At 40.2% G+C, this 115,343-nt stretch carries 99 protein-coding genes (2 of these 99 cut by a window edge); 58 read left to right on the top strand and 41 right to left on the bottom strand.

The window, feature by feature from the left end:
- Both HPC41_RS13630 and HPC41_RS13625 read left to right on the top strand, forming a co-directional pair.
- Positions 1-1,426, top strand: the 3' portion of a protein-coding gene (locus HPC41_RS13630; RefSeq protein ID WP_172394536.1) for an NAD(P)H-hydrate dehydratase. Its footprint begins 80 nt before the window's first position; only the last 1,426 of its 1,506 coding nucleotides appear in the window; its start codon lies off the left edge, out of view; its stop codon occupies positions 1,424-1,426.
- The gene (locus HPC41_RS13625; protein ID WP_172394535.1) at positions 1,426-1,845 is read left to right on the top strand and encodes a GNAT family N-acetyltransferase; all 420 of its coding nucleotides are present in this window, start codon (positions 1,426-1,428) and stop codon (positions 1,843-1,845) included. Before HPC41_RS13630 ends, HPC41_RS13625 begins: the two co-directional genes overlap by 1 nt.
- Here the strand turns inward: HPC41_RS13625 and HPC41_RS13620 are convergent.
- Positions 1,819-3,375: a DUF3943 domain-containing protein gene (locus HPC41_RS13620; RefSeq protein ID WP_172394534.1), complete on the bottom strand. Its 1,557-nt coding sequence runs from the start codon at positions 3,373-3,375 to the stop codon at positions 1,819-1,821. The two genes, HPC41_RS13625 and HPC41_RS13620, sit on opposite strands and share 27 nt — an antisense overlap.
- Positions 3,376-3,478: 103 nt before the next feature.
- The gene (locus HPC41_RS13615) at positions 3,479-4,075 is read right to left on the bottom strand and encodes a sugar O-acetyltransferase (protein WP_172394533.1); all 597 of its coding nucleotides are present in this window, start codon (positions 4,073-4,075) and stop codon (positions 3,479-3,481) included.
- Between the two features lie 218 nt (positions 4,076-4,293).
- Between HPC41_RS13615 and HPC41_RS13610 the strand changes: the two genes are divergently transcribed.
- Positions 4,294-6,507, top strand: coding sequence for a glycosyltransferase family 4 protein (locus tag HPC41_RS13610; protein WP_172394532.1), 2,214 nt, complete (start codon positions 4,294-4,296; stop codon positions 6,505-6,507).
- On the opposite strand, the gene HPC41_RS13605 is transcribed toward HPC41_RS13610, so the two are convergent.
- The gene (locus HPC41_RS13605) at positions 6,479-7,978 is read right to left on the bottom strand and encodes a glycoside hydrolase family 130 protein (RefSeq protein WP_246250643.1); all 1,500 of its coding nucleotides are present in this window, start codon (positions 7,976-7,978) and stop codon (positions 6,479-6,481) included. The two genes, HPC41_RS13610 and HPC41_RS13605, sit on opposite strands and share 29 nt — an antisense overlap.
- Positions 7,979-8,091: 113 nt before the next feature.
- On the opposite strand from HPC41_RS13605, the gene HPC41_RS13600 reads away from it, so the two are divergent.
- The 6 genes from HPC41_RS13600 to HPC41_RS13575 all read left to right on the top strand — a co-directional run bounded on the left by HPC41_RS13600 (position 8,092) and on the right by HPC41_RS13575 (position 15,464).
- Positions 8,092-9,558, top strand: coding sequence for an aminoacyl-histidine dipeptidase (locus HPC41_RS13600; RefSeq protein WP_172394531.1), 1,467 nt, complete (start codon positions 8,092-8,094; stop codon positions 9,556-9,558).
- Positions 9,559-10,013: 455 nt separating this feature from the next.
- A complete protein-coding gene (locus HPC41_RS13595) occupies positions 10,014-11,342 on the top strand; it encodes a GntT/GntP/DsdX family permease (protein ID WP_172394530.1) in 1,329 nt (442 codons plus the stop codon).
- Between the two features lie 30 nt (positions 11,343-11,372).
- Complete coding sequence (locus tag HPC41_RS13590; protein ID WP_246250640.1) at positions 11,373-11,840, top strand: RidA family protein; 468 nt, start codon at positions 11,373-11,375, stop codon at positions 11,838-11,840.
- A 10-nt stretch (positions 11,841-11,850) separates the two neighbouring features.
- Entirely contained in the window at positions 11,851-12,957 is a 1,107-nt protein-coding gene (locus HPC41_RS13585) for a D-TA family PLP-dependent enzyme (RefSeq protein ID WP_172394529.1), read from the top strand.
- Between the two features lies 1 nt (position 12,958).
- Positions 12,959-14,050, top strand: coding sequence for a dipeptidase (locus HPC41_RS13580; protein ID WP_246250639.1), 1,092 nt, complete (start codon positions 12,959-12,961; stop codon positions 14,048-14,050).
- A gap of 178 nt (positions 14,051-14,228) precedes the next feature.
- Positions 14,229-15,464: an MFS transporter gene (locus HPC41_RS13575; RefSeq protein WP_172394528.1), complete on the top strand. Its 1,236-nt coding sequence runs from the start codon at positions 14,229-14,231 to the stop codon at positions 15,462-15,464.
- Positions 15,465-15,670: 206 nt separating this feature from the next.
- Here the strand turns inward: HPC41_RS13575 and HPC41_RS13570 are convergent, their stop codons facing one another.
- Together HPC41_RS13570 and HPC41_RS13565 are read right to left on the bottom strand one after the other, a co-directional pair.
- Complete coding sequence (locus tag HPC41_RS13570) at positions 15,671-16,015, bottom strand: magnetosome magnetite crystal formation protein family (protein ID WP_172394527.1); 345 nt, start codon at positions 16,013-16,015, stop codon at positions 15,671-15,673.
- Positions 16,016-16,133: 118 nt separating this feature from the next.
- The gene (locus HPC41_RS13565) at positions 16,134-17,915 is read right to left on the bottom strand and encodes an ABC transporter ATP-binding protein (RefSeq protein ID WP_172394526.1); all 1,782 of its coding nucleotides are present in this window, start codon (positions 17,913-17,915) and stop codon (positions 16,134-16,136) included.
- A gap of 181 nt (positions 17,916-18,096) precedes the next feature.
- Between HPC41_RS13565 and HPC41_RS13560 the strand changes: the two genes are divergently transcribed.
- The 4 genes from HPC41_RS13560 to yajC all read left to right on the top strand — a co-directional run bounded on the left by HPC41_RS13560 (position 18,097) and on the right by yajC (position 21,008).
- Positions 18,097-19,176, top strand: coding sequence for a Glu/Leu/Phe/Val family dehydrogenase (locus tag HPC41_RS13560; RefSeq protein ID WP_172394525.1), 1,080 nt, complete (start codon positions 18,097-18,099; stop codon positions 19,174-19,176).
- Between the two features lie 61 nt (positions 19,177-19,237).
- Positions 19,238-20,185, top strand: coding sequence for a transcription antitermination factor NusB (gene nusB / locus HPC41_RS13555; RefSeq protein ID WP_172394524.1), 948 nt, complete (start codon positions 19,238-19,240; stop codon positions 20,183-20,185).
- Between the two features lie 14 nt (positions 20,186-20,199).
- Positions 20,200-20,661 (top strand): DUF1573 domain-containing protein, encoded by a 462-nt coding sequence (locus tag HPC41_RS13550; protein WP_172394523.1) that lies wholly within the window; start codon positions 20,200-20,202, stop codon positions 20,659-20,661.
- 26 nt (positions 20,662-20,687) lie between these two features.
- Positions 20,688-21,008 (top strand): preprotein translocase subunit YajC, encoded by a 321-nt coding sequence (gene yajC, locus HPC41_RS13545; protein WP_172394522.1) that lies wholly within the window; start codon positions 20,688-20,690, stop codon positions 21,006-21,008.
- Between the two features lie 169 nt (positions 21,009-21,177).
- Here the strand turns inward: yajC and HPC41_RS13540 are convergent, their stop codons facing one another.
- On the bottom strand, positions 21,178-21,813 hold the full coding sequence (locus tag HPC41_RS13540) for a hypothetical protein (protein WP_172394521.1): 636 nt from the start codon (positions 21,811-21,813) through the stop codon (positions 21,178-21,180).
- A gap of 756 nt (positions 21,814-22,569) precedes the next feature.
- Here HPC41_RS13540 and HPC41_RS13535 point away from each other — a divergent pair.
- From HPC41_RS13535 to HPC41_RS13525, 3 genes are read left to right on the top strand one after another with little or no spacing between them, the layout of a single operon-like run.
- A complete protein-coding gene (locus HPC41_RS13535) occupies positions 22,570-23,520 on the top strand; it encodes a CdaR family protein (RefSeq protein ID WP_172394520.1) in 951 nt (316 codons plus the stop codon).
- A gap of 7 nt (positions 23,521-23,527) precedes the next feature.
- On the top strand, positions 23,528-24,109 hold the full coding sequence (coaE, locus tag HPC41_RS13530) for a dephospho-CoA kinase (RefSeq protein ID WP_172394519.1): 582 nt from the start codon (positions 23,528-23,530) through the stop codon (positions 24,107-24,109).
- 4 nt (positions 24,110-24,113) lie between these two features.
- A complete protein-coding gene (locus HPC41_RS13525; protein ID WP_216660751.1) occupies positions 24,114-25,067 on the top strand; it encodes an MBL fold metallo-hydrolase in 954 nt (317 codons plus the stop codon).
- 25 nt (positions 25,068-25,092) lie between these two features.
- On the opposite strand, the gene HPC41_RS13520 is transcribed toward HPC41_RS13525, so the two are convergent.
- Positions 25,093-25,497, bottom strand: coding sequence for a hypothetical protein (locus HPC41_RS13520; RefSeq protein ID WP_216660750.1), 405 nt, complete (start codon positions 25,495-25,497; stop codon positions 25,093-25,095).
- A gap of 337 nt (positions 25,498-25,834) precedes the next feature.
- Between HPC41_RS13520 and dinB the strand changes: the two genes are divergently transcribed.
- From dinB to HPC41_RS13485, 7 genes are all read left to right on the top strand, one after another.
- Positions 25,835-26,935, top strand: coding sequence for a DNA polymerase IV (gene dinB, locus HPC41_RS13515; protein ID WP_172394518.1), 1,101 nt, complete (start codon positions 25,835-25,837; stop codon positions 26,933-26,935).
- Positions 26,936-27,065: 130 nt separating this feature from the next.
- A complete protein-coding gene (locus HPC41_RS13510; RefSeq protein WP_172394517.1) occupies positions 27,066-29,192 on the top strand; it encodes a S9 family peptidase in 2,127 nt (708 codons plus the stop codon).
- 151 nt (positions 29,193-29,343) lie between these two features.
- Positions 29,344-30,150 carry a beta-carotene 15,15'-monooxygenase gene (locus HPC41_RS13505; RefSeq protein ID WP_172394516.1) on the top strand — a complete coding sequence of 269 codons (807 nt, stop codon included), beginning with the start codon at positions 29,344-29,346 and terminating at the stop codon, positions 30,148-30,150.
- 15 nt (positions 30,151-30,165) lie between these two features.
- Positions 30,166-31,323: a 1-deoxy-D-xylulose-5-phosphate reductoisomerase gene (locus HPC41_RS13500; RefSeq protein WP_172394515.1), complete on the top strand. Its 1,158-nt coding sequence runs from the start codon at positions 30,166-30,168 to the stop codon at positions 31,321-31,323.
- A 15-nt stretch (positions 31,324-31,338) separates the two neighbouring features.
- Entirely contained in the window at positions 31,339-32,664 is a 1,326-nt protein-coding gene (rseP, locus tag HPC41_RS13495; RefSeq protein WP_172394514.1) for an RIP metalloprotease RseP, read from the top strand.
- Between the two features lie 242 nt (positions 32,665-32,906).
- Entirely contained in the window at positions 32,907-33,110 is a 204-nt protein-coding gene (locus HPC41_RS13490; RefSeq protein ID WP_104382499.1) for a YwbE family protein, read from the top strand.
- A 252-nt stretch (positions 33,111-33,362) separates the two neighbouring features.
- Positions 33,363-33,734, top strand: a complete 372-nt coding sequence (locus HPC41_RS13485) for a response regulator (RefSeq protein WP_172394513.1) — start codon at positions 33,363-33,365, stop codon at positions 33,732-33,734.
- An 18-nt stretch (positions 33,735-33,752) separates the two neighbouring features.
- Here HPC41_RS13485 and HPC41_RS13480 read toward each other — a convergent pair whose 3' ends face one another.
- From HPC41_RS13480 to HPC41_RS13445, 8 genes are all read right to left on the bottom strand, one after another.
- Positions 33,753-33,965, bottom strand: a complete 213-nt coding sequence (locus HPC41_RS13480) for a DUF6965 family protein (RefSeq protein ID WP_172394512.1) — start codon at positions 33,963-33,965, stop codon at positions 33,753-33,755.
- A gap of 25 nt (positions 33,966-33,990) precedes the next feature.
- Positions 33,991-35,457, bottom strand: a complete 1,467-nt coding sequence (locus HPC41_RS13475) for an efflux transporter outer membrane subunit (RefSeq protein ID WP_172394511.1) — start codon at positions 35,455-35,457, stop codon at positions 33,991-33,993.
- Entirely contained in the window at positions 35,454-38,606 is a 3,153-nt protein-coding gene (locus tag HPC41_RS13470) for an efflux RND transporter permease subunit (protein WP_172394510.1), read from the bottom strand. Before HPC41_RS13470 ends, HPC41_RS13475 begins: the two co-directional genes overlap by 4 nt.
- 72 nt (positions 38,607-38,678) lie before the next feature.
- Positions 38,679-39,842, bottom strand: a complete 1,164-nt coding sequence (locus HPC41_RS13465; RefSeq protein WP_288812625.1) for an efflux RND transporter periplasmic adaptor subunit — start codon at positions 39,840-39,842, stop codon at positions 38,679-38,681.
- A 367-nt stretch (positions 39,843-40,209) separates the two neighbouring features.
- A complete protein-coding gene (locus tag HPC41_RS13460; RefSeq protein ID WP_172394509.1) occupies positions 40,210-41,034 on the bottom strand; it encodes an AMP nucleosidase in 825 nt (274 codons plus the stop codon).
- A 218-nt stretch (positions 41,035-41,252) separates the two neighbouring features.
- The gene (clpX, locus tag HPC41_RS13455) at positions 41,253-42,503 is read right to left on the bottom strand and encodes an ATP-dependent Clp protease ATP-binding subunit ClpX (RefSeq protein WP_172394508.1); all 1,251 of its coding nucleotides are present in this window, start codon (positions 42,501-42,503) and stop codon (positions 41,253-41,255) included.
- Positions 42,504-42,505: 2 nt separating this feature from the next.
- On the bottom strand, positions 42,506-43,207 hold the full coding sequence (gene clpP / locus HPC41_RS13450) for an ATP-dependent Clp endopeptidase proteolytic subunit ClpP (protein WP_077435190.1): 702 nt from the start codon (positions 43,205-43,207) through the stop codon (positions 42,506-42,508).
- 166 nt (positions 43,208-43,373) lie between these two features.
- On the bottom strand, positions 43,374-43,835 hold the full coding sequence (locus tag HPC41_RS13445) for a type I restriction enzyme HsdR N-terminal domain-containing protein (RefSeq protein WP_172394507.1): 462 nt from the start codon (positions 43,833-43,835) through the stop codon (positions 43,374-43,376).
- A 190-nt stretch (positions 43,836-44,025) separates the two neighbouring features.
- On the opposite strand from HPC41_RS13445, the gene holA reads away from it, so the two are divergent.
- Positions 44,026-45,033 (top strand): DNA polymerase III subunit delta, encoded by a 1,008-nt coding sequence (holA, locus tag HPC41_RS13440; RefSeq protein ID WP_172394506.1) that lies wholly within the window; start codon positions 44,026-44,028, stop codon positions 45,031-45,033.
- Positions 45,034-45,054: 21 nt separating this feature from the next.
- Here the strand turns inward: holA and HPC41_RS13435 are convergent, their stop codons facing one another.
- Entirely contained in the window at positions 45,055-45,966 is a 912-nt protein-coding gene (locus tag HPC41_RS13435; protein ID WP_172394505.1) for a tetratricopeptide repeat protein, read from the bottom strand.
- Between the two features lie 465 nt (positions 45,967-46,431).
- Between HPC41_RS13435 and HPC41_RS13430 the strand changes: the two genes are divergently transcribed.
- From HPC41_RS13430 to HPC41_RS13400, 7 genes are all read left to right on the top strand, one after another.
- Positions 46,432-46,764: a VOC family protein gene (locus HPC41_RS13430; protein WP_172394504.1), complete on the top strand. Its 333-nt coding sequence runs from the start codon at positions 46,432-46,434 to the stop codon at positions 46,762-46,764.
- Positions 46,765-46,805: 41 nt separating this feature from the next.
- A complete protein-coding gene (locus HPC41_RS13425) occupies positions 46,806-47,189 on the top strand; it encodes a DoxX family protein (RefSeq protein ID WP_172394503.1) in 384 nt (127 codons plus the stop codon).
- Between the two features lie 326 nt (positions 47,190-47,515).
- Positions 47,516-48,133, top strand: coding sequence for a TetR/AcrR family transcriptional regulator (locus HPC41_RS13420; RefSeq protein WP_172394502.1), 618 nt, complete (start codon positions 47,516-47,518; stop codon positions 48,131-48,133).
- A complete protein-coding gene (locus HPC41_RS13415; protein WP_172394501.1) occupies positions 48,123-49,433 on the top strand; it encodes a TolC family protein in 1,311 nt (436 codons plus the stop codon). The genes HPC41_RS13420 and HPC41_RS13415 overlap by 11 nt, the downstream gene beginning before the upstream one ends.
- 14 nt (positions 49,434-49,447) lie before the next feature.
- A complete protein-coding gene (locus HPC41_RS13410) occupies positions 49,448-50,551 on the top strand; it encodes an HlyD family secretion protein (RefSeq protein ID WP_172394500.1) in 1,104 nt (367 codons plus the stop codon).
- Positions 50,552-50,553: 2 nt separating this feature from the next.
- On the top strand, positions 50,554-52,137 hold the full coding sequence (locus HPC41_RS13405; RefSeq protein ID WP_172394499.1) for an MDR family MFS transporter: 1,584 nt from the start codon (positions 50,554-50,556) through the stop codon (positions 52,135-52,137).
- A 211-nt stretch (positions 52,138-52,348) separates the two neighbouring features.
- Positions 52,349-53,569 carry a sterol desaturase family protein gene (locus HPC41_RS13400; RefSeq protein ID WP_172394498.1) on the top strand — a complete coding sequence of 407 codons (1,221 nt, stop codon included), beginning with the start codon at positions 52,349-52,351 and terminating at the stop codon, positions 53,567-53,569.
- Positions 53,570-53,591: 22 nt separating this feature from the next.
- On the opposite strand, the gene HPC41_RS13395 is transcribed toward HPC41_RS13400, so the two are convergent.
- From HPC41_RS13395 to HPC41_RS13385, 3 genes are read right to left on the bottom strand one after another with little or no spacing between them, the layout of a single operon-like run.
- Positions 53,592-54,764, bottom strand: coding sequence for a glycosyltransferase family 4 protein (locus HPC41_RS13395; protein WP_172394955.1), 1,173 nt, complete (start codon positions 54,762-54,764; stop codon positions 53,592-53,594).
- A gap of 1 nt (position 54,765) precedes the next feature.
- Positions 54,766-55,767 carry a lysylphosphatidylglycerol synthase transmembrane domain-containing protein gene (locus tag HPC41_RS13390; protein ID WP_172394497.1) on the bottom strand — a complete coding sequence of 334 codons (1,002 nt, stop codon included), beginning with the start codon at positions 55,765-55,767 and terminating at the stop codon, positions 54,766-54,768.
- Positions 55,755-56,930: a glycosyltransferase family 4 protein gene (locus HPC41_RS13385; RefSeq protein ID WP_172394496.1), complete on the bottom strand. Its 1,176-nt coding sequence runs from the start codon at positions 56,928-56,930 to the stop codon at positions 55,755-55,757. The genes HPC41_RS13390 and HPC41_RS13385 overlap by 13 nt, the downstream gene beginning before the upstream one ends.
- A gap of 203 nt (positions 56,931-57,133) precedes the next feature.
- Between HPC41_RS13385 and HPC41_RS13380 the strand changes: the two genes are divergently transcribed.
- On the top strand, positions 57,134-58,117 hold the full coding sequence (locus HPC41_RS13380; RefSeq protein WP_172394495.1) for an endonuclease/exonuclease/phosphatase family protein: 984 nt from the start codon (positions 57,134-57,136) through the stop codon (positions 58,115-58,117).
- 157 nt (positions 58,118-58,274) lie between these two features.
- On the opposite strand, the gene HPC41_RS13375 is transcribed toward HPC41_RS13380, so the two are convergent.
- A complete protein-coding gene (locus tag HPC41_RS13375) occupies positions 58,275-59,900 on the bottom strand; it encodes an ABC-F family ATP-binding cassette domain-containing protein (protein ID WP_172394494.1) in 1,626 nt (541 codons plus the stop codon).
- Positions 59,901-60,154: 254 nt separating this feature from the next.
- On the opposite strand from HPC41_RS13375, the gene HPC41_RS13370 reads away from it, so the two are divergent.
- From HPC41_RS13370 to HPC41_RS13360, 3 genes are all read left to right on the top strand, one after another.
- The gene (locus HPC41_RS13370) at positions 60,155-61,135 is read left to right on the top strand and encodes a hypothetical protein (RefSeq protein ID WP_172394493.1); all 981 of its coding nucleotides are present in this window, start codon (positions 60,155-60,157) and stop codon (positions 61,133-61,135) included.
- Between the two features lie 597 nt (positions 61,136-61,732).
- Positions 61,733-62,923, top strand: a complete 1,191-nt coding sequence (gene nhaA, locus HPC41_RS13365; RefSeq protein ID WP_172394492.1) for a Na+/H+ antiporter NhaA — start codon at positions 61,733-61,735, stop codon at positions 62,921-62,923.
- 117 nt (positions 62,924-63,040) lie between these two features.
- On the top strand, positions 63,041-64,270 hold the full coding sequence (locus tag HPC41_RS13360) for a DEAD/DEAH box helicase (RefSeq protein ID WP_172394491.1): 1,230 nt from the start codon (positions 63,041-63,043) through the stop codon (positions 64,268-64,270).
- Positions 64,271-64,355: 85 nt separating this feature from the next.
- On the opposite strand, the gene HPC41_RS13355 is transcribed toward HPC41_RS13360, so the two are convergent.
- From HPC41_RS13355 to HPC41_RS13290, 14 genes are all read right to left on the bottom strand, one after another.
- The gene (locus tag HPC41_RS13355; protein ID WP_172394490.1) at positions 64,356-64,721 is read right to left on the bottom strand and encodes a VOC family protein; all 366 of its coding nucleotides are present in this window, start codon (positions 64,719-64,721) and stop codon (positions 64,356-64,358) included.
- 174 nt (positions 64,722-64,895) lie between these two features.
- On the bottom strand, positions 64,896-65,762 hold the full coding sequence (locus HPC41_RS13350) for a DMT family transporter (protein WP_172394489.1): 867 nt from the start codon (positions 65,760-65,762) through the stop codon (positions 64,896-64,898).
- Between the two features lie 373 nt (positions 65,763-66,135).
- Positions 66,136-67,563, bottom strand: a complete 1,428-nt coding sequence (locus HPC41_RS13345) for an efflux transporter outer membrane subunit (protein ID WP_172394488.1) — start codon at positions 67,561-67,563, stop codon at positions 66,136-66,138.
- A gap of 1 nt (position 67,564) precedes the next feature.
- The gene (locus tag HPC41_RS13340) at positions 67,565-70,714 is read right to left on the bottom strand and encodes an efflux RND transporter permease subunit (protein ID WP_172394487.1); all 3,150 of its coding nucleotides are present in this window, start codon (positions 70,712-70,714) and stop codon (positions 67,565-67,567) included.
- Positions 70,715-70,751: 37 nt separating this feature from the next.
- Positions 70,752-71,861, bottom strand: coding sequence for an efflux RND transporter periplasmic adaptor subunit (locus tag HPC41_RS13335; protein WP_172394486.1), 1,110 nt, complete (start codon positions 71,859-71,861; stop codon positions 70,752-70,754).
- A 231-nt stretch (positions 71,862-72,092) separates the two neighbouring features.
- A complete protein-coding gene (locus tag HPC41_RS13330; protein WP_172394485.1) occupies positions 72,093-72,854 on the bottom strand; it encodes a LytR/AlgR family response regulator transcription factor in 762 nt (253 codons plus the stop codon).
- The gene (locus HPC41_RS13325; protein ID WP_172394484.1) at positions 72,851-73,957 is read right to left on the bottom strand and encodes a sensor histidine kinase; all 1,107 of its coding nucleotides are present in this window, start codon (positions 73,955-73,957) and stop codon (positions 72,851-72,853) included. The genes HPC41_RS13330 and HPC41_RS13325 overlap by 4 nt, the downstream gene beginning before the upstream one ends.
- 638 nt (positions 73,958-74,595) lie before the next feature.
- Entirely contained in the window at positions 74,596-75,078 is a 483-nt protein-coding gene (locus tag HPC41_RS13320) for a DUF4822 domain-containing protein (protein WP_172394483.1), read from the bottom strand.
- A 289-nt stretch (positions 75,079-75,367) separates the two neighbouring features.
- Positions 75,368-76,795: an efflux transporter outer membrane subunit gene (locus tag HPC41_RS13315; RefSeq protein ID WP_172394482.1), complete on the bottom strand. Its 1,428-nt coding sequence runs from the start codon at positions 76,793-76,795 to the stop codon at positions 75,368-75,370.
- Between the two features lie 24 nt (positions 76,796-76,819).
- Entirely contained in the window at positions 76,820-80,008 is a 3,189-nt protein-coding gene (locus tag HPC41_RS13310) for an efflux RND transporter permease subunit (RefSeq protein ID WP_172394481.1), read from the bottom strand.
- A 20-nt stretch (positions 80,009-80,028) separates the two neighbouring features.
- The gene (locus HPC41_RS13305; protein WP_172394480.1) at positions 80,029-81,225 is read right to left on the bottom strand and encodes an efflux RND transporter periplasmic adaptor subunit; all 1,197 of its coding nucleotides are present in this window, start codon (positions 81,223-81,225) and stop codon (positions 80,029-80,031) included.
- A gap of 78 nt (positions 81,226-81,303) precedes the next feature.
- The gene (locus HPC41_RS13300; protein WP_172394479.1) at positions 81,304-81,903 is read right to left on the bottom strand and encodes a TetR/AcrR family transcriptional regulator; all 600 of its coding nucleotides are present in this window, start codon (positions 81,901-81,903) and stop codon (positions 81,304-81,306) included.
- Positions 81,904-82,007: 104 nt separating this feature from the next.
- Positions 82,008-83,309, bottom strand: a complete 1,302-nt coding sequence (locus tag HPC41_RS13295; protein WP_172394478.1) for an ATP-binding protein — start codon at positions 83,307-83,309, stop codon at positions 82,008-82,010.
- Between the two features lie 101 nt (positions 83,310-83,410).
- Entirely contained in the window at positions 83,411-83,677 is a 267-nt protein-coding gene (locus tag HPC41_RS13290; protein ID WP_172394477.1) for a hypothetical protein, read from the bottom strand.
- Between the two features lie 604 nt (positions 83,678-84,281).
- On the opposite strand from HPC41_RS13290, the gene HPC41_RS13285 reads away from it, so the two are divergent.
- Together HPC41_RS13285 and HPC41_RS13280 are read left to right on the top strand one after the other, a co-directional pair.
- Entirely contained in the window at positions 84,282-86,660 is a 2,379-nt protein-coding gene (locus tag HPC41_RS13285; protein WP_216660749.1) for a BamA/TamA family outer membrane protein, read from the top strand.
- Positions 86,661-86,765: 105 nt separating this feature from the next.
- Positions 86,766-87,551 (top strand): response regulator transcription factor, encoded by a 786-nt coding sequence (locus tag HPC41_RS13280; protein ID WP_172394475.1) that lies wholly within the window; start codon positions 86,766-86,768, stop codon positions 87,549-87,551.
- A 48-nt stretch (positions 87,552-87,599) separates the two neighbouring features.
- Here HPC41_RS13280 and HPC41_RS13275 read toward each other — a convergent pair whose 3' ends face one another.
- Positions 87,600-88,262 (bottom strand): DUF1349 domain-containing protein, encoded by a 663-nt coding sequence (locus HPC41_RS13275; RefSeq protein ID WP_172394474.1) that lies wholly within the window; start codon positions 88,260-88,262, stop codon positions 87,600-87,602.
- A gap of 253 nt (positions 88,263-88,515) precedes the next feature.
- On the opposite strand from HPC41_RS13275, the gene HPC41_RS13270 reads away from it, so the two are divergent.
- Both HPC41_RS13270 and HPC41_RS13265 read left to right on the top strand, forming a co-directional pair.
- Positions 88,516-89,127 carry a class I SAM-dependent methyltransferase gene (locus HPC41_RS13270; RefSeq protein ID WP_172394473.1) on the top strand — a complete coding sequence of 204 codons (612 nt, stop codon included), beginning with the start codon at positions 88,516-88,518 and terminating at the stop codon, positions 89,125-89,127.
- A gap of 146 nt (positions 89,128-89,273) precedes the next feature.
- A complete protein-coding gene (locus HPC41_RS13265; RefSeq protein WP_172394472.1) occupies positions 89,274-90,182 on the top strand; it encodes an NAD(P)/FAD-dependent oxidoreductase in 909 nt (302 codons plus the stop codon).
- Positions 90,183-90,438: 256 nt separating this feature from the next.
- Here HPC41_RS13265 and HPC41_RS13260 read toward each other — a convergent pair whose 3' ends face one another.
- Positions 90,439-90,738: a winged helix-turn-helix transcriptional regulator gene (locus HPC41_RS13260; RefSeq protein WP_216660748.1), complete on the bottom strand. Its 300-nt coding sequence runs from the start codon at positions 90,736-90,738 to the stop codon at positions 90,439-90,441.
- Positions 90,739-90,880: 142 nt separating this feature from the next.
- On the opposite strand from HPC41_RS13260, the gene HPC41_RS13255 reads away from it, so the two are divergent.
- From HPC41_RS13255 to HPC41_RS13245, 4 genes are all read left to right on the top strand, one after another.
- Positions 90,881-91,480, top strand: a complete 600-nt coding sequence (locus HPC41_RS13255; protein ID WP_172394470.1) for a nitroreductase family protein — start codon at positions 90,881-90,883, stop codon at positions 91,478-91,480.
- A gap of 365 nt (positions 91,481-91,845) precedes the next feature.
- Positions 91,846-92,016, top strand: a complete 171-nt coding sequence (locus HPC41_RS25370) for an SMR family transporter (RefSeq protein ID WP_246250636.1) — start codon at positions 91,846-91,848, stop codon at positions 92,014-92,016.
- A gap of 14 nt (positions 92,017-92,030) precedes the next feature.
- On the top strand, positions 92,031-92,162 hold the full coding sequence (locus tag HPC41_RS25695; protein WP_343043826.1) for an SMR family transporter: 132 nt from the start codon (positions 92,031-92,033) through the stop codon (positions 92,160-92,162).
- 205 nt (positions 92,163-92,367) lie between these two features.
- Positions 92,368-92,838 carry a hypothetical protein gene (locus tag HPC41_RS13245; RefSeq protein ID WP_172394469.1) on the top strand — a complete coding sequence of 157 codons (471 nt, stop codon included), beginning with the start codon at positions 92,368-92,370 and terminating at the stop codon, positions 92,836-92,838.
- Between the two features lie 130 nt (positions 92,839-92,968).
- Here HPC41_RS13245 and HPC41_RS13240 read toward each other — a convergent pair whose 3' ends face one another.
- Both HPC41_RS13240 and HPC41_RS13235 read right to left on the bottom strand, forming a co-directional pair.
- Positions 92,969-93,358 (bottom strand): S41 family peptidase, encoded by a 390-nt coding sequence (locus tag HPC41_RS13240; RefSeq protein ID WP_172394468.1) that lies wholly within the window; start codon positions 93,356-93,358, stop codon positions 92,969-92,971.
- A gap of 444 nt (positions 93,359-93,802) precedes the next feature.
- Positions 93,803-94,534, bottom strand: coding sequence for a 3-keto-disaccharide hydrolase (locus HPC41_RS13235; protein WP_172394467.1), 732 nt, complete (start codon positions 94,532-94,534; stop codon positions 93,803-93,805).
- A 1,117-nt stretch (positions 94,535-95,651) separates the two neighbouring features.
- Here HPC41_RS13235 and HPC41_RS25600 point away from each other — a divergent pair.
- The 9 genes from HPC41_RS25600 to HPC41_RS13195 all read left to right on the top strand — a co-directional run bounded on the left by HPC41_RS25600 (position 95,652) and on the right by HPC41_RS13195 (position 104,799).
- Positions 95,652-95,774: a hypothetical protein gene (locus HPC41_RS25600; protein ID WP_281358814.1), complete on the top strand. Its 123-nt coding sequence runs from the start codon at positions 95,652-95,654 to the stop codon at positions 95,772-95,774.
- Between the two features lie 18 nt (positions 95,775-95,792).
- The gene (locus HPC41_RS13230; protein WP_172393928.1) at positions 95,793-96,158 is read left to right on the top strand and encodes a DUF7674 family protein; all 366 of its coding nucleotides are present in this window, start codon (positions 95,793-95,795) and stop codon (positions 96,156-96,158) included.
- A gap of 13 nt (positions 96,159-96,171) precedes the next feature.
- The gene (locus tag HPC41_RS25810; protein ID WP_172394954.1) at positions 96,172-96,249 is read left to right on the top strand and encodes a potassium-transporting ATPase subunit F; all 78 of its coding nucleotides are present in this window, start codon (positions 96,172-96,174) and stop codon (positions 96,247-96,249) included.
- Between the two features lie 133 nt (positions 96,250-96,382).
- A complete protein-coding gene (kdpA, locus tag HPC41_RS13220; RefSeq protein ID WP_172394466.1) occupies positions 96,383-98,071 on the top strand; it encodes a potassium-transporting ATPase subunit KdpA in 1,689 nt (562 codons plus the stop codon).
- 22 nt (positions 98,072-98,093) lie between these two features.
- The gene (gene kdpB / locus HPC41_RS13215; RefSeq protein ID WP_172394465.1) at positions 98,094-100,103 is read left to right on the top strand and encodes a potassium-transporting ATPase subunit KdpB; all 2,010 of its coding nucleotides are present in this window, start codon (positions 98,094-98,096) and stop codon (positions 100,101-100,103) included.
- 21 nt (positions 100,104-100,124) lie between these two features.
- On the top strand, positions 100,125-100,691 hold the full coding sequence (locus HPC41_RS13210) for a K(+)-transporting ATPase subunit C (RefSeq protein WP_172394464.1): 567 nt from the start codon (positions 100,125-100,127) through the stop codon (positions 100,689-100,691).
- Positions 100,692-100,747: 56 nt separating this feature from the next.
- Positions 100,748-101,836, top strand: a complete 1,089-nt coding sequence (locus HPC41_RS13205; RefSeq protein WP_172394463.1) for a porin — start codon at positions 100,748-100,750, stop codon at positions 101,834-101,836.
- A 63-nt stretch (positions 101,837-101,899) separates the two neighbouring features.
- Complete coding sequence (locus HPC41_RS13200) at positions 101,900-103,021, top strand: sensor protein KdpD (protein ID WP_172394462.1); 1,122 nt, start codon at positions 101,900-101,902, stop codon at positions 103,019-103,021.
- Between the two features lie 53 nt (positions 103,022-103,074).
- On the top strand, positions 103,075-104,799 hold the full coding sequence (locus tag HPC41_RS13195; RefSeq protein ID WP_172394461.1) for a HAMP domain-containing sensor histidine kinase: 1,725 nt from the start codon (positions 103,075-103,077) through the stop codon (positions 104,797-104,799).
- Between the two features lie 126 nt (positions 104,800-104,925).
- Here the strand turns inward: HPC41_RS13195 and HPC41_RS13190 are convergent, their stop codons facing one another.
- Together HPC41_RS13190 and HPC41_RS13185 are read right to left on the bottom strand one after the other, a co-directional pair.
- Positions 104,926-105,927 (bottom strand): aldo/keto reductase, encoded by a 1,002-nt coding sequence (locus HPC41_RS13190; RefSeq protein WP_172394460.1) that lies wholly within the window; start codon positions 105,925-105,927, stop codon positions 104,926-104,928.
- Positions 105,928-106,009: 82 nt separating this feature from the next.
- Complete coding sequence (locus HPC41_RS13185) at positions 106,010-106,918, bottom strand: helix-turn-helix domain-containing protein (RefSeq protein WP_172394459.1); 909 nt, start codon at positions 106,916-106,918, stop codon at positions 106,010-106,012.
- A gap of 225 nt (positions 106,919-107,143) precedes the next feature.
- On the opposite strand from HPC41_RS13185, the gene HPC41_RS13180 reads away from it, so the two are divergent.
- The 6 genes from HPC41_RS13180 to HPC41_RS13155 all read left to right on the top strand — a co-directional run bounded on the left by HPC41_RS13180 (position 107,144) and on the right by HPC41_RS13155 (position 111,294).
- The gene (locus tag HPC41_RS13180; protein WP_172394458.1) at positions 107,144-107,488 is read left to right on the top strand and encodes an ArsC/Spx/MgsR family protein; all 345 of its coding nucleotides are present in this window, start codon (positions 107,144-107,146) and stop codon (positions 107,486-107,488) included.
- A 436-nt stretch (positions 107,489-107,924) separates the two neighbouring features.
- Positions 107,925-109,136, top strand: coding sequence for a DUF1266 domain-containing protein (locus tag HPC41_RS13175; protein ID WP_172394457.1), 1,212 nt, complete (start codon positions 107,925-107,927; stop codon positions 109,134-109,136).
- 240 nt (positions 109,137-109,376) lie between these two features.
- Positions 109,377-109,808, top strand: coding sequence for a hypothetical protein (locus HPC41_RS13170; RefSeq protein ID WP_172394456.1), 432 nt, complete (start codon positions 109,377-109,379; stop codon positions 109,806-109,808).
- A gap of 163 nt (positions 109,809-109,971) precedes the next feature.
- Complete coding sequence (locus HPC41_RS13165) at positions 109,972-110,388, top strand: hypothetical protein (RefSeq protein WP_172394455.1); 417 nt, start codon at positions 109,972-109,974, stop codon at positions 110,386-110,388.
- Entirely contained in the window at positions 110,375-110,938 is a 564-nt protein-coding gene (locus HPC41_RS13160; RefSeq protein WP_172394454.1) for a GNAT family N-acetyltransferase, read from the top strand. The genes HPC41_RS13165 and HPC41_RS13160 overlap by 14 nt, the downstream gene beginning before the upstream one ends.
- A complete protein-coding gene (locus HPC41_RS13155; RefSeq protein ID WP_172394453.1) occupies positions 110,935-111,294 on the top strand; it encodes a DUF7674 family protein in 360 nt (119 codons plus the stop codon). Before HPC41_RS13160 ends, HPC41_RS13155 begins: the two co-directional genes overlap by 4 nt.
- A 58-nt stretch (positions 111,295-111,352) precedes the next feature.
- On the opposite strand, the gene HPC41_RS13150 is transcribed toward HPC41_RS13155, so the two are convergent.
- On the bottom strand, positions 111,353-115,343 hold the 3' portion of the coding sequence (locus tag HPC41_RS13150; RefSeq protein ID WP_172394452.1) for a DUF3320 domain-containing protein. It continues 1,736 nt past the right edge of the window; 3,991 of the gene's 5,727 nt are visible here — the last part of the coding sequence; its start codon lies beyond the right edge, outside the window — the gene reads right to left on this strand; the stop codon is at positions 111,353-111,355.

Raw genomic sequence — 115,343 nt, 5'->3', positions numbered from 1 at the left:
GATGGAACGGGCAGCAACTACTGTTTTTAGGGAAATAAAGCAGCTATACCCTCAGTTGGCGCAACATACTTTTTATATTTTTTGCGGTAAAGGTAATAACGGTGGTGATGGATTGGTGCTGGCCAGGCTTTTGGATCAACAACAGGCTCAAGTCAGTGTATACTTGATCGATGCAATGGATTATTCAGCAGATAATTTAGCGAACCAAAACCGCTTGCCTACCCATGTTATACAGAAAATCACGCCTGCAAGCACGATTCATATCCCTGCTGGGGTAATTGTGCTGGACTGCTTATTTGGCTATGGGCTGAAGCACCCATTGGATGACAATTGGCGCAACCTTATTACAAGCATTAACCATTGTGCAGGGCTTATTTATGCCATTGATATGCCGTCAGGTTTATTAACTGATGCGACCACAGCGCCGGATGCGCCAGTGATCGAAGCGGATATGCTGTATACATTCCAGTCTCCTAAATTAGGCTTATTAATGCCCGAGAATAGCGTGTGGGCTAAAGCATTCAAGGTTTTGGATATTGGACTGAGCAAATCCTCCATAGATCAGGTTGACGCAGCCTTTCACTACGTTGATTTCACTTTTTTAAAGACCTTCTATCGGAAACGAAAAAAATTTGACCATAAAGGAACCTTTGGACATAGCCTGATTATTGGTGGGAGCCGGGGAAAGATGGGGGCTGTGCAATTGGCACTAAAGGCAACTTTACGTGCAGGCTGCGGTTTGGCTACCACTTATATTCCCGCCTGCGGTTATACAAGTATTCAGACAGCTGTGCCAGAAGCGATGGTATTGAGCGATCCCGAGGAAGATTTGATTAGCCAATTTCCAGATAATCGCAGCTTTCAGTCTATCGGTATCGGGATCGGCATGGGGACAGCGCAAGTTACAATTGATGCATTCAAGGTATTTATCTTGCGTGGGATTGATATTCCTTTGGTATTAGATGCTGATGCGCTGAATATATTGGCGCAGGAGCCCAAATTATGGCAATTTGTCCCAAAAGGGAGTATATTAACCCCGCATCCCAAAGAGCTAAGCAGGCTATTGGGAACTTGGCAGAACGATTTTGAAAAGTTAGAGAAGGTGAAGGCCTTTGCGTCGGAATACAACTTATACGTTTTGATAAAAGGTGCCAACAGCGCTATGGTTACACCCGATGGAGCAATCTATTTCAACAGTACGGGCAATGTAGGAATGGCTACGGGGGGAAGCGGGGATATTTTGACGGGAATATTGACAGCTTTGCTAGGGCAGGGATATCCTTCGCAAGAAGCCTTGCTGATGGGAGTCTATTTGCATGGTCGGGCTGCGGATATTGCCGTGCAGGCGATCGGCGTTTATTCTTTATTGCCCTCTGATATCGTGGATTATCTTCCTGCGGCGTTTTTAGAACTGGAGGTATCCTGATGACGAAATGGTATATTGAGCAGGTATTTGCGGCTCGTACCTGGAAACTTCGAAAGGAAGTTTTTAGTTCGAAAGGACAGTTGGCAGAGGTTATGCTAGACGAGGATTTTGAAGCATCTCATTTTGCGGCTTATCATGAAAACGATGTTGTTGGTATATTGACGTTGCGGCATTCAGACGATGAGTACGAGATTCTTTATCTTGCTGTCCATCCCGATTTTAGAATGCAGGGGATAGGCTGTGCATTGCTTCGTTATGCGCGGCAATTTGTCAAAACCTTCGATGGCCATTGCCTTTTTGTTCGAACAAGCTTACAAGACCACTATTTCTGGACTCATAATGGGTTTGTTCTGGTCGAAGAATCCGATAGAATAGGAAGGTTTATCTATAATTTAGAAGAGGACATTATATCCCAGTGATAACCGCACAAAGGGGTAATCCTTATCAATATCGGGATAGTCTTTAAAATTTCCTTCGAGTCGAAAGTAGCCCGAACTGGCATTTAATGAGAAATTTTTGAGTAGTCTCAAACTGGCGTTGCCGGCAGCTGTGTGCAGAAAATAGTGCGAATCATTTCCGCTGAGGGTAACAAAGTATCCGCCATGATAGTTCAATCCCAATTTTAATCTCTTCCAAACGCTGATGTCTATAGATCCGCGCAGGTCAGCGCCTGGACCGTAGTTGTAATTCCGGCTGTCACCAAAGCGGAGGTAGGGATCCGGCACAGCCGCCAATACCACGGGGCCGCCACCGATTGTTGTTGTTAGTTTGTTGTGCTTCCCAAAGGTAAAATTGGAAATGACATTATAATTCACACTTTGTGCTCCATAGAAAAAAGCCTCATTATGGATGAAATCATAGTTGGCGGAGACAAGCCCCAGATGCCTTCCGGGTAATTTCTTGAAAATACGTTTACCATATAATGACGCGTAGACGTTAAGTGAATTGACAAAAGAACTGTCATCTGAGCCTACTTCAAGATTGACATAAAAATCGTCAAAAGGTTTTTTTTGGTCTACTTCACCATTGGTATAAAGAAGTTTTAACCGGGCATATATATCATTTTTTCCCTTTTCTATAATATTTCCCTCTTTAGCATCGAAGCGCTTGACACCTAAATCAAATTCCGCCTGTACACGCGAACTGTCAATTACTTGTCCTTTAACAACTCTTCCCCAGCGCCCATCCAATAAGCGGTTTAAGCCATTGATAGGGTTGATCAAAAATGCCAGAAATTCTTTACTTTGCCGTTCGGCCACTGAGTGGGTCGGTCTGGATAGAACGTTTTGCGATAAACGATGCGTCATTTCACCCAATATAATACCACCAAAAGAGGTGTTAACAAGGTCATTTATTGATGGTGCCTGCGTTTCACCTGCTGTTTCCCAAAGAAAACTCCCTGCTACCGTAGCGACAGAAGACTCCCAAAATGTAAAGTTATTGGAACGAAATGCATTAAAATAAAGCTGTCCATGGTAGGGGTGGGCGATCTGATTCGTCGCAAAGGCATTGTCATCCCAAGCCCAGGCTTTCGGGTTGAGATGTTTGATCCAATTATTTAAGCTGATGTGCGAATAAGGATCCTTGCGTACAAAGTAATTGAATGAGGCAGGTAAGGCCTGGAAGGAGAACCACTCAATCCCCGCTCGGGTCCATAATCTTTTCGGGTTGTGGAATACGGTGTCTGTTTGAATATCTAGCTGAAAATTTTTTGAGAAATTTTTTTTAAGATTCGTATAAACTAGGCAGCTGTCTCGCTGAAAAGAATGCATTACACTTAACTTTTCAGAACCCAAAATCTGCCGTGCAGATCGTGGGGCTAGCTTAATGCTGCTGTCCTGAAATATAACCAGTTCACTTTGCGCCGTCGTGTGCTTGGGTAAACAGCAGACCAAACAAAAAAAGAGTGAAATTATAAAAAATAAACGTCCTGTCATATACAATCTCATGCTGATCCAATTGGACAAAACTACTTCTTTTTAACATAATAGCTTAAGCATGTTTTGGATCTTTATTCGTATTATGACGTTATTTTGATACGGGAAGGCTTATTTATACCGTCGGGATCAGCGTGTAATCCAGGTGATCTTCCGCAGTGATCGAACGGATGATACGACATGGATTTCCTGCGGCAACCACATCTGCTGGGACATCCTTGGTGACGACCGAGCCAGATCCAATGACCGAATTTCTACCGATGCGGACACCGGGGTTAATTACCACCTGACCTCCTATCCATACATTATCTTCAATTACAATAGGTGCTGAAAATTCCCAACCCTGATTTCTTGTTTTAAAATAAATCGGATGACCTGCGGTAAAAAGACTTACGTTGGGCCCGAATAATACATTTTCACCTATTGTAACCGGTGCTCCATCTAATATGGTGCAGTTATAATTGCAGTAAAAGTTTTCACCTATTGAAATGTTATAACCATAATCGCAGCGGAATGGGGGTTCCAGAAAGAATCGCGTACCGGTTGATTTAAATAGTTTTTGAATGATCTGTTTTCTGAATTTAATCTGTTTTGGTTCGGAATCATTGAAACGCTTGAGTTCCTCCTTAGCATATTGTCTTTCCTTAAATAGTTGTCCATCCGAATCAATATATGGGATGCCGGCAATCATTTTATCCTTAGGTGATTTCATTCAGTCACTGTTTTTGATCTGGAGCAAATATACAGGAAGTTTTTTAGGCTCCGCCTAGATAGATAAAATAAGGGTAAACATATATTGGCGGAAGCTATTGATTTAAGATAATTAATTCAGTATTTACAAACAATTTGCTGATGAGAAGCATTTAGATAATGGACATACAGAATTCTTTTGCTATCACGAAAGGCTTTTATTCAAAATAAGTTTATATAATGAAAATCGCTTATATCAGTACCTACCTGCCCAAAGAATGTGGTATCGCTACGTTCACTTCGGATCTGTTACACGCAGTGGCACTACATAATCAGAATCTAACGCAACATGTTATTGCAGTTGCAGACCGACCTTACAATTATCCCCGTGAAGTCGTTTTTACCATTGATCAGCACCATCAGCTTTCTTACATCGAAGCCGCCAACTATATTAATAACAACGGTTATGATTGCGTTATCTTGGAGCATGAATATGGTATTTTCGGAGGAAATAGCGGTATGTACATCCTTTCACTCATTAACGCGCTTCATATTCCTTTATTGGTAAACTTCCATACTATTTTAGAAAAGCCAAATGTCGATGAAAAAGCGATCTTAATTGAAATAGTCAAACGTGCCTCAATTGTAGTAGTGATGAGTAATTATGCGATTACGCTGCTAAAATCTGTTTATCGGGTAAACACCACGAAAGTTAGGCTCATCCATCATGGTGTACCTGAATTTCACCTTACTCAGGAAGAGGCCAAAGCAGAAAAAGGGCTTTCAGGTAAAAAGGTTTTACTTACTTTCGGTTTTATAGGCCGAAATAAAGGAATAGAAACAGTGATCGAGTCGCTTGCCGAAGTTGTCAAGGGTGAACCTGATCTTCTTTACTTGATTGTTGGTAAGACACATCCTAATGTGCTTGCGCATTCTGGAGAGGAATACCGTGAGTATCTGAAGAGTTTAGTTGCTTCCTATCATTTAGATGAGCATGTACAATTTGTCAACTCTTTTGTAAGTCAGTCCGATCTTGTTACCTATTTATCGGCCTGTGATGTATATGTGACACCATACGTCAACGAGGCACAAATCACAAGTGGCACTTTATCATACGCAATTGGAGCGGGAGCAGCTGTTGTATCCACCCCTTATTGGCATGCAAAGGAGCTATTGGCTGAAGGTCGGGGAGTTTTGGTCGAATTCAAAAATCCGACTGTAATGGCAGCAACCTTGGCGGCGTTGTTTAGCAATCAAGAATACCGTACCACCTTGCGTGACAATGCCCGAGCCTTTGGTAAAGAAATAACCTGGAAAAATATTGGGCTTCGCTATACCCGGCTTTTAGACAAAGTAATTCCTTCACTTGACGGTTTTAAAGAAAGCGTGACTTTTTCAAAAGATGAAATGCCCAAATTCAGCTGGAAACATATTGACCGCTTGACCAATCAGGTCGGTATTTTGCAGCATGCGACATACTCATTACCTAATTACAAGGAGGGGTATTGTTTGGACGACAATGCACGAGCGTTGCTGGTAACCTTGTTGGCGGAGCGTGATTTTGCAGACAAAAAGCTCGATCGTCGGATTTCTACCTACCTGAGTTACATCTATTATCATCAGCGTGAGGATGGATTGTTTCACAACTTTATGAGTTTCCAACATAATTTTCTTGATGAAGTTGGATCAGAGGATTCATTTGGTAGGACGATGTGGGCGTTAGGTGTACTCCTTAGGGAAACAAAATTGACGAGTTATTACCAGATGGGACACGAGTTGTTTTTTCGATCTGTACCACATTTTAGCCAATTGCGGTCCAATCGGGCCATCGCTTATACAATACTGGGAATTGCCGAATATTTGCATCATCAATCCAATGATGAAGTTATGGTTGAGTTGATGCGTCAGCTAATTGGTAAGTTAATGAAAGAATATGAAGCAAGTGCGGCTGACGATTGGCAATGGTTTGAGCCGGTGTTAGCCTATGATAACGCAATTTTACCTTATGCTTTGCTTACCGCCTATCCCTTTCTCAATGACGAGTCCGTAAAGCATCTGGGATTATTGACCATGACATTCTTGGAAAGTATGACGATTCAAAATGGTGCACTCTCGCTGGTCGGAAACCAGGAATGGGCTAAAAAGGGAAAGCAGGTCAGTAAATTTGGTCAGCAACCGCTCGACGTCACAGCAATGGTGTTTATGTATCGTGAAGCTTTTCGCTTGACAAATAAAAAAGTTTATTTCGCCCGTATGATTGCATCCTTTCGTTGGTTTTTGGGCGAAAACGACTTAAAGTTGGGGTTATATGACGAGGAAACAAAAGGCTGTTGCGACGGCCTAGAATCTTATGGAATCAATAGAAACCAGGGCGCCGAAAGTACCCTTTGTTTTTATCTCGCCTATATCGTGGTTTACTGCGCTTTTATTGATAACGCTCAGGATTCAAAATAGCAAGCAATAGTTCTTCTAGATTAATGGTGGCATAGGTCGACGCATAATCTGACATGGCATACGGCAAAATGAGCGTGTCGTTATGGACTAAGGCACCACATGAGTAAATGACATTGGGGACATAGCCCTCACGTTCCTCGTCATTGGGGGTCATCAGGGGGCTGTGTAAACGTCCTATCTCCACATGGGGGTTATCCAGATCCAGCAGTGCTGCACCAAGGACATACTCGCGCATCGGGCCGACAGCATGTGTCAAAATCAACCAGCCATATTTTGTCTCTATTGGCGAACCACAGTTGCCTATTTGCACATATTCATAGGCGTATTCAGGCTGTTGGATCCGTATGGCCGTTTCTTGCCAGATATTGATGTTATTGGAATAAGCAATATAATTATTTTCGCCGTCAATGCGGCAAAGCATGGCATACCTTCCGTTGATCTTTCGGGGGAAGAGTGCAGCACCCTTATTGGCGATCTCTCCGTAGATCGGTTTTACTTTAAAATGGTAAAAGTCTTTTGTAGTCAAGAGCTTGGGCAGTATACTAAAACCATCATAAGCTGTATAGGTCGCATAATAGATAGTTTCTCCTTTTTCATCCTTAAATTGGACAAAGCGGGCATCTTCGATGCCTCTTTTTTCTGTATCCGCTATTGGGAAGATCACGCGTTCGGAAATGGAGGTGTCCAGGGAAAATGTCATTTCATAATGGGACGAGGCTAACCACAGTGCTTGTTGCAAAAAGGTGATGTTCTCCAAATTTTCTTCGCTGTCCTGTCTGACTTCGTCAATATAACGCTTGAGTTCTTCATAAGTAAAGGTTGCGGTTAATTTTTGCTCAAGTTTCATTTTGACTTCGGTAGGCTCAGCATGTAGCTCATTCATCTTTTTTAAAAATGATTCCTTATGATAACGATGATTTTTGACCTGAATAGGCTTATCCAACAAATTGCCGATATAATCTATATGAATATTATTGTTTACGTCAAGTGTTCCGGCACGAAATACAATCGAGGAAACATGACCTTCACCAGTGGCTCTGAAGCTGAGTATCACACGTTTCTCGCCCTTAAAAAGCTCAGTCTGATCTGGATGTTCGACAATGGAGGGATTGAAGAGTGCTGCCGACTCAATGGAATATTCCATGGTAAAATAAGAGCCAATCAATAGCTTGTCTAGTTGACTGAGCCTGTCTTTTGGAAAGGGGACTTTCTCCAATAAATGGCTCACACGTTCAAAATTACGCTCAAAAATATTCACAATACTGCGATGTCTTTTTGTGTAGCTACGGAGAACCTGACCAAAAACCTCTTTGCGTTCAGATTCGCTCAGCGCCAGGATACGCTTGAGTACTTTGATTGTTCGGTCGTCGCCAAGAAAGAAGAATCTTGCCAACACCCTTTTCTTGTCCGGTTTAAAATAAATGTCTTTTCGCTCTACTTTTACAGGTTTATGCATTGCTATGTTTTTCATGTATACACTCCTATAAGAACGATCAGCGACGGGATTTTGTTTTTACAAGCTTCGGATAATGGCAGGATATATTATAAAAATGGATTAACTTTGACGGGTACAAATTTTTAGATATGACTGAAAATAGTTTAGATAAATTAGAACCAAAAGCAATTTGGAGAAATTTCGCTGCATTGAATGCTGTTCCTAGGGCTTCAAAAAAAGAGGAACGTGTCATTACATTTATGGTAGATTTTGGGGAATCATTGGGTTTAGCGACCAGTGTGGATGAAATTGGCAATGTGTTGATCAAGAAACCCGCAAGTTTGGGAATGGAAGATCGTAAAACCATCGTATTGCAATCGCATTTGGATATGGTTCACCAGAAGAATAATGACACTGTTTTTGATTTCGATAACGAAGGTATTAAAATGTATGTCGATGGGGATTGGGTAAAAGCTGTAGGAACTACGTTGGGTGCAGATAATGGTCTGGGCGTTGCCACAATCATGTCTATTTTGGAATCAGCAGAAATCGTTCATCCGGCTATTGAAGCTTTGTTTACCATTGATGAGGAAACTGGAATGACTGGAGCATTGGGATTAAAAGGTGGCGTTCTGTCAGGTGAGATCTTATTGAATCTGGATACTGAAAATGATCATGAGATTGACATCGGTTGTGCGGGCGGTATTGATGTTACTGCAACACGATCTTATATCACCGAGGCCCGTCCGTCAGATACCGTATCGTTTGAGCTTACCGTAAAAGGCTTGCATGGAGGACATTCAGGCATGGATATTCATAAGGGCTATGCCAATGCCAATAAGGTGATGAACCGGTTGTTATTTAAGGCAAATGAACGCTATGGATTACGTATCGCCTCCTTATTGGGAGGAAGCCTTCGCAATGCGATCCCGCGGGAAAGTGTAGCCAACGTAGTCGTTGATAAAGATAAATCGGCAGTTTTCGTCGAGGAACTCACACAATTGGCTCAGGCCATCAAATTTGAGTTTGCCACCACTGAACCCGCTATGGAGATCGTGGTTGAACCGAGTGATGTTGCCCATGCGGAAGTTATTCCTGTTCAAGTGCAGGAGAATTTAATCCATTCTATTTACGCGGCTTTGAACGGTGTTTACCGTGTGAGTGCTGATTTTGAGGATCTGGTTGAAACTTCCAACAATATCGCTAAAGTTGAGGTAGGGGACGGGCAGATTGCGATTAAATGTTTAACCAGATCTTCGGTCGAAACGTCCAAGTTTGACCTGGCGTATTCTTTGCAGGCAGCCTTTGAATTAGGTGGTTTTGAAGTGGAGTTCTCTGGTAATTATCCGGGATGGGCGCCCAATCCAAATTCTGAAATTTTAGAAGTGCTTAAATCCATTTATACGAAACAACATGGCGAAGCTCCGGAAGTTGTAGCCTGTCATGCCGGATTGGAATGCGGTATATTGGGAACCAACTATCCAGGTATGGACATGATTTCCTTTGGACCAACGATATTGGGGGCGCACTCGCCAGCAGAACGTGCTTCTATATCTTCTGTTCAAAAATACTGGAATTTCGTCCTCGAAATCTTAAAGGAAATTCCGCGCAAATAAGGTTGTTATCCCTTGCTGCTTAGTAGCTTAAATCACAGGATAATAAACGAAGGGTTGTCTAAAATATGAAGTGAATTCCACAGGTCTTCGACCAAATGGGGAGACAGCTCATATTTAGACAACCCTATTCTTAAAATATGCCCAATCTTTGTTGTCCTTTATCCTTGTAGCCTTTAAAACGGCTGCACCTTCTTGTACTCAAATTAGTTTTCAAGTATCATCTTTGGATACCTCTTTTTTAAACGGAGTGACTCCATACGAGCTGAATCTTCGATGCTAAAGTTAGGTTCAATAGCTGCTCTAATTTTGCTTTACCAAGCAGCGATATGCGTATTATATTTCAATTTTACTTGCATAAATTGGAAAATAATTGTACTTTCAGAATGAAAAATGATTTACTAGACCAAAATTTTATTACGCCTCTCTTTTGATGGCTCGGACCTAATAATGATATAATGACCATAATCCTCATTGTAATCAGCATTTGTTTGCTTATCCTATGCATTACTTATTTTAAGATAAATGCGTTTCTTTCCTTTTTATTGGTTTCTATTCTCAGCGGTTTGTGTTTGGGGATTGCGCCCGACCAACTGGTTGGTACTGTTGAAAAAGGGATTGCGGGGGTGATGGGCAGCCTGACACTGATTATTGTGCTTGGCGCAATGTTGGGGAAGATTGTTGCTGAAAGTGGCGCTGCGGAAATCATTGCTGTACAGATGGTCCGTCTAATGGGGGAGAAATACTTGCAATGGGGCTTGATGTTGACAGGTTTTGTGGTGGGGATTCCGTTGTTCTATGGTATTGGTTTTGTCCTATTGGTACCCTTAATTTTTTCGATCTCCTATCGTTATAAGTTGCCTGCTGTGTATATCGGTTTACCCATGTTGGCCGCATTGTCGGTAACACACGGGTTTATTCCGCCTCATCCTTCTCCTGTTGCACTAGTGGCATTATTTCATGCAGACCTGGGACTGACACTGATTTATGGTCTTTTGATTGCTATTCCAGCGATTGTATTAGGTGGACCAATCTTTGGCCGTCGGCTGAAAAACATGCTCCCCAGTCAGGAATCTATATTTCGGCTGGAGAAAACTGCTGAGCAGCCGGACTATAAACGGCCTACTGTTGGTACAAGTATGGTGGTGGCACTACTTCCCGTTCTGCTGATTATCTTATTTACACTCATACCCTATCTATACCCTACAGAGGGTGGGACAGTACAACGTTGGTTGAAATTTATAGGTAGCCCAACAGTTGTGATGGCCATTGCTATTGTTGTGGCGACCTATTTGTTGGGATTGAGACTTGGTCGTTCCATGGTGCATGTAATGTCAATCTATGAATCCGCAGTCCGCGATATCGCGATGATCTTGCTGATTATTGCCGGATCAGGTGTGTTCAAACAAGTAATGGAAGATAGTGGTGTGAGCCTATTGCTTGCCAATACCCTACAGCAACTTCCTATTTCGCCTTTATTGTTAGCTTGGTTAATTACTGCGGTCATTAGAGGCTGCGTCGGGTCCTCGACAGTTGCTGCGCTGACGGCAGCAGGTGTTCTGTTACCTATCGTAACAGCAGGTAAGGTAGATCCCAATCTAATGGTGCTGGCAATTGGGGCAGGAAGTCTTATGTTATCCCACGTCAACGACGCTGGCTTTTGGCTATTCAAGGAATATTTTGGCTTGAGTGTTAAGAATACGTTATTTTCCTGGTCGGTCATGGAAGCGATCGTTTCCATTGTCGGGCTTGTAGCTGTTTTGCTATTGCAAATAATTTTATATTAGCTCTTATATTTTTAAACTTTAAAATCATTGATGATGTACAACGCAGACGAACAATTTGAAAAATTAGGTTTGGCATTACCGCCAGCGCCGGCACCTAAAGGTGTATATAAACCATATGTGATTGATGGCAAGTATCTTTATCTTTCTGGGCATGGACCGGTACAGGATGATGCTTCACTCATTATAGGAAGGATTGGTAGTGATATCAGCCCTGAGGATGGAAAACTTGCGGCCAGACAGGTCGGTTTGACGATGCTATCGACGATTAAAACTAATTTAGGTTCATTAAATAAAATTAAGCGGGTCATTAAGGTATTGGGTATGGTCAACTGTACAGCCGATTTTCTATATCATCCTGGCGTGATCAATGGTTGCAGTGAGTTGTTTGCTGCGGTCTGGGGTGAGGAAAACGGAATCGGTACACGTAGCGCTGTAGGTTTCGGCTCTTTACCGGATAATATTCCTGTTGAGATCGAAGCACTATTCGAATTGCATTAACCAGTGGAGCATGGAAACTTGGTATCGGGTACAGAATGTTGATCAGGTAGATTCACCGGCACTGCTGGTGTATCCTGATCGTATTGTTCGGAATATTGATCGCGCACTGAAGTTTGTGCAAGGGGACGTAAATCGTTTACGGCCCCATATCAAAACTAACAAATGTAAAGAAGTCTGCCAACTGTTGCTGGAAAAGGGGATTAACAAATTCAAATGTGCCACCATTGCTGAGGCCGAACTGCTTGGTACGGTAGGAGCAAAGGATGTTTTGTTGGCCTATCAGCCGGTGGGGCCAAAGATTGATCGTTTGTTGCGCTTGATCGATGCATTTCCCAATACACACTACGCCTGCCTGGTAGACAATGCTGATTCTGCAAATCAGCTGTCAATACGAGGGCTAGAAAGAGGCAAACCTATCGCTATATATATTGATGTAAACATTGGTATGGGGCGTACGGGGGCTTCTATTGCGCAAATGGAACGTCTTGTGTTAGCTATTCAGTTGTTGGATGGTATTCATTTGCTGGGTGTGCACGGCTATGATGGACATATTCATGATAAAGACTACACAATACGCCAACAACAAAGTCTGCAGGCTTACAGTGTGCTCGACATGGCTTACCTGATGGCACAAGGCTCTATTGCTACGCCCTTAACAAAAGTGATCGGGGGATCGCCAAGTTTTCCGTTCCATGCAGGACGTCATGATGTGGAATGTAGCCCGGGCACCTTTGTGTTTTGGGATTTTGGTTACGCCGAAAATTATGCCGAACAGGAATTTCTAATAGCCGCTGTATTGCTCACACGTGTTGTTTCCATCGTCAATCACAGATATTTGTGCTTAGATCTTGGCTACAAATCCGTTGCAAGCGAGTCACTACAGCCACGAGTCAGATTTTTTGACCAGCGGATCGGAGAGATCAAAATGCAGAGTGAGGAGCATCTAGTCGTGGAAGTGCGCGATAGTGCCGATTTTAAGATTGGCGATGAGCTATATTGTGTGCCACGGCACATCTGTCCTACAGTCGCTTGTTACGACGAGTTACAGGTCGTAGAGAAGGGCACTGCTGAACAGGTTTGGAAGGTATTTGCGCGAAGTAAAAAGATAAATTATTGATATGTATGAATTTGAAATGCCCTTGGTGGTAGATGCACACTTAGACCTGAGCATGAACGCCATGGAATGGAACCGCGATCTTCGGCTCCCCATTCAGGAATTAAACCGGAGGGAGCAGGGGATGAACGATAAACCCGACCGGGCAAAGGCTACGGTTACTTTTGAAGAACTACGCAAAGGGAACATCGGTATAGTCGTCGCAACACAGATTGCACGTTTTGTGCGCCCCGATAGCACATTGCCGGGCTGGTACTCAGCAGAGCAGGCTTGGGCGCAAACACAAGGGCAACTGGCTTGGTATAAAGCCATGGAAGCAGATGGGCACCTGAAAATGATCAAGACAAAGTCTGATTTGGATCAGCATATAGCGTTGTGGTCTGACGGAACGGATCAGACTCCTAAGCCGATTGGTTATCTACTGAGTTTGGAAGGAGCTGATTCTTTGGTGGATATTAGCTATGTGGAAAAGGCTTATAATTACGGTTTGCGTGCAATTGGTCCGGCACATTACGGCCCGGGGAGATATGCTAACGGGACCGATTCTTCCGGCAGACTTAACGCGCATGGCCTCCAGTTACTGCACGAAATGGAGCGGTTGGGTATGATCCTTGATGCTACGCACCTCAATGATGATGCGTTTTGGGATGTGATAGAGCGATATCATGGACCAATCTGGGCCAGTCACAACAACTGCCGCAAATTTGTTGATCACAATCGGCAGTTTAGCGACGAGATGATCAAAGCCTTAGTGCAGAAGGAGGCTGTTATTGGCATTGCCCTGGATGCTTGGATGATGGTGCCCAACTGGGTGCGGGGTATTTCTGATCCCAGATCCAGCAATTGCTCTATGGAAATTATGGCCGATAACATTGACCATATCTGTCAATTGGCGGGAAATGTAAATCATGTAGGTGTAGGGAGTGATCTGGATGGCGCCTTTGGTCGTGAACAATGTCCTTATGACCTGGAGACCATCGCTGATATCCAAAAGGTTTTCGGACTATTGAAGCAACGTGGCTACAGCAATGCTGATCTTGCAAAAATTGCCAGCCAGAACTGGTTGAATTTTATGCGGAATGCCTTGCCGGAGTGATGACAACAGGATTACCTCGAATGCATGTGGCCCTCCGCTCAAGAGCTTCAGGGTGACATCATGAGTACAGATCATATGGAATATGGTAAGCAGATCGTTACACGGAGGCATGCTTCCCTGATAGATAGGTGTGCTAAATAAATGATATATTCGTAAACAGAAACAATTCTAAACCGTTATGACACTTACTTTACGACTCCAATTGTCCCTGATGATGTTTTTGGAGTATTTTATTAAAGGAGCTTGGTTTGTTACACTGGGTACCTACCTGATAAAATCCCTGAATGCCTCCGGAATGGAAGTTGCCAATATATTTTCTACCCAGTCCCTAGGTGCGGTTTTCGCGCCTTTCTTTGTTGGTTTTGTGGCAGACCGCTATTTTAATGCAGAGCGGGTACTCTCGGTTTTACATCTCATAGGCGCTGCATTGCTTTATGGAATGTCCCAAGCACCTGATGCCGGTCATTTTTACCCCTATGTTTTTATTTACTTCATGGCTTATATGTCGTCGCTGTCCCTTTCCAATGGTATTGCTTTCCGGCATATAGGGGACGCCAAAAGATATTTTCCCGGGATACGTGTTTGGGGAACGGTCGGGTGGATTTGTTCGGGGCTCGTGATCAGCTATTTATTCCGCTGGGATAGTCCTGAAGCAATTACTCAGGGCGCTTTGCACAATACCTTTATTATGGGCGCTGTGTGTTCTGTCTTTTTAGCGTTGTTTAGCTTGTTTCTTCCAAAGACTACACCACACATACATGTAAAAGGCGAAAAATTTGATTTTGGAAAAGCCATTGGCTTAGATGCCCTGGGGCTGTTAAAACAAAAGAGTTTCCTCATATTTTTTGTTACCGCAATTGTGATCTGTATACCCATTTCGTTCTATTATCAAAATGCCAACCCTTTTTTGGTCAATGTCGGTATGGCAAATCCAACCGCAAAAATGGCATTGGGACAGTTTTCAGAAGCGATCTGTTTGCTGTTGATTCCATTTTTCTTTAGACGTTTAGGCTATAAGAAAATGATTTTAATGGGCATTGCCGCATGGGGATTGCGGTATCTGTTCTTTGCTTTTGGAAATGGACAGGAAAAAGCGTTTCTGCTTATTTTAGGTATTGTCCTGCACGGAATTTGCTATGATTTTATGTTTGTCGTCGGGCAGATTTATACCGATCGTATTGCAGGAGAAAAATATAAGGCCTCGGCCCAGGGCCTGATTACGATTGCCATGTATGGCGTGGGAATGCTGATTGGATTTTGGGTGGCTGGCGCGGTGTCAGATTATCTCAAGGCAGGCTATGCGGACCAATTTTGGGAGTACCTATGGTTTATACCGGCAGGGATTTCATTTTTCTGTCTGCTCCTGTTCGCTATTTTTTTCAAAGAGGAAAAGCCGGAACAGCTGCCAGTATAATCCCGAGATAGCAAAAGTAAAAGCTTTATGGAAAGTAGAGGGGATCTGCTTAGCTTAACCTATTTTTGGATACGGCCTTAAGGTGCTTGCCAGGAAGATAATTAGAATGGGTACATCCAAACACGAAAGAGAACGCTAAAAGCTCTTAATTTTAACTTTTAGCATCCTCTTTAGTTTTTGCAACATTATTTTTTATAGGTAACGGATTAAATCATATTAAACCATTGCTGATATTTTTCACCAATAAAAGGAAGTGCTTTTTTTTCGCCCGAGAATGCCGCAATTAAACCTAATATAAGAGCGATAAGCAAGATTATTCCAACAATATTCATCATTAATCCACCTATGCCGGGGATGAAGCGCAATAAGCCCAGTGCCAATCCTGTGACCATAATACCTACACTCTGTCTGATGTGGAACTGACCTAACGCGGTCTTTTCCTTATTGTTCATGATGATGGCCGCAATTAGACCAATTAATGTTAAATAAGAAATGATAGCAACGGTCTTGCCGTCGTTTGATGATGTGCCCTGCACTTGGTTTCTCTCCATGATACTTATACGATAAAATGTGTGATATAAATGTATAAGGCAAATTTAGAAGAGATAATCCCTGTTTTCTTTAGCTGAATTCAGGGATATTTAATTTTATACCCTTTTTATTGTCATTTCATCCTTCCACGCTTTCCAGCAATTGTTTTTCATGGAGTTCAAAATATTCGCCTCTTTTCTCCATTAATTCAAGGTGTGTACCCTGTTCGACAATTTCACCTTGATCCATAACAAGGATGTGGTCCGCGTTTTTTATGGTCGAAATCCGATGGGCAATAAAGATACAGGTTTTGCCTTTCATGATACGGCTCAACGAGCGTAAGATTGTTTCTTCTGTTTTGGTATCTACAGCTGATAGACAGTCATCAAAGATCAATACGTTTGGTTCTTTTACTAATGCCCGGGCGATGGATACACGTTGTTTTTGACCGCCCGAAAGTGTGATGCCACGCTCGCCAACAGCCGTTTCAAACCCTTCATTAAAAGCGATAATATTGTCGTACACAGCAGCGTCTCTCGCGGCCTGCTCGATCTGCTGCTGCGTGAAGCGATCCAGTCCGAAACCGATGTTATTGGCAATCGTATCTGAAAATAAGAATACATCCTGTGGAACGAAGCCAATTTGTTGGCGAAGATTTTTGAAGTTAAGCTCCTTTAAGGCAACACCATCGTATTGGATATTACCGCTGTCGATATCATACATGCGCAGCAGCAGATTGGCCAAGGTAGATTTCCCCGAACCAGTTTTTCCAATAATCGCCAGTGTCTTGCCGATAGGCACCTGGAAAGATATATTTTTAATGGCCTGTATACCTGTTTCTGGGTAAGTGAACGATATATTTTCCACCTTGATCTCTCCGGCGATTTCTTTGTCTATTTGACCATTGATGATCGGCGATTGTGTTTCTAAAAACTCATTGATCCGTTTTTGTGATGCGGCTGCACGTTGTACCAGCGAAGTCACCCATGCTAAAGACATGGCCGGAAAAGTCAATTGATTGACATAGATAATAAATTCGGCAATATTTCCGGCAGTAACTGTTCCTTTGGCAACTTCAATTCCACCGATATAGATCGTAATGACAGTACTCAGACCAATCAGCAACAAAATAAGCGGAAAGAAGACGGCTTGTACCTTCACCAGATCCAATGCGGTGTTGCGGTAAATGGTACTTTCCTTTTCAAATGCTTCCATTTTGTTCTGCTCCCGGGTATATGTCTTGATTACACGGATGCCAGCAAAGGTTTCCTGGACAAAGGAAGAGAGGTTTGCAAGCTGCTTTTGTATTTTTAAGCTGCGTTTATTGATAATTTTATTGACAAAAAGGATGATAATTGATAAGACTGGGATAGGAGCCAATGCGTAGGTCGCTAGTCTTCCATTGACACTATACATGGCATAGATAACCATAATGGACAGGACTATCGTATTAATGGCATACATAATCGCAGGTCCAAGATAATTTCGCACCTGGTTGACATCCTCCGTTGCACGGCTCATTAGGTCGCCCGTATTGTTTTTCCGAAAAAAACCGAAATTCAATTCCTGATAATGATTGTAAATTTCATTTTTAAGGTCATACTCGATATAGCGGGAAGTCAGAATAATTGTCTGGCGCATAAAGAATAGGAAAATTCCGCGCAACAGTGAAAGCAGTAATACGACAAACCCGAAGAACAATAAGCTCGTGCCAAATACCTTGTAAATCAGCTCTTGTCTGTCAAAGCCGTCGAAAAGACGGTAGAGATAAATGTTTTCCTGTACAAGGTCAAAGGCTTCGCGAATGACTTTAGCTGGGAGTACCCCAAAGTAATTGGAAACGATAACAAAAATAACCCCTGGAACGAGTTTCCAACGGTATTTATAAAAGTACTTATTTAAGTAGGCGAGATCCTTCATATTATGGATACAAAAATAGAACTAATTCAGCAAAATGCTTTTATATTTCGATGAAATTACTGTCATTCGGAAATCAAATGTTAAGTCTTGGATAAAAAAAGATATTATGCACAACGAATAATTTTCCTACTTTTGCAACAAGTACCTTAAAAAATTAAAACAAATTAGAGTAGTACATTTTATGTCAACATCTCAAAATTCTATTTTTGAATTGATGAGCCAGTCTGGTCATCAAAACTTATTTTTCTGTAATGATGAATTAGTGGGCTTAAAAGCTATTGTTGCGATCCACGACACCACTTTGGGGCCGGCAATAGGAGGGGTTCGTATGTTACCATACGAAACGACAGAAGAAGCTATTGAGGATGCTTTACGTTTATCCAAGGCTATTACCTATAAATCTGCCATTACTGGATTAAATTTGGGTGGCGGAAGTGCCGTTATTATCGGAAATAGCCGTTTGGACAAATCTGAGGTTTTATTGCGTCGTTTGGGCCAGTTTATTGAAGGATTGAATGGTAACTTTATTGCTTCATTGGACGTAGGAACTACACAACGTGATTTAGAATATATTTATACAGAGACAGAACATGTTGCTGGTTTGCCCAAAGCGATTCATGGCAGTGGGGTTGGAGATACATCAATTTTTGCAGCCCAAGGTGTCTATTTCGGTATTAAAGCCTGTTTGAAGGAGTTGTATGGATCGGAGAGTGTAGCAGGTAAAAAAGTTATTGTACACGGGGTAGGTAGTGTCGGAGAGCGATTGATCGCTATGTTACGTGAGGAAAATGCACGTGTATATGTGAGCGACATCACAGAAGAGAAAATGCTTAAGGTGGCAGCGAAATACAAAGCTGAGCCGATCCCATACAATGAAGTATTCGATCATGAGTTTGATGTCTATTCTCCTTGTGCATTGGGCGGTACGGTAAACCCCGAATCGGCGCAAAAAATGCAATGTAAAATTATTGCAGGCTCGGCAAATAACCAATTGAAAGATGAAGTAATGACAAGTACCATCCTTCACGAAAGAGGTATATTATATGCGCCGGACTATTTGATCAATGCAGGGGCATTGATTAGTTGTTATTCAGAAATTCAGAATTATGGGGTAGATCACACAGAATTTGTGATCAAAAATATATATAATGCGACTAGAGACGTATTGAAAAAATCAAAAGAAGAGAATATCTCTACTTTTGAAGCGGCCAATCGCATAGCGGAGAAACGTATCCAAGATATTAAAAAAATCAAAAGATAGTCTTCTTTCCAAAATCGTTCTTATTTATTAGTTTATAAAAAAATCGTTCTTTAAAATTACTATGTTAAACAGGAGACACCTGAGGGTAAAAGTAGTGCAAACGCTTTATGCGTACAGTCTTACAGAAGACAAAGACATCAAAACATTTGAAAAAGCACTATTAAAAAATGTGGATGAGGTCTACGAGATGTATATCTGGACACTGAATCTATTGGATGAGGTATCCGATTATGTATTGATAGACGCAGAAGGCAGAGCCAACAAATTTTTGCCAACTGAAAAAGACTTGTCTTTAACGACCAAGTTAAGTACAAATACTTTTATTGAGTCATTAAGACAAAATCCGCAATATGCTGAGGGAGTCAAAAAATATAAAATTTCATGGAGCTTTGATCCGGAAATCGTGCGTACAGTATTTTTGCAATTGAAGGATTCTGAAGCATATTTGGAATATTTACAGCAAGAAGATCGTTCGATTGGTACGGAAAAGGATATCATTAAACATATCTTTAAAAAGATCATTCTGAAATCACCTGTTATTGAGCAGGTTTTTGAGGAGAAATTTATCAACTGGCCAGTAGATAAGGAAGTGTTACAGGCATTGATCGCAAAGACTTTTAAGAACTTCAGTTCAGAAGATCCGCGTAAAAATAAACTTGCTGAAATAACCCAAAACTGGAATGACGATAGTGATTATGTGATCGCGTTGTTGGGCAAGACAATTCGCAATACAAATGAATATCAGAAGCTAATTTCTGATAAAACAAAAAACTGGGAATCAGATCGTATTGCTTTGATGGATACTTTATTGATGCGATTGGCAATATGCGAATTGGTTAATTTTCCATCGATTCCTGTGAAAGTGACAATAAATGAGTATATTGAAATCTCTAAGGTATTCAGTACATTAAAAAGTAATACATTTATTAATGGTATCTTAGATAAAATATTAAGCGATCTGAACCAACAAGGAAGAATCCAGAAGGCAGGTCGAGGTTTAAGGGATTAAAGAGCAATAAACAAATGAAAAACTTTAGTAAATATTCAGTTTTAGCTTTGGCATCGCTACTTTTCTTTTCTTGTGGAAATTCCCAAAACGGAAAAGTTGAGGTTGCTAAGACAGGGACTGAAACCGTAGCGGCAGATAGTCTTTCTAAAGCTGCGGCGCAACTGGGTAAAGTAGAATTTGCAGAGTCGGCATTTGATTTTGGACAGATCAAAGAAGGTGCACAGGTGAAGCACACTTTTGTATTGAAGAACACTGGTGATGCGCCAGTTATCTTATCCAAAGTGACGGCATCTTGTGGCTGTACGCAGCCAGAGTTTTCAAAAAGCCCTATCTTACCGGGAGGAACATCGGATATCCATGTTACTTTCAACAGTGAAGGGCAGGTTGGTAAGCAGCAAAAGATTATTACGATTCAGTCAAATGCTTCAAATGGGCTGACAACCGTCCAGCTAAAGGGTGAAGTATTAGCAAAATAACACATTATTAAACGATATAATAACAGATGAATACAGTATTATTACAAGCAGCCGGTGGGAGTAGTATGATGAGTTTTTTACCAATGGTTTTAATCATTGTGGTATTTTATTTCTTCATGATCAGACCGCAGATGAAGAAGCAAAAAGATCATAAGAAATATATTGAAGAATTGGGTGTCAACTCTAAAGTCGTTACGACAGCCGGTATCCACGGGCGTATCGTAGAGGTATCTGATGCTACTTTTTTAGTAGACGTTGGTTCAGGCGTAAGAATTCGTTTTGACAAGTCCGCAATTGCTTTGGATGCTTCAAAAGCTGCAAACGCAACAGAGAAGAGTGCTTCATAAGCTTTTTTCTTGAGAAAAATGAAAGCCAGCCTTCAAAAATGGGCTGGCTTTATTATTTAATGCATTTTTTTCGATTGTAGCTCTATTCTATTCTACCGTTGTACGGGGGCCTCTATGCTATCCTTCGTTTGTAGTCAGCCTTGGACATTCTACTTATTAGACATTCTACTCATATAACTCCACAGTAAGCGGAATTTGAAAAGCCGCCATTCAGAGTATCCCATATGCAGACGTAAACATGATAATCACAATTTTTTGTGCTTATTTCATCAAATTGTAATGAACAGCTACCCTGATTTACCTCTGCAATGGAAGTTTTCAAATGAGATTCACCATATAAACCAATCAATGCCAGATTGATTTTGTAGAAGCTCCGCTCATATTGCGCATCAGGTGTCCATTTGAGATCGATTACACTACCGTGGAGGCTAACCTGACAGTTGGATAATGGCCTGAGCTGTCCTGTAAATACAACTAGCTTTTCAGGGTTAATGAAAGGATTATTATCCGAATCCAGTTCCATAGCTTCCTTAAAAATATGGCGCTGAGCCAGTTGGAACGCTCCTATGCGGCTTCCTTTTTCTGCCAAAAACTTGTAACCAAAGTCTAGTATCGGCCGATTGTCTCCGGCAAATCGCCCGGCAACTTTTTGCTTTTTTCTGTTGAGGAGTTCTGCTTCACTGGGCGGGGATGTACGTTTTCTTTTAGGGCCGCGTACAATATTTTGGCCATTCAATATATAAGCACTGACAGAACCGAATTTTCCGGTTATAGGGCCATTGGGGCCATTTTGTAAAATTGCCATAGTCGTTTCTTTCTATTGGTTTATAATTGCTGGTATCTAACTTATTACCAATATAATACCAAATTCTTAGTTAAAATCGAAGTAACACTACTTTTACAAAGTAATAACAAGGTAATAGCAGGGATTTATCCCAATTATACCCTTGTTATACCCCTGTTAACCCCCTATAATATCCCTGTTAATAGAAGAGTTGGTATGAATTAATTAGAGTTTTGTTCCGCGCACTGTGGAGAAGAAGCACTCATTCCTGTGTTGTAGAAGTAGCTGTATTTTTTAGATTCACATCATTTATGGTCAATATTTTTTAAAAAATGTGTTGAATTGTCAATCGAAGTGGAATTGATCTGTTACTCTTGATGAGCCTTTTGTAGGGCTAAGTCCATTATATATCGAATTGTTTAAGGAACATTTTTCTTATACGAGACTATATAAAAGGATACTGATTGCTGATCATTCTTATCGTGACGTCATGGACGTTCGTGACGAAATACAGCCGATGAAGGAAGGTGCATTACTGAAGATCAATGGGAAGGAACATCTTGTCTTTAGCCAGTATCGGAGCGGATCTGAATGATCGTTAAATTAGTTTATCGTATGACGATCCCATTTGTTTCTATTAAATCCGATTGTTTTTGTCCTACTGTGTCAAATGGTCTATAAATTTTGAACAGCTATGGTCGCTATTATAAGGTAGCGCAATATGGATTTTTAATTCCTTTTGAACTTATTTTTACGCAAATTGATTAAGTTTGTAGCATGGCAAACGCAGTTCGACTAAATAAGACCCAACGACGCAAGATCAATATCTTTGTGCGCTGTGTTGGAATTTCGTTGCTCGCTTGGTTACTGTTTTCAATTTCCAATCAATATACGGTGTCTGTTAAGGCGGCGATAGAATATGTCAATTTGCCGGAAAAACGTGCTTTTCACCCACAACAATCCGATACCGTCAAAGTAAAGCTCGAGATGACGGGCTGGCAGTTCCTGTTTTCTAAGGCCGCCTTAGAAACACCAAAAGTGCAGGTCGATCTCAGTTCACTGAAAACAAAAGATTGGATTGTCTTTTCCAATCAATTGGGATTTATTAACCGTCAATTTCCGCATGAACAACGTGTCGTTTCTGTGAGTCCGGATACCTTGTTTTTCGATTTCTCAAAACAAACACAGCGCAAGGTTCCTGTAAAACCATTGTCCAATATCTTGTTCAAAAAGGGTTATGGTTTTATCGCAGACACCAAGGTGACACCTGCATATGTGACCATTACAGGGCCATACGAGGATGTTTCCACGATAGAATATTGGGAAACAGATACTGTTCGCGGGAAAGAGGTGGAGACTGATGTACGCACTGTGGCCAATCTTGCCCGTAACCAAAAAGGAAACATCAACGTATATCCTACTTCTGTGGAAGTATTGATGCCGGTAGGCGAATTGACCGAGAAACTTATTGAACTACCTGTGAAAGTTGAAAATGGACAACGTTATAGCTCCGTTAGACCCAGCCCAAGTAAAGTGGTGATTACTGTACTGATGTCGGTTAAAGATTATAATAATTATACATCCCGCGATTTTGAGGCTGTGGTAGACTTGGCAGACTGGGAAAAAAACGAAGTACAATATTTGCCGATCCTGTTGACTAAGGTGCCGGATTATTGTAAGATTATCAGTGTTGTGCCGCAAAATGTGGACTTCTTTGTACGAAAATAGGGATAAAATGGGTTTGAAAATAGGAATAACAGGCGGGATCGGTTCCGGAAAAACATTTCTTGCTAAGCTTTTTGAAGCCTTGGGGGTGCCTGTCTATAACGCGGATGAAGAAGCCAAAAGGTTGATGAATTCCGATACACGGATCAAAAAACAGTTAATCGAGCTGTTTGGCGAGGCAACTTACAAGGATGGTAAATTGGACAGGACATTCCTGGCAACTATCGTTTTTTCGGACAAGGAAAAACTGGAATTATTAAACGGTATTGTACACCCGATTGTCATTCAGGAAGCTAAAGATTGGGCCGAGCGGCAAACATCACGATATTCGCTAAAAGAAGCCGCGCTACTTTTCGAAAGTGGCTCCTACAAAGAACTGGATTATACCATATTGGTTACAGCCCCAATGGATGTTCGTATACAGCGCGTCATTAAGCGGGATAGCGTCACCGAACAACAGGTACGGGAACGTATCAGCAAACAATTGTCTGACGAGGAAAAATTGCAGCTCGCGGACTTCGTCATCATTAACGATGGAATCACTCCACTACTACCGCAGGTATGGACATTGCATCAAAAATTTCTAAAATAAGTATATGTCTATCATATTGTCTGACTTTTTGGTCAGAAAACCGGAAGGGTATTATTGCCGTTATGGCGACTTTTTTATCGATGCGGGTGGTCCCGTAGCACATAATGTGGTATCTCATGCCCACGGTGACCACGCCAGCTCGGGGCATGATTATGTCTATTGTACCAATGGGACTGCGTTGTTTATGAATTACCGCTATAAGCAAAACCGTAAGGATTCCTATCAGATAAAATTATTTAATAGCTCCTTTAAAATAGGTATGATCGAAATCACTTTTTTACCAGCTGGCCATATATTGGGTTCGGCGCAGATCTTAATGGAATATAAAGGTGTACGATATTTATATACGGGCGACTATAAGTTACAGCCTGATGAGACCTGTGAAGCCATCGAAGTGCAGCAGGCCGATGTGTTGATCACCGAGAGTACATTCGCAAACCCCGAGATCATCCATCCCGATCCTATTGCTGAGATCAAGAAACTGGAGGGACATGCGAGCAATATCCTGTTGGGAACTTATGTACTGGGTAAAGCACAACGGGTGACCGATCTGATCAATAGGTATTGCCCAGAAAGAAGGGTGCTGGTACACAGCGGAATATTACCTTACCATCGGTTGTATGATGAACATGGACTTAAAAAAATGAGTTATGAGCCTTACAACCGCAGGGAAATGAAACAGGGAGAGCAGAATAAGGTTTACCTGGTGCCGCCCATGACCTTCAAGAGTTATTTTAGAGCGACAAAAGTATTGCGGGCATTTGCTTCTGGATGGAAGCGGCTACAAGCTCAGAATGATATCGAATTGTATATATCAGACCATGTAGACTGGAATGATATCCTTCATTATATAAAAATGGTAGCGCCGCGGGAAGTCTGGACATTGCATGGCGACGGTACAATACTTAAAAGTTATTTTGAAGAACAGTTAACGGTCCGAGATGTGCTTTCCGCATAATAAAGGAGGGGATACCCTCCTTTATTTATTTCATGTTAATGATTTTGTCGACTACATAAACTGTATTGCCTCGCCAGGGCAGCGCCCCATGGTACTCTTTGTAACGAAGATCAAAATATTTACCGCTATTCAGTTCCAGTTGGCGAAATATCGAATCATCCTCAATAGAAAATTCAAATTGATTGCTGGCAATTCCACCGGTTTTGGCACGACCAAATCCTTCTTGGATGAGTTTACCCTCGTACGTCTTAAATATATTACCTTTTTTAACAGCAAAATTTAAATAGCCTGATTTTACCCCTTCACCAAAGACATAATAGTATTTCCAGTAAACATAAGACCCAAAGCCTACTAACAAAAAGAGTAATAGGACAAATACAAATTTCTTAAAGCCTGATTTAGTCCGTTTTTGTTCCGGTAAATTTTCCATAATTCTTTACACTAGTGTTTGTTATATCGTTTCTTTTCACGTATTCAAGTTTGCGTTTGCTCAAAAATATCCTATTGCTTTTTAATTTTTATGGAAAATAAGTAGCAATATGGAAGTTCAAGACTATTGTCAACTGATATTGGAGCTCTGTCACAGCCTTTATAAATTCATCATTCACAAGAATTCGGCCAATTATAGTCAAAGAAAAAATAAGGTAGAAAAAGTTAAGCTTATAGGCGTAAATATTAACTGCCTGATAATCGGCTTAACGGACTAATGATGTTAGTATTTCATTGCGGATTCTAGTGATTCTTGCTAATTTTTGTAAATTTGAACAATGGATTCGTCCCAATCATATCGTAAAATTATCCACCTGGATATGGATGCTTTTTATGCATCCGTGGAGCAGCGGGATTTTCCGGAATATCGGGGCAAAGCTATCGCTGTGGGTGGCTCACCGGACGGGCGCGGGGTGGTGGCGACAGCCAGTTATGAAGCGCGTAAATTTGGCGTAAAGTCAGCGATGAGTTCACGAAAAGCGCTTCAGCTTTGTCCGGAGATTATATTTACCCGCCCACGATTTGATGTATATAAACAAGTTTCCTATCAGATTAGGGAGATCTTTCAACGGTATACGGATTTAATTGAGCCTTTGTCACTCGATGAGGCCTTTTTGGACGTTACGATCGACAAACAGGGAATAGGTTCAGCTATCGACATCGCTAAAGCGATTAAAAGTGCAATCAAGGAAGAATTGAACCTGACTGTGTCTGCAGGAGTTTCAGTTAATAAATTTGTCGCCAAGATTGCTTCCGATATGGATAAGCCCAATGGTCTGACATTTATAGGCCCTTCAAAGGTGCTGAAATTTATGGAGTCCCTACCTGTGGAGAAATTCTTTGGCGTGGGGAAAGTGACTGCCAAGAAAATGCACGAGTTGGCTTTATTTACAGGTATGGATCTCAAAAAACAGCGTGAGGATGACTTGGTGCGTTGGTTTGGTAAGACTGGACATTTTTTTTACCGTATAGTCCGGGGCATAGACGACCGGCCTGTGACCCCAAATCGAAGTAGTAAATCGGTTGGTATAGAGGATACGTTTGAGGCGGACATCGAAACCTTTGAAGAATTGAACGCTATTCTTCAAAGACTGAGCAAACAGCTTTGGGAGCGCGTTGGAAAAAAGGAAATCTTGGGCAGGACGCTGACATTGAAACTAAAGTATGCAGATTTTGTTCAGCTAACAAGAAGCGTTACATTGGATACCAGTTTTGATTCGGAAGAAAAAATCTATGCAACAGCCCATAGCCTCTTGAGTAAGATTATCTTAGCTAATAAAGTGCGGTTACTGGGAGTTTCCGTTTCTAATTTCGTGGATGAGGCGGATTTTCCAAAGGAAGGTATCCAGCTTGCTCTCTTTGAGCAATATCGTTCGTAATAAAGTTGACTACTATTTGGGGCTGTCAACGATGTGTAGGTTTGAATAAGCTTGTTACAGGGAAAATCGTGGTTATTTACCACAATTCTTTATCTTAGCTGAAATAATTAATAAACATATCCAAGAATTAATGAATACAGTATCAAGAGTGCTTTTCGGTGCATCTATTGTGTTTTTTGTGCATGATCTGACCTTTGCGCAGAAGAAATTGGATTTTGCGCAATCCTGGGGACAGAAGCAGTCTTTAACCGTGCGCACAAATCAATATCCGGGCTGGGCGGATGAAACCGCTTATCTTGAAAATGACGTCAACGATAGCAGGCTCTATCAGGTCAACGTCAAATCGGGGAAGAGAAGTATCTATACGGTTCCTGCCAAGGAAGGGACAGTTGTCTATGTTGAGGATAATGATATTTTTATCAAAAATGGCTCCGGTGCAGCGAAAAAACTGACTAATTCACCTGAGGTTGCTGAACAAAATCCTACTTTATCTCCAGACGGTCAATATGTGGCCTTTACACGTAAAAGTAACTTATATAGTGTTGAGGTGAATACCGGAAAAGAATTTCAGTATACGAATGACGGTACCGATGTGATTTATAATGGCTGGTCTTCGTGGGTTTACTATGAGGAGATTTTGGGCCGCTCGACAAATTATAAAGCCTTTTGGTGGTCGCCAGATAGCAAAATGATCGCTTTTATGCGTTTTGATGATACCAAGGTGCCGATGTTTCCGATTTATTCATCCAAAGGGCAACATGGTTATCTCGAAGAAACACGTTATCCGAAGGCGGGAGACCCTAATCCTGAGGTTAAAGTGGGTATTGTACAATTGAACGGCGGTAAGGTGACCTGGGCGGATTTTAATGAAAAGGATGATCAGTATTTCGGCCAGCCTTATTGGGCATTTGATAGTAAAAATGTAATGATCCAATGGATGAACAGGGATCAGAATAACCTGAAATTCTATCAGGTCGATCCGAATACAGGGCTAAAAAAGGAGATTTACGATGAACACCAATCTTCGTGGATCAATTTGGATCATGAGGAGCGCATTACGTACCTTGCTGACAATAAATATTATATTTTAAAATCGGATAAAACCGGTTGGGCGCATTATTACCTGTATAAGTTGGATGGGACATTGGTGAATCCGATTACATCAGGCAATTGGCAGGTGACTGAGATCAAAAGGATAGATGAGAAAAATAAAGTAATTTATTTTACAGCGCGTAAGGAAAATTCCGCTCGTTTTGACCTATATCGTGTAGATTATTCGGGTAAAAATCTGAAACGTTTGACCTTTGGTGAATATTCACATGATGTCAACGTATCGCCTGATGGCAAGTATTTTATCACCCGATATTCCAATGTGCGTACACCGGACCGTTTTGCGTTAGTGGATAATCAAGGTAAAGTGCTGCGCCAATTGGCAAATAGCAAAGCTGCGGACTTTGATTCATATACTTATGGGAAAACGGAGTATTTGCATATCAAATCAGATGATGGTCTTTTTGATCTGCCGCTGACGATTACCTATCCAACCGATTTTGACAAATCGAAAACGTACCCTGTTGTTTTTAGTATTTATGGAGGTCCTGATGCGGGTACAGTAAAGGATACCTGGAAAGGTACCGGCAATCAGTATTGGGCGAATGAGGGTGTTATCCAGGTTTCAGCGGATCACCGGGCGTCTGGTCATTTTGGTAAACAAGGGGTTGCTTATATGCACCGTAACCTGGGGCATTGGGAAATAATCGATTATTCCACTATCGTAAAATGGCTGAAATCGCAGTCTTGGGTTGCTAAAAACAAAGTATTGATTACAGGTCATAGTTATGGCGGTTACATGACTTGTCTAGCGATGACCAAAGCAGCTGATGTATTTGACTTTGGTATTGCCGGTGCACCTGTGACCTCTTGGGAACTCTACGATACGCATTATACCGAACGTTGGATGGATACGCCGCAGGATAATCCTGAAGGGTATAAAACGGGGTCAGTATTGACCTATACCAACAATTACAAAGGTGTATTACGTATCATGCATGGTGATATGGATGACAATGTGCATTTGCAGAATACCACGCAGCTGGTGGATAAATTAACGAATCGAAGCGTGCCATTTGAATTGATGATCTATCCGGGCAGCCGCCACGGATTTGACCGTTCAAAAAGTAAATATGACTTTAATGAGCGTGCACGTTTCTACTATCAATATCTATTAGAGAAACCTCTTCCAAAAGAGTTTAAGTAGTAAATGCTACGGTTCTCTTCAAAATCCCTTATCTTTTGCTAGGATAAGGGATTTTTTATTGAAAAATATAAAAAATATCAATTTTATAGCAGGCTAAATTGTTGAAAATTAAAAATAATGGCATCTTTGTAAAAGTTTATTTAAAGAAAAAATGATTCAATTCCTAAAGGAAAGTACTTTTGCCGTAAATGAAGTTTTTAATAAATCGTTGGAGCTACTTAAAAAGCATTATTTTTCTGTTGCCGGCCTTTGTTTTTTACTGTTTATAACCTCTGGTTTATCCAATTTTTTGGCCACCACGATCAGTGATTTCAATGTGGTATTGAGCGGTTTTATGGCCTTCTTTTTCATGGTGATGTATTTCGGGCTGAATCTCACCTTATTCAAATACATTCTCAATCTAATCGATGGCAATCAGGATAAAAAATTGATCCACTGTATCCCTAGCAGCAAAGAGCTTATCTATTTTTTTGGTGCGATGCTAAGTATTATGGTACTTTCTATTGCACTATTATTACTACTGGGAGCCGTATCGCTTCCGTTTCTGTATATATTTGAAAATGGAGAAAATCGTGCTGAGCTCATGGGTAAGTTCACTGTTTTTGTAGTCTTCATCGCAGCAATATTGACATTTATATTGATTATTCGTGTGGCATTTTATCCCTTCTTTATCATTGATAAACATGCGGGAACATTTAAGTCGCTACGGTTTAGTTTTGCGCTGACCAAGGGGAATGTATTCAAATTATTATTGATCTTGGCGGTATTTGCTTTTTTTCAATTATTGCAGATGTATTTTAATTTTTTAGAATATTACATAATTTTTATTATTTTGAACCTTGTGAGTTCATTCTTGGTGGTACCTTTGGCCTGTATTGTTGTTTCGGTTGCTTATCGGGAGATGATGTCGGACTACCACGGCGGGGAGGATCCAAAGATTTTGAATAATATATTTTAATAAAGAGAGAAGGTTTTGAGTAAAAAAGGAATTGCCATTTTAGGGGCAACGGGTAGTGTCGGCACACAAGCCTTGGATGTTATTAGAGCCTTTCCGGATAAGTTTGAAGCAGTTGTTTTGACTTGCGGCAGCAACGGCGAGCTGTTGATCAAACAGGCGTTAGAGTTTAAACCAAAATCGGTCGTCGTGACCGATCCGATCGAATATAAAAAGGTTAAAGAGGCCTTGGCATCTCAGGAGACGACTGTTTTATACGGTGAGGAGGGATTGATTGAAGTGGTGCAATATACCGAAATCAGCATTGTGTTAAATGCTATTGTGGGGTCTGCAGGTTTAAAACCTACTGTCGTAGCCATCCGATCCAAGAAAGATATTGCTTTGGCCAATAAAGAAACCCTTGTGGTGGCCGGCGAGTTGATTATGGCTCTGGTCAAAGAATATGGTGTAAATATGTTACCTGTAGATTCTGAACATTCGGCCATCTTCCAATGTTTGGTCGGTGAAGACCAAAATCCCATTGAGAAAATTTATGTGACAGCATCTGGAGGGCCTTTCCGCGGAAAAAAAAGAGAAGAGTTGCTGCATGTAACGAAAGTGCAAGCGTTAAAACATCCCAATTGGTCTATGGGGGCCAAAATCACGATAGATTCCGCTTCTTTGATGAACAAAGGTCTTGAGGTGATCGAGGCGAAATGGCTTTTTGATCTTTCGATCGATCAGGTTGATGTCATTGTACATCCAGAGTCGATTGTACATTCCTTGGTCCAATTTAAGGATGGCTCCATAAAAGCACAAATGGGGGTTCCGGATATGAAATTGCCTATTCAATATGCCTTGACTTATCCTGCCCGATTCGAAAATAATTTTGAGCGGTTCAATTTTATGGACTATCCGACGCTACATTTTGAAAAAGCGGATCGGGAAACATTTCGGAACTTGGCGTTGGCTTATGAAACACTTCGTGCTGGCGGAAATAAATCTTGTATATTGAACGCTGCAAATGAGGTGGTTGTAGGCGCTTTTTTAGCCGATAAGATCGGATTCCTGGAAATGAGCGATGTCATCGAACGTACACTGGGGAAGGTAGGATTTATAGCTAATCCGACATTAGAAGACTACTTGGAGACTGATCGCTTAGCACGGTCGATAACAAAAGAAATAATCAAAGATTAAATATAGAAAGCATACATGGGTGTTTTAATTATGGTCGGACAAGTGATTTTAGGCTTGTCAATTTTAATTGTTCTACATGAGTTAGGACATTTTTTAGCAGCACGTGCATTTGGAATTAAAGTGGAGAAATTCTATTTATTCTTTGATGCCTGGGGAGTGAAATTGTTTAAGTTCAATTATAAAGGCTGTGAGTACGGTATTGGCTGGTTACCTTTGGGTGGCTATGTGAAGATTGCCGGCATGATCGACGAGTCAATGGATACCGAACAGTTGAAAGGCGAACCTCAACCTTGGGAGTTTCGTTCGAAACCCGCATGGCAACGCTTGATCGTGATGCTGGGCGGTATTATTGTTAATATTATCGTGGGTATCCTGGTTTTTTGGATGTTGACCTTTAAAATGGGCAATACAGATATCAGGATGGATCAGCTCGTGAACGGTATTGTCCCGGGATCTATTGGTGAATCCATTGGTCTGAAGGCAGGTGATAAAGTTATTGCTATCGACGGACATCGCGTGGAAAACTACTCCGAGTTAATCAGTTCGAAAGTGTTAATGGGCGGTGTAGCCCTTACGATAGAACGTGATGGTGCAACAAAAGAAATTAAGGTACCAGCAGACTTACTGAATACTTTGTCAGATAAAAAAGGAGAGAAGTTTATTGAACCACGTGTGAAGACAACAAGCGTGGCGCAGGTGGCCCCAGGATCAGTGGCCAGCAAAATGGGCTTTGCAAAAGGGGATAGCATTGTTGCCGTAAACGATATTCAGGTACCTTTCTTTGATCAGTTTAGGGGATTAATTAAAGCAAGTGTCAACAAAGCTGTTGTCATTAAAGTAAATCGTGCTGGAGCTGAGGTTCCTTTGCAAGGTACTGTACCGGCAGATGCTATGTTAGGTATTGGTATCAATCATGATTATTCAATTAAATCGTTTACAACACATTATACGCTCCTGGAGGCTTTTCCGATCGGTGCTAAGAAAGCATTTACGGTAATTACGGATAATGCCAAGGGTTTCGGAAAAATTTTCAAAGGTGAGGTACGGGCGGATAAAGCACTATCTGGTCCTATTGGTATTGCTACCTTGTTTGGTACCGAAGTGGATTGGATTCGTTTTTGGTCTTTGGTCGGGATGCTTTCAATGGCACTTGCATTTATGAATTTATTGCCTATTCCGGCACTGGATGGCGGTCACGTCTTATTCTTATTGATTGAGATGATCCAAGGCAAACCTTTGAGCGAAAAGTTTCTTGAAAAGGCACAAATGGTGGGATTCTTTATCCTTTTGGGGCTCATGGTATTTATATTTGGAAATGATATTTTTAAGTTGTTCAAATAACCTAAGTGGTACAATATCGTCTTGCATATTCGCTAGCACAAGATGAATATTGATACGATCATTGTACGCGCGACAACTTGATATCGAATCGTGCAGGCGAATTGTTGAAAACAAAAAACATGGATCAAATCCATCGTCTCAAAGGCCTCAACGCACATAGAACAGGGGTCGAATCAATAATTCAACAAAAAATAGGGGAGTTTTCTTTTGGAAAACTCCTTTTTTATTTCTTACATTTGAATATGGACGGAAGAAATAGAGCAGACGTAAAACCCGGAATGTTGGTCAATATTATTTTAAAAAAAGATCAACGTAGTGGAAATCTTACAGAAGGTATTGTAAAAGATTTATTGACATCTTCTTCTTATCATTCCAGAGGTATTAAAGTAAGACTGACTGATGGTCAGGTGGGGCGAGTGGCCGAAATTATTGAGGATGACTTTTAACGATATCATATCGTTAAATCAAGTCTGTCAACAAGTGCAGGGATCTGGATATAATGTCCCCAAGACAATTTCTACCTATTAATATTCTTTTTATTCGATCTGAATTCCGTTATAGGCGAATTACAATGTGTTTTTTTTGAAATAAGATTTGCATAGTAAAATAATTCTTGCTAACTTATTTCCAGTTTTTTTATTTTATTACGTATTTATAGAATTTTATTGTATTAATTAGTAGCATGACAGCTTTTTCGAATGGATACCAAAAGTAAATGTAAGATTGTCTACGCAGATGATGTGACGATCCATCATGTGATGATGAGGGCTATGGCCCAATCCCATTCTTTGGAATTAGTGTATTGCGCCGCTAACGGCAGAGATCTCATCGACTATTTAATTGAACATAAAAAAGCACTACCGGAGGTATGTATACTGGATCTGCACATGCCGATTTTAAATGGTATCGAAACCGCAAAAATAGTCAGGGATAAATTTCCTTCCATCCGTATATTTGGCCTGACCTCGAGTAGTGATGAAATCGAACGTATTGAAATGTTAGCGGGAGGCGCCGAGCAAATCTTTTCGAAGGAAGAGATGGCTGCATTGCTGCAACAGCTAAATGCATAAAAAAAGCCTAACAATTTGTTAGGCTTTTTCGTTATTTTCCAAAGCTTCTTTAAACTTTAGCAGCCTTACCCATGCGGGGCATTTGCTCAGATCTTTTTTCCATAGTCCAACATGAATAAAACTCGTGCTAATAAATCGCTCTACATCAAAGACTTGCATGTCTTGTTGTATCTCCAGCGATTTGGGGAGCTCCCGAGAGCGAAAATATTCTTGTAATTCTTCTGGTGTCATAAGACAAAAATAGCTTTTTAAATCATTATCTCCAACCGCCACCTAGAGAACGGTAGAGGTCCACGAAGCCATCCAAATGCTGCTGGCGTAATTCGACAAGGTCTAAATCGCTGTCCAGGGCATTGCTCTGAGCGGTGATCACCTCGAGGTAAGTTGCATAACCACTTTTGAAGAGTAGATTTGCATTCTTCACCGCGAGATGCGCATTATCCACTCTTTGCCTTGCCAGCTCCAGCTGTTCACGCTGTTTGTCGACGGTTACTACAGCATTGGAGACTTCAGCAACGGCTTCAACCACTTTCTGTTGAAGCAGGATTTCGGCCTTATCCCGTTCCAGTCTAGCAACTTCATATTGTGTTTTTAGAGTTTTGTTTTTGAAAATGGGTGTGGTCAGATTGCCGGTGATGCCACCTAATAAAGCTCCGGGGATATTGAACCAATTTCTGGGAAGCATAGCGTTTACCCCCAATACTCCACCGATGTTGAGCGAAGGATAACGCATAGCCTGTTGAATATTGGCGTTCGCATTAGCGGCCATCAATTGAAACTCGGCCGAACGTATATCTGGACGATTTCGTACAATTTCGATGGGTGAACCGAGTGAGATGTCTTTGCTTTCAGCAAAAAGGTGTTCATATGAAGTCCCGCGCCTGATGCTATCTGGAAGTCTTCCAGTTAACGTCTGAAGTGCATTCTCTTGAATTACAATCTGCTTTTCCAATTCTGGTACGAGCGAAGCGGCAAGCAAGCGTTGCGATTCGGTTTGTTGTATGGCCAGCGCTGTAATCTCACCGGCATTGTATTGAAGTTTGATCATGCGTAATGTACTGTCATTCAATTGGACATTGCGTTTGGCCACTTCAATCTTGGCATCTAGCATCAAAAGATTGAAGTAACCTTTGGCAACAGCAGTGATGATATTGGTTCGAATTGCATTTTTCGCTTCCTGTGTATCCAAATATTCAGCAAGGAGTTGTTCTTGTTTGCTGCTGATCTTTTTCCAGATGTCTATCTCCCAGCTAAAACTGATATCTGATCCAAATTGAGATTGGTAAACAAACATATTTTCCCTTGCTTTTTCGCCCTTGCGCTCATAGTATTTTGTCAATGGCCCGCTTCCAAAATCTCTGGATCGCCAGGTACGGCTGCCATTGGCAATGGTAGCATTGACACTTGGTAAATAGTTCGATTTATTCTGTGCCAAGACCCTCGTGGAGATTTGGAGATTGAGCAATGCAGTCTTCATCTCGAAGTTATTGGCTAAAGCAGAGTCGATTAGTAGTTTGAGGGTGGGATCATGGAAAAACGATTTCCAATGAATAAGACCCATGCTTGACGTATCGCCAAAATAATCCAGTGTATCACCACGGAAGGTGTTGGGAAGTTTTAGCTTGGGCTGAACATAGTCTTTGCCAACTTTACAGGCATTCATTAATATTATTAGGCCTGCAGCTACACATAGTGCTGAAATGTATTTTCTTATGTTCTTCATTCTTCTTCTTTAGCTAATTTATCCTGTAATTTCTCATCCAAACCTTTGAAGACAACAAAGAGTACCGGAATAATAAAAATGCCAAACGCAACGCCTAGCAGCATGCCTCCTGCGGCGCTAAAGCTAATCGAGTGATTACCAATAGCCGAAGGGCCAACTGTCCACATCAATGGAACGAGACCTGCAACAAATGCGAGACTGGTCATTAAAATCGGTCTTAACCTTAATTTTGAGCCGCTGACTGCCGCTTCGACAATAGTTTTCCCATTTTTGCGCTCTTGTATGGCAAACTCGACAATGAGGATTGCATTTTTAGCCAATAGGCCGATAAGCATGATTAAGCCTACCTGTACATAGATATTATTCTGCAAGCCGACAAGATTGATCACTGAAAAAACACCGATCAAACCCACAGGTATTGACAACAAAACCGCCCAAGGCAAAATATAGCTTTCATACTGTGCAGCGAGTAGAAAGTAAACAAACAAGATACTCAGTACAAAGATCAGGATGGTCTGTGAGCCTGATTGACTCTCCTCATAACTCATTCCCGTCCATTCAAAGCCATAGTTGCCGGGAAGCTCCTGGTCAGCTAGCTTTTGGATCGCCTGCATGGCGTCATCGGTGCTGTATCCTTCAGCCGGTGTTATATTGACTGAAATAGCATTGTATAGATTATACCGGGTGATGGTTTCGGGCCCAACAGTTTTTTCTAATGTCAATATGGTGTTGATGGGTACCATCTCACCTTTGTTGTTCCGTACGAAAATTGAATTGAAGGACTCGGGGTCTTTACGGAAGTCAAAATCCGACTGCACGTAGACACGATACTGACGACCGAAACGATTAAAGTCACTGGCTTGTACCCGTGCAAAATAGGAGCGGATCGTGGACATGAGATCTTTGATCTCAACGCCAAGTGATTTCGCTTTTACAGCGTCAATGTTCACCTCGTATTGTGGGAAATTGGATTTAAAGCTGGTGTAAGCGCTTCGGATTTCCGGACGGGTATTCAATTGGCTAATGAAAGTATCCGCAATGGTATTAAAGTCCCTTACGTCACCGCCCATGCGATCTTGTAAAACCATCTCAATGCCCGCAAAATCACCAAATCCCTGTACGGTTGGTCTTGGGAAGACTGTGAATGTAGCCTCATTAATTTGAGCCAAATCATTCCTGATGGTGTCCATAAAAGCATTGATATTTTTAATATGCTCGCGCTTTGCATGCGGCTTAAGTGTAATGTAACCTGCAGCAAATGCAGGGCTTGAACTACCATCCAGGGCGTTGAATCCAGATACCGTTGTCATTCCTTCAATATCTTTTCTTTTTTTCAGTATGCTGTCGGCACGATGGAGGACTTCTGTCGTCCGGCTTAGCGAAGCTCCTGGAGGCAGCGCGATGTTGTAAGTGATAAATCCATCATCTTCTGTTGGGATAAAACTCTTTGGCGTTTTGACCATCAAAACGACTCCGATTGCGGTAATCAATATCAAACCTATCCAGGCTACTTTTTTGTGATTAATCAACCACTGCACGATGGATACATACCGGGCAGTCAGATGATCAAAAGAAGTGTTAAATGCTTTAAAGAAGCGATCTTTGAATTGATTAATTTTGGATTTATGTTTTTCTTCGTTCTGATGTTTTGGCGCTTTGAGTAAGAGTGCACATAACGCAGGACTCAATGTCAATGCATTTAATGCCGATATTAAAATCGCAGTTGCCAGTGTATAAGCAAATTGTCGGTAAAAGATACCAGCAGGTCCCTCCATAAAGCCAACGGGCAAAAATACGGCCGCCATGACCATGGTAATGGACAGTATCGCACCGGTAATTTCTGACATTGTCGATAATGTTGCTGCTTTAGGTTTTAATCCTGTGCTGTGCATTTTCTCATGTATCGCCTCCACAACAACAATAGCATCATCCACAACAATACCAATGGCAAGCACCAAGGCAAACATCGTCAATACATTGAGCGAGAAGCCAAACAGCTGTAAGAAAAAGAAAGTACCTACCAAAGAAACGGGTATTGCAATCGCAGGAATCAAGGTAGACCGAAAATCTTGTAGGAAGATGAAAACAATGATAAATACGAGAATAAACGCTTCAAAAAGGGTGTGTTCAACCTGATTGATGGATTCATCAATCTGGTCACGCACGGAATAAGTCACTTCATAATGTAATCCCTTAGGGAATGTCTTAGCTTGCTCTTCGAGCACCTTTCGGACGGCAATATCTATATCGTGGGCGTTAGAACCACTGGTTTGTGTCAGATTGAGGGTCAGCCCGGGATGACCATTAACTTTATTGTCGCTACTGAGATTTGTTGCGCCAAATTCTACCCGCGCAACATCCTTTAGGTAGAGGACCGACCCATCATTGTTTGTCTTGATGACAATATGCTGGAATTCTTCGGGGGTTGTAAAGCGCCCCTTGTGTCGAATCACGGTTTCAAATGCTTCGTCAGAAGTTTCCCCAAATTTACCCGGAGCGATTTCAAAGTTTTGATCTTTGATGGAGTTCATAATGTCTTGGGGGACAAGATTATAGAGTGCTAATTTTTCAGGATTTAGCCAAAGCCGCATCGCATAATCCCTTGCACCGAGACGGGATACTTGCGCTACCCCGTCGACACGCAATAAGGGCCGCATGAGATTGATCTGTGCGTAGGCCTGCAAGAAAGTCTCGTCATAGGCCTTATCTTGATGATCTGAATAGAGATTAATGGTCATGATAACCCCCGTCTGACGTGGCATAACGGTAATCCCGGCCTCATTTACTTCGGCAGGAATAGCGCTAATGGCTTTTGAAATGCGGGTTTGCACATTCACCGAGGCAATGTCTGGATTTGTTCCAGTTTTGAAATAGACGGATACACTTCCCGAACCAGAATTGGAGGCAGAAGATTTAATGTACGTCATGTCTTCAACACCGTTGATGGCCTCTTCAATGGGCAGCAAAACACTTTTTGCTACCGTCTCCGCGTTGGCACCCGGATAACTCAGTGATACCAGGACACTCGGCGGTGCGATTTCAGGAAAGCGGGATACAGGAAGTAATTTTAACCCCACCAAACCCAATATGACTAAAATGATAGAAATGACCGTCGCTAAAACAGGTCTATTTATAAAGGTTTTTAACATACATAAGAATTTTAGACATACCAAGGGCAAACCTGAAAATAGGCAGCCATAAATACGTGAAAAGTGCGTTAATTATTTTTGTGGAATAGGGGCTACGATCGAACCATCGGTTAGTTTGTCAAATCCGCTGGTAATGATACGATCATTTTCCTTTAGACCTGATGCCACAATGTAATTGCCCTTACTTTTGCCCGAAAGTTCGATATTCCGCCGTTGCGTTTTATTGTTTTTGTCTAATATGTAGACAAACGTTTTATCCTGCAATTCGTTGATGGCAATCTGTGGGATCTGGAGGACATTCTTTTTTACTTCGGCAATTTTTAGTGTACCACTGCTTCCTGAACGTAACATATTGTCTTGGTTCTGAAAAGTTGCACGTAAAGAAATCGCGCCGGTGGTTCGGTTGATTTGTCCATTGATGGCATCGACAGTTCCTTTCTTTGCATATTCTTCGCCATCTGCGAGAACTAATGTGACTTGGGGAAAAACCAGTTTTTGGTTGTGGTTGTACTTCTTGCCCTCAACACTGTCTTTTTTTGCCTGTGCTTTTGAAAAATATAGGAAATCAGATTCGTTCATCGAAAAATATACATAGACCTCTTGGATATCGGAAAGGTAGGTGAGGGGCTCCTTATCACCTTTGGATACTAAATTGCCCACACGTTTTGGTATCCGTCCGATATACCCACTTACAGGAGCGGTAATGATGGTAAAGTCTTTGCTGATCTGTGCGGATCGTACAGCAGCTATGGCCTGATCTAAGGTTGCTTTGGCGACTTGATAGTCAGATTTAGCCGAGGCCAGTTTTACATCTGAAATGACATCATTTTGAACCAATGGCTTCAAACGATCTACCTCCAACTGCGCATTTTTTAGTTTGGCCCGTGCGACCTGTTCCGTAGCAACCATATTGTTTAGGTTTTCTTGATAAGTAGAAGGGTCTACTTTAAATAGCTTTTGTCCTTTTTGTACAAAAGATCCTTCATCGACATAGATTTCTTGCAATAAGCCCTCAACCTGCGGCCTGACTTCTACATTGACTTTTCCTTCGATGGTGCCTAAATAATCTTTGATCGTGGTCGCATCTGATTTTACAACAGTATACACTGGTAAGGCTACGGGTTTTTCATTGACATTATTTTCTTTGGAGGAACTTGAAGAACAACTTACCTGGGTGGCTAAGACTGAACAAATCAATAAGGAGATGCTGAAAATAGATAATGTTTTTTTCTTCACAATGCTTGATTAAATTTATGATATATGTGCTATTTGTAATAATACTATTACAACATATAACGCCAAATAGTTTAATTATTGTGCAAATTAACATTTGTTAACGTTTCAATTTATAGTTAATAACAGTTCAATTAATAATCAAGTATATGTTATTTTATCTTTAAGTTGTTGTTTTTCAGGAGGTATCAATGGATCGGGGCAGGCAGGATCTGGGGGGATATTAAACCGTTATTGAATGGAATAAAGATGGGGAAGTAAAACACAGATCAAATAGAATGAGCCCGATAAACAAACGAGCTCATCAATTTAATACAACAACTTCAAGCTTTTTAAGGGGCTTTTTCAATACCAGGCTTTGTTTAAACTTCTAGAATTTAAGGTGTTTTACCGTCAGCCCGTTATTGATAAGCTGTTTCAAAGCGTCAATCCCTATGCTGATATGTGCCTCAACATACTTGGCTGTAACCGTAACATCACTAACGGATGTTTTTACTCCTTCCGGAATCATAGGTTGGTCAGAAACCAACAGCAAAGCGCCTGTTGGAATCTTGTTGGCAAAACCGACACTGAATATTGTCGCTGTTTCCATATCGACACACATGGCACGGATAGACTTCAGGTACTTTTTAAAAGCTTTGTCATGTTCCCATACTCTCCTATTGGTCGTATATACAGTCCCGGTCCAATAATCTCGTTGGTGGTCGCGAATTGTTGTGGAGATCGCTTTCTGCATGGCAAAGGCTGGTAGCGAGGGTACCTCTGGTGGAAAGTAATCATTCGATGTCCCTTCGCCACGGATCGCCGCGATAGGCAAGATCAATTCGCCTACAGGGATTTTCTTTTTAATACCACCTGTCTTTCCCAAAAATAGAACCGCCTTAGGTGCAATGGCGGATAGCAGATCCATAATGGTTGCGGCCATCGGGCTACCCATTCCAAAATTGATGATGGTAATGCCACCAGCAGTAACGGATTGCATGGGCTTATCCTCACCGTAGATAGGGGCATTGTCATGCATTTCCGAAAATAGTTGGATATATTTTGAAAAGTTTGTCAGGAGGATATACTCCCCAAATTCTTCTAGAGGTCTTCCGGTATAACGCGGAAGCCAATTGTTTACGATCTCTTCCTTTGTTTTTAAACCTGGTGTTATCGGGCTATTTACTGTATTTTTTGTGCTTTTCTTTGTCATAGTCATTTCATTTTAATTTCACGAATTTCTTACCTGTCTATCAACATTCCGGTATGGCTATGTTATTAATGTAATATAAGATTTTAAATTCTTTTTTATCCTATTTTACCTTATTTAAGCGTTTTTAATGATCGAATATCGCTGTGTAAGTGTGATACCAGCTCAGTGAGAAGGTTCAATAGGTAAAAAAAAATCCCGTTCAGCGAACGGGATTTTTTTTAAGCGACTTTAAGCTTTTTCAGATCGGACTTTTCGAATTTTTTCTTCGCATAATCCAAGGTGATTTCCAAGCTTTTCTGTCCCGTTTGCTCTTTGGTTGATGGCATTTCAAACATGGCATCCAACATGATTGCTTCGCAGATACTGCGTAGCCCTCTGGCTCCAAGTTTAAATTCATCAGCTTTATCTACAATAAAAGTATATACGTCGGCATCAAATTTCAGTTCGACACCTTCATACTCAAATAATTTTTTGTATTGTTTTACCAACGCATTCCTTGGCTCTGTTAAAATACTCAACAAGGTTTCCTTATCCAATGGATTTAAATAAGTCAACACCGGAAGGCGTCCAATTAATTCTGGAATTAATCCAAAGTTTTTAAGATCTTGAGGTGTAATATACTTATATAGATTGTTCAAGTCAATTTCCTCTTCATCTTCATTCATTTTATAACCTACAGTCTGAGTGCGCAAACGGTTTGCAATTTTCTTTTGGATACCATCGAAAGCACCACCACAGATAAATAGGATATTGCTGGTATTGACCGCAATCATTTTTTGGTCCGGATGCTTACGGCCGCCCTGAGGTGGAACATTCACAACCGTGCCTTCCAAGATCTTTAATAGCGCTTGTTGCACACCTTCACCCGATACATCACGTGTGATGGAGGGGTTATCGCTTTTACGCGCAATTTTATCAATCTCATCGATATAGATGATACCACGTTCTGCTGAAGCAACATCGTAATCGGCAGCCTGAAGCAAGCGTGTCAAAATACTTTCCACATCTTCCCCTACATATCCTGCCTCGGTTAGTACTGTGGCATCAACAATACAGAAAGGGACGTTCAATATTTTGGCAACAGTCTTTGCCAACAATGTTTTACCGGTACCCGTCTCACCAACGATAATCAGATTGGATTTTTCGATTTCAATTTCGTCTTTATCCACTTTTTGATTTAAACGTTTATAGTGATTATAAACGGCCACCGAAATTACTTTCTTTGCATCATCTTGACCGATTACATACTGATCCAAGTGCGTTTTGATCTCTTGGGGACGTATTAATTTTAATGCAGTTTGTAAAGTCTTGCTTTTCCGTTGTTTTAATTCTTCTGCCAAGATTTCTCCTGCTTGTTGGATACATCTATCACAGATGTGTGCTCCATTTCCAGCAATGAGCATCTGAGCTTCATTTTTGCTTATTCCACAAAACGAACAATGAATGTCTCTATCGTTATTCTTCGCCATCGTTATTTAATAATCTCCTTCTTAGGAAGTAAAATCTCATCAATCATACCAAATTCTTTGGCCTCGTTGGCTCGCATCCAGTAATCACGATCAGAAGATTTTTCTACCCACTCGTAAGTTTGTCCGGAGTGTTCTGAAATAATGGTATATAATTCTTCTTTTAATTTCATCATTTCACGCAAGTTGATCTCCATATCTGCTGCAACCCCTTGAGCGCCGCCGGATGGTTGATGGATCATCACGCGTGAGTGACGTAAAGCAGCACGTTTGCCTTTCGCTCCTGCTACTAAGAGGACAGCACCCATAGATGCCGCAATTCCTGTACAGATTGTAGCTACATCTGGTGTTATATACTGCATCGTATCGTAGATACCTAAACCTGCATAAACACTTCCACCTGGTGAATTGATGTAGATTTGGATGTCACGTTGTGCGTCAGTGGACTGTAAAAACAACAATTGTGCCTGAATAATATTTGCAACCTGGTCATCGATACCGCTTCCCAAAAATATAATACGATCCATCATCAAACGTGAAAACACATCCATCTGCGCAACGTTCAATTGACGTTCTTCAACGATGTACGGTGTAAGGTTTGTCGGGATGCTGGTCTCTGTGCGGGCAATAAAACTGTCAACATGTTGACTTCCAATGCGGTGATGCTTTACGGCATATTTTCTGAATTCGTTTTTATCTATATTCATCTTTTTATTTTTTTCTATCTGCAGGACTAATATAAAACTATATTTTAAAAATCAAATAAATTGAAAAGATGTTTTACATCTACTTTACATTTTTTCGGTACAGCCGCTTTCAGCAAAGAAAGGTGACTTATAATAGGGCTTATGCTTTATCCTCACTTAGAAGTTCTTAGCCGATTTCACTATAATCCGGAAGCTCTTCTATAAATTGATATGATTCGTTGTCAAAGTCAACTTTGCAATAATAGTGATTTATACCGTTGCTCACCAGTAAGTATGGAATACGATGCACGGAATTATAATTGGCAATCTGTTCAAATACTTTCTGTGTAATGTTAATGTGCGGTGCTTTGAATTCGGCTAACACAACTTTATGCCCCTTACTATTATAAATTAATAAATCACTCCGTCGCTGAAGATTGTTTAGCTTTAACCCACCCTCGATATTCATCAGTGACTTTGGATAATTTTTGATCAAAGCCAAATAATTTATCCAATGTTGCCGTACCCATTCCTCTGGCGTCAATATCAGTTCTTTTTTTCGCAGTTCATCAAAAATATAGACCGCGTTGTTCTTTTTGGATATTTTAGCTCTGAACGGGGGCAAATTGAGCGGTGTCGGTGAAAACATACACAAATATACTAAAATTTCAGCAAAAAAAGGGAATTCATAGGATTCTCCGCAATGGTTTTTTTCGCTCTTATCGTTGCTTCTTTCAATCAATTGGTTAGATCTTTTAACTAATATAGATCGGATAGCGGGACGAATTCTCATTGCTATGCTGCTGTAGAATTGATAGTAAAATCGTAATTTCGCCTCTATGAATATAAATCCGATCTTATCCGATATAAAGAATAGATCTTTTAAACCGGTCTATCTGCTACAGGGAGAGGAAAGTTATTTTATCGATACCATCGCAGACGCGCTGGAGTCGACGGTGTTAAATGATGCACAAAAAGGCTTTGATCAATCTGTTTTTTACGGAAAGGATATCGATATTTCTACCGTAGTCAATGCAGCCAAACGCTATCCGATGTTAAGCGATCATCAGGTGATTATTGTAAAGGAAGCTCAGGAACTAAAATGGAAATCAGATACAGAGGAACTGTTGATGAAGTATCTTGAACATCTGACACCGACAACCATTCTGGTTTTTTGCTATAAGCATGGCAAATTTGACAAACGGAAGAAAATATACAAGGTGTTTGAAAAAGTCGGATTAGTTGTTGATGCGGCTAAATTATATGATGATAAAGTAGCCCCATGGATCGGTGGATACCTTAAAGATGCTGGCTGGCGCATACATCCGCAGGCAGCAGCACTGATTGCGGATTATCTCGGCAATGATCTAGCCAAAGTATCCAATGAATTGGACAAACTGATGCTGAATGTCCCTAAGAACCAGGAGATCAGTGTGGATGATGTCGAACGCAATATTGGAATTTCAAAAGATTTCAATGTGTTTGAACTCAATACAGCATTGGCAAAACGTAATGCGTTGAAAGCTTATCAGATCGTGGATTATTTTGTGGCAAACCCAAAGAACAACCCCTTGGTGATGGTGGTGGGGCAGGTGGCTACCTACTTTACCAAAATACTGAAATACCATTACCTCATTGATAAATCAGCGGCCGCAAAAGAACTGGGGGTGCATCCTTTTTTCTTAAAGGAATATGAGCTGGCAGCCCGAAATTACAATCGCCGGAAAACTTTTGATGTGCTGAATGTACTCAAAGAGACTGATCTGAAGTCAAAGGGGGTGAATGTGCCCAGCAATTTCAATAGTGAAGAGATCCTCAAAGAAATGGTCTATCGAATTTTAAATTAGATACTTGGAAGCACCGAAACGCTAATGCGTCTTCAAAAATTCCAGGATTCTTTGTGGAATTTTTGCCTGTAAACCGCGTTTATTCATCAGTCTAATGTAGCTGCGATAATCGTTAGCCGCTTTTTTAACATAGCCTTGTCCTCTTTTGAAAAACACGTCACCACGGTTTAGGTAAGCTACTTCACGTTCAGGAAAATAAACTATCACCTTGTCCAAGAAGACCTGTGCCACATCCAGCTGACCGATTTGTTCCAAAAAATAACCTATGTCATTGACCACCTGTACATTTTTACCATGAATAGGATTTGCATTGTCAGGCTGCTCCTCGTCCAGGCTGTTTTCCATAAAATACTTTGCTGTATGCTCGGTAAAAACTCTAGGTAGCAAAAAAAGGCTGTTTTTAGGTATTTCTTTTAACGAACGAAGTAGTGTACTGTAATCGCCCGCTTTGTAGCTAAGGCTAATCCTCTGATTGCTGATCACGGTGGAATCATAGGATAGGGACTCCGCATTATAGTCGTCTAGATACACCTTGACGTTTTTTGAATAGGACATATATTCGCTGTTGTTTGTACCTTCGTTATCCGATCCGGAATTATCTCGTTCTGCTAATTGCCAGCGTTTTGTCGCCGGCCGATAAACAAAATAATAACCTTCACTTTGACCAAAAGCGTTCGGCCCCCACGAAATCGAGATGCTTACGGTATCGCGGCTGGCATTTACGTTATAATAACTCATATTATTGCACGACGCACAAAAGAAAGCGTTATCATTCTTGAATGACAACTGATAATCATTTCCTTTTCTAGCATAAAATGCCAATCCGACTTTGGTGTAACCAGGGCCATCAAAGCTCTTATAAAATTCATGCTTGAAAGTAAGCGTATCTGCTTTTTCGTAAGCAACAAAAACTCCTGCAGGTGTTTTGCTCATGTTTAGTTGGCTTAACTGTACCGTGTCTGTATTAAAGTACTTAGCGAAATTGTCGGGTGAAACAGCGCCTATTAGCCGTATATGCCGAGGCTGGGCTACTAAAAGCAGCGATGGGCCCATGAATAGAATGAAAAGATAAATTTTCAATCGAATGCTGTTTTTTTTAATACTGGCGCTGCTATATGTAATTGGCATTTCAATCTGCTCTATGCTTATGAAAACTCTTGAGAATAGACATTACTCGAAATTACATTAATCTGAAAAAAAAACAAAAAAATGTTTTGTAGTTAGATAGCTACATGTATATTTGTAGTCAAATGACTACATATTATATAGTCTTGTTATTTAAGGTTCGCCGGGTCTGGGTTATAATTTAGTAATGGACTGCATAGCAAGTAGCTAGTGGGCAGCAATCACAAACGGTAGTTACTGAAATCCAGAAGAGTAGGCAAAAATATATAATCAATGAATAAGGGAATTAAAACAGTGCTCTATCCCGTACAAGAGATGGCACAATCGAAAGCATTATTCGCAAAATTATTGAACGTAGAACCCTATGTGTACGGTTCGTGTTATATTGGCTTTAAAGTCAATCATCAGGATAGTGGCTTGGTTCCCAATAATCCTGAAAATGGTCTGACGGCATTTTTTCATGTCGATAACATCAAAAGCAGCCTGCAGATTCTCATTGATTCGGGATGTGAAATTATCCGTGATATAACTGATGTCGGTGGCGGAAGATTGGTGGCAAGTGCAAAAGGTAGCAGCAATAATATGATTAGGTTGGTTCAGATCTGATCATGACCACCTATAACCAACCTTATACAAATAAAATAAAGATGAAAAAGAGCATTAAAATAATTTATTGGATTTCAACTGTATGGCTGTCTTTGGGACTGGTATCAACTGCTATCATACAAATCTTTAAGATACAAACTGAGGGGGCTGGTGGGGTACAAAATGTAGCTCACCTGGGATATCCCGATTATATATTATCGCTGCTCGGTATCTGGAAGATTTTGGCTGCCATAGCCCTACTGCTATCGAAGAGACCCTTGTTGAAGGAATGGGCTTATGCTGGTATTTTCTTTACGGCAACTGGAGCATTGTATTCCCATCTTATGGTAGGGGATGCTTTTGATTTAATGGCTCCAGCTTTGCTTTATTTGATTCTAATTGCAGTATCCTGGTATTTTAGACCTGCCGAAAAAAAACTTAGATAACCTTTAGTTAGATCTGTCATCTGTTTTGTTTGATGGATGCGTTGGGTGGCCAGGCCATCAGATTTTTTGTGGTAAAACGGTGAAAAACCATTTAAAGATCCTTTAAATGGTTTTTGTAGATAAAGGGATATCTTGTTGTAAATCATTCTATTGTGATCATTTAGCTGTTTTTGTGCAGCATTTCCTGCTGTATTTTTTACATAAATTTAATAATTAAACATTTGTTTAAATTAAACGTTTGTTTAACTTTGTCCGCATTTAACAGAAGATAATTTTTTCCGGTGGATAACAGGCATAATTATCGAAAAAAAAGTTAGGGGTTTTTAATGGATTTTAACGAGAAACAAATAGATATCCTCCTTGCAGCTGAGCGACTTTTCGCAACAAAAGGATTTGATGGAACTTCCGTGCGCGACATCGCACACGAAGCAAATGTCAATGTCGCCATGATCAACTATTATTTTGGGTCAAAAGACAAGCTACTGGATACCTTTTTTGAATGGCGTGTTCCAGATTTTATGATCAATGTGGATGAACTCGCTCTTATAGAAAACGCTTTGGACAAGATTGATACCATGGTGGATAGATCTATTAAATCGATGAATTCGCATCGAAAATTATATCATATTATAACAATTGAAAGTTCCTTAAAGCAGCGTATGCTGATATCAGCGGCTTTTAGGAAGCTCAAGTTGCACAATCTGGAAGTCATCTCGTCTGTTATTAATGAGGGGGTGGCACAGGGGGTATTTAAGGGGGGGAACGACCCGATTCTGATTCACTCGATGATGATGGGAACTTTTATGAATTTTCAGATGAACTACAGTTTTTTACAGGAACAGTTGCGTATTGCAAGTGATACGGAATATGCAAGGTATATCGAAACAACATTAACACAATTTATACAGAAAACAATTAAAGCTTTATTGACATATGAAAAATAAGTTGTCCAATTTAAGTGCTTTATTGCTTTTGAGTCCTTTGGGTTTGCTGGCGCAAGACAACAAACACCTGACTTTGGAAGAAATAATTCACATGGCTGCAAACCAAAGTGTGGAAGCGAAAACTGCCGATACCAAAATACTGGGAAGACAGCTCGAGGTCGAAAGTGCCAAATCGAAACAGCTTCCCGATGCAAAATTGAGCGGGCAATACATGGCGATGACTACACCAAATGTGAATCTAAAGTTGGCGCTGGGTGAAGGTGGTTCGGCTCCGGATATCGCTGCAAACCAGCTGTGGCTTGGACAGGCATCTGTCAGCATGCCGATTTATACAGGTGGCAAAATTAAAGGGGGAATTGCTATAGCAAAAGATGCTTTGCAAGCAGAGGAATGGAATGCTGTGGCGAGCAAACAGCAATTGGCTGTACGTGCTATAGCACTTTATTTGAATCTGTATAAAGCACAGCAGACCAATTTGTTGATTGCTGAAAATATTAAGCAGTCGGAACAACGTGTGTCAGATTTTAAAGCCATGCTGGACAATGGGCTGATTGCAAGAAACGATCTGCTTAAAGCGGAATTGCAATTGTCTAATTATCAGGTATCTCTTCAGGAAGCGCAAAAAAACATCAAAGTGCTGAATTATCAATTGGCGAATTTGCTCAAGATTGCAGAAGATACGCAATTGGATCAGATTAATCTGGCTGAGGTCACCGGAATAGATCTTGGACTGAAGGCTTCCTATGAAGCGGCAAAAACGGAGCGATCGGATCTAAAATCATTGGCCTCCCAACGTAAGGTTGCTGAGGACCAATTGAAAGTGACCAAGTCATCCACATTGCCAAGTGTTTTTGCTTCGGCAGGATATAATGCTTTTGGCCTACAAAAGGTAGTCACAGTGACCAATGCGGCATCAGTAGGTGTCGGGATATCATATGATATCGGTTCTTTATATAAAAATAAACGGGAGGTCAACGTTGCTAAGAATCGGATCAAGGAAATCGATGAAAACCTAGAGCTGCTCAATGACCGTGTAAAAGTTGAGGTGCAACAGGCCAATGAGAATTATATGCTGGCCCAGAAACAGGATGTGGTGTACCATCAGGCGGTAGATCAGGCTGTCGAGAATTATCGTATTACTAAAGACAAGTATGATAATGGGATTGCCGATACAGATGATTTGTTGACTGCTGATGTACAACAGCTTCAAAGCAAGATCAACCTGGCAATCAGCAAAGCAAATACAATTGAAAAATACTATGACCTGCTGTTGGCAAATGGGTCGTTAAACATTAAATAGCAATTAATCTAGACATGGAAAATACAGTAGAAAAGGCACCTGAAAAAAAAGGTACAAATAAAAAATTCACCATTATTTTGGCCGCTCTGGTTATCTTCGGTGGGGCTTACGGAGGTTATAAATATTTACATGGTCAGGCGCATGAAACGACTGACGACGCACAGGTGGAGAAGAACATGAGCCCAATCATCCCGCGCGTAGGGGGATTCATTTCAAAGGTTTATGTCAAGGACAATGATTTGGTGAAAAAAGGGGATACTTTGTTTACAATAGAGAGCCAAGATTATCAGGTCCGTGTGGACGAAGCAGAAGCTGCATTGGCTGCTGCGGAAAGTAGCTTTGATGTATCAAAGGCGGATGTTTCGGCATCTTCTGCTAATGTTGCGATCTCGGACGCAACGATTCAATCAAATTTAGGAAGCATTGAGGCAGCACGTATCCGCGCAAAACAAGCGAATAACGATTATATCCGTTACCAAAATTTATATAATAACCAGTCTATCACAAAGCAGCAATATGAGCAGGCGTTGACGGCTAAGCTGGAAGCGGACAAACAAGTTGAAATCTTACAACAACAACGCAATGCAAGTACTTCACAACGTAATGCAATCGTGAGTAAAACGACAGTTGCTTCAAAGCAAACATCTGTGGCGGAAGCAAATATCAAAAGAGCAAAAGCACAATTGGAAGCAGCCAAATTGAATCTTTCATATACTGCTGTGCTGGCTTCAGTAGATGGTCAGGTATCTAATATTAAAGTGCAGCCAGGTCAGATGATCAACGCGGGGCAGTCTTTATTTTACATTGTCGATAACATTGAAACTTGGGTGGTTGCTAATTTTAAAGAGACACAATTGCAAAAAATGAAACCAGGTCAAAAAGTAGGTATTAAAGTGGATGCTTATCCAAATATCGAATTTGAAGGTGAAGTCAATTCATTTTCTCCGGCGACCGGTTCACGTTTCTCTTTATTGCCTCCAGATAATGCAACGGGTAACTTTGTGAAAACGGTACAACGCCTTCCGGTAAAAATCAAATTGACAAAAGATAATAAAGCTGAAAATGTCGCTTTGCTCAGACCCGGCATGAATGCTGATGTAGATGTGCATGTTCAATAACTATGGAAAATTTAAATCAACAAGATAGTCTAGTTGAATATGGTTTTCGACGTGTAGTCATCACGATTACAGCAGTGCTCTGTGCTTTGCTGGAGATCGTGGATACGACAATTGTGAATGTGGCTCTTAACGATATGAAAGGTTCGTTGGGAGCAACATTGACAGATGTGGCTTGGGTGATCACAGCTTATGCCATTGCTAACGTAATTGTTATTCCAATGACAAGTTGGCTATCCCAACAGTTTGGAAGGCGAAATTACTTTGCCGTGTCAATTATCATATTTACAGTATCTTCATTTTTATGTGGTAACGCGACCAATATCTGGGAGCTTGTTGCATTTCGCTTCCTTCAAGGGATGGGCGGGGGAGCGCTATTGGTGACTGCACAGACCATTATCACAGAAAGCTATCCAAAAGAGAAACGTAGTATGGCCCAGGCTATTTACGGTATGGGAGTTATCATTGGACCTACTTTGGGCCCACCGTTGGGTGGTTATATCATAGACAATTTCTCTTGGCCATATATTTTTTACATCAATGTGCCTTTGGGAATTATTGCTACTTTATTGACATTGTCCTTTGTACGAAGTCCTAAATATAGCCAAAAACAGTCGGCAAGTGAAGTGGATTGGTTCGGTATGCTATTTTTGATTATGTTTATTGGTTCACTTCAGTTTGTACTGGAACATGGTCAGCAGGATGACTGGTTTGATGATCCATTAATTTTAGGTTTGTCGATTTTATCTGTATTCGGATTGTTGTTCTTTATCTGGCGAGAGTTGGTCTATGACAAGCCGATTGTTAATTTGAGGGTGTTGCGAGATAAAAACTTGCAAGTGGGGGTGGTGATGAGTTTTATCCTCGGTTTTGGTTTATTTGGATCTACCTTTATTATTCCGATCTACACACAATCCATATTGGGATGGACAGCAACGGATGCAGGTTTGTTATTGTTGCCAAGTTCGATCATGACTGGGATTATGATGCCTTTTATCGGTAAAATGATTCAGAATGGTGTGCCGCAGAAATATATGGTCGCAGTCGGTTTAAGTATCTTTTTTGGCTTTTGTTTTTGGATGTATGGTCTAATGACCAATGATACGGGATCTGAACACATGTTTTGGCCACTTATCCTTCGTGGGGTAGGCCTGGGTTTACTATTTGTTCCTGTCATGACGTTGTCGCTCTCTACTCTTCATGGTAGATCCATTGGTGAGGGTGCTGCATTCACGGGTATGATGCGTCAGTTAGGTGGCTCATTCGGTATTGCGTTAATCACGACATTTATCTCCCGTGATTCCCAAAAACATCGTGTGGACCTAGTTGCAAATCTGGATCCGAGTAAGTTTGAGGTACAACAACGTGTGCAACAGTTGCAAATGAGTTTTCAGGCGAAAGGTTTTACTCCAAATGAGGCGCTGGCCAAAGCGCATCAGATATTGGATGTGAACGTCATGAAGCAAGCAACCGTATTGTCTTATATGGATGTATTCCTTTATTTGGGGATTATATTTTTACTTTGTGTACCTTTTGTATTGATGATCAAGCAAGGGAAAACGCAGGTGGATATGTCAAGTGTGCACTAGAATGGACACCTTAATTGGGAATAGTTAATTCAGAATTTTTATCGTTTTATTGGCCCTCAAAAGATTTATTTTTTGGGGGCTTTTTTGTAACCCGAAAGGCATAAATGAAAACCTGATTCAAAATTGATTGTTAAATAATAAAAGATTTTTTGAAATTTATACCCATAAGGTAGTCGGTAAGAAGAAGTTGTTAACTCAAAAGAAGTGCTACATGTATACGGAAAGACTTAATTTTTTAGCTTTTATCATCCCTTTGTTTTTAGTGTTGATGCTGCTGGAGTATTGGTATAGCCTGAAGAAACAAAAGCGGTATTATACATTTGATGAATCAATTTCTAATCTTAACGTCGGCATTGTTGAACGTATGTGTGATATGTTTTCAGTTAGTCTATTCTACTTTTTTTTCGTATGGATCTATCAGAATTTTGCGATTTTCCATATCGAAGCTAATTTGTGGACATGGATCTTACTTTTTCTGTTTACGGATTTTTTGTGGTATTGGTATCATCGTTATAGCCATGAGATTAACTTATTATGGGCGGCGCATGTGGTACACCATCAGAGTGAAGACTATAATTTTACCGTTGCTGCAAGGATCACGATATTTCAAGCCGTCTTCCGTTCTGTGTTCTGGGCTTTTATTCCGCTCTTGGGCTTTCCACCTTTTATGATGACCGCAATCTTATTGGTACATGGGGTGTATCCATTTTTCTCGCATACACAGACCGTGGGTAATCTGGGAATGCTTGAAAAAATTCTTGTTACGCCATCGCATCACCGTGTCCATCATAGCAGCAATGAAATTTATTTAGATAAGAATTATGGTGATATTTTAATTATTTGGGATAAGATGTTTGGAACTTTTATTGCCGAGAAACGCGATGAACCCTGTGTTTATGGGCTAACCAAACCTATTCATCGGTATACATTCCTTTGGCAACATTTTCACTATCTATTTGAGATAGGGGTATCCTTCAAGCGTGCGGTAGGAATAAAAAACAAAATGCGGACGATATTTGGCCGTCCCGATGATATACAGCCTGAAATTAGGGAAGAATTGGAGCAAAAAATATTTGCCGGCACAAAGTCCCGGGTCCACGGAAGAAACCTAAGCCGATATATCTTTTTCCAGTCTATGCTAACAATGGTGTTGCTGTTTTTCTTTTTGCTTTACGGGAATTACCAACATAGTGTACAATTGCTGGTAGGAGGCCTTTTCATTCTGTGCAGTGTAATCTGTATCGGTGGGTTATTGGAGCACGAAAAGTGGGTTTTTCCGCTTGAGCTGCTGCGTCTATTTTTACTGCTGCTGTTTATAACATGTACTTTTTTTTCCCTCCCAGCACTACTGATTCTCTTCACCGTGACCATGATTCTGCTAATTTTTTATCAAGGGATAAAACATCATTATCAGCGAATTCTTCATTTGTGAATTGAGTAAGGGTGCTGTATGGTCAAGATTTTTGGCATAGCGCTATAAAGTTTTGACAATAACTCCTGGCCATGATATCCCAGTTGAAATTTATGTCTGTATTGCTTCTAAATTGTTGTCCGAGCTTCATATAATAATCTGGATTATCCAAAATGGATTGTAGTTGCCTGACCCAAGCGTTAGTATCCTGACTCCTGAGCAATAGTCCATTGTGATTATGTGTAATGGCGCTTGTAATCCCCTCCAATTCGGCGGCTACAACAAGGGTGCCGGCCGAAGATGCTTCAAGGCAGACGAGTCCAAACCCCTCCATATCTCCTGGTACCGGGATATTGGGCATCAGAAATGCATGCGCTTGTGCAAGAAGTTGGTTTAATTGGTAGCTCGGAATTTTCCCCAAGTGCTGGATTTTTTCAGGATCTGCTTTCAATAACGTGCGCATATGTTGTTGATCCGTCGGATGCCCGAGGAATAAGGTTGATAGGTGGTAGAGGTTTGTTGGTAGCATATTGAGTAAACGCTCTTTCCACGTTGGGCTCTGGTCAAATGGCCCTATCATAATGAGTTTGAAATTACCCTGGATAGCGGGAATGACATGCTGCATCAACCACGAGAACCCTTTGCGTTTCACAGGCCTTCCTAAGGTGATAAAATAGGGCAGGGCGGGTGTATTCCCATGTGGTTGATGATTTTCGGTTCCGGTAATACCTTTATCAGCGATGAAGGCAGACTCCGGTGTTGCTGGATCAACACCATTCGGGATGACCGTGATTCTTGAGGCGTCGATACCCCGAGACTGTACGGCTTCGGCAGTCGCCTGACTGACCGCTATCACCTGGTCAAATGTATTGAAGCGGGGGATTATCCTTCGTTGGAAATAAGGAAGTGGAAATACCACATCAAGCCCATGAAGGGTGACAACTTTTTTCAGGTGATCGTAACCTTTGTGAAAAGAGGCCAAAGCAGCAATTAATCCGTCATTAAAATGAATAAGTTTAATGCCGGGGTTATTCTTGATTTTGGTTAGGATGCGTTTGTTTAGATGAATGAAAAACCGCAAGATAGATTCCTCATTATCATAAATCAATGTATGTACTTTTAGATAAAGTGCTGCATTATTGATGAGTTCAAAGCTCTGTTTTTCCATTCCGCCAACTGCAGGCGGATATTTGTGGCTAACAAATAAGATTTCCATTTCAGATGGTAACATGTAGTTTTTTGCGTTTAATACATAAATAAAATATCGCGCCAATGGCTGCCCAGAATACCTGACGGCCACGCCTTAGGAGGGAAACACTCAGCCAGATGCTCCCGCCTGAAATTCCGATCATGCTAAGTAATAACTTATTTGAGATTTCTTCAACTCCTAGTTGACCAGGAACAAATGCACCAGCGCTCTTCAATAGGATGACGCTCATGTCAAGGATTAATCCATGAATTACGTTGACCTCAACGGCCAAGAATTTTAGAATCAGGTAGAATTCGAGACTCCCTACAAACCAATGTAGCGCAAACAGAAGATAGGAATACCAAAACATGTTATTTTGCTGTTGGTAAAAGTCTTTCGTATTCCAGCACAATTTCTGGAGCTGATTTTTTGCTTTCCCAAAAAATGAAGTGTCGGCAGGTATATGTTTAGGCGCTGTTTTGGTAGAGATTAACCAATAGAATATCAAAAGGACAACTAATAATAAAGTCGCACTGACGACATAGATGGCATATCCCGTATACCGCATTACTTCATTTTTTAGTGGCGAGCATATCAGCCAGATCATTGTCAGCAAGAATAGGCTTAATTGCGAAAGTATGGCTGTAATACGCGAGATGGCCACGGAGCTGAGTCCCTGCTGTAATGGAATATGATAGCGTGTCAGTAATTCGGCTTTCAGTAGATCCCCGCCGATAACGCTTGTAGGATTAAAGAGTCCGACAGTTTCACCAATTTGACGTACCGCAAAAAGCTCTGCAAGATTGATGTTTTTTTTCGAAGATCCCAGGCAAATCCACCAGGCGAAAGTCCCGAAAAGATAGGCCACTAGAGTGATCAATAATAGGAGGGTAAAGTGGTAACCAATCGTTGAAAGCTCTCGTTTCAAAGCGGACAGATCACTGTGGAATAAGAAAGCTGCCAGGGATAGCACGATCACAAGCAAAAATACAGCTTTAATGATCCGGCGAGGTGTTATTAATTTGCCCATGCGAGGTCTGCATCTTGCGTTTTATCGGCAAGTAATTGAATGTCATCAAAGTATTGTTGAGATAAGCCTGTCCAATCCAATTGGCCTACATAAGAAAGTCCGGCGGCAACCAGTTTTCTTTTTAGTGTTGTGTCCGACAGAATCTTCTTCATATAATATACGTATCCAGCAGCATTTTCGGGCTGACATTTAAATCCATTTACACCCTGCTCAATGAGGGAGGCTGAACCGCCACCATCGGCGATTACACAAGGAAGGCCCGAAGCCAAGGCTTCGACAACAACGTTACCATAGGTTTCTGAAACTGAAGGAAAAACAAATACATCTGCAGATGCATACAATATTGCAAGTTCCTGATGCGTTTTTTTCCCCAGAAAAATAGCATTGGGCATTTCCTGCATTGCCGTCGCCTTTGCTGTTCCTTCACCGACGACAATGAAATTGTAGCCCAGTTTTTGCGCGTATATGTGCTGGTAGATTTCAATTAAGGTTTTGATGTTTTTCTCCCAGACAATTCGACTTACGAATAGTACCGTTGGTTTTTCATTTTTAGTCAGTTGGTGGATATAATCCGCATTCTTTTTTTTTGGATTAAATAGCTGTGTGTCAATGCCTCTTTGCCAGAGCTTCAAGCCGCCCTGTTGAAGTCCGATCTGTTGCAGTTCAGTTAAGATGGATTTGGTGGGGACGTAGACAATGTCACATTTGTTGTAAAAATTATTCATTGCTTTTTTCATCCATTGTTCTGTGGGTTTGACCAGCGGTAGGATGTTCTTAAAATAATAGGCAATGTAAGAGATGAAATGGGTGTGGTATATTGTTAATACAGGGATATTTCTACGTTTGGCATAGTTCAAGGCAAAAAATCCGAGGAGAGAGGGAGTCGCAATATGAATGATATCCGGAGCAAATTCGTCCAAAGCCACTTCAAGCTTTTTTTTGATGAGTTGCGGAATGGCTAGGCAATAGTCATCATTGACGGGTATTTTAAATGTGGGTACTTTGTAAGAACGAAAGTCCCGGAATTGTGTGGGACCGCCACCATAAATAAAGAAGTACCTAAAATTTTGTTTGTCAATACGGTTTATCAACTGAAACATCGTGCGAGATGCACCATCGAAATCTTCCACGAGTATTTCTGTAAAAAAGGCTACCTTTCTCATTTTATTCTTATTAGGGGTTTCATAAAAATATTTGAAAAGCGTAACTCAAAAGCTATTTAGATATTAATCTTTTATCATTAAAGTATTTGTAAATTGTTAATTATTAATAATTTGTCAATGATTTTTATAAGTAAAATTAATTTTAGAATATAGTTGACCTAATCTTGCAATGGTATTTTTGGAATGAACAAAGTATTCAGTCCATGTTATTAGATTTATTGTTCGAAAGAAAAGCAAGACTTAGAGGTCTCCGAAAGGTTCTGATTTTAGCTGTTTGCGCTTCGGCGGGCATCATGTTGGGCTTTAAATTAAAGCCTAAGGAAGTGAGGCCAATGAATTTCGTTTATGTCGATATGCCAAATGCGCAGGCGGGGCAGCTCAATTTATTAACTTATAATATTGCGGGGCTTCCGGAACTCATTTCCAGTGCTGTAACCGAAAGAGCTTCGAGCATAGCATCGATTGGCGAGCGGATCAATGCCTTCGATATTGTCAATGTGCAGGAGGATTTTAACTACAATAAGTTTTTGTACAGTAAGAATAGACATGCCTACCGGACCGAAAATATGGGTGGCGTACCATTCGGTGACGGATTGAGCACACTGTCAAAATATCCTATTCAGGACTTTGAGCGAGTGAGCTGGGAAGACTGCAATGGATCAGACTGTCTGACTCCGAAAGGTTTTTCATACGCCCGGATCCAATTGGCAAAAGAAGTCTTTATTGATGTGTACAATGTCCATGCAACGGCACAAGATGATCCTAATGCAGCGATAGCCCGTCGGAAGAATTTGAATCAATTGAAGAATTATATTCAAAAGCACTCCTCGGGACAGCCTTTGCTCGTAATGGGCGATTTTAATGCCCATTATACGTATGTATTGGATAATATTGTTTCTTTTCAAGATGAGTTAGCCCTGGTGGATGCATGGGTGAGTCTGAAAAATAAAGGGAAAATCCCTTTATGTGAAGAAGACTTTGCTGCCCGGGCAGCGTTGGACTTAACGGATGACTGTGAGGGAATTGATAAGATTTATTACCGTAACGATGACCATATTATATTTGAAGCTAAGAACTATCAGGTTCAAAAGAAGCTTTTTCAAAATAGGGAAGGGCTAGATCTTTCTGACCACTGTGCAGTGTCGCTGCAGCTGGAATGGCGATTGACAACTCCTTCTGACCAGTAGACTTTCTCCATTCTTTCATATCAATCGCGATTAGCACTGAACCCCTTTCAGTGCTTTTTTTGTAGAGGAGGGCCTGTCAATTTAGCGAAGAGCTTATCAATAAAAAAAGCCCCATAAAATAAATTATGGAGCCTTTATAAAATTGGGATAAATTATCTTATTTATACATCTCTTCGCGCTGCGCTTTTACAACATCGCTGTTGATGTATTCATCATACGTCATTAATTTATCGATGATCCCTTTCGGTGTCAATTCAATGATTCTGTTTGCAACAGTTTCAGTTAACTCGTGGTCACGGGAGGTGAACAGCATAGATCCTTTAAAGTCTGACATCCCATTATTTAATGCAGTAATTGATTCCAGGTCCAAGTGGTTGGTTGGTTCATCAAAAATCAAAAAGTTGGCTCCCTGTAGCATCATTCTTGAAAACATACAACGCATTTTTTCGCCTCCTGAGAGGACAGAAACCTTTTTCATTACTTCCTCGCCGGAAAACAACATCTTGCCCAAAAATCCCCGTATGAATTGTTCGTCTGCTTCAGGGTTGGTTGTATAGTCTCTTAACCAATCAACTAAATTTTCGTTTTTGCCTTCAAAAAAGGCTGCGTTTTCAATTGGCATATCGGCAGGAGTGATGGTAACGCCCCATTTGAATTCACCACCAAAATCCTTGTCCCTACCTGTGATGATATCATAAAACGCCGTTGTGATCAATGAATTTGGTCCCAATACCGCAATCTTATCACCTTTATTAATCATAAATGTGATATCCTTAAAGAATACTTCACCATTGACAGTTTTACTCAAACCTTCTACCTGTAATGTTTGATCCCCAGGCTCACGGTTCATCGTATTGAACATGATTGCAGGATATTTACGGTTGGATGGTTTGATCTCATCGATATTGATCTTATCCAGGGCTTTCTTACGGGAAGTAGCTTGTTTTGATTTGGATGCGTTGGCGGAGAAACGACGGATAAATTCCTGTAGTTCCTTCACCTTGTCTTCCATCTTTTTATTTTGATCAGACCGTTGTTTTAAAGCCAATTGGGAAGATTCGTACCAGAATGAGTAGTTACCCGTATAGATGGTCATTTTACCAAAGTCGATATCTACGGTATGCGTACATACAGCGTCCAAGAAGTGACGGTCGTGGGAAACAACTAACACGATAGCCTCGTAGGTGGCTAAAAAGTCTTCTAGCCATGCAATTGTATTGATATCTAAATCATTGGTAGGCTCATCAAGAATCAAGATATCCGGATTACCAAATAAAGCTTGCGCCAATAAGACCCGTACCTTTTGGTTACCGTCAATTTCTGATACCAACTTGTAATGCAATTCTTCTTTAATGCCCAAGCTACTCAATAGTGTGGCTGCATTGGACTCGGCATTCCAGCCATCCATTTCTGCAAAAAGGCTTTCAAGTTCACCGGCACGTTCGCCATCTGCATCAGAGAAATCCTCTTTCATGTAAATGGCGTCTTTTTCTTTCATGATTTTGTAAAGCTCCTGATTGCCCATCATGACAGTTTCTAGTACGGTATATTCATCGAAAGCATAGTGATCTTGACTCAATACCGACATGCGTTCGCCTGGAGTAAATGCAACCGAACCTGTAGAGGGATCAACTTCGCCAGAAATAATTTTTAAGAAAGTAGATTTACCAGCTCCGTTGGCACCAATAATACCATAACAGTTGCCGGGTGTGAATTTTAGATTGACATCTTCGAATAGTACACGTTTACCATAACGAAGGGATAGATTTGACACATTAATCATGCTGCAAAGATACGTTTTAAACTTGTATTTTTTAACTATTTCCAAAGATCGTTCCCAATAAAATCACTGAAATTTTTGATTTTCAAAAAAATGGATAAGGGTTCCGGCTATTGACTTAAAGGGAGATGGATATGATTACAATGGAGGTTGTCATACACTTCCTAGATTTGCCGCAGATTAACAAATTATGAAACGCGAAATAGCGCAATAATTGGCTTCTTTTTTGTTGCTTTGCTGTTGAAATAAAATCAATTATGAAAAGAAATCACATTACGTATGCCTTATTGCCAATTTTTGCCCTTTTGCTCAATTTGCAAAGTGCTCACGCTCAATTTGGTGGACTGCTTGACAAGGCGAGCAAGGCTGTAGCTTCCAAAGGAAGCAAAATGTTAGGATTAGACAAGCTATTGAAAGAACCTGAAGCAATAAGCACAAGCTTTGAAGATGTGGATCGGACAGGAGAGGAGATGCCCGATTTTCAAAATACTGCTGTATATAAGCCGTTGGCAGAATTGCCGAAAAATGGTCATGATGGTTATCTGCTCGAGGCCGGTCATTTTGAAATAACAAACAAAAGCTATTGTTTAAAAGCAGGGACTTATGCACCATCCAAAGGAGATGGCTATATGTATGCGCCCACGCTAGGCAAAAAGCGGGAGGTTGTGATCGCCATCTTGAAAAGCGCAGAAAATCATCCCGAAGTGGAACAATCATCTGTACAGATGTTATTGTGGACAATTATAGCCAAGACTAAATTTATCGATTATTCCGGCGATGTCAAAGAAACCGCATTGAAGTTATTGACAGCAGAGCAGCTATTGAAGTTGGAAGGGGGAGCACTGGGCATATTACCTTTCGATGTTGTACAAAAAGCGAAAGATCAGATGCCTCCTGCTGTGCAAATCGTATTTGAAGCGGAGAATAATATCAGACAGCTGGTTTCTTCAGGCAATTATTCTTATGCTGAATTCGAAAAGTATGCAATTATGGCGGGTATGGCCGAACCGCGTACGGATGTACCAAGTGGAATCTGGTCACTTCATCCCGATGGCTATTACGTCAGATATTTCCCCAGCAGTTACTCCATGACCAAAGTACAGGTGTATGTGCCGGAGGGACTGATCGTTAAATTGAAAGGTAAAAAGCTGGTTTATGATGCAACAGATGATATCGCATGTCCAGCTAATACGGGATCACAACGTTTGGCACAGACAAATGAGCCAATTAAAGACTAAGGATGATGTGGGCAAAAAGAAATTTGTTTAGTTGAGGAGAAACAATAAGGGAGATCAAGTGATCTCCCTTATTCATTAAATTTCCTCTTTTGCCTCTTGTACAATATATAAACGATGACAATAATTGCGATGATCCCTAAAATAATATAATGGGAACCTGATTGTTGTTGATGTTGGGTTGTATCCTCTGTCGTCTGCGCATATGTAAAATTTGCTACGAAAAGAAGCACCATGAAAATCCACTTCTTGCACATAATAAACGGTTTATTAACTATAGTAGCAAGCTAACTATTTTTTGCTACAAAGACAAGTTAATTTTACAAAAATGACAATCTTAACACGTTTTTTAGAGTGGTTGTCATATAATGGGTTGATTTTTATTAAGATGGAAGGTTTTAACAGAATGTATAAATTTAAATTGTTCAGTTAAAAAGGAAAGATCATTATTCAGACTAACTTTTTTAGATTTTGCTATGAAAAATGAGTTTACTATGTATAATAATACAATAAGACTTATGTAATGCCGTTCGTTTGTCGGATTAATGGTCGTAAAGTTGTATATTGTGAACCTTTTGAGCGCTTAAAGAAATTAATGTCATGTCAAAACTTATTAATTTAACTGTCTTTAGAGAATTTTTAAAATCTAGCTTTGCTGGTGGGATTATTCTTTTTTCCTGTGTCATCTTGGCACTGATTGTAGCAAATACGTCTTTATATAGATCTGTCATGGATTTTCTTCTTCAAGAAGTAGGATTTGAAACCGAAACTATCCAGTTGAAGTATTCCTGGCTTTTGTGGCTCAATGACGGGCTGATGGCTATTTTCTTTTTATTGGTAGGATTGGAGATTAAGAGAGAAATAGTTGAGGGCGAATTATCTTCAGTAAGTAAAGCGGTTCTTCCCATTTTAGCCGCAGTGGGTGGAGCACTATTGCCTGCGTTAATCTATGCTGCGATTAATCAAAATGCTGCAGATACGGCACATGGATGGGGCATTCCCATGGCAACAGATATTGCTTTTGCACTTGCGGTAATCACACTTTTGGGCAATAGGGTACCGGCTAGCCTGAAGATCTTTTTGGCTGCTTTAGCTATCGTAGATGACTTGCTTGCGATCTTGGTGATTGCTTTGTTTTACAGCAGCGGAATTCACGCAACTTATCTATTTATTGCCTTGGGCATATTCGTTTTTCTGATTGTCCTCAATAAACTTGGCGTAAAAGCACTGTGGGCTTATCTTATACCAGGTGTATTTATTTGGTATTTTATCCATCATTCTGGTATACACGCTACTATTGCTGGCGTATTGGTTGCGATGACTTTACCGACGACTCCTGATGAAAAGGAATCTCCGCTGGAAAAGCTAGAGCATTTGCTGACTAAACCCGTGAACTTTATTATTATACCTTTGTTTGCATTTGCAAATACATTAATTCCTATTCATGCAGAAATGGTGGGCGGTCTAACATCGAAATTGGGACTCGGAATTATTGCAGGACTGATTGTAGGAAAGTCCATTGGGATATTTTTAATTTGCTTTATTGCGAAAAGTCTGAAAATAGCGCAGCTTCCTGAAGGCGCAAGCTGGATGCAAATTTTCGGTGTCGGCTTATTGGGCGGGATCGGTTTCACCATGTCTATTTTCATTTCTATTTTATCTTTTGATGACGCCGCTTTGATAGAGGAAGCTAAATTTGCGGTTCTCATTGCCTCGCTATGTGCCGGTATACTGGGATATACAATGTTGCGATTGGCTGATAATTCCAAAAGGAATATAAGTAAAAGTTGAGGTTTTAAGACGTCATCAGGATCTTTATTTTGTGTGTAGGCTCGGGCGAAGGAAATGCTGACCTGATATATAGATTAGTTTTAGTAACTTAGCACATATTTAATAAAATAATAAAATTTGAGATTTACTGAATTTGGTTTTGTTCCGGAACTGGAAGAGGGCTTAGAAAGCATGATGTTTGAGGAGGCTACGCCTATTCAAGAACAGACAATTCCCATCATTAAGGAAGGAAGCGATATGATTGCCTGTGCACAGACAGGTACAGGTAAAACGGCGGCCTATATGTTGCCAATTTTAGATGCTGTCGCTCGAGATGCTAAAGAATCCATACGCGCGATTATCCTTGTCCCGACGAGGGAGTTAGCGCTTCAAATCGATCAACAGATTATGGGAATGTCCTACTATACTGGGGCAACTTCCATCTCGATCTATGGCGGTGGTGACGGGATGGGGTACGAACAACAGAAACGAGCTGTTCGGGAAGGGGTTAATATCATTGTTGCCACCCCTGGTCGATTGATTAGTCACCTTACCTCGATGAAAGTCGATTTGACTCATCTGACACATTTTGTATTGGATGAAGCAGATAGTATGCTGGACATGGGGTTTCAGGATGATATATTGCGGATTGTCAGTTATTTACCTAAGAAAAAGCAGATGCTGCTTTTTTCTGCAACAATGCCCCTCAAAATCCGGAATTTTGCGCGGAAGATTCTTTATAAGCCAGTTGAGGTCAATATCGCTATTTCAAAACCCTCAGAGGGTATAGACCAGCGCGCATATCTGCTGTACGATAAGCAAAAGATGGATCTATTGAAAATTATCTTACAGAACGCAAATTATGTATCAGTTATCATTTTTGCCTCACAAAAAACTACGGTCAAATTATTGGCGCAGGAACTGCAAAAGCAGGGCATAGATGCGGAGGGTTTTCATTCTGATCTTGAGCAGGCCAAACGTGAGGATATTATGAGCCGGTTTAGATCACGTCAGGTGCGGGTACTTGTGGGAACAGATGTAATTTCGCGTGGTATCGACATCGTAGGTATCAGTTTGGTCGTCAATTATGATGTTCCGCCGGATCCCGAGGACTATGTGCACCGTATTGGTCGTACGGCAAGAGCGGCAACCACGGGTACGGCGATTACTTTTGTGAATGACAAAGATCAGCAACGTTTTTCCCAGATTGAAAATCTAATTGGTTATCCGGTCGAACAAATAGCATTACCAGAAGGCTTTGATGCGGGGCCTGTATATAATCCAGCAAAGAAAAGCGGTAATCCGCAAAATCGAAGACGCTTCAATAAGAACAAAAATAAAAATTACCAAAAACAAAAAAGGGCCTAATAAATGCAGTGCCCCCAAAAAGTTAGACACTTTCTGGGGGCAGTCCACAACTGGCCCTTTTTTGTTTTTCCTTGTTTAAGTTACCCTATTCTGCCGCCCACACAGCTAGCTCATAGCCATCAGGGTCTTTGAATTGAAATCTTTTTCCACCAGGAAAACTGAAAATATCTTTAACAATACTGCCTCCTGCCTGAATGACTTTGGTACGTGTGGAGACCAAATCAGCCGAGTAGAGGACGACCAAAATACTACCGTTTATTGGTGTTCCAACCGTAAAACCGCCATCCACATATTTGCCATTAAAGGCTGTATACGTAGGACCGTAATCTGTAAAGGTCCAGTCAAAACTTGCTGAATAGAATCTTTTTGCTCTTTCAAGATCGCTTGATAGAAATTCAAGGTATTGAATTTGCTCATGGATGAGTTTGTTGTCTGAAGAAGAATTACTCATGATATTGTTTAATTGATGTTAATTTTCTTGAAGGATGGGTTTGAATGTCTGAACGCTAATGAACACGTGATGTAAATATAAGACTTTGTCCCAACACAATTTAAGACTTATTTTTTGAATTTGATATTACAAAACTAAACCATCACATTATCTTGCCTATTGTTGATATTCCAATCATTCCTTCTTGGTACTGATGCTTGCCTGAATGAGTACCGAGAGCATAACCAATGAAAGCCCCAGGTAGAATGATCGACTGAGTTCTTTCGTTTCATTGAGGAATAAAAACGCAATTAGGATTGCGTATACAGGCTCCAGGTTGAGACTTAAATTGAGCGTAAATGCAGAAATTCTCTTTAAGATTTCAGTGAAAGCAATGTATACTGCAACGGTACAACAAAGAGATAATATAACGAGGTAAATCATATCCTGTGTACTGGGGATAAAAGAGGACATCGGATAATAATAAAGATAATAGGGAAGTAATAGGCCAAGACCAACTGTTCCACCAATCATCTGGTAATAATTAATTACAATACTATTGTACCGCTTGACCAAACGCTCGTTATAAATCGCATATAGCGAAGCAAAGGCAGGCGAAATAATTCCCAAAATAATGCCTAGTTGATGCGCTGTATCGAAATGGAATATCAAGGCAATGCCACACAGTGTGAGCCCACTTAGGAAGAATTCTGAGCGTTTAAACCTTGTTTTATTAATGATGGGGGCAAAGATTGCGGTAAAGAAACTGGCCATGCAGTAACAAACGACACCAATTGAAATATTGGAATATTTAATACTCGCATAAAAAAGTAGCCAGGAGGCGGTAATCAATAGTCCATTTTTTGCAATAGCTAGTTTTTCACCTATGTTGATTTTATGTGCAATTTTAAACCATTTTGAAATTAAAAACAGAAAAATGGCCGAGAGAAATACGCGATACCAGGTAAGCATACCTTCGTTGAGACTGATGATTTTCCCCAATACACCCGATATGCCTAAACATACGACAGCAAGGTGAAGTATGAAATATGAATGTTTCATAAAATGTTATCTTCCAGATCTATCATTAAAAGGATAGATCCTATTGTTATAAAATTTGATTGAGAATTTAAACATGGGGAATCACCCGATTATTCGGTGCCATGCTTTATTAATATTTTACCAAATATTAAATGATTGGAGGAGGAAGACAGCTCGTTCTGTTCATAACATCTATTGCTTATCCGAAGGTAATAAATTTTAAGGATTAAATTCAACGGAGCAAAAAATATTTACATGCTGTTCAGGCGATTGTATTTAATTAAACGGTACAAACGATCAGAAAAGGGCTAATAAAAATTAGCCCTTTGATTAAACTATGATGAACACGCGGTATGCTTAGAAACCGGGTGAACGAACTTTTTGTTGCGGTGAGTTACTGTTGTTCGGCGTCGCTTACCCCACCCAATGCGCGGTAAAGATCCACCACTGCATTTAGTTTTTCCCGTTTAATAGTAATATGCTCGAGGTCATTTTGTAATGCATTGTTTTGCGCAGTAATGACTTCCAGATAATTTGCCATGCCACTTTTATATAAGAGCGCTGCGTCTGAGGTAGCTTTGGCTAATGATTTGGATTTAGCTTCAATAAGTTGTAATCTTTTTTCGCTGTGCTTAATTTTTGCCAGTGCATCTGATACTTCGGAAACCGCGCCCATAACAGATTGCTTAAACTGAACGGCTAATTTCTCCCGCTCGATTATCGCAATTTCATAATTGGTCTTTAAAGCACCTTTTTGAAAGACCGGTTGGGTAATGTTTCCTGCTATTGTTTTCACAATGGAACCCGGTAGATCAAACCAGCGATTGAACTGAAATGAGTTTGTTCCGATCGAAGGGGTCAAACTTATTGAAGGATACATTGCAGCTTTGGCTAATCCCATTTTACTGTTGGCAGCAACGATTGCATATTCAGCAGCTTTTACATCCGGCCTCCGGCTAAGCAGTTCGGCAGGAACACCTGTCGCTACCGTTTCGTTGACGAACGATACATCAAGACCCTCAGAACGTTGTACCTTAGCTGGAAAACTGCCACAGAGGATGCTCAAGGCATTTTCTTCGGTAGCAATGTTCTGCTCTGCTAAGGGAATTAGCAATTCTGCAGTTTTCTTTTGAGCTTCTGCTTGCTCGACAGCTAACGAACTCACAAGGGAAGAATTGTATTGCAAGCGTATCATACTCAATGTGCTGTCGCTAAGCTGAACGTTTTTTTGTGCAATCTTGAGCTGTTCATCCAATGCGATCAAATTGTAATATGATTGGAGAACCTGAACAATAATACGGGTCTTTAACGCGGATAAATTCTCCTTTTGCCCAAAGAAATTTGCTAAAGCTTCTTCTTTCTGCATTTTAGCCTTTCCCCAGATATCGGCTTCCCAGGATAATCTGAGCGTAGCGCTGTAATCATCCATATAGGGTGTTCCAATAAATTGATCGCTGAGAGAACCATTGAGGGAATTGGTGGACAACCAAGTTCTATTCGCGCCCAAATTTAGATCGAGTGTTGGTAATAATCCCTTTTTTGTTTGTTTATAAGCGAGCTCCAATTGTTGCATACCAAGCAGTGCTACACTTACATCTGTGTTTTTAACCAGTGCTTTCGCTATAAGTGCGGTCAGATTAGGATCTTTTACGAACTCCCGCCAGGATAAAGCCAACGTATCTGAAGTCAGGACAACTTCGTTATTTCTGAAATTCTCCGGAAGATCCATATCCGGGCGTGTATATTTTTTACCCACACTGCATGAAGCAAATAGTAGGGAAGTACCTGCTAAAGTAATAATATAGTGATGAAATTTTTTCATTTTAATCCTTTGTTTTATCCGCCAGTTTTTTACTTGAAACCTTTTCTTGTAAATATTGAAACGCCAGGTACAATAACGGTATAACGATTACACCAAGGACGACGCCACTTAGCATACCCATTGCTGCTCCGGTGCTAATGGAGTGATTACCTGTTGCTGTCCCCCCTGTAGCAAACATCAATGGGATCATACCTGCTATAAAGGCTAGTGAAGTCATCAAGATCGGTCGAAGACGCGCTTTGGCACCTTCTAGTGCTGAGTCAATGAGCGAAGCACCCGCCCGTCTACGCTGCAATGCAAATTCAACAATTAAAATAGCGTTTTTGGCCAGAAGACCGATCAACATAATTAGTCCCACTTGCACGTAAATATTGTTGTCAAGACCGATAGCACGTGTACCTAAGAACGAACCTATGATCCCCGTTGGAATTGATAATAGAACGGCCAACGGTAACAGATAACTTTCGTATTGTGCAGAAAGTAAAAAGTAAACGAACAACAAGCTCAACGTCAGAATAATCATGGTCTGGTTACCAGAAGATTTTTCTTCTAGGCTAAGTCCAGTCCATTCGTAACTATAGTCTCCAGGTAATTTGTTCAATACGTTTTTCTCCAGTGTTTCCATAATTGCACCATTACTGATGCCTGGATTGCTGACCACATTTATGGTGAGTGAGTTGTACAAGTTGTAACGTGTTACGGATTCTGGTCCATAGACTTTGCGTAGTGTCACCAAGGTATTTACCGGAAGCATTTCCCCTTTATTATTCTTGACAAATATTTCATTGAAAGCGTCCTTATCTGTTCTAAAAATTCCGTCTGCTTTTACAGCGATCCGATAGAATTTACCAAAACGATTGAAATTCAAGGACTGATCACCGGCAAAATAAGTCTGAACGGACGAAAGCATTTCACTGACATCTACTCCTAGTTGAGCTGCTTTATCTTCATCAACTTCCAGTTCCATCTGTGGGTAATCTGCTCTAAACATGGTATAAGCAAATTGTACACCTAGTTGTTGCATGATCTTGGAAATGACAGAATCGGACATTGCTTTTAGCTCTATTGGAGATTTTCCGGCTCTATCCTGCAGTACGAGTTCGGCTCCATTCATCATCCCGTAACCGTCAACGGGAGGGGAGCGGAAGGCCATTGCATTACCTTCTTTAACGGTGGTCAGCTTTTCAGAAATTATCTGATGAATCTGATCAATATCATTCATTTTACCACGTTTCTTCTTATCTTTTAGACGGATGAAACCAGTTGCATAGGCCGCGCTGGAGTTGTTTCCAATCATATTGAAACCAGTGATACTGGTATGACTTTCAATAGAAGGGATGTCAGCTAGTAACTTCTCTATTTTTTCAACAGCTTTTGTCGTCCGGTCGAGACCGGTGCCCGGAGGCATCTCCAAACTGTACACGACAAAGTTGTCATCTTCCATGGGTACGAAGCTCTTTGAAGTACTTGTCATTAGGTATCCTGCAGCAGCTATCGTGGTGATAATTAATAAAGCCGCTACCCATTTTCTTTTGACAAGGAATCGCAGTGAACCAACATATCTATTTGTCATATTTTCAAAACCAGCGTTAAATGCTTTGAAAAAACGTTGTGAGAATCCTGTTTTCTGCATTTGCTCCGTGTGATTTTCTGCATGTGTGTTTTTCAATAACAAGGCACAAAGCGCAGGTGTCAATGTTAGCGCATTGATTGCTGAAATGACGATAGCAATAACGAGGGTATAGGCAAATTGTTTGTAAAACATTCCCGACGAACCGGTCATAAAACCAATCGGAATAAATACGGCACACATGACCAAGGTGATTGAGATTACTGCACCTGTTATTTCGCTCATAGCACTATGCGTGGCCTCATTGCCGGTCATGGCCGAAGTTTCCATTTTACCATGGACAGCTTCGACAACGACAATAGCGTCATCGACTACAATACCGATGGCCAATACCAAGGCGAAAAGGGTCAATATATTGATGGTAAACCCAAAAACCAGTAAGAAAAAGAATGTTCCTACAATGGCTACTGGTACCGCGATTGCGGGAATGATCGTCGATCGTATGTCCTGCAAGAATAAGAAAACTACCAGAAAGACCAGAATAAATGCTTCAATTAGTGTAGAACGCACTTGAGCGGTACTTTCGTCCAAACGTTCCTTGGTACTAATCAGTTTAAATATCTTGATTCCAGGAGGAAAAGAGCGTTGTGCTATTTCAATCTGTTTATCGATCCCTATTTCGATTTCATTGGCATTGGAGCCAGAAGTCTGGAAAATACCAATTGTAACCGTGTTCAAACCATTGTTTTGCGAATTACCGCTATAGCTGATCGAACCAAATTCTATCCTGGCTACATCTTTCAGACGGACGATCTGAACGTCATTATTTTTAACAATAATGTTTTCATACTGTTCAGGGAGGTTCTTTTTCCCCTTATATCGAATGACATATTCCAGAGGTGCTTTGGATTCTTCACCTAATTTTCCAGGTGCAGATTCCAGGCTTTGTTTGGAGATAGCAGCGATGACTTCCTGGGGTATAAGACCATAACTGGCCATTTTTTGAGGGTTCAACCAAACGCGCATGGAGTAATCTTTGGAACCAAATACCATGGCTTGGCCCACCCCTGGAACACGCTTGATCTGTGGGATCAAGTTGATGTTGACATAGTTCTGTAGGAATAATTCATCATATTTTTTGTTATCTACAGTATAGATATTAAAAATCATGATCATACTATTCTGTTGTTTGGAGGTCGTCAATCCCATACGGACAACTTCCTGTGGCAAGATTGGTGTCGCTTGCTGTACCCGGTTTTGTACGTTTACGGCAGCCTGGTCTGGATTTACACCGGCCTTAAACACGATACGCACAGAAAATGTACCGTCGTTACTCGCTGTTGAGGTAATGTATTCCATGTCCTCAACACCGTTGATCTGTTCTTCAAGTGGTGTAACAACTGAGCGTAATACCGTCTCACTATTACCTCCGGGGTAACTTCCTGTGACCTGGACGGTAGGTGGTGCAATATCGGGGAACCGTGTCTGGGGTAATCTTAATAGACCAATAACCCCGAGTATAACAAATATGATAGATATAACAGTTGCCAAAACTGGCCTGTCAATAAATTTCTTCAGCATTTTATTTTAAATTTTAGATAACTTGTACTGCGGTATTTTATTTTTTTGTAGGTTGAACCTGCATTCCGTCATTAAGCATATCAATTCTATTCATTACGATTTTTTCACCTGTCGTGAGACCGGATTTGAGTAGATACTCATTGGCCGTATTACCCGCAATTTCAATCTGTTTCATGGCAATTTTGTTTTTGTCTCCAATGACATACACAAAATAACGGTCTTGGATGTCCTTGACAGCTGCCATAGGAACTAACAGCACATTGTCGTGCGCCTTTTTCAAGACTACTTTAGCTGAACCGCCAGAACGGAGAATCTTGTCTGGATTGGCAAAGATTGCCTTTAGCGTCATACTACCAGTTGTTCTATCAATATTACCACTGGCCATTTCTACTTTTCCGGGATGGTCGTATACCGTTCCATCGGCGAGGATCAATGTGGCTGCCTGATTGTTTGACTTCGTATCATGATCTTTCATAAAGGCTATAAAATCAGCCTCACTTAAGGAAAAATAAACATTCACTGTGTTGATTTCTGACAAGGTAGTCAATGGTGTAGCATCAGCTGCGGTAATCAAATTTCCGATCCGGTTTGGAATCCGTCCAATGTAACCACTCACAGGTGCATTGATCAATGTAAATCGCGCATTGATTTGTGATGAGCCTAGGGCCGCTTGTGCTTGAGCGACTTGCGCTTTTGCGGCAGCATAATTCGCTTCGGCAGTTTTAAGCTGAAGCTCGGTATACACTTTGCCTTCTACCAATGGTTTTATTTTTTCAATTTCCAGTTTCGCATTCTGTTCAGCAGATAATGCTGCCTGATAAGCTGCTCTACTATTATTTACTTGTTCATTGTATACATCCGCCTTTATTTTAAAAAGAGCTTGGCCTTTAGTGACATAATCTCCTTCTTTGACATAAATTTGTTCCAGGTATCCCGTTACCTGCGCTTTTACATCAACATTGACAGTGCCCTCCAATGTGCCAGGGTACTTTTTTTCTGTCTCTGCTTGTGCGGGAGATAATTCGATAAAGTCAACAGTAACTGCCTGCTCTTGCGGTTGTTCTTGGTTGCCTCCACAAGACGATAATAGGGTAACTGCCGTAATAAGTGTAAGGATAGGTTTTAAAGTCATCGTTCTTAGTGCCATTTTATCATTTTATATAAAAGCAAAAGAAAGAATTCTTTTAAGGGATATAATAAGGAAATCTACCGAGACGTAACATTTGCTTACTGAAACGTAGCTATAATGCACTGAATTTTGATATTATTTAATCAAAATAGGTCTTTTTTGTCGTTTTCCTTAGAAAAACAATACAAGTATACCAATAGAATCCCATAAATTAGGGGTTAAAATTTAAGCTTAAATGATACTGATGTTTTAATAATCCAACCAGTTTTTTAAGAGCTGTGCTTTTTCTCTACTGACTAGGATTTCGACATCTTCGCTCTGTTTTATTTCCACTTTAAGTTTGCCATTAAAATGATTGTGTAATCTTTTTATGGCATCTATATGTACAATATATTGCCGATTGGCGCGGAAGAAAACTTTAGGGTTGAGTTGTTGCTCAAGTTCCTCCAGTGTCTGGGGTACAATTTCTACGGTACCGCATTTCAATTTGGCATGGGTCAACTTAAATTCTGAGTAAAAATATTGAATATCTTCCACCAGAATTGTTTTATAACAATCCTTGTAGGGGAGAAGAAAACGAGTCCTGAAATCTTTGGGGTAGATAAAATCCAGCAACCCCTGAATCGGGGCTTGACTGACTTGCTGTAGTTTTAAATTGTCTAATTTGATGAGTGCATTTTCTAACTCTTTTTTTTCCACGGGCTTTAGGAGATAGTCTATGCTGTTGAACTTAAATGCTCTGACTGCATATTCATCAAATGCAGTTGTAAAGATGATTGGGCAGTCAATTTTTACGTTCTCCAATATCTCAAAACTTAAACCGTCCGAAAGGCGGATATCCATCATGACCAGATCAGGAGATTCATTATTCTGAAACCAGTTTACACTGTCTGTAATATTGTCTAACACATCCAGTATCTGTATTGATGGTTTTATCTCCTTCAATAATCTTTTTAGACGATCAGCATTCAGCTTTTCATCTTCAATAATCAATACATTGGTTATACTCATGAGTTTTGTTCTATAAGTGGTAGATTAACTTTGAATGTCTTGCCGTTGTTCAGTATTTCTGGTTGCAGATTTGACAATAGGTCATATCTTTTAATAATATTGGAAATACCAATTCCAGATGACTCTGATACATTTTCTATTGGTATCAAAATATTTTCGACAACTAATTGGTTATGTGCATTGGTGTACACCTTAATTTTTAATGGACGCTTTTTATTGGTTTGATTGTGTTTTAAGGCATTTTCAACCAAAAGCTGCAAGGTGAGTGGTGGCAGTTGATAGTTGGATTTGGCGGGAGCGACATTTATTTCAAAATTTACTCCATCCCCAAATCTATTTTTTATCAAGAAAATATAGGAATCTAAGAAATTGAGTTCATCTTCTAGCGAAATAACATCCTTTTTTGAATTCACCAGCAGGTAACGATATATTTTGGAGAAATTTTCAGCATATTCATACCCCAGTTGCTGATCTTCTAAAATTATTTCCGACAATACACTCAGGTTGTTGAATACAAAATGGGGGTCAATTTGCAGTTTTAGGGATTGAAGCTCGGCCTCTAAAATAACTTGGCCAAGTTTGGCTGCACGTATAGATTCATTTTTCCAGTTGTTGATCAGATGAATTCCAATATTAATTCCCATAATCATCAATGCAATCATTACACTGATTGAGATATTCTGTATGGCACCTCTTTTCTCTTCCAATGATGTTGCAATGGTGACGTTTTTTAGCTCAGCGTAATACCTTGATATAAAATAAACCAGTAATAAATTGATAAAAAGAACTACGATGAGGTTAATAACGGTTTCAATAAGAAGTCGCTCGGTTGGATTGTCCTTCCAAGTCAAGACACTGTCCAGCCTGTTGTGAACAATAATGCTAAACTCAGAAATCAGAAAACTATAAATAATGGTAAATGTCCATTCCCCAAGTAATTCAAAGCCATTCCGTTGGAAATAGCCATTCCAGCAGCTAGAAAATGGATCTATAATATAAGCGACAAGGTAGATGAGAAAAAAAGACAGTAAGGTGAATAGTAGTCTTTTTTTGTTTGTACTGATTAAATTTTTCTCATTCTTATAGATCGTCCTCTCCTGCATTCGTTTTACGTATATATTACCATTAAATCACCACAAATTTCGCAATTCGTTTAAGAATTGGATTACAAATTTATTCTGAAGTGTACAAAGAGCAAGCTGAAATACCAATTTACCACAACTCAATCGTATAGATACAAACCTTTGGATTCACTCTTCGGTTTTATTTGATCCATGTCTGCAGTTGATAATATAGGGAATTCAATTTCAATTTACAATCAAAGTAATGGATTTAGGCCATTATTTTCTTAATTTGACTCTTATAAATTAATTTTTAGGATGGCTGATTTTATCATTTAAATTGCGTTCGGATTGTTTCATCTGTGAATGACAATGTATGTCGACACTGCCTTTTAATCAAGGAGAACCAAATACATCCTGTAAATAGCTCAGCCAAAATGAGAGCAGAAGATAGCGTCAACGACTGGCTTCGATGGATAAAATTCGTGCATTTGTAGCTGATCATTCCGAAATAAAGGTATTTGGTTACCATAATATTGAAGAATTTAATGAGTTTATGGATTGAAATAGTCCAAAAAGTTGATAAACGGAAATGATAAAAAAGGATTGACAATATTGAAACGTTGCCAATCCTTTGGATTAAGCGGTAGTATTGTCTCTACGTTAAATAATACGACCGATTATTTTGGTTCTGTGTGCGTCGTTGGTGTGTGTATAATATCGAAATAAACGGCCTTATTGTCATTGTTTGGATAAATCCGGTACGTAAATTCCTCTTTTGTCAATACAGTAATATCAACCACACGTGTGAAAAGCGTTTCTCCAGCAGCGTTTTTAGCAACGATGGTCCGTGTCTTTCCATCCGCTGAAACCGACCAGTCGCCATGCATTTTGGGAGAGTCATCAAGATTGAACATGGTAAAGGTGCCATCAGATTTAAAATAGGCAAAACCTACAAAATTTGAAACGTTGGCATCTGTCAGGACCACATTTTCACCTTCGTTATTTTTGGCATTGGTAGTTTCCCAGGCTGTACTTGCCAATAGCTCACTGGGTGTCAGCTGAAGCTCTGGTGTCACCTCATCATCCTTACTGCAGCCTCCAAGCAATAAAGTGCAAATAGCTATGTAACATAGCATTGCAATCATTTTTAAGTTTCTCATGTTATTAAATTTATTGTCCCACAAAAATAATTGCATGACTACGGTTGCATTTGTCCCTTTTATTCCAAGGCTTGAAGGATTTATAACTGTGGTAATCGTTATCCATGAGGTTGTAAAAGAATAGGGCGAAGATAGCAAGACCTCAAGTAGGAGTAGGAATAGGAAAGTCTAAACTTAGCGGAAACGGTAATAGGTCAAAGATGGTGCTATAAAATAAGACAGGAGACCCTCGCGGTCCCCTGTCTACCAGATATGTGATATAAAATTAGAAAAATTGCACTTCCGAAAGTTAGTTATTACTCCAACCGCCACCTAAGGAACGATAGAGATCTACTACAGCTGAAAGTTCGGCTTTTTTGACTTGCGCAAGCTCTAGTTCACTCTGCAATATATTGCTTTGCGCGGTGATTACTTCCAGGTAAGTCGCCATACCCGTCTCAAACAGTAGGTTGGCATGTTTTGTAGCCTCTTTTAAACGATTGGTTCGATCCAAAGTAATCTGTTGTTTTTCTTTTAGTTTTTGGATCGAGACCAAAGCATCGGAAACTTCTCCAGCCGCGGCAATCACCTTTTGTTTGAAAATCATAACATTTTTTTCCTGTTCTATACGAGCAAGTTCATATTGTGTTTTCAATTCTCTACGCTGAAAAATAGGCTGTGTAATACTTCCTGTAATAGCACCAAATAGCGAGCCTGGCAAATTAAACCAGTTACTGGCTTTGAATGCATTGACTCCAGCCTCAGCACTGATGACCAAGGAAGGATACATTCTCGCTTTGGCAGATTTTTGATAGGCCTGAGAAGCTGTGACAGCAAGTTCAGCCTGTTTCACATCCGGACGGTGGCTTAATAAGTCTGCCGGTACTCCTGTCGCCAAATCTTCGGGAAAACGAACATTAACCAATTGCTCCTGTGTTTTGATTTCCGCAGGGAGTCTACCGCTGAGGATTTGGATCGCATTCTCCTGAAGGCGGATCTGTTGCTCGAAATCAGGGATAAGTGCGGCCGCAGATAAACGCTGCGCATCGACTTGTTCTAAGGCGAGCAATGTAATATCACCAACTTCGTATTGTTGCTTAACGATGCGGAGTGTCGTGTCGCTCAACTGTAAATTTTGCTGTGCGATATCCCGCAATTGGTAGAGCATCAAAAGTTGATAATAGCCTTGCGCTACCTGGGCAATCAATTGTGTTTGTATGACTTTTTTTGCTTCTTCCGTCTGTAAGTACGATGCTAAAGCAGCGGCGTTCTGGTTTTTGATTTTTCCCCATAGGTCAGCCTCCCAGGACACACCTACTGAAGCCGTATAGTCTTCAACATGGTGCTGTTTTAGAAATTGGCCCAAACTCAATCCATTCATACTGTTATTGGAGGGGTTGGTGCTGTTTCCCCTGATCTGCAACTGTGCCGAAGGAAGATAATTTGCCTTTGCCTGCCTTAAGCTCAATTGGGATGCCTCGATGTTTTTAAGAGCCAATTGCATATCCAGGTTATGTTGGATAGCACTGTCGATCAAGCTTTGTAAAACCCGATCTTTAAAAAAGTCGCGCCAGGGAATAGAACCAATATTGTTTTCTTGTGACGCTTTTCCCTGATCACGATATTGCTCGGGCAGATTTGGCGCAAGGTGCTTATTGCTAACCAGTTTATCTGTCTTACAGGACCACGCAACAAAAGATAAGATGAAAACTGTCAGTAGCTTTGCTTTTCTATTCATATATTTTGATGTTGTCATTGTTCACTAATTATTTGTGTGTACAGGAATTTCCAAAGAAATGGATTCATTTTCCTGTTGTTTCTCTTGCTGCGTACCACTTACTTTCTCCTGTATATATTGGAACACGATAAAGAGGATAGGGATGATAAAGAGTCCTAATACAACTCCGGTAAGCATTCCGCCCGCCGCCGCAATACTGATCGAGTGATTACCTTGTGCCGAAGGGCCAACGGCGGACATCATCGGTATCATACCAACAATAAATGCGAGTGATGTCATTATAATAGGTCTCAAACGTAAGCGCGCTGCTTTAAGCGCGGCACTAGGTATGGATAATCCCTGCTTGCGGCCCTGGATGGCAAACTCAACAATTAGAATAGCATTCTTCGCAAGTAAGCCGATCAGCATGACCAAAGCGACCTGAACGTAAATATTATTAGCGATATCTGTCAGCGTAATTGCCGCAAAAACTCCAAATATACCTGTTGGAATAGAGAGTATAACGGCCAAGGGGATAATGTAACTTTCATATTGTGCTGCGAGCAAGAAGTAGACAAAGATTAAACAGAGGATAAAAATAAGTGTTGACTGTCCTCCAGAAACGATCTCTTCTTTCGTCATCCCTGAAAATTCATAGGTAAATCCGGTAGGCAAATGCTGCTTGGCAACTTCTTCAACGGCACGGATAGCATCACCTGAACTATAACCAGGTTTTGGAATCGCATTTATACCAATCGAATTAAATAAATTGTAACGTGATGCCGTCTCAGGACCATACACCCGCTCCAATTTTACCAAAGTATTGATCGGTACCATGTCTCCCAATCTATTTTTAACAAATATTCCATCCATGGATGTCGGTTCATTTCGATCTTTTGCATCTGCCTGAACCATTACACGATAATATTTTCCGAATCTATTAAAATCGGATGCTTGCGCACTTCCAAAGTAAGCTTGCATGGTCTGCAAGATACTTTTGGTACTTACGCCAAGTTGTTCGGCCTTGATATCATCTACCTGTAGCTCATATTGTGGGTAGTTCGCTTTAAACGTCGTAAAGGCCATCATGATTTCAGGACGTTTCATAAGTTCGCCAATGAAACCCTGACCTATTGTACTGAATTTACCAAGCTGTCCACCTGTTCTATCCTGAAGAACCATATCGAGACCATCCACATTACTAAATCCTGGAACCGTAGGGAAGGTAAATACGAAGAAGTTTGCGCCTTTAATGCTTGACAAGCGTTGATTAACATCAGCCATAATCCCATTGATATCCTTGATATTGCCACGTTCTTCATGTGGTTTCAGCAGAATAAATGCAACTCCTGCGGATGGACTGGTTGACTGGGTTAAGATATTGAAACCAGCCAGTACGTTCAAAGTCTTTGTAAAATCGGCATGTTGAAGTTGTTTTTCAGCTTCCGCCAATGCTTCCGAAGTACGATCCAAAGAGGCTCCAGCCGGCATAGAAAATGATATTGCGATAAAACCTTGGTCTTCGGAAGGGATAAATCCGGTAGGTGTACGACGAATCATAAAAATTGTCAGTAACAAAGTGATTCCCAAACCTGCAAAAGCGACCCATTTGTAGCGGATCAGAAAACGTAAACTACCCAAATAGTTTTTGGTCAGGCGGTCAAAACCAACATTGAAGCCTGTAAAGAAGCGTTCTTTGAAATTCAGCTTCTTGTTTGCGTGATTGGCATGATGTGTAGGTTTTAGAAACAGTGCACAGAGCGCCGGACTTAAGGTCAATGCATTAATCGCCGAAATCACAATCGCTATGGCCAGCGTAAAGGCAAACTGTCTATAAAAGACGCCCGTCGAGCCTTCCATAAAACCAATAGGAAGAAATACGGCCGACATGACCAATGTAATGGAGATAATAGCACCTGTAATTTCACTCATTGCCGATGTGGTCGCCAATTTAGGCGGGAGATTATTATGTTCCATCTTGGCATGGACAGCCTCGACCACAACGATGGCATCATCGACGACAATACCGATCGCCAGCACTAATGCGAATAGTGTCAGTAGATTGATCGAGAAGCCAAAAAGCTGCATAAAGAAGAATGTTCCGACGATCGCTACTGGTACAGCAATGGCAGGTATAAGCGTTGATCTGAAATCCTGAAGAAATAAGAAAACAACCAAAAAGACGAGTATAAATGCTTCGATCAAGGTATGTTTCACTTGATCAATGGACTGATCGAGCGCATCTTTGGTGTTATATAAAACGAGATATTTTACACCTTTAGGAAAGCTTAATGAGGCTTTTTTCATAAACTCCTGTATAGCGATCTGAATTTCATTCGCATTGGAACCCGCTAGTTGCATGACACCAATGTTGAGGCCCGCTTTTCCGTTGATACGCGTCTTACTGGCATAAGTATAAGACCCTAATTCTACACGAGCTACATCTTTGAGCTTCAACACAGAACCATCCGTGTTTGAACGGATAATGATATTTTCATAATCGCTCGGCTGGTTAAGTTTACCTTTATACTTAATGACAAATTCAAAAGCTTCGCTGCTACTTTCTCCAAATTTTCCTGGAGCGGCTTCTACGTTTTTATCCTGAATAGCTCCCATTACTTCTTCAGGTGTCAGCTTGTAAGCAGCCATTTGGTTTGGATTAAGCCATACACGCATGGAGTAATCTTTACTACCGCCAAAAACTGATGCTTGTCCCACCCCAGGGATACGTTTCAGCTCTGGAATGATATTGATCTGTGCATAGTTGGTGAGAAAGGTTTGATCATATTTACCTTCATCCTCAGTATACAGGTCTAATACCATGATTAAGCTATTTTGTTGTTTGGCCGTTGTAATCCCAGCCTGTACTACTTCAGTCGGGAGTTGGCTGGTCGCCTGTGCCACACGGTTTTGTACATTGACAGCGGCTTGGTCGGGATCAGTGCCAAGTTTAAAATATACTGTGATCATCAATGATCCGTCATTACTGGCGGTAGAGCTCATGTAGCTCATATTTTCGACCCCATTGATGGACTCTTCCAAAGAAGGAGCTACAGCACGGAGTACCGTTTCGGCATTTGCGCCGGGATATAATGCGGTGACCTGTACCGCAGGAGGAGCAATATCTGGAAATTGCTGTAAGGGCAGCTTTAGGATGCCAATTATTCCCAATATTACAAGTAATATGGAAATTACGGTGGCAAGTACAGGCCTTTCTATAAATTTCTTAAGCATGAGTTTGTCGCGTTATAATATTAATTGATGCTGTCTTTTGATACAGGTTGTGGTGTGATTTTTTGTCCGTCTTGAAGCAAATCAATACCCTTGTAAACAATGCGGTCTCCCGGATTGATTCCTTTACTTACAAGGTAGTTTGCACCACTTTTTCCAATAACAGTAATAGGCTGCTGTACAACTTTATTTTCTTTTCCAACTGTATAGACAAAGATTTTATCCTGCATCTCGATTGTTGCCAATTGCGGTACTAGCAGTGTATGGTCATATTTCTTTTGCAGTCTGACACGACCTGTGTTACCATTGCGTAAAACTCCTTCAGGATTGCTGAATGTAGCACGTAGGGTAATAGCACCTGTGTTTTTATCAAACTGGCCATCAACCATATCTATTTTTCCTTTTTGGTCATAGATGGTCTGGTCGGACAGTACCAAACTGATCGGAGGCAGGTTGTTTAGTTTTTGTTGAAGATTATTTCCTTCCGTGTTATTTTTGAAAGCGATAAAATCATTTTCACCCAATGAGAAATAAACGTGTAGATCTCTGACATTTGACAGTGCTGTTAAAGGTTGAGAGTCAGTTGGGCCCACCAAACTACCTTGTTTTCGTTGTAGTCTTCCGATATATCCTTCAGCCGAAGCACGGATAAGTGTATAGCCAACATTGATCTTTGCCGCTTCCACAGCTGAGACAGCCAGCTGTACATTGGCTTTAGCAGCATTTCGTGCACTAATTGCAGTTTTCAACTGAAAGTCTGTCAATACCTTTGTATTTACTAATTTGGTTTTCTTTTCAACTTCCAGTTCTGCATTTTCCAATGCAGCTTTCGCAGCTAATAAGTTGGCCTTAGCTTGATTCAATTGCTCTTGGTATGGGCGGTCATTAATTTTAAAAAGCGCCTGACCTTTACTGACCTTCGCACCCTCATCGACATAGATCTGTTCCAAAATTCCCTCAACCTGGGGTCTGATTTCAATATTGGCAGAAGCTTCGATTGTTGCCGGATATTCCTGATAGACGATCTCGTTGCCATTTTCAATGCTGACGACAGGGAGGCTAACTGGTGGTGGATCATTAGGTTTGCTTGTTCCTGTCGAACAGCTGTATAACAAGATTGCACTAAGCACATATGCAGTCTTTACGATATTAATTCGTTTAACACTGTTAAGTGTAGGAATGTAAATCTTCTTAAGACTTGGTGATACATTTGTTTTCATGTGATATTAAAAATTGAAGTTTTGGTATATTTAACGGTGTTAGATTTTTTAACGTTGTATTTTTTGATGCAAAAAAAATTAGTCAGTAAGCGACCGGGTGATTCCGTAGATCGCATCTTTTAGTACCTCCTGGTTAGTATTATCTCCGTTGCCTTGATTAACTAAATTGATGGATATGAGTCCATGTATAATAGACCAATACGTGAAATATTTTCTACAGATCAAGTCTTCTGACGGATTTTTATCCTTCATGATCTCACGAATTACGTCACTGATCAATCTGCCATGAGATTCAGCACACTTATAAGTTTTTTCAAACCCACAGCAAGCTGTACCTACACCAAACATGAGTTGGTATAATTCGCGCTCTTCAAACGCAAAATCCCAATAACTGAACCACATTGCTTCCAATTGTTTCTCCAAGTCGGTTTGAGTTGATTTGGCTTTTCTGACTTTTTTGGCAAGTAGGAGATAACCTTGGTTGGCAAGTTCGTTTAAAATTGCATCTTTGTTTGCAAAATACTCATAAATCATGGGGGCAGTATATTCGATGATATCCGCAATTTTGCGCATACTCAACGCCTGCCAACCTTCTTCCTTGACGATTTGAAGAGCGGCATCGAGAATATTCGTTCTATTCTCATCTTTGAGGCGTTGTATACGTTCTTTACTACCCATGTTTAATGCATAAATGATTTAACAGTGTTAAGCAAAATTCTAACTTTTTATTTTATTTAATGACATTTAAAAGTCATTAAATAAAAAAACAGCATTAAAATAGGCTAGACCGCATTATTTCCGGTATTATTAGCCATCGCTAGGAGCTGCTTAATTCGGCTTCTTTCTTTATCGGTCAATGAAATTGCTTTCTCTACTATATGGAGAACATCAGCGCTTTTCTCTGTTTGTAGCAGGAGATCTATGAAACCTAAATAGGTACGGATCAGATCTGTTTTAACACCGAAGAAAATTCGTGGTTCTATGATATAGATTTCCTGAACCAATGCAAGCAATATCTCCTTCCTTTTTTTGTCTTTATCATTTTGGTCATATGTGGGTAGAAATCCTTTTTTCTCCAATTCACTTAGTTTGGTCGCTACAGCATTTTCACGAACATATTTTTTCTGTTTGCGGTCAAGAAAATCGCGTAATTCAGCCAGCAAATTCCGATAAATAACCTGTTTTTCTTTTCCAGTGAAGAGATTGATGTCTGTTGAAATGCTGATATCTTCTTGTTCGAAGGCGTCAAAAAAGTCGGACGTTACATAAACCGAATGGTGGAAATTTATGGCATTATTGTTAAAGCTACTGAGTACTTTGGCAATTTCTCTTTTTTCGCTATTGCGCAAATAATAATAATAGCGGTCTCCAATCTGTCGACTCCAGCGAATGTAATTGATGTGAAAGCTATAGGATAAATTTCCATCAGGACTATATAAAGTCCATGACAACAGATCTGCTTCTTGGATCAGATGATCATAGAGTAACATCGTACCATTGATTCGTACGGTATAGCCTAGATCTCGATTAAGGTATAGAAACCAGCCAAATTCCTGTGCCATGAAATCCATAAATTCGTTTGATTCAAAATAAGATGAATTTAATGCGAAAACTCCCTCTAAGCGCACACGGGTTCCTGTGGGCTGATTTTCTACCGGTATACTTTCGCTAACATCATATTGCTCTTTACTGTCTCTATCAATTTGTATGCGGTATGCTTTTAAATTTTCTTCTTCCTTTACAATCGTATTCCAGATGGCTCTGGTCGCAAATAATGAAAAAGAAAACCGACCTTTTCCTTTTTTTCCTCTGGTATAAGAGCTTCGCTTAATGCTATTTTTCTTTACCGAATCCAAAAAATTACCAAATGAATAAGGCAATGTGTTAAAAACGATTCCTTCACCGTTGTCGCTGATGCTAATACTATTTATATAACCGAGCCCGTTGCTGTCAATTGCCATATCGATTTCAGTAGCTTTAGCGTCAAAGCCGTTCCATATATATTCAGCAATGACCAGTTTCGGGTCTTTGGGTAGCCCCGCAGATTCAATACTCAGGTTGGTAATCTTCGTGTTTTTTTTCATAATGACAGCAATCCTAACATTGTAAATTTAAGAGGCAAGAACTTCGTTGCCCAATTATATGATGTTTAATTCGTAATAATCGCATTATTTTCTTTCACCTTCTATTTCTGTTTTTTTATTGAATACGTCAACAGATAGGCGATTCCGAAATAGATGATTAGGTTGAGCAGAAGATATATGCTATTGAAGTAGGTTCTGCTGGGTGGCTCTGGATTACGCCTTCCGCCTGAATAGGTATAAAAAGGGAAAGGGAAACCAAGGGCATCATTGCCATCCGAAGGGCTTTCACATTTCGAAAATAGCAGGGTGATCGTTACTGTTAGTATCAAGAAGATGATCCAGGTCGTTCTTGGAAATTTTGGAAACATACGCATTGATTACTTTATTGGTTCAAGTAAAAATACGATATCTTATGAATATTTAATGAATGTAACTTTTAACGAGGTTCGATCCATTTCTCCAAATTAGGACCGGATAAGCTGATTTTTCAACGGAATATTTGTTGGTGCATTTAACCTACCATTGGGGCAGATCAATTATCAACGTCGTTTATTGGATGAATAATTATGATGCTGTTATTTGTATGATGATTGGGTTTCTCTCTTGAATACATTTAACTTTTTAAAAAATATAGGGTATTTTCGTTTGCGTGTAAGAGTTAGCGTCCTTCGGACAGAAAGTCATAAATTTTATGAGCACATGGGGTTTAAACTAAAAAAGGAACAGAAAGTTTTTGATTCCATGCTTTAAAATGTGAACTTTAGCCATATTTTCCTCACGACCGACTTAAGCAATATGAGAAGAATCCTAACATTGATTACGTGCTGCTGTGCCTTGAGCTCATATGCTCAACAAGTTGACAGCATAACAACTATCATTGCTCCTGAGTATGATCGAGTAGGTGCGGTTCATAGGTTCTGGTTGGGAGACAGCTATCGTAAATTATATAGTACGCCCGTAAAAATGCGTATAATGGATTTTAAAACGGAAAAGAGGGGGCTTCGTATAGTCAAACTGGGCGGGGGGATGCAAACCCAGTCGCTTCGGATGGCCGATCCTTCAGGGAGGGAATGGGTATTAAGATCCATTCAGAAATATCCAGAACGTAGTCTTCCTGAAAGCCTTCGAAAGACATTTGCAAAAGATATCGTTCAGGATCAGATTTCAATACATCATCCATTCGGTGCATTAACTGTTCCTCCGTTTAACACGGCTTTGGGTATTCCACATTCATCTCCCGAACTTGTTTTCGTTGGAGATGATCCGGGATTCGGTGAATATCGGGAGGTGTTTAAAAATAGGCCTTATATGTTTGAAGCCCGTACCCCCTTTGAAGACGAAAAAACTGACAATAGTGCAAAAGTCATTCGGAAAGTGCTAGAAGATAATGATACGCAAATTGATCAAAAACTAACTTTACGTTCAAGATTACTTGATTTTGCATTGGGAGATTGGGATCGTCATGAAGATAATTGGCGCTGGGATCCTGAAAAAGAAAAGGGTAAGAAGATTTATACACCTGTGCCGCGAGATCGGGATAAGGTGTATTATAAAACATCAGGTTTGTTTCCTACTTTACTTTCCTATCAATGGTTAAAAGCCCATTTGCAGGCCTATAGTCCCCATATACGTAATGTGCCACATTGGAATTTTAACGCCCGCCATTTTGATCACTTTTTTCTTACCCACCTGACAGAGGATGAATGGGTAGATGAAATAAAATTTGTTCAGAAGACGCTTACGGATTCGCTGATCCATCAGGCTATGTTGGCCATGCCGGATACCATCGTAAAATTAAGCGCGAAGGAGCTGGAAACAAATATTCGGTCAAGAAGGGATGAACTTATGCAGAGTGGACTAACGTATTATCGTTTTCTTGCCCGTGTGGTCGATTTGCCTTTATCCGCCAAATCTGAGTTTGTTGATGTTGACTACAATAAAGATGGTTCTGTCACCATTGATATACACAACAAGAAAAAAGATGGATCCGAAGGGCGAAGACTCTTGAAACGTACTTTTTTGCCTGGACAAACGGAAGAAGTCCGGATCTATGGGATCGCCGGATCAGATGAATTTAAACTACATGGATCTGGTCGATCTCCTGTCAAAATTCGTTTGATAGGTGGAAATGGTGATGACATATACCGTACCTCTGGTAAATTTAGCAATGGTCATAAAGTATATATCTATGACTCAAAAGATCAACCGGGTTCTGGTATTCAGGTTGATAAAAATGTACGATTAAAATTAAGTGCAGATACTGCTGTTCACCAATTTGAGTACGATAATTTTGTATACGATCGTAAAGGAGTCGTATTGAATCTGGATTATGGTGTTGATCGTGGACTGATTTTCGGATTGGGATATCTGATCGAAAATCAGGGGTTTCGGAAGAAGCCTTATGCTTATCGGCACCAATTTATGGCCAGTTATTTGACAGGTCGCGAATCATTTATGTTTGATTATAAAGGCCATTTTAAGAAATTATTTGCAGATCAGGATCTTTCTATTCATCTTTCCTCACTTGGCCCCAGAAATCTGAGTAATTTTTTTGGTTATGGAAACAATACCTTGTTTGAAAAATCAGATTCAAGAAGTATTTCTTACTATCGAAATAGATTTGATATTGTAAGTGGTGATATTTTTCTGGAAAAATATCTAAATCCTAAACTGAAATTATTTTATGGTTCATCTTCTGAATATTACAACAGTAAAGAGGCTAATAATGTAGGAAAATACTTTGAAGAATTTAAGGCTGAATTTCCTGCTGAACCTATCTATGGAAGTAATTTTTTTACAGGTATTACAGGGGGTATAGATTACGATACGCGTGATAACGCCGCAAATTCAAAATCAGGTGTACATATCCATACAAGATTGGGCTGGAATGCCGAAATTGGTGGCGAGACCCGGAAATATACAAAGCTACAGCACGTGATGAGCTTTTATAAAACTGTCGCTAACGACTACATCACATTTGCGAATAGAACAGGGGTAGATGTTGTTTGGGGAGATCCTTATTTTTATCAACACGCACAGATTGGTGGTGAGATAAGCTTGCGTGGATATAATTCACGGCGATTTACAGGAAAAACAGCGGTATTCAATAATTTTGACATGCGCTTGAAGCTGTTTAGTTATTCGTCTTATCTTGTTCCCGGGACTGTTGGCGCAATTGGATTTTACGATATTGGACGCGTTTGGATGACAGCTGAAAGTTCAAATACATGGCATATGGGTTATGGCGGCGGAATTTATTTTATACCTGGAGAGCTTCTTACGATTCAAGGAGTATTGGGCTTTAGTAAGGAGGCAACTTTGCCTTATATCCGGATCGGTCTTTCTTTTTAAAGCGTAAATGTTTATCTTATAAAAGTCGCGAAAAGTTTGGTCACATGGAGCATACATTAAAAATGGTTCTCCAAAACTGTCCATAAACTTGCGAAATATTGAACGATGGAATCGGATTTAAAAAAGACATTAAATAAAAATCTTGTTGGTAAAGGTTTACGAAATACGAGCGTAGACTTATCGGTTTTAAAATACTATAAGCAGTATGCGAAAACCTATGCTGACATTCACAATGGCATTGTGGTACTCAGCGATCTGACGGCAAATTGGAGCTTTACCTTTATGGGAGCGATTGCCGAACGTCTACACCTGTCATCGCCCAAAAGAAAATTGGAAATAAATAGTATATGGGAGGACTTTCTCTTGGCGCGCATACATCCTGAAGATCTGGCTGTAAAACATAGGCTTGAACTGCAATTTCTTGATATGGTCAAGAAGGTAGATCCGAAGGAACGTTTTCACTACCAGGCAAATAGTATACTCCGTGTGGAAGGAAAAGATGGGAAGAATATGCTGATGTCGCATCAGATCGTCTATCTGGATACTTCCGCTAAAGAATTTCCCCAGTTGGCATTGTGCTGTTATACGCTATTGCCCGAAAAGGAAGATCAACAAGTGAATAAGAATTATATCTTTAATCAGGTAAGTGGTGATGTCTATTTACTGAATAAACGAGATGTAAAGGATGTCATGAGTGCTAGGGAGCGGGAGATTTTGCATTGCGTAAGAGGAGGGATGATCAGCAAGGACATTGCTGAAAAGTTAGGCCTGAGCGTCAATACCGTCAACCGGCATCGCCAAAACATTCTACAAAAACTACGGGTTCGCAATTTGCACGAAGCGATCAGTATATACGATAAAATGTATAAGCAAGAAGATACTTCATCATAATAACAAGTCTGTCAAATACAACTCTTTCGACAGACTTGACGATTCTGATCAATTGGCACTATTTTCTTTTAGCCATTTTGTTCGGCGCTGGTCGGGAAGATGTTTGATGCTAAAGTGTTCAAAATTGGCCTGGAAACCTTCACCATCTGGTGATGCCCCCATCACACCAACCAATACGGGCTTGTTATCTTGTAGCCAAGCATTTCTCATCATCACATATTCCTTATCATCAAAAGAATAAAAGAATTCAACAGCATCTAGTCTGCGAACAGCTTTTATCCATATAAAAGGAGTTTCTTTGTCTACCGGTATAATACTCCAGTCACTGGTCCGATGGGTGACAACCGTACTCAGGTTATACTTTCCATCGACAAATTCTATTCCTGCTTTTATATAATTTTCATGATCTATCCGTAGCATAAGACCCGCTTGATCAAAGCGAGTTTTATATTTAGCCGAAATCTTGACTTTTACTTCAAATTCACCACCGCGTTCGGTGTAGAAAAAAGGCGCGTCATCCACTGTAAATCCATAATGTGATACGCGCCAATAGTCGCTTTTGGGAGTAACAAACATGACAAGTGCGTTGTTACTGACTGTCCATTCCGATGGTTCGTTAAACCAGGTCATCTTGTCTAATTTCTGTGCTGTCACCTGCATGGCAAAAAAGGGAAGCAATGACGCCGCAAAAAATGTCTTTGTTTTTTTCATATTTTCTTTAGCAAAGGATGTATTCTAATCGAGAGACAAAGATATCCTTGTAATACTGCATTTTTCAATACTGATAAATAACCATTATTGGCAGCACACTCTTTAAATGTAATTTATTTGCAATTTAATTGCATTAATATTATTGCTACATAGTTGCAATAATAAAAAAACTTATCTTCGTTTATCTTTACTGTAATTGCAGGATTATTGTAAGCGGAATTCAATACAGTGTATCACTATAAAAGCTATAAACATGGAGTTTTGGGAACGTAGTTTTAAGGAAAAAGGAGAGATGTGGGGCGGAAGTCCTGCCTGTTCAGCGCAAATAGCAAAAGATTTCTTTTTAGCGAAGAGCATAAAAGAAATCCTAATTCCGGGTTTCGGTTATGGCCGGAATGGACATGTATTTCTAGAAAATGGAATTGGTATTACAGGGATTGAGCTATCCAAAACCGCAATCGAACTGGCCCGAAAACATTTCGGAGCCCAAACAATTATTTATCATGGTTCGATCACTGATATGCCTTTCGATAGCAAAACATATGGAGGAATCTTTTGCTATGGGTTAATCCATCTGCTGGGGGCTGACGAGCGGGCTAAATTTATACATGATTGTTATGCCCAGTTGTGCGATAATGGTTACATGATCTTTACAACAGTGTCAAAACAGGCAGCTATTTATGGACAGGGGACTGCTATAGGTCCAGATCGTTTTGAATTGTTTGGAGGTGTTAAAATATTCTTTTATGATTTGCAATCTATTCACGCAGCATTTGAAAAATATGGATTGATTGAGATCCAGGAAGTGGAGGAGAATTATCCCTTTTATTTGATTATCTGTAAAAAGGAAAAAAAACAAAAATAACAACAGGTGACGCTGATGGTTTCTTCGATTCACTTATCGGGACGAATGGCTTATAGCGTCCTGGGGAAATTCAAAATATACGCTGATGAAAACAATTTTTCGAATACAAAAAATAAATGACAGCGTTTAAAATAAACTATATAAAAATGAAAGAAGATAAAACTTTTGATGTAATTATTGTTGGTGGAAGTTATGCTGGTCTTTCTGCAGCTATGGCATTGGGGCGTTCCTTACGACGGGTATTGATTATTGATAGCGGTTTGCCCTGTAATAGGCAAACACCGCATTCACATAATTTCATTACACATGATGGAGAACAACCATTGGTAATTGCTCAGAAAGCTAAAGAGCAAGTATTAAATTATCCAACAGTACGTTTTCAGCAAGGACTCGCTGCAAGTGGAAAGAAAACGAATGATGGTTTTGAAATAAACACAACAGACGGCGAAGCTTTTAGCGCGAAAAAAATAATTTTTGCTACAGGAATAGAGGATGTAATGCCCAGTATTCAAGGTTTTTCAGCTTGTTGGGGGATTTCTGTTATTCATTGTCCCTACTGCCACGGTTATGAATTTAGCGGAAAGAAAACAGCAATTATGGCCAATGGAGATAGAGCTTTGCATTTGGCTTCACTGGTTAATAATCTCACATCAAACCTGACAATATTGACGTCGGGGAAGGCTAATTTTGAATCTGAGCAGGTAAAGAAATTGGAAAAGCATGGTATAGCTGTTATTGAAAAAAAGGTTACCAAAGTACAACATAAGGATGGATGGCTAGAAAAAGTAGTTTTCGAGGATAACAGCTCAAGGACATTTGCTGCATTGTATGCAGCACTTCCTTTTAAACAGCATTCAGGTATTCCAGTTGAATTAGGCTGTGACCTAACAGAACAGGGGCATATTGTCGTCGACAATTTTCAAAAAACTTCAGTTATGGGAGTTTTTGCTTGTGGCGATAATGCCAGCATGATGCGTTCTGTTTCCAATGCAGTTGCTGCAGGTAATCTCGCAGGAGCGATGGTCAATAAAGAATTGGTCGAAGAGAGCTTCTGATCAGATTCTGGCAGATAGCAGCTACAACCATTGTATTTCAGTTTTAATCAGGAAGCAAACAGGGACGGAAGCTTCCTGATTAAAACGCTTTTGACAGCGTATGTTATCTAGTTAAATATCAGCTTTGATTATGGCTTTGGAAATAGATCAAGTTTTAATGCTTACTGAATTCTCACTCTATATGAACCGTGAAGATATTAGCTTTGATTGAAGTAGAAAAATATTTACTGATAAGTATTGAAATTATATCTACCTATTATTTTATCTGTTGAATCCCTGCAGTTCTAGTTGCAGTGTCTCTGCCCCAAAGTGCAATAGACTCCAATAAGGGAATCAGTGTCTTTCCAAATTCTGTAAGTTCATAATCTACCTTTAAGGGGGCTTTATCGGTATGTACCGTGCGCTTAACCAAACCGTCAGCTTCTAATTCCTTCAGCTGTAGGCTCAACGTACGCTCTGTAATCAATGCACATTCTTTTCTCAGTTCATTGTAACGTTTTTTTTCAATTAAATGGATGAGGATGACTGCCTTCCACTTACCGCCTATGTATTTCATTGTCAGGCTTGTACTGCATGGGTATTGTTTATTGTCTATCAAATACATCTGTTACTATCAAATTTGACCGTTATTGCAAATATATAATACTATATTTAAGTTTGCAACTATAAAAAATATAGTTAATTTAAAATTGTATGTTATGGCATTTTTAGAAACAGCAAAAGAGCGTTATACAACAAAGAAGTATAATTCGACGGAAAGAATCTCAGCGGACAAGATCGCTGAACTAAAAGAAATACTTCGGTTGAGTCCTTCTTCCATCAATAGTCAGCCGTGGAAGTTTTTCTTTATTTCAGATGGGGAGACAAAAACGAAACTAGCTGAAGCATCTTATTGGAATGCGGAAAAAATTAATGAGGCCAGTCATCTTGTGGTCTTTAGTGCACTTAATGATGTGGAACGATTTGAAGAGCAGATCAACGGCACATTACCTGAAGGTTCGATAAATTATTATCATCGTTTTTTGAAATCAAAGGGAGAGCAGCATGTGCAATCTTGGATGAAACAGCAAGTATATCTTTCTTTGGGATTTTTTCTCGCAGCATGTGCAGCGAACCAAATCGATGCGACTCCGATGGAAGGGATTGAAAATGAAAGCTATGATCATGTTTTAGGGCTTGAACAATATCATACTTTATTTGCTGTTGCTATTGGTTACCGAAATGTGGAGGATTCTAATCAACCTAGCATAACAGCCAAGTCGCGTTTGAATATGGCGGATATTATTCAGGCGATATAACTTGTTTGTCACGAGAGGGACTCACCTTCCTTCCACCCCTAGGAGGTGGGGATAAGTTGTTTAGCTTTCTTGCATATCTTCAGACTTTTGTTTTCCCTTTTTTCAAAGTAGATTACCTGTATGGCCCGTTTTGTTATTTAAGCAAAGATATTTTATGCTTAGCTTATTTATGTACTGCTTTTTTGAGAGTTTTGTATTCCCAAAATTTTGATTAGAGGTAATGCTTAGTATTGAAAATAATTAGTCATCGTTTAAAAATTAGTTATGAATCCATTAATTCAGCAACTCAAAAGGTACGGGCATCTTAATGAAGAGATCGAAAAGGGACACATTACTTTTGTACTGTATATTTTAAACGATTAAAAATGAATTGGATTGCATTAATTGTCGCTGGTATTTTTGAAATTGGCTGGCCCTTGGGATTGAAGATGGCACAACAGCCAGAAGGGAATAAATTTAACTGGATTATATTAGCCGTTATCTCGATGACGATCAGTGGGGGCTACTGTTTTATGCGCAAAAAGCAATTCCGATAGGTACCGCTTATGCGGTGTGGACAGGATTAGGTGCCGTTGGTACCTTGTTAGTGGGAATATTCTTCTTTGGCGACTCGGCAAATGTCTTCAGACTCTTGTCGGCGACGCTAATTGTGGCGGGTATCATCGGTTTAAAAATATTTTAATAAACCTTCAGTGGATTCTGATATCGCATTGTTTTAAAAAGTGTGTTATCAGAATCCTTCTATTGTATGAAAAATTAGACTTTATACCTTGCGTGTTCTCATCGACTTTAGATAAATCACAGTTTTTTGCAAAAAAATCAATAATATAGCTCAAAATCTGTTGCTAAAAAGGATGTTGGGATGATTTTTGTTGCCTACATAAATTATGAGGCAAGAATTGGCAGATAAGATCGCAATGTATAGTAAACGATACGGATTGTTTATGCATCCTGACTATATGAGCTTTGCGCGCGATACAACAAGGCTATTGCTTCGCAATGAATGCTTGCGTATAGGAGATATAAAAATATATCAGGATTATGTTGCCTCCCACTACCCTGAAGATCTCCCCTGGGAAATGAAACAATATCAAGAAGCGTCGAAAGCCTTGATAAAAATGGACAAAGTTGCTGCCGTGGCCTGGGTCACTACAAATAAAATTAATCTTTTCGAGTCAGATATTTTTATTGATGATGAGGACGCAATTTTACGGCCTATACAATTCAAAAATGACGATATGTTACGCTACAACTTCAATACTTTGGAAGAATTGATTTACAACCACCAAATACCCGATGATCTATTCCGCAAAAATCAGGCTTATTTTTGGATAGATGCGCGTGTTGATTTGCGATAACTCCGCTGACTTGTAAGAGCGGCATTCTGTATAATGCTTCCGGTATTATGTTTCCCAAAACACCTCTGATAGCATACCTTTGGGAAGCTGTTAACAGTATTAATCTGTGTGTAGCGTAAATTCATCATTATTATTTTGAATTTTCCAGTACATTACTTACGTGGTCAACCCATTGCGAGTCTAGTATAGTTTGGTCAATGTAATAATCTGGTTGTATACCTTTATTGTCTATAGCCATATCAGGGATACGGTAACTTTTGCTGAGTGCATAGCCCAACCTATATTCTTTACAGGGTGACTCTACAAAATACATATTGGAGATATCCAATGCTCCAGCAGTTGTTATACCAAAGAGTTTCACTTTTTTACTTTGTTTAGCCTCAAGCAGAAATTGCTCAGCTGTGCTTCTATTTCCACCGTTGATGATGATGGCCGCCTGTTTCGGATAAGGAAGTGTTGTGTAGCTGGAATCAATACTTGTCAATTTTCGGCCTGGCTTCAGATTGACAAATTCTCCCAAATGATTATTTAAACTATCATTGCAGCTTTATATTTTGAAACTGAAACTGAAAACAAAAGCAAATGATAGAATAAACTTAAAGATATTATTTAGGATTTTTAACTAATTAGGGGATAACAATTATTTTGCCCAATTCATAGCTTATTCGTTATGAGTTAGATATGATTTTTATAAAATTTTGAAATGTCCGATGACGGATATAGCTGTTCATTTTCGAACAGTAAATGCTAATTTTACCAAGGTATCTGGTAAAACGATGCTCAACTTCAAAACTAGGAGCGATTGTAAATTGTAGTTAACCACTTGGACTTTATTCGTTATTTCTACCGTCCAGATCAGGTACTAAATAAACAAATAGTTTGAATGAATAGGCAAAATAAGCCACAAAAAAAGTCCTTCGTTTATATCAAGACGAAGGACTTCCGAAGCCTTTTATCGGAGCGATTACAGCTGTTTTATTTTTATATTTCTAAAGGATACACCCCTTGACCAGTCTTGAAGAGCAAGCTTTCCACTTGTATGTTTACCGAATTCTGGAAAATCTTTGAAGGTACTGTGTTTCACCAGATCCTTCCATTTCTGTGAATTGAAATCCATTTCTGCTGTAACTGTGCCATTTAGATAGAATGTGATCTTACCATCTTTCTGTACAATGCTCGATTGGTTCCACGCATCTTTTGCTTTGGTATTGACAAAATTTTGTTGCGGTAAAAACATATACAAACAACCTGCGCGTTTCAACGGTTTATCAAAGTCGGGATGCGAATCAGCGAGCAGTTGATATTCTGGACCTGAATGATAAGTTGCATTGATGTCAGGCCGCTCTTGAACATTGACAAAAATACCGCTATTGCCTTCCTTTTCAAGTTTCCATTCAAATTTGAATTCGTAATTTCTATAGTCACTGTTGGAAACAAGGTCGTATTTTTGACTTTCGTTGTTCGGGTCACAGTAGATTGTGCCGTTTCTTACCACCCAAGCAGTCGGTGCTTTTTTTTCATTGTTGTATGTATGCCAGTTGTTCAATGTTGTGCCATCAAATAGCAGCTGCCAGCCCTCTTCTTGTTCCTTTTCACTTAGTGTATTTGGGGCACTCGTATCATTTTTACAAGAATAGAATAGGCTGCCGATAAAGACAGCTATAACGATTTTTTTGAATAGGTTTAAGTTTATCATTGTTTAAAGTTTGTCGTATATGAAGTGTTCTTAGGAATTTGATGCACTAAAATAATTTTTAATGTTTACTTTCTTTTATAAATACAGACATTTATGCGAATTTGTTACACGAATCCATTCACCAGCTGCTGATAAGCTCTTCTGCGACCGATACATTTTGCCATATTCTTCAAAGAATTTGGGCTCGTCGTATTTATTCTCCTGCATTCTTTTTATGTAAGTTTAATTCCAAGATCTATCTTTATAGTCCAATTTACATATTATTCATGTTTTTTATTTTTTTTGTTCACGAATACTATTTGTTTTTTAATTTAAGGGCATGGGTAATAAAACTTTGAAGGTGAATTTTGGGATATTAGAATGTACTGAAGAAACATTTGTTTGTTCTATCCGGATTGCTGTGAACAACCGTTTTTTTGAAGAAGAAATACCACTTTATATATTATTCTTTACGACGAGGAGGAGGAATGGGTATTACGGTTTGCTGTAGGCCTATTCAACATTTGTGATCCTTATGGAATCAATATAAATTTTTCTTTAGATAAACCAATTTCCGTTGACAACTTAGAAGATAGCCCAGAAATTTAATTTACTGTAAGTTGCAGCCAATTCTCGCCTGAGAAAAACGCGTTATTAGTCACCAATTAATCTGCTGTTAGCAGTTTATGAATCCGATATTTATGAAAGTTCCTATCATAAATCAGTTCTCATTTTGATAAAATTACCCTATCATTTTGATAAGGTCTCATCGGTTTAATTTTTAGCTTTTTATTTTTAATTTATTGTTTTATAGTTGTTTATGTTTCTTATAGCAACTGTGGAATGCTGTTTGGCCTATAGGGACAAAGCATAAAATGGAAATGATCAGAAAAACAATAGAATCGTCAAAAAGTCCGCCGAACGTGAAGTTCAAATACAAACCGGGGATAGATATAATATCCCTAAAAACGATAGGAAATAGTTTACGAATCTTTACTAATAATCCCCACAATAATGATAACACTCGTACTGATACTAACTGGACTGCTTTGTTTTTGGCTATTCTTTAAAATGGTGGATTTCTTCGAGAAAATTTAGGAAAACGCAAAATAGAACAGCACTTAAGTCAACGTCAGCCATGAAAGATTTAAATGAAAATAAGGAGCATATAGCTCCAAGAAAATTACCTATGGATCGCATCGCAAAGGTTGTGATGATCATTTTGATCCTAACGATGATCTATCAACTGTATATCAGTTAAATTTTGAAAAAGCATAAGATGAAAAAATTAAATCAATACCGGATCGGTTTGTATATGATACTCCATTACAGGGAGATCCGTTCGGAAATTAATCTTCTGATTCGGAAACACAATTTTGCTGGAGCGCTACAGGCTGTGGTCAACCACCTTCGCACGTTAAGTGCTGCTCGTGATATTGATACGTTGTGCCGGCATATCCACTTTTTGGGAACACTATATAGCCGGGGTAACCATTACGTCAAATACATAATGGAAAATTTATTTGTACGCTCTTTGACGGGAATAAAACGGATCTATACGGTAGAAGAATGGATAAAGATTGAAGACCGTCTTCCGCTTTCTTTTTTGGAAATCCAAAAAAGGCAACAACAGGCAATTTATTAATAGTATAAGAGAAATGACAGCTTTATTTATAGTAGCACTCATGGTTTTTGGATATATCTGTTATGTACTCCTCAAACCCGAAAAATTTTAGCAGTACTAAAAATACCTTAAAATTCAGTTTACACCAAAGTTCTTCTCGCAGCGCAACAGATTCTGGCGGGTAAAAGAAAATATTGAATAAGGTAGACAGTAAAAATCTTTCAAACAACAATTACACAACTGAAATGAATACAGAAATTTTTGGAATCGTTGCAATGTTTATGATCACATTGCTGTTGGGAATTCCACTTGGCAGGTACATCGCCAAAGTATATGCGGGCGAGAAAACAGGACTTGATCCTGTTTTTCAACCCTTGGAACGTTTGTTTTATAGAATTAGTGGTATAGATCCGACTGTACAGATGACCTGGAAGCAACATTTGGTCGCTCTTTTGACTATAAATTTTATTTGGTTTCTATTGAGTATGGTCGTATTGATGAATATGGGGCATTTACCCTTGAATCCCGATGGTAATCCAAGCATGTCAGCTGACCTTGCTTTCAATACGTCAATATCTTTTTTGGTCAACTGTAATCTCCAGCATTATTCGGGTGAAACCGGAGTGAGTTACTTCGGTCAGATCTGGTTGATGTTTCTTCAGTTTGTTACGGCCGGTATTGGAATGGCAGCAGCGGTAGTCATTTTTAAGGCATTTAGCGATAAAACCACAACGAAATTGGGTAACTTTTATGAGTTTTTCCTCAAGTCATGCACGCGGATACTACTTCCCATTTGTCTGCTGATCGCAGCAATCTTTGTCTTTCAGGGGATACCAATGACGATGGAGGGGAGGGATACCATGATCAATATGCAGGGTGACACCGTGCAGGTGAGCAGGGGACCTGTTGCGGCGTTTGTTCCCATTAAACACCTTGGCACAAACGGTGGTGGATTTTTTGGCGCAAATAGCGCACATCCATTGGAAAACCCAAATTATTTGACCAACATGGTAGAAATGGTTGCTCAGTTTCTTATTCCTATGGCCATGATTTTTGCATTTGGTTTCTTTATCCGCAAACGCAAGTTCGCATGGATGATGTTCGCGGTCATGACAATAGGTTTCTTGATCCTGACAATTCCAAATATCAGGATGGAAGCAGCGGGAAATCCAGCTTTAACACAGATGGGGATAGATACTTCCCTCGGTGCGATGGAGGGTAAAGAAGTCCGCATCGGCGCTGTAGCGTCTGGCTTCTGGAGCATAGTAACGACTATGATTTCGACAGGCTCAGTGAATTCCATGCATGACAGTTACATGCCATTGTCCGGTATGAACGAACTTGTTGCGATGATGGTCAATGCATTTTATGGTGGTGTTGGGGCAGGAATACTCAATTTCTTTATTTTCATCATTTTGGCGGTATTCATTAGCGGATTAATGGTCGGCCGTACCCCGGAATTTATGGGTAAAAAGATCGAAGCCAGGGAGATGAAAATAGCTATGATTGTGGCACTGGCGCACCCTTTTCTTATCCTCGTTGGTACAGCACTGGCGACGGCCTTTCCAACACAGGGAGCGTCTACATTAAACAACCCTGGATTCCACGGTTTTAGCGAAATATTGTATGAATATACCTCTTCGGCGGCAAATAATGGAAGTGGCTTCGAAGGGTTGGGAGATAATACCCTATGGTGGAATATTTCCACAGGTATCGTGTTGTTGCTCGGACGATTTATACCCATTATCGGCCCCGTGGCGATAGCAGGACTTTTGGCTGAGAAGAAATTTATTCCAGAGGGCGAAGGTACACTGAAGACGGACACGAGTACATTCGGAATGATGGTATTTGCGGTGATTGTCATCGTAGCAGCACTATCCTTCTTCCCAGCATTGGCTTTAGGGCCGATCGCTGAATATTTCTCCATGCAATAATTAAAATAATAAAATTTTAGAAATGAGCAATCAACAAACATTGTTTCAGAAAGAACTTGTACAACAAGCGTTAAAACAATCTTTCGTGAAACTAAATCCGAAGGTAATGTTCCGCAATCCAGTGATGTTCACGGTTGAAATCGGAACGCTGATTATGGCCGCAGTTTGTGTTTGGATAATGACCGGGGAAACCTCGCAGGGCGCCCTTGGGTACAATTTCACTGTCTTTGTCATTCTGTTCCTCACCTTGCTTTTTGGGAATTTTGCGGAAGCGATAGCCGAAGCCCGCGGAAAAGCACAGGCGGATAGTCTTCGCAAAACCCGTGAGGAGACACCAGCTAAACTACAGGATGGTCGGATAGTTTCCTCTGCAGCGTTAAAAAAGAATGATGTCTTTGTGTGTGAAGCAGGAGATATCATACCACTTGATGGCGAAATTATAGCAGGATTGGCGACGATAGACGAAAGTGCCATCACCGGGGAATCTGCTCCTGTCATCCGTGAAGCCGGTGGCGACAAAAGTTCTGTTACCGGAGGTACGAAGGTATTATCCGACAGAATTGTCGTGCAGGTTACGACTGAACCAGGCGAAAGCTTTCTGGATAAGATGATCGCTTTGGTTGAAGGTGCCAGTCGCCAGAAAACGCCGAATGAAATTGCGTTGACGATACTTTTAGCAGGGTTCACACTTGTTTTTATTATTGTGACTGTTACCCTAAAGCCCTTTGCTGACTATGCCAATGTAGGTATCACGATCGCTTCTTTTATATCACTTTTTGTGTGTTTGATACCAACGACTATTGGAGGCCTATTGTCTGCTATTGGTATCGCCGGAATGGATAGGGCATTGCGTGCGAATGTCATCACAAAAAGCGGTAAGGCCGTCGAAACGGCAGGCGATATTGATGTATTGCTCCTTGACAAAACAGGAACGATTACGATAGGAAACCGGAAGGCGACCAATTTTTATCCTGCAGATACGGTTGAAATGGACAGTTTGGTGCGTGCCGCCGTTTTAAGTTCCATGTCTGACGAAACTCCAGAAGGAAAATCCATTGTCGAATTGGCGGCAGTAAAACCTGCAACTTACGGCATTCAGGAACCTGTATTTATCAAGTTCACTGCTGAAACACGCAGCTCTGGGGTAGACTTTGACGGTACACGTATCCGCAAGGGAGCGACAGATGCGATACGTAATATCGTGACCAAGGCAGGGAATTCGTTTCCCATTGAGACAGACGAACGGGTGAAGATCATCTCGCAAAATGGGGGGACACCATTGGTCGTGGCCGAGAATGAACATGTGCTTGGTGTGATCGAATTACAGGATGTGATTAAACCCGGTATTCAGGAGCGTTTTGAAAGACTGCGCAAAATGGGGATTAAGACCGTGATGGTAACCGGCGATAACCCGCTGACTGCAAAATATATCGCTGACAAAGCAGGTGTGGATGACTTTATTGCCGAAGCCAAGCCTGAAGATAAAATGAATTATATCAAGAAAGAGCAGGCAGATGGACGATTGGTTGCCATGATGGGGGATGGTACCAATGATGCACCAGCTCTTGCACAGGCAGATGTAGGTGTAGCAATGAATAGTGGTACCCAGGCCGCCAAAGAAGCGGGAAACATGGTAGACCTGGACAATGACCCTACGAAATTGATTGAAGTAGTGGAAATAGGAAAACAATTATTGATGACCCGTGGTACGCTGACCACTTTCAGTATTGCCAACGATGTCGCCAAGTACTTTGCCATTATCCCAGCGTTGTTTATCACGGCAATTCCCGCACTACAAGGATTAAATATTATGCATTTGAATAGCCCTCAGAGCGCTATTCTCTCGGCAGTGATCTTCAATGCGATCATTATCCCATTATTGATTCCATTGGCATTGAAAGGCGTCACCTATAAACCTATTGGTGCAAGTGCGCTGTTGCGCAGAAATTTACTTGTATTTGGTGTGGGGGGCATCCTCGTACCTTTTATCGGAATTAAAGCGATCGATCTATTGATCGCCCTATTTATCTAAAATATCATTTATAAAATTAACATGAAAACACATATCTATCCCGCTATCAAGATCACAGTGGTGCTTTTGTTGCTGCTTGCAGTCATCTATCCAGCTGTTGTCTGGGCAATCGCACAACTGGCACCCAATCACGGAAAGGGAGCGGTTATAAGCTATCATGATCAGAAATATTATAAAAATATCGGTCAGTCTTTTACTGATGAAGCTTATTTCTGGTCGCGACCATCAGCTGTAGCGTACAATGCTGCCGGATCGGGAGGGAGCAATAAAGGTCCTTCCAATCCGGAATATCTGACAGAAGTAAAAGCCCGTATTGATACATTTTTAAAGGATAATCCAGGAGTGTCAAGAGGGCAGGTGCCTGTAGATCTTGTCACAGCAAGCGGTAGTGGACTGGATCCCGATATATCCGTAGCCGCAGCCAAAATCCAAGTTGCACGTATTGCCAAAGCAAGAGCGATAGATGCAAATAGTTTACAGTCACTAGTGGATGCACATGTGCAAAAACCAATTGTGGGTATGTTTGGACCTGAAAAAATAAACGTACTTGAACTGAATATTGCCTTGGATCAGATGACTGAAAAATAAATGTGGAGGCCTGACGATACGAAGACAATAAATGACGATCAAATAAATTAAAATAGATGAAAAAATTAGCCTTGTTGGCCTGCCTTATGTTAGGATCAACGATAACCATATTTGCACAGGAAGATACAATTCAGAATAAGACAGTTTCCATTAATGGATATGTTGAAGCCTATTATATGCGGGATTTCAACAATCCCATTGCCAACACACGTCCTGCTTTTGTTTACAGTCACAACAGAAATAATGAAGTGAATATTAATATGGCATTGCTAAAAGCAACTTATGGCACTGAAAATACACGTGCGACTGTTGCTCTGGCGACAGGTACTTACATGAATGCCAATTACGCTGCTGAGCCAGAAGTATTGAAAAATATCTATGAGGCCAATGTCGGTGTACGTATTTCAAAGAGACACAATTTATGGATCGATGCGGGTATTTTTTCCTCTCATTTGGGGTTCGAAAGTGCCATCGGAAAAGACAATTGGACATTGACCAGGAGCCTTTTCGCTGATAACTCGCCATATTTTGAAACTGGTGCAAAAGTATCATACACATCCGCGTCGGGAAAATTATTCCTTAGTGGGCTTGTACTCAACGGTTGGCAACGTATACAGCGGGTTGATGGCAATAGTTTACCTGCCTTTGGACATCAGCTTGTCTATAAACCAACTGATAACTTAACGATCAACAGCGGGTCTTTTATCGGCAGTGATAAAGCAGATAGCGTCAGACAGATGCGCTATTTCCATAATCTATATGTCATTTACCAGTTAAATAGAGAGTTTGGCGTTACAGCTGGTTTTGACATAGGCGCCGAGCAAAAAGAAAAAGGAAGCAGCAGCTATAATCTGTGGTATACGCCGGTGTTGATTGCACGTTATACAGGCTCTGATAAATTTAGTCTTACCGTTAGAGGCGAATATTATCAGGACAAGAAAGGAGTCATTATTTCAACCGAAGCCAAAAATGGTTTCCAGACATTTGGCTATTCAATCAATGCTGATTATGCAATCCTCCCGAATGTACTTTGGCGGACGGAATTACGTAATCTATCAAATAAGGAAGCTATTTTCCTCGACCGAAAAAATAATCTGGTAAAAAATAGCACAACTGCCGTGATGGCGCTAGCTGTTAGTTTCTAATTAAAAACAAACCTTGCTGTTGTACGTTGATTCAACAGCAAGGTGAGCGAAATGATAGGTAAAATGGAAGAAAGAAAAAGCGCGGAACATTTTCTGGATCTGATCAAGAAATCAAGAAGGGGTAGATTCAAGCTCTATATTGGTATGAGTGCCGGTGTCGGGAAAACCTATCGTATGTTGCAAGATGCACATAACCTACTGCATAGCGGAATTGATGTAAGGATTGGTTACGTCGAAACACATAACCGCAAAGAGACACACGAGCTGCTTGAAGGGATTCCTTTCATTGCAAGGCGTAACCTTTTCTACAAAGGAAAACAATTGGAGGAACTGGATGTAAACGCTGTGCTGAACATTCACCCCGAAGTAGTAATCATTGACGAACTGGCACATACAAATATTGAAGGAAGTAAAAATACGAAACGTTGGCAGGATGTTCTGGAGATTCTTGATGCGGGTATAAATGTAATTAGTGCGCTCAATATTCAACATATTGAAAGCCTCAATGAGGAAGTAAAGGCAATTACAGGGGTAGAAGTGAAAGAACGAGTACCCGATAGCGTGGTGGATTCGGCTGATGAAGTTGTCAATATAGACCTTACTGCGGAAGAGCTTATCACCCGTTTAAAAGATGGTAAGATCTACGAGTCATCAAAAATTCAGGCGGCGTTACAGAATTTCTTTAAAAGTGAGCATATTCTCCAGTTACGGGAAATGGCTTTAAAGGAAGTGGCTTCACAGGTACAGCGCAAAGTAGAAATTGAAGTTCAACCGCAACGTTGGACACGCAAAGAACGTTTTCTTGCGTGTATCAGCTCTAATGAGGTGAAGGCTAAAAATGTCATCCGAAAGACTGCCCGTCTGGCTGGTTATTATAACAGTAGCTGGTTGGTATTATACGTTCAGATGCCCGCAGAACGTGGGGATAGGATTGCCCTGAACAAGCAGCGACATTTGATCAATAATTTTAAATTGGCGACAGAACTGGGCGGAGAAATAGTTAAGATCGAAGCACGCAATGTAGCGAATGAAATATTAGCCTTATGTGAGCAACGTCATATTACTACCGTATGTATCGGCAAACCAAGGTTGTCTCTATTCAGAGTTTTATTGTCAACTGATACTTTTCGTAGGTTATTGGCGCAATTGTCAAAGAAAGATATTGACCTTATTATATTGTCGTAAAACAGTGATATATTGCACGTATGTTAGGGGGATAAGTTAACTGACAAAAACAAATGAAAATAAAAACGAAACTTACTTTTGGGGTAGGCTCCCTGTTTCTTATGATCTTTCTGCTTGCCGCATTAAGCGGTTGGTATGTGTATAGGCTAAAGAAAGATACCGGAAATATATTGACCGCAAATTATAATACACTGCGTTACGCGAAGAATATGTTGCTGGCACTTGAGGATATGCCCACAAAACACGCTGCTTTTTTTAGTTTTGAAAACAATCTTAACCAACAACGAAAGAATGTAACCGAACCCGGAGAACAACAGACCACTGACGTCATTGCCAAGCATTTTAAATTGCTAAAAAGTAGTCCCCAGGATGGACGAGGCATTTCGGCGATAAGGAGGGAAATCACGCTGCTAATGCAGCAAAATATGACAGCAATTGCAGATAAAAGCCTAGTAGCTGATCGTACCGCCGAACAGGCTATCTTGGTCATTTCCTTTGCTGGGGCACTTTGTTTTATTATTGCTTTTATATTACTTGTCAATTTGCCATCGAATATTGCGGATCCAATTGCCAAACTAACCGGAAGTATTCGACAGATTGCTGGTCAGAATTATAAAGAACGTTTGCATTTGCAAAATACAGGAGAGTTTTCGGAATTGGCTAAGTCTTTCAATACGATGGCAGAGAAACTTGAAGAGTATTCAGAAAGTAAGCTGGATAAAATCTTAAAAGAGAAAAAGCGTATTGAGGCCCTTGTTGATAATATGCATGATCCTGTCATTGGACTTGACGAATATGGACAGATTATTTTCGCCAACGAAGAAGCGAGCCACATTACAACCCTGAAAAAGGAGCAGCTGATTGGACGATCTGCAGGGATAGTTTCCAATGAAAATGATTTGATAAAGGATATTTTTAAAGATCTTGCTCTTGCATCGGATCAACGGGAAAAGCGCCCTATTAAGATTTATGCAAATGGAAGGGAAAGCTATTTTGAAAAAGATATTATTGATATCAATATATTGCCTACTGGGGAGTCTAATCCGACGTTTATCGGACAGGTTGTGATCTTGAAAAATATAACCACATTCAAAGAGCTTGATCTGGCAAAAACAAACTTTATTGGCACGGTTTCACACGAATTTAAAACACCTATCGCAGCGATTCAAATGGGCATTCAACTATTGGGAAATGAACAGATTGGTCACCTCAATCCCGAGCAAATTGGACTGTTAAATGGGATAAAAGATGATTCGGATCGCTTGCTTAAGATCACCGGAGAACTGCTGAATATGACTCAGGTAGAGAGTGGTGCTATTCAGATCAGCTTACATGAGACTGATGTACAACCGATCATCGATTACGCGGTGATGGCAAATCAGTTTGCGGCGGATCAAAAGCGGATAAAGTTTGTATTGGAAATGGATCCATCCATAAATACGGTTTTAGCGGACAGTGAAAAAACCGCTTGGGTATTGACAAATTTTCTTTCCAATGCGGTACGCTATTCCTACGAAGACGCCAGTATTCAGATCCGGGTTGAAAAAAAGGAATCGGCGATCCAATTTTCAGTCACGGATCATGGACAAGGTATTGAACCGAAGTACCTTGACAAGATCTTCGAACGTTATTTCCGTGTCCCGGGATCCAAAAAAGGGGGTACTGGACTGGGATTAAGTATTAGTAAAGAATTTATTGAAGCTCAGGGCGGTATAATAGGGGTAAACAGTGAATACGGTGCCGGAAGTTCGTTTTATTTTTCACTCAACGCGAGCTAAATGACAATGAAGAAATAAGACAGTTTTAAAACAGTGGGTAGGGATATTTCGACAAAGAAAATACGGAGTACTACAGGAATTCGTGAAAACTGCCTGTTGTACTCCCTATTTGGTAACGATTCGGTATTAGTTGTTGACGAGTGCCATTGCACCATCACTATAACGGGCGCCTACATTTGGGTATTTGTTCAGTATTTCTTCGATGGCATTTAAATCCGAATCGGACAACTTCAGGTCTATGGCTCCTGCATTTTCTTCCAGATACTTTCTTTTTTTTGTGCCCGGAATAGGAATGATATCATTTCCCTGAGCGAGTACCCAAGCCAATGCAAGTTGTACCGGTGAACATTGTTTGTCCTGGGCCAAGCGGGCAAACTCAGCGACTAATCGCGCATTGTTTTCCGCATGTTCGCCCTGATTGCGGGGGAGTGTTCTTCTAAAGTCATCCGCCGACAGACTATCTAAATTTAAGGTATTAGAAAATAAACCTCTGGCCAGTGGCGAATAAGGAATTAAGCTGATACCCAAATTACGGACAGTTTGTAGTATTTCTTTTTCTACATCACGTGTAAGCAGTGAATACTCACTTTGCAAAGCAGCAATGGGATGTATGGCATTAGCTTTAATGATTGACGCTGGGGATGCCTCACTGAGTCCCAAATATCTTACTTTACCTTCTTTGACCAATTCCGCCATCGCGCCAACTGTATCTTCGATAGGGACATTAGGGTCTACTCGATGCGCATAATATAAGTCTATAGTATCGATACGAAGGCGTCGGAGGCTGTTCTCTACGGCTATTTTTATCCAGGCCGGTGACCCGTCAAAATAAGTGTTTGCTGTGCCACTTGGTCCTGCTTTGTCATCCTTGAAGCGAAAACCAAATTTGGTCGCAATAAATACTTTATCACGATTGGGTACAAGCACTTTTGAAATTAATTCCTCATTAGCACCATTACCATACATATCTGCGGTGTCCCAGAAATTTATGCCGAGGTCCAAAGCTCTTTCAAGTGTAGTAATATTCTCTTTTTCGTCTGTAGGTCCATAGGCAAAACTCATTCCCATACAACCTAATCCAATAGCAGATAACTGTTCGTTCGTTGTTCCAAGATTTCTATATTTCATGACGATTATATTTTGTTTAATACAAAAGTAGGGAAGGTATCCTGTGCCTTGCTTAAAACAATCAAACAGATAATTATAGTATTCAAACAGTGGCTGTCCGCAGTTGGTTTGGCGACATTCCAGTATGCTTTTTGAAAAAATTTGTAAAGTAAGAGGGGTATTCAAAGCCTAGACTATAGGCGATATCCGCGATATTCCAATTTGTGTGTAAAAGCAGTGCACGGGCTTCCTGTGCAATACGGCCAGCGATATGTGCACTTGTCGTTTTGCCGGTTGTTTCTTTAACAGATCGATTTAGATGATTAATATGTACCGAAAGTGCGTGGGCATAGTCCCCCGGACTTTTCAACTGTAAACCAGTATTACTTATATTTACCGGAAATTGACGTTCCAGAAGTTCCAAAAAAAGACTGGATACCCGCGTGGAAGCGTTTGTATATGAGCCAAATTCTTGAGCAGGACTCGATTTCATTGTCTCATGGATCAATAAATGCAGATAGCTGCGCAAGATATCGTCTTTATGCGCATAGTCTGATCGCATTTCCAACATCATTTTTTTGAAAATTGTTGAGATTTCATCCAGTTGCCCTGCATTTGGAAAGTAAATAGGATTGCTCCCGATTTTGAAAAGAGGAGAATCCTTTAAACTCTCTATGCGTTCACTATGTTGAATAAACTCTTCCGTAAAGACACAATACCATCCTGCTTGGGCGGAAGACTCCGGTTCCCAGGCATAGGGTACGACCGGATTAGCAAATAACATGGCCGGGCGGTCGATTTGTATCCATTTATCAGCATAGTATAATTTGCCCCGACCTATAATCAGTGAGGTTTTATAAAAATCACGACGGTTATAAGGGGAGATTACTGTACAGGATTCTCTGCTAAATACGTTGAAGTGACCAAAACCCGTATTATTGAGCGGTAAGTCTAGCTTAGCAAAGCCCGGTTGTCTTTTATAAAAGTCTGTTACGCTTTCTGCTGAGTTCATAGTACTAAATTATAAAATTCGTTTTATAATTCATGGTCATTTACAGTTCAATTTTTACTATGTTATGCTTATGTTGATGTTTATCTGTTCGATATCTGGATCGTGTATTTGTACAATAATGTCGATGCTGAGTTGGCGAAATTTTTCGAATTTCACCAGCTTATTCCTATTTTTGGATCAACTATGAAGCCTTTTTTGAATCTAAAAAGATATTAACGAGCAATTATGATTAAAATATACCATTATAAACAATGTAGTAAGAGCTGTGCAGCCCTGGATTTTTTGAAACAGCATGCGCTAGATCTGCACGTGCAGGAGTATCTTGACGAGGTACCCAGTAAAGTAGAACTGATTGAAATCCTGTTAAAACTTGAACTTAAACCATTAGCGCTTATTCGAAAGAATGAAGCCTTATTCCTTGAAAAATTTCAACATCTTCATTTGACAGACGAGCAGTGGATTAATGTGATGCTGCAAAATCCCATATTGATTGAACGGCCAATCATTATTAAGGATGGCAAAGCTGTTATCGGACGGCCGCTCGAGCGGGTAATCGAGCTTTTTACATAGCGTTCCTCCTAATGGCGATAGTTGTCATGTTAGTTGGCCTTAAAGGCCTATTGTAGCATATATTTTATCTTAAAGCTAATCTTTTTAAGATAACCTGAAGGCATCAGCCTATATCTGTAGATTCCGTTTCATTGTAATCATAGTCATTTTATAAAGACTGCAGATTGAGGTGCTTTTAACCAAGTGAAGCTTATCTTATAATATATTTATTCCCATTATCTTGCCTCAAATATAGAATCTCCAGCTACAAATATCGTAGGCTTTCGAGCTAATATGGATTTCAAAATAATATGTAAATATTTATTTTCAGCTTTACGACAGCAAGTTGAAATGTTAAATAAACTGCTGAAGGGATGTAAATGATTCATCATCAGTGTATTTTGGATGAGCTAATAAATATAAACTGGCATTATTAGCCAAAAACAAATTTAAGATCATGTTTAAATTTTTTAGAGAATTATTGAGTGCAGCAAAAGAGGGAGTAAGAGAAGCACAAGAGGAACTTGCGCAGGAGAGAGAAATGGATAAAACCTCGACGGAGGAAGTTAATAGTAAAGAGTTGCTGAATGATATTTCATACGATGAGCAATTTGGTACGGCGTTGGGGGCAGCATTTCGGGTTATCGTTTTTGGTGACTGGTTTACGGTATTCGGTAGCGCCAGTGATGACGGCAGCTATCCAGTCCATCTCTATCAGTTTGGAAATTATCCCAGACAGGCGGAGTACAGAAATGAATTCGTAAAGTTACTGAAAAGGGATTTTGCGATCGAAGACAGGGAAAGTTGTTTTCAAATTCTAGCAGCATATTTTAATTTGCTTGGAATAAAGACTAAGGGTACAGTTCTGGAGGAACGGGAAGATCAAATCGACAGTGTAAGTTGGGACATCGGCAAACCTGGGGTGGATGCACTTGCCGTTGCAGTCGTTAGTCATATCGTGACTGCAGCTACGGATGTGGGCTATCTGTCCAAACAAGCAGCCATGGAGATCTTGAAAAGTTTGTCCTTTTACGCACGGTTGCATTTTGAAGATTGGAGTTCATTCTCCGATAGATTTTTAGAAGGAGAACAACAAATTGGACTGAACAACAACATAGGAAAGTCTTATTTGAAAAGATACATTGGCTATTTGCGGGAGAAAGTCGGCAGTCCATGGAAGAACGTTGTTTGGAACAGCCAAATCCTGCCGGAACGTGTAATGTCAACTATTGTTTGGACATTTCAAGCCAAATCCTACCACAGCATCGACGAATTTGATGCTAGTGTCGAAAAATATCAGCATGATATTTTAGCTGAACGGGCGCAGTGGGACGCCACTGAAGTTGTAGTTAATGTCCCAGAAATGGAGTTATGTTATATGTGTTGGATTAGGGGAATGGAGGACTTGAATCCGAACGAAACAGTATTGGATGACGAAGAAGAGGCTTTTGATGGGGGCAATGAAGACGGTGGATATTACCAGGTCGAGATCTGTGCCCGCCTTCGCACATCCAATGGGAAGAATTTTACCGCACTGGATCTATTGTATCAAATGGAGAAACAATTGATAGGGAAGGAACTGGGGGATCACATATTCTTTGAAGGGCTTGATCGTGTAGAAAATTATACGGGTGATGTACCGCTGTATTACATCAGTTTTGGAAGTTAGTATACGCTCATAAGGCCCCCATATTTGATTAAATTTGATAATTTAACGCTGCTAATAACAAATGGTTTTCAGATTTACGTATAACTATAGCCTTTGGAATAAAGATTTCTATAAATTTATAAGAAAATAGAGCATAAACCCTGCTGCGGTAAAATCGAAATGGAGTCTCTGGACAATGTAAGAAGGATCAGATCATGAAAACAAGCATGTATTGAGAATTGTTATATCGGATAAAAAGGCATGAATAAAATATCATCAGCGATTTTGATCTCGGCAGCACTCATCGTACAGGCAGCGTGTCAGTCCCCGTCAGACCAAGATAGAAATATGCGAAATAACTCAGCTGATCCGAAATCAGCAGAAAAAGCAGTTTCTTTTAATGATGGCCATTTGGTAAAGCATATGGAAATAAAGTCCGGACAGACAGATACTATTTTTATTTTCGTTCATCGAGCAGATTCTGTTCGGATAAAAATCAAAACTCCATCGGATACCGCCAATATTCGAATTAGCCAGTTGTTTTCTCCAAATGGAACAGCAGATGGCCCATTTGGAAAAGAACTAACCTATCGTTTTATTGATAGTGGGAAATACTTTATTACGATTAATGAAAATAAGATGGTTGGGAATCATTATACGGGCTCCTATGAAGTAGAGATTATTCCAAATTGAGAACGGCCTTATCATTTTGATAAGGCCGTTTCTTTTTTATATTTTTTAGAATAAAATTATCTTTCTGTATATCAGTTTCTTACTTCTTTTTTTATTGTTATGGAATATTGTTTGGTTCATCCCGTTTAACAATGGATAACATGTATACATAAAAAACGATACAATGGAAGTAAGAAAAAAAATGGATGAAGGGCAGACAGTAGATTTTATTGCTGCTGTAATTCCTGAGTTGAATCTAAGGTTAAGAAAATCCGAACTTAAAGGAGACTACAAAAATATTGTAAAATTGATCTCACAGTTTGCAGAAGATGTCATTTATGCCAAGGATTGGCATCGTTTTGAATGGATTATGCAAGTCATGGCTTATGTGCATGATCGGGGAACCTCCGAACTCCAGTTTGTGATAAGCGGATTACTTCCAAACACCTTCTCCAAATTAAAAAAAGCATGCAACTCGATTGAATGGAATTACCTTGAAGCTCGCTTGCCACTTTCAATACAACAGCTTGTTTTGCCCGATGGTATTTACGATAAAGAAAAAAACAAGCATGCTGAATATCGTCCCTATGAAAATAACTGATGTAATAATACGGCAGGCGAGTATGGCCGACTGCACATATGCAGCTCAGATTTCGGAGGAAATGGATGCCTCCGCACGGGCAAGGGGAACTGGGATAGGGAGACGTAGTTGTGACTCTATCTGTCAAAAAATAGCCGAAGGAAATGCTATCATCGCCTTGACTAAAGAAGGGCAATGGGTCGGTTACATCTATTTGGAGGTTTATGCGAATGGTAACTTTGTCTCTCATTGCGGTTTGATTGTAGCTCCAGGCTGGCGAAGACTTGGGGTGGCGACGCAGATGAAGGATAATATATTTTGGTTGACACGGGCGAAGTATCCGTTGGCCAAGATATTTGGCATTACAACGACATTGGCGACAATGCGGATTAACTCAAAACTAGGACTACAACCAGTGACTTTTTCTGAAATAACACAGGACCCATCATTTTGGAAAAAATGTGAGCAATGTGTCAATTATCAGAATTTAAAAAATACATGCTTTAAAAACTGCTATTGTACGGCAATGATGTTCGAGCCGGATCCGGCACCTAAAGTGAATAAATTATGAATATAAAACAAGCTCAAGAAATAATTATTTCAGTAATACCATTGGCGCAAAGAGAAATTTTACGCCCTGAAAATACTGGAAATCCTATCACAATAATCCGGATTTTTACAGTATATATCAAAAAAATGATCGAAGAGGGAAAGGAAAAGGAATTGGGAAAGGCCTTGCACCTCATGGAATACATACATGAAAAAGGAGAGTGGAGGCTCAAAAATGCAGTGGAGAATATATTTGTTTTTTCATTGGACAGTATATTGGCAGCTTGTCCTTTATCACGACGGGGAATAGTGGCTGGGAAGATTCCCATCGGAATCTATACTGCTTACATCAATCAGCTATATAGATCAGGTAACTAGGCCTGATCTATATAGTCTGATTCAAATAAGATGGAGATCCCATTTGACTCCGATGAAACTAATCCGTCAAAACTATTCGACCACTTATTGATTTCCAATAGCCTTGTTGCAGAAGTTTGTCGATTGAATTATTGATCATAATATCAATCTGAGCTCCAGTTTTGGAAAACGCAAAGATTCGGGCTGTGGCGCGGACAAGATCTTCTCTCAACAAACTCAGGTTGTTGTCCATGACCTCGATCAGAGCAACTTCTATTTCTTGCGGAGCTATATCTTCTATGGCACGTTTCTCTATGCTATTGTTCCGATAGTAAGTCAGCTCTTCGGTGGATTGTTTCTGATCCCAATAAAAGCTTTGATGTGCAACCTCCTCCCTTACATCTGGCAGCTTTTTTATAAGCTCACTGAGGTACTGGGTAAGTTTTGTTGAGGATCTTGGTGTATTCCATAGTCGTATTACTTTGCGAAACAGATGATTTTGACCAATTGGAGATTCTGTACGGACGATTTCTAGGATCTGATTGCTTAATACTGCTCGATGTGCCTCATCATAAATTGATTCTGCACTAGCTGTTGTCATTGCATTGACATGGGCACTTCTATAGGGTTTCATTTTACTTGAAACAATCGCATCGTCAGATATCACTGAAATATTGGCCTTAGACTGCGGTTGCGAGGCGTCAATGATGACAGGCTCTTTCATTGTAGCATCGTTTATGGTGCGTTGAATTTCGGCCTTTATATCAGTCAGTATTTTTTCTTTGTTCTTTAGCCAGTCCAAAGTCCAGATGCGGTAGATATTCCATCCCAAAGATTGCAGGACATCGGGAATAAGCAGCTCTCTGTCATTTGTCGTTTTTGTGTTGAAATAGTTTTTTCCATCGACCAAAATTCCCAAAATATACTGTTGCGTATGCATCGGGTCAATAATGCCAATATCAACACGGTAGTCCGAAGTTCCGATGTTCGTTTTTACTTTTATACCATTTCTATCTAAATGCCTGGCAATAGATTGGATGAGTGTATTTTTTTCTTGGTCTAGCGCAACAGTTTCTGTTGTTTGCAATAGACCCCTTTCTGCAAAGTTCAAAAAGGCTTTCAATCCTTGCACACCAGCAGAATTGGTACGATTTAAATCAATTTGTTCTCCCTTCAATGAAGAGAAAACGCGCATTTCATATCGGGCGCGGGTTACTGCGACATTTAGCCTACGCCAGCCACCATCACGATTCAATGGCCCGAAATTCATGGAAACTTTTCCTTCTTCATCTGGACCATAACCAATTGAAAAAAGAATAAAATCACGTTCGTCGCCTTGAACATTTTCCAGGTTTTTAATGAAAATAGGTTCCTCGCCCTGCAGTGCGGTTTCCTCCAAAGCAGGTTGCTCGGAAAATAAAAGCTGTAACAAATCTTCTATTAGATTCTGTTGTGTCTGACTAAATGTAACGACACCCAATGAACGATGGGGATGATGTTCCAAATGGTGTTTTATGTATTGGATAACAGCCTCCGCTTCTTTCGGATTTGTTCGTGTTTTCCCTTTGTCGTAATGACCGTTGATCAATTGAAAACTGACCTTCCTATCCTGATCGTCATGAGAAGGAAAGGTCAGCAATTTGTTTTCATAAAAGTTAGTGTTACTAAAAGAAATTAGACTTTCATGTTTACTGCGGTAATGCCGTAACAGGTATTTAGATGGAATGGACAAGGCAAGGGTATCATCAAGGATACTTTCTAGATCTTCTAGTGCCAGATTATCTTCATCCACTTTGTTGCTGGCAAAGAAGCTGGTTGGTGGCATTTGTTTGGGATCCCCGACAATGATGGCCTGCTTTGCTCGTGCAAGAGCACTTATTGCCTCGGATGTTGGCAATTGTGAAGCCTCATCAAAAATAACTAGATCAAAATGATCGGTATTGACATCAAAATATTGGGCAACCGAAATCGGGCTCATAAGCATGCAGGGTTTTAACCGTGGAAGTAATGTCGAAATCTGATCAAATAAACGGCGAATACTGACGCCACGCCCCCTACTGCGGATGGCTCGCTGTAAAATGCCTATTTCCGAACTATAAACTGCTTCCTGAGATAGATTCGGAATTTTATTGCTTAAATTCAAAACTAATTGGTCTCGCATCAGTCGTGTAAATTCTTGATGCAGTGCCTTGTATTGTGAGATCTGCGCCTCATATAGAGTTGCATCAAAACCATTTAGAACAGTAGACTGATCCAGCGCTTTGATGAAGTAATTGAGATGCAGCACACTTTCCATTTCTTTGCTTAACTCATTTTTATCGATCTTGTTTGATTCAAGCAGGTCAATCAACCAGGATAATCCAAGTGTTATTCCCTGATCTTTATAATAATTGTATCGGATCCAGTCATCAAGATGATCTAAATGCTGTTTTATTTGGTTTAATTCTTCAACTTCCGGAACATATGCTAAAAATGTCGAAATTTCCTGGTGTTTATCCGCATACTGATGTAGTGTTAGGATAGTAGCTGGAATTCGCAGTTTTGCATCTATATTTGTGAGGATGTAGTTGAGCCAGGATTGAAAGTTTTCAAACTTAAGATCTTGTGCCAAATTATTTAATTCTCCCAGCTCATGTTGATTCTTTGATAGGGAGTCTAGGTTAAACGCATTACCAACAAGATAATAGCTCGTTGCTTCGTTTATGGGGTTAAATTGCGGCTCGCGTAAATTCTTTGAAAGGAGGTCGAAGGAATTCTTTTGTTTAAAGAATTGATCGACTTGTTGTTCGGAACCGATTTTGCTTGTAGCAAAACCATTTAAGAAATTCTTTACTTTGCGTTGTTTCAGCCACCTAGGCAGAAACCAGGAATGCTTTGCCTGATTCCAGCTGGATTCAATAGCGTTACAGTCTATTGCGAGTATTCGGTTGCCAAAATCTGTAATAAGGAGCTGCTCTAGCGCCTGCTTTTGGGTCTGCAGTTCAATCCAGTGATCAAGTAAATTCTTTTGACGTGGATCAAAGCATACATTCACTATGGTGTGATCTGCTTGAAAATGAGCTGTTTTTTCGAGGAGTGCGTATAGCGAAGCTTTGTTTGCGATCCAATTGTCCGAAAGCGTCAAATGTAAATCCGTTTGGGCTTTTGTCGCATTAATTGATGCCAGGTTATAATCTTCGATAGATTTTTCAATTTGATTTTTATGGGCAAAGTTTTGATCTTTCAGCCGGATCAAACGCAACGGATGTTTCTCAATCGTAGGTAATTTGCGTGTTAATTCGCCGAAAGGAATTGCCCAATCCTGCCAATCATTCCAAGTCTTTTTATCAATAAGCTCCAGTTGTAAAGACAGCAACCATGTTGTGTTGATAGCAATATGATTGCTGTCTAAGTAGGAGACAGAATCATATAGACTCCAGCCGATCGGGAAGGACTGATGTAGGGCGTCTACGTAGCGACTTAATACCGCTTTGCGCTGATCAATACGTTGAGCTTCTTCCTGAAAATCAATATGACTTTGATATTTTGGTGTCTCAAGGCTCTGTTCCAGTTGACGAAGCACATCTGATTTTTTGGATTTATTTGAATGCAACTCCAAACAAAAAGAACCCAAGCCAATTTTTTCCAAACGGCGATGCACCACGTCCAGCGCCGCCTTTTTAGCAGCTACAAAAAGCACTTTTTTGTCATTTGCCAAGGCGTCTGCAATAATATTGGTAATGGTCTGGGATTTACCCGTACCGGGAGGTCCGTGTAAGACAAAGCTTTTATTTGCATTCGAGTGACGAACAGCATCCAATTGTGAATTGTCGGTTGGTATCGGTAACGTTAACTGTGAAGATGGCATCTGCTCGAGGTTTTCCGAATCGTCTGTGATATCCAGCATTTCTGAAAGCTTTCCATCAATCAAACTCTTTACAATCGTACTTTTTTCAATTTCTTCGGCATATTTGGACAGATCTTGCCATAGAATCAGTTTGTTAAAAGAAAAGTTTCCTAAAACAACCTGCTCCAGGATGTCCCACCCTTCCAGATTTAATATGGACTTTCTTAAAATGGAAAGTACTTTT

The sequence above is a fragment of the Sphingobacterium prati genome, assembly GCF_013167215.1.
GTDB lineage: Bacteria > Bacteroidota > Bacteroidia > Sphingobacteriales > Sphingobacteriaceae > Sphingobacterium > Sphingobacterium prati.
This window is presented reverse-complemented; position numbering and strand designations above follow the sequence as displayed.

Bases quoted from the DNA above. Each gene is read 5' to 3' on its own strand.
- HPC41_RS13625 (WP_172394535.1), top strand. From the start codon at position 1,426: ATGACGAAATGGTATATTGAGCAGGTATTTGCGGCTCGTACCTGGAAA.
- HPC41_RS13620 (WP_172394534.1), bottom strand. From the start codon at position 3,375: ATGAGATTGTATATGACAGGACGTTTATTTTTTATAATTTCACTCTTT.
- HPC41_RS13615 (WP_172394533.1), bottom strand. From the start codon at position 4,075: ATGAAATCACCTAAGGATAAAATGATTGCCGGCATCCCATATATTGAT.
- HPC41_RS13610 (WP_172394532.1), top strand. From the start codon at position 4,294: ATGAAAATCGCTTATATCAGTACCTACCTGCCCAAAGAATGTGGTATC.
- HPC41_RS13605 (WP_246250643.1), bottom strand. From the start codon at position 7,978: ATGAAAAACATAGCAATGCATAAACCTGTAAAAGTAGAGCGAAAAGAC.
- HPC41_RS13600 (WP_172394531.1), top strand. From the start codon at position 8,092: ATGACTGAAAATAGTTTAGATAAATTAGAACCAAAAGCAATTTGGAGA.
- HPC41_RS13595 (WP_172394530.1), top strand. From the start codon at position 10,014: ATGACCATAATCCTCATTGTAATCAGCATTTGTTTGCTTATCCTATGC.
- HPC41_RS13590 (WP_246250640.1), top strand. From the start codon at position 11,373: ATGATGTACAACGCAGACGAACAATTTGAAAAATTAGGTTTGGCATTA.
- HPC41_RS13585 (WP_172394529.1), top strand. From the start codon at position 11,851: ATGGAAACTTGGTATCGGGTACAGAATGTTGATCAGGTAGATTCACCG.
- HPC41_RS13580 (WP_246250639.1), top strand. From the start codon at position 12,959: ATGTATGAATTTGAAATGCCCTTGGTGGTAGATGCACACTTAGACCTG.
- HPC41_RS13575 (WP_172394528.1), top strand. From the start codon at position 14,229: ATGACACTTACTTTACGACTCCAATTGTCCCTGATGATGTTTTTGGAG.
- HPC41_RS13570 (WP_172394527.1), bottom strand. From the start codon at position 16,015: ATGGAGAGAAACCAAGTGCAGGGCACATCATCAAACGACGGCAAGACC.
- HPC41_RS13565 (WP_172394526.1), bottom strand. From the start codon at position 17,915: ATGAAGGATCTCGCCTACTTAAATAAGTACTTTTATAAATACCGTTGG.
- HPC41_RS13560 (WP_172394525.1), top strand. From the start codon at position 18,097: ATGTCAACATCTCAAAATTCTATTTTTGAATTGATGAGCCAGTCTGGT.
- nusB (WP_172394524.1), top strand. From the start codon at position 19,238: ATGTTAAACAGGAGACACCTGAGGGTAAAAGTAGTGCAAACGCTTTAT.
- HPC41_RS13550 (WP_172394523.1), top strand. From the start codon at position 20,200: ATGAAAAACTTTAGTAAATATTCAGTTTTAGCTTTGGCATCGCTACTT.
- yajC (WP_172394522.1), top strand. From the start codon at position 20,688: ATGAATACAGTATTATTACAAGCAGCCGGTGGGAGTAGTATGATGAGT.
- HPC41_RS13540 (WP_172394521.1), bottom strand. From the start codon at position 21,813: ATGGCAATTTTACAAAATGGCCCCAATGGCCCTATAACCGGAAAATTC.
- HPC41_RS13535 (WP_172394520.1), top strand. From the start codon at position 22,570: ATGGCAAACGCAGTTCGACTAAATAAGACCCAACGACGCAAGATCAAT.
- coaE (WP_172394519.1), top strand. From the start codon at position 23,528: ATGGGTTTGAAAATAGGAATAACAGGCGGGATCGGTTCCGGAAAAACA.
- HPC41_RS13525 (WP_216660751.1), top strand. From the start codon at position 24,114: ATGTCTATCATATTGTCTGACTTTTTGGTCAGAAAACCGGAAGGGTAT.
- HPC41_RS13520 (WP_216660750.1), bottom strand. From the start codon at position 25,497: ATGGAAAATTTACCGGAACAAAAACGGACTAAATCAGGCTTTAAGAAA.
- dinB (WP_172394518.1), top strand. From the start codon at position 25,835: ATGGATTCGTCCCAATCATATCGTAAAATTATCCACCTGGATATGGAT.
- HPC41_RS13510 (WP_172394517.1), top strand. From the start codon at position 27,066: ATGAATACAGTATCAAGAGTGCTTTTCGGTGCATCTATTGTGTTTTTT.
- HPC41_RS13505 (WP_172394516.1), top strand. From the start codon at position 29,344: ATGATTCAATTCCTAAAGGAAAGTACTTTTGCCGTAAATGAAGTTTTT.
- rseP (WP_172394514.1), top strand. From the start codon at position 31,339: ATGGGTGTTTTAATTATGGTCGGACAAGTGATTTTAGGCTTGTCAATT.
- HPC41_RS13490 (WP_104382499.1), top strand. From the start codon at position 32,907: ATGGACGGAAGAAATAGAGCAGACGTAAAACCCGGAATGTTGGTCAAT.
- HPC41_RS13485 (WP_172394513.1), top strand. From the start codon at position 33,363: ATGGATACCAAAAGTAAATGTAAGATTGTCTACGCAGATGATGTGACG.
- HPC41_RS13480 (WP_172394512.1), bottom strand. From the start codon at position 33,965: ATGACACCAGAAGAATTACAAGAATATTTTCGCTCTCGGGAGCTCCCC.
- HPC41_RS13475 (WP_172394511.1), bottom strand. From the start codon at position 35,457: ATGAAGAACATAAGAAAATACATTTCAGCACTATGTGTAGCTGCAGGC.
- HPC41_RS13470 (WP_172394510.1), bottom strand. From the start codon at position 38,606: ATGTTAAAAACCTTTATAAATAGACCTGTTTTAGCGACGGTCATTTCT.
- HPC41_RS13460 (WP_172394509.1), bottom strand. From the start codon at position 41,034: ATGACAAAGAAAAGCACAAAAAATACAGTAAATAGCCCGATAACACCA.
- clpX (WP_172394508.1), bottom strand. From the start codon at position 42,503: ATGGCGAAGAATAACGATAGAGACATTCATTGTTCGTTTTGTGGAATA.
- clpP (WP_077435190.1), bottom strand. From the start codon at position 43,207: ATGAATATAGATAAAAACGAATTCAGAAAATATGCCGTAAAGCATCAC.
- HPC41_RS13445 (WP_172394507.1), bottom strand. From the start codon at position 43,835: ATGTTTTCACCGACACCGCTCAATTTGCCCCCGTTCAGAGCTAAAATA.
- holA (WP_172394506.1), top strand. From the start codon at position 44,026: ATGAATATAAATCCGATCTTATCCGATATAAAGAATAGATCTTTTAAA.
- HPC41_RS13435 (WP_172394505.1), bottom strand. From the start codon at position 45,966: ATGAGCAAAACACCTGCAGGAGTTTTTGTTGCTTACGAAAAAGCAGAT.
- HPC41_RS13430 (WP_172394504.1), top strand. From the start codon at position 46,432: ATGAATAAGGGAATTAAAACAGTGCTCTATCCCGTACAAGAGATGGCA.
- HPC41_RS13425 (WP_172394503.1), top strand. From the start codon at position 46,806: ATGAAAAAGAGCATTAAAATAATTTATTGGATTTCAACTGTATGGCTG.
- HPC41_RS13420 (WP_172394502.1), top strand. From the start codon at position 47,516: ATGGATTTTAACGAGAAACAAATAGATATCCTCCTTGCAGCTGAGCGA.
- HPC41_RS13415 (WP_172394501.1), top strand. From the start codon at position 48,123: ATGAAAAATAAGTTGTCCAATTTAAGTGCTTTATTGCTTTTGAGTCCT.
- HPC41_RS13410 (WP_172394500.1), top strand. From the start codon at position 49,448: ATGGAAAATACAGTAGAAAAGGCACCTGAAAAAAAAGGTACAAATAAA.
- HPC41_RS13405 (WP_172394499.1), top strand. From the start codon at position 50,554: ATGGAAAATTTAAATCAACAAGATAGTCTAGTTGAATATGGTTTTCGA.
- HPC41_RS13400 (WP_172394498.1), top strand. From the start codon at position 52,349: ATGTATACGGAAAGACTTAATTTTTTAGCTTTTATCATCCCTTTGTTT.
- HPC41_RS13395 (WP_172394955.1), bottom strand. From the start codon at position 54,764: ATGGAAATCTTATTTGTTAGCCACAAATATCCGCCTGCAGTTGGCGGA.
- HPC41_RS13390 (WP_172394497.1), bottom strand. From the start codon at position 55,767: ATGGGCAAATTAATAACACCTCGCCGGATCATTAAAGCTGTATTTTTG.
- HPC41_RS13385 (WP_172394496.1), bottom strand. From the start codon at position 56,930: ATGAGAAAGGTAGCCTTTTTTACAGAAATACTCGTGGAAGATTTCGAT.
- HPC41_RS13380 (WP_172394495.1), top strand. From the start codon at position 57,134: ATGTTATTAGATTTATTGTTCGAAAGAAAAGCAAGACTTAGAGGTCTC.
- HPC41_RS13375 (WP_172394494.1), bottom strand. From the start codon at position 59,900: ATGATTAATGTGTCAAATCTATCCCTTCGTTATGGTAAACGTGTACTA.
- HPC41_RS13370 (WP_172394493.1), top strand. From the start codon at position 60,155: ATGAAAAGAAATCACATTACGTATGCCTTATTGCCAATTTTTGCCCTT.
- nhaA (WP_172394492.1), top strand. From the start codon at position 61,733: ATGTCAAAACTTATTAATTTAACTGTCTTTAGAGAATTTTTAAAATCT.
- HPC41_RS13355 (WP_172394490.1), bottom strand. From the start codon at position 64,721: ATGAGTAATTCTTCTTCAGACAACAAACTCATCCATGAGCAAATTCAA.
- HPC41_RS13350 (WP_172394489.1), bottom strand. From the start codon at position 65,762: ATGAAACATTCATATTTCATACTTCACCTTGCTGTCGTATGTTTAGGC.
- HPC41_RS13345 (WP_172394488.1), bottom strand. From the start codon at position 67,563: ATGAAAAAATTTCATCACTATATTATTACTTTAGCAGGTACTTCCCTA.
- HPC41_RS13340 (WP_172394487.1), bottom strand. From the start codon at position 70,714: ATGCTGAAGAAATTTATTGACAGGCCAGTTTTGGCAACTGTTATATCT.
- HPC41_RS13335 (WP_172394486.1), bottom strand. From the start codon at position 71,861: ATGGCACTAAGAACGATGACTTTAAAACCTATCCTTACACTTATTACG.
- HPC41_RS13330 (WP_172394485.1), bottom strand. From the start codon at position 72,854: ATGAGTATAACCAATGTATTGATTATTGAAGATGAAAAGCTGAATGCT.
- HPC41_RS13325 (WP_172394484.1), bottom strand. From the start codon at position 73,957: ATGCAGGAGAGGACGATCTATAAGAATGAGAAAAATTTAATCAGTACA.
- HPC41_RS13320 (WP_172394483.1), bottom strand. From the start codon at position 75,078: ATGAGAAACTTAAAAATGATTGCAATGCTATGTTACATAGCTATTTGC.
- HPC41_RS13315 (WP_172394482.1), bottom strand. From the start codon at position 76,795: ATGAATAGAAAAGCAAAGCTACTGACAGTTTTCATCTTATCTTTTGTT.
- HPC41_RS13310 (WP_172394481.1), bottom strand. From the start codon at position 80,008: ATGCTTAAGAAATTTATAGAAAGGCCTGTACTTGCCACCGTAATTTCC.
- HPC41_RS13305 (WP_172394480.1), bottom strand. From the start codon at position 81,225: ATGAAAACAAATGTATCACCAAGTCTTAAGAAGATTTACATTCCTACA.
- HPC41_RS13300 (WP_172394479.1), bottom strand. From the start codon at position 81,903: ATGGGTAGTAAAGAACGTATACAACGCCTCAAAGATGAGAATAGAACG.
- HPC41_RS13295 (WP_172394478.1), bottom strand. From the start codon at position 83,309: ATGAAAAAAAACACGAAGATTACCAACCTGAGTATTGAATCTGCGGGG.
- HPC41_RS13290 (WP_172394477.1), bottom strand. From the start codon at position 83,677: ATGTTTCCAAAATTTCCAAGAACGACCTGGATCATCTTCTTGATACTA.
- HPC41_RS13285 (WP_216660749.1), top strand. From the start codon at position 84,282: ATGGATTTTAAAACGGAAAAGAGGGGGCTTCGTATAGTCAAACTGGGC.
- HPC41_RS13280 (WP_172394475.1), top strand. From the start codon at position 86,766: ATGGAATCGGATTTAAAAAAGACATTAAATAAAAATCTTGTTGGTAAA.
- HPC41_RS13275 (WP_172394474.1), bottom strand. From the start codon at position 88,262: ATGAAAAAAACAAAGACATTTTTTGCGGCGTCATTGCTTCCCTTTTTT.
- HPC41_RS13270 (WP_172394473.1), top strand. From the start codon at position 88,516: ATGGAGTTTTGGGAACGTAGTTTTAAGGAAAAAGGAGAGATGTGGGGC.
- HPC41_RS13265 (WP_172394472.1), top strand. From the start codon at position 89,274: ATGAAAGAAGATAAAACTTTTGATGTAATTATTGTTGGTGGAAGTTAT.
- HPC41_RS13260 (WP_216660748.1), bottom strand. From the start codon at position 90,738: ATGAAATACATAGGCGGTAAGTGGAAGGCAGTCATCCTCATCCATTTA.
- HPC41_RS13255 (WP_172394470.1), top strand. From the start codon at position 90,881: ATGGCATTTTTAGAAACAGCAAAAGAGCGTTATACAACAAAGAAGTAT.
- HPC41_RS25370 (WP_246250636.1), top strand. From the start codon at position 91,846: ATGAATTGGATTGCATTAATTGTCGCTGGTATTTTTGAAATTGGCTGG.
- HPC41_RS13245 (WP_172394469.1), top strand. From the start codon at position 92,368: ATGAGGCAAGAATTGGCAGATAAGATCGCAATGTATAGTAAACGATAC.
- HPC41_RS13235 (WP_172394467.1), bottom strand. From the start codon at position 94,534: ATGATAAACTTAAACCTATTCAAAAAAATCGTTATAGCTGTCTTTATC.
- HPC41_RS25600 (WP_281358814.1), top strand. From the start codon at position 95,652: ATGAAAGATTTAAATGAAAATAAGGAGCATATAGCTCCAAGAAAATTA.
- HPC41_RS13230 (WP_172393928.1), top strand. From the start codon at position 95,793: ATGAAAAAATTAAATCAATACCGGATCGGTTTGTATATGATACTCCAT.
- HPC41_RS25810 (WP_172394954.1), top strand. From the start codon at position 96,172: ATGACAGCTTTATTTATAGTAGCACTCATGGTTTTTGGATATATCTGT.
- kdpA (WP_172394466.1), top strand. From the start codon at position 96,383: ATGAATACAGAAATTTTTGGAATCGTTGCAATGTTTATGATCACATTG.
- kdpB (WP_172394465.1), top strand. From the start codon at position 98,094: ATGAGCAATCAACAAACATTGTTTCAGAAAGAACTTGTACAACAAGCG.
- HPC41_RS13210 (WP_172394464.1), top strand. From the start codon at position 100,125: ATGAAAACACATATCTATCCCGCTATCAAGATCACAGTGGTGCTTTTG.
- HPC41_RS13205 (WP_172394463.1), top strand. From the start codon at position 100,748: ATGAAAAAATTAGCCTTGTTGGCCTGCCTTATGTTAGGATCAACGATA.
- HPC41_RS13200 (WP_172394462.1), top strand. From the start codon at position 101,900: ATGGAAGAAAGAAAAAGCGCGGAACATTTTCTGGATCTGATCAAGAAA.
- HPC41_RS13195 (WP_172394461.1), top strand. From the start codon at position 103,075: ATGAAAATAAAAACGAAACTTACTTTTGGGGTAGGCTCCCTGTTTCTT.
- HPC41_RS13190 (WP_172394460.1), bottom strand. From the start codon at position 105,927: ATGAAATATAGAAATCTTGGAACAACGAACGAACAGTTATCTGCTATT.
- HPC41_RS13185 (WP_172394459.1), bottom strand. From the start codon at position 106,918: ATGAACTCAGCAGAAAGCGTAACAGACTTTTATAAAAGACAACCGGGC.
- HPC41_RS13180 (WP_172394458.1), top strand. From the start codon at position 107,144: ATGATTAAAATATACCATTATAAACAATGTAGTAAGAGCTGTGCAGCC.
- HPC41_RS13175 (WP_172394457.1), top strand. From the start codon at position 107,925: ATGTTTAAATTTTTTAGAGAATTATTGAGTGCAGCAAAAGAGGGAGTA.
- HPC41_RS13170 (WP_172394456.1), top strand. From the start codon at position 109,377: ATGAATAAAATATCATCAGCGATTTTGATCTCGGCAGCACTCATCGTA.
- HPC41_RS13165 (WP_172394455.1), top strand. From the start codon at position 109,972: ATGGAAGTAAGAAAAAAAATGGATGAAGGGCAGACAGTAGATTTTATT.
- HPC41_RS13160 (WP_172394454.1), top strand. From the start codon at position 110,375: ATGAAAATAACTGATGTAATAATACGGCAGGCGAGTATGGCCGACTGC.
- HPC41_RS13155 (WP_172394453.1), top strand. From the start codon at position 110,935: ATGAATATAAAACAAGCTCAAGAAATAATTATTTCAGTAATACCATTG.